117 protein-coding genes, 3 pseudogenes and 1 riboswitch (1 of these 121 running past the window's edge) are annotated in these 115343 nt (G+C 45.4%); of the genes and pseudogenes, 26 read left to right on the top strand and 94 right to left on the bottom strand.

Annotated features, from left to right (window positions below; genetic code table 11):
* From pduL to H8S54_RS01240, 10 genes are all read right to left on the bottom strand, one after another.
* A protein-coding gene (pduL, locus tag H8S54_RS01285) for a phosphate propanoyltransferase (protein WP_117850748.1) crosses the window boundary here: on the bottom strand, positions 1-412 show its 5' portion. The gene continues 233 nt to the left of window position 1, outside the view; 412 of the gene's 645 nt are visible here — the first part of the coding sequence; it begins with the start codon at positions 410-412; its stop codon lies off the left edge, out of view.
* A 47-nt stretch (positions 413-459) separates the two neighbouring features.
* Complete coding sequence (locus H8S54_RS01280) at positions 460-738, bottom strand: BMC domain-containing protein (protein WP_005427721.1); 279 nt, start codon at positions 736-738, stop codon at positions 460-462.
* Between the two features lie 203 nt (positions 739-941).
* A complete protein-coding gene (locus tag H8S54_RS01275; RefSeq protein ID WP_117850750.1) occupies positions 942-1244 on the bottom strand; it encodes a BMC domain-containing protein in 303 nt (100 codons plus the stop codon).
* A 21-nt stretch (positions 1245-1265) separates the two neighbouring features.
* The gene (locus tag H8S54_RS01270) at positions 1266-1541 is read right to left on the bottom strand and encodes a BMC domain-containing protein (RefSeq protein ID WP_117850752.1); all 276 of its coding nucleotides are present in this window, start codon (positions 1539-1541) and stop codon (positions 1266-1268) included.
* A 126-nt stretch (positions 1542-1667) separates the two neighbouring features.
* Positions 1668-1982, bottom strand: coding sequence for a BMC domain-containing protein (locus H8S54_RS01265; RefSeq protein WP_117850755.1), 315 nt, complete (start codon positions 1980-1982; stop codon positions 1668-1670).
* 23 nt (positions 1983-2005) lie between these two features.
* A complete protein-coding gene (locus tag H8S54_RS01260) occupies positions 2006-3244 on the bottom strand; it encodes a zinc-binding dehydrogenase (protein ID WP_186900722.1) in 1239 nt (412 codons plus the stop codon).
* A 17-nt stretch (positions 3245-3261) separates the two neighbouring features.
* Entirely contained in the window at positions 3262-4650 is a 1389-nt protein-coding gene (locus H8S54_RS01255; RefSeq protein WP_117850760.1) for an aldehyde dehydrogenase family protein, read from the bottom strand.
* A gap of 75 nt (positions 4651-4725) precedes the next feature.
* Positions 4726-5598, bottom strand: coding sequence for a class II aldolase/adducin family protein (locus H8S54_RS01250; RefSeq protein WP_117850762.1), 873 nt, complete (start codon positions 5596-5598; stop codon positions 4726-4728).
* 235 nt (positions 5599-5833) lie between these two features.
* Positions 5834-6382, bottom strand: a complete 549-nt coding sequence (locus H8S54_RS01245) for a EutP/PduV family microcompartment system protein (RefSeq protein WP_021924990.1) — start codon at positions 6380-6382, stop codon at positions 5834-5836.
* Between the two features lie 6 nt (positions 6383-6388).
* On the bottom strand, positions 6389-6766 hold the full coding sequence (locus H8S54_RS01240; protein WP_021924989.1) for a BMC domain-containing protein: 378 nt from the start codon (positions 6764-6766) through the stop codon (positions 6389-6391).
* A 330-nt stretch (positions 6767-7096) separates the two neighbouring features.
* Here H8S54_RS01240 and H8S54_RS01235 point away from each other — a divergent pair, with 330 nt between their 5' ends.
* On the top strand, positions 7097-7810 hold the full coding sequence (locus tag H8S54_RS01235; RefSeq protein WP_186900721.1) for a phosphatase: 714 nt from the start codon (positions 7097-7099) through the stop codon (positions 7808-7810).
* A gap of 111 nt (positions 7811-7921) precedes the next feature.
* On the opposite strand, the gene H8S54_RS01230 is transcribed toward H8S54_RS01235, so the two are convergent.
* The 14 genes from H8S54_RS01230 to H8S54_RS19240 form a co-directional block, all read right to left on the bottom strand.
* Positions 7922-8227, bottom strand: coding sequence for a cysteine-rich small domain-containing protein (locus tag H8S54_RS01230; protein ID WP_186900720.1), 306 nt, complete (start codon positions 8225-8227; stop codon positions 7922-7924).
* Between the two features lie 344 nt (positions 8228-8571).
* A riboswitch (cobalamin riboswitch) is annotated at positions 8572-8759 on the bottom strand.
* 260 nt (positions 8760-9019) lie between these two features.
* Entirely contained in the window at positions 9020-10405 is a 1386-nt protein-coding gene (locus H8S54_RS01225) for a C40 family peptidase (RefSeq protein WP_021926132.1), read from the bottom strand.
* Between the two features lie 291 nt (positions 10406-10696).
* A complete protein-coding gene (locus H8S54_RS01220) occupies positions 10697-12202 on the bottom strand; it encodes an N-acetylmuramoyl-L-alanine amidase family protein (protein WP_117850767.1) in 1506 nt (501 codons plus the stop codon).
* A 266-nt stretch (positions 12203-12468) separates the two neighbouring features.
* Complete coding sequence (locus H8S54_RS01215; protein ID WP_021926134.1) at positions 12469-13455, bottom strand: diaminopimelate dehydrogenase; 987 nt, start codon at positions 13453-13455, stop codon at positions 12469-12471.
* Positions 13456-13648: 193 nt separating this feature from the next.
* Entirely contained in the window at positions 13649-14302 is a 654-nt protein-coding gene (locus tag H8S54_RS01210) for a J domain-containing protein (RefSeq protein WP_173765981.1), read from the bottom strand.
* Positions 14286-15140, bottom strand: coding sequence for a DUF5685 family protein (locus H8S54_RS01205; protein ID WP_021926135.1), 855 nt, complete (start codon positions 15138-15140; stop codon positions 14286-14288). Before H8S54_RS01205 ends, H8S54_RS01210 begins: the two co-directional genes overlap by 17 nt.
* 1 nt (position 15141) lies before the next feature.
* The gene (locus tag H8S54_RS01200) at positions 15142-15555 is read right to left on the bottom strand and encodes a hypothetical protein (protein ID WP_021926136.1); all 414 of its coding nucleotides are present in this window, start codon (positions 15553-15555) and stop codon (positions 15142-15144) included.
* Between the two features lie 46 nt (positions 15556-15601).
* Positions 15602-16804, bottom strand: a complete 1203-nt coding sequence (locus H8S54_RS01195) for a class I SAM-dependent rRNA methyltransferase (RefSeq protein WP_021926137.1) — start codon at positions 16802-16804, stop codon at positions 15602-15604.
* 197 nt (positions 16805-17001) lie between these two features.
* Entirely contained in the window at positions 17002-17613 is a 612-nt protein-coding gene (locus tag H8S54_RS01190; protein ID WP_021926138.1) for an ECF transporter S component, read from the bottom strand.
* A gap of 210 nt (positions 17614-17823) precedes the next feature.
* Positions 17824-19425 (bottom strand): DUF1002 domain-containing protein, encoded by a 1602-nt coding sequence (locus tag H8S54_RS01185; RefSeq protein ID WP_173765979.1) that lies wholly within the window; start codon positions 19423-19425, stop codon positions 17824-17826.
* Positions 19426-19584: 159 nt separating this feature from the next.
* Entirely contained in the window at positions 19585-21852 is a 2268-nt protein-coding gene (gene lon / locus H8S54_RS01180; RefSeq protein WP_186900719.1) for an endopeptidase La, read from the bottom strand.
* A 207-nt stretch (positions 21853-22059) separates the two neighbouring features.
* A complete protein-coding gene (gene bsh / locus H8S54_RS01175; protein ID WP_021926141.1) occupies positions 22060-23034 on the bottom strand; it encodes a choloylglycine hydrolase in 975 nt (324 codons plus the stop codon).
* 15 nt (positions 23035-23049) lie between these two features.
* Positions 23050-23583, bottom strand: coding sequence for a hypothetical protein (locus H8S54_RS01170; RefSeq protein ID WP_186900718.1), 534 nt, complete (start codon positions 23581-23583; stop codon positions 23050-23052).
* Between the two features lie 21 nt (positions 23584-23604).
* On the bottom strand, positions 23605-23679 hold the full coding sequence (locus H8S54_RS19240) for a DUF6783 domain-containing protein (protein WP_408610248.1): 75 nt from the start codon (positions 23677-23679) through the stop codon (positions 23605-23607).
* On the opposite strand from H8S54_RS19240, the gene H8S54_RS19235 reads away from it, so the two are divergent.
* On the top strand, positions 23653-23712 hold the full coding sequence (locus tag H8S54_RS19235) for a hypothetical protein (RefSeq protein ID WP_317259443.1): 60 nt from the start codon (positions 23653-23655) through the stop codon (positions 23710-23712). The genes H8S54_RS19240 and H8S54_RS19235 overlap by 27 nt on opposite strands.
* On the opposite strand, the gene H8S54_RS01165 is transcribed toward H8S54_RS19235, so the two are convergent.
* From H8S54_RS01165 to H8S54_RS01150, 4 genes and pseudogenes are all read right to left on the bottom strand, one after another.
* Positions 23687-24409 (bottom strand): LytR/AlgR family response regulator transcription factor, encoded by a 723-nt coding sequence (locus H8S54_RS01165; protein ID WP_021926143.1) that lies wholly within the window; start codon positions 24407-24409, stop codon positions 23687-23689. The genes H8S54_RS19235 and H8S54_RS01165 overlap by 26 nt on opposite strands.
* A gap of 308 nt (positions 24410-24717) precedes the next feature.
* A complete protein-coding gene (locus tag H8S54_RS01160) occupies positions 24718-25482 on the bottom strand; it encodes a tRNA threonylcarbamoyladenosine dehydratase (RefSeq protein ID WP_186900717.1) in 765 nt (254 codons plus the stop codon).
* 27 nt (positions 25483-25509) lie between these two features.
* Positions 25510-26061, bottom strand: a complete 552-nt coding sequence (locus H8S54_RS01155; RefSeq protein ID WP_173765969.1) for a flavin reductase family protein — start codon at positions 26059-26061, stop codon at positions 25510-25512.
* Positions 26062-26170: 109 nt separating this feature from the next.
* Positions 26171-26521: pseudogene (locus H8S54_RS01150) on the bottom strand (arsenate reductase family protein).
* 166 nt (positions 26522-26687) lie between these two features.
* On the opposite strand from H8S54_RS01150, the pseudogene H8S54_RS18725 reads away from it, so the two are divergent.
* From H8S54_RS18725 to H8S54_RS01135, 3 genes and pseudogenes are all read left to right on the top strand, one after another.
* Positions 26688-27119 (top strand): annotated as a pseudogene (locus H8S54_RS18725) (type III toxin-antitoxin system ToxN/AbiQ family toxin).
* Between the two features lie 111 nt (positions 27120-27230).
* Complete coding sequence (locus H8S54_RS01140; protein ID WP_117850783.1) at positions 27231-27545, top strand: PadR family transcriptional regulator; 315 nt, start codon at positions 27231-27233, stop codon at positions 27543-27545.
* Position 27546: 1 nt separating this feature from the next.
* Positions 27547-28095, top strand: coding sequence for a DUF2812 domain-containing protein (locus tag H8S54_RS01135; protein ID WP_021926148.1), 549 nt, complete (start codon positions 27547-27549; stop codon positions 28093-28095).
* A 79-nt stretch (positions 28096-28174) separates the two neighbouring features.
* On the opposite strand, the gene H8S54_RS01130 is transcribed toward H8S54_RS01135, so the two are convergent.
* From H8S54_RS01130 to H8S54_RS01120, 3 genes are all read right to left on the bottom strand, one after another.
* On the bottom strand, positions 28175-28981 hold the full coding sequence (locus tag H8S54_RS01130; RefSeq protein WP_117850786.1) for a class I SAM-dependent methyltransferase: 807 nt from the start codon (positions 28979-28981) through the stop codon (positions 28175-28177).
* Positions 28982-28995: 14 nt separating this feature from the next.
* Complete coding sequence (locus tag H8S54_RS01125; protein ID WP_186900716.1) at positions 28996-29850, bottom strand: alpha/beta fold hydrolase; 855 nt, start codon at positions 29848-29850, stop codon at positions 28996-28998.
* A 232-nt stretch (positions 29851-30082) separates the two neighbouring features.
* On the bottom strand, positions 30083-31768 hold the full coding sequence (locus H8S54_RS01120) for a recombinase family protein (protein ID WP_186900715.1): 1686 nt from the start codon (positions 31766-31768) through the stop codon (positions 30083-30085).
* 294 nt (positions 31769-32062) lie between these two features.
* Between H8S54_RS01120 and H8S54_RS01115 the strand changes: the two genes are divergently transcribed.
* Positions 32063-32248 (top strand): hypothetical protein, encoded by a 186-nt coding sequence (locus H8S54_RS01115; RefSeq protein WP_117636859.1) that lies wholly within the window; start codon positions 32063-32065, stop codon positions 32246-32248.
* Positions 32241-32849 carry a GNAT family acetyltransferase gene (locus H8S54_RS01110; RefSeq protein ID WP_117636858.1) on the top strand — a complete coding sequence of 203 codons (609 nt, stop codon included), beginning with the start codon at positions 32241-32243 and terminating at the stop codon, positions 32847-32849. The genes H8S54_RS01115 and H8S54_RS01110 overlap by 8 nt, the downstream gene beginning before the upstream one ends.
* A 40-nt stretch (positions 32850-32889) precedes the next feature.
* Here H8S54_RS01110 and H8S54_RS18400 read toward each other — a convergent pair whose 3' ends face one another.
* Positions 32890-33024 (bottom strand): hypothetical protein, encoded by a 135-nt coding sequence (locus H8S54_RS18400; protein ID WP_255646893.1) that lies wholly within the window; start codon positions 33022-33024, stop codon positions 32890-32892.
* A gap of 268 nt (positions 33025-33292) precedes the next feature.
* On the opposite strand from H8S54_RS18400, the gene H8S54_RS01105 reads away from it, so the two are divergent.
* Positions 33293-35536 (top strand): tetratricopeptide repeat protein, encoded by a 2244-nt coding sequence (locus tag H8S54_RS01105; RefSeq protein ID WP_117996915.1) that lies wholly within the window; start codon positions 33293-33295, stop codon positions 35534-35536.
* Between the two features lie 336 nt (positions 35537-35872).
* Here the strand turns inward: H8S54_RS01105 and H8S54_RS01100 are convergent, their stop codons facing one another.
* The 5 genes from H8S54_RS01100 to H8S54_RS01080 all read right to left on the bottom strand — a co-directional run bounded on the left by H8S54_RS01100 (position 35873) and on the right by H8S54_RS01080 (position 41216).
* A complete protein-coding gene (locus H8S54_RS01100) occupies positions 35873-36832 on the bottom strand; it encodes an ATP-binding cassette domain-containing protein (RefSeq protein ID WP_226817998.1) in 960 nt (319 codons plus the stop codon).
* 494 nt (positions 36833-37326) lie between these two features.
* Positions 37327-38847 carry a DUF6034 family protein gene (locus H8S54_RS01095; RefSeq protein ID WP_117636856.1) on the bottom strand — a complete coding sequence of 507 codons (1521 nt, stop codon included), beginning with the start codon at positions 38845-38847 and terminating at the stop codon, positions 37327-37329.
* 73 nt (positions 38848-38920) lie between these two features.
* The gene (locus tag H8S54_RS01090; RefSeq protein WP_009245407.1) at positions 38921-39562 is read right to left on the bottom strand and encodes an ABC transporter ATP-binding protein; all 642 of its coding nucleotides are present in this window, start codon (positions 39560-39562) and stop codon (positions 38921-38923) included.
* Positions 39563-39574: 12 nt separating this feature from the next.
* Positions 39575-40468, bottom strand: a complete 894-nt coding sequence (locus tag H8S54_RS01085; RefSeq protein ID WP_005428264.1) for a hypothetical protein — start codon at positions 40466-40468, stop codon at positions 39575-39577.
* On the bottom strand, positions 40461-41216 hold the full coding sequence (locus H8S54_RS01080) for a hypothetical protein (protein WP_005428267.1): 756 nt from the start codon (positions 41214-41216) through the stop codon (positions 40461-40463). The genes H8S54_RS01085 and H8S54_RS01080 overlap by 8 nt, the downstream gene beginning before the upstream one ends.
* 537 nt (positions 41217-41753) lie before the next feature.
* Here H8S54_RS01080 and H8S54_RS01075 point away from each other — a divergent pair.
* The 6 genes from H8S54_RS01075 (at position 41754) to mobQ (ending at position 46889) form a co-directional block, all read left to right on the top strand.
* Positions 41754-42671 carry a ParM/StbA family protein gene (locus tag H8S54_RS01075; protein WP_009245410.1) on the top strand — a complete coding sequence of 306 codons (918 nt, stop codon included), beginning with the start codon at positions 41754-41756 and terminating at the stop codon, positions 42669-42671.
* A gap of 3 nt (positions 42672-42674) precedes the next feature.
* Positions 42675-43058 (top strand): hypothetical protein, encoded by a 384-nt coding sequence (locus H8S54_RS01070; RefSeq protein WP_005428271.1) that lies wholly within the window; start codon positions 42675-42677, stop codon positions 43056-43058.
* Between the two features lie 24 nt (positions 43059-43082).
* Positions 43083-43799 (top strand): replication initiator protein A, encoded by a 717-nt coding sequence (locus H8S54_RS01065; RefSeq protein WP_005428274.1) that lies wholly within the window; start codon positions 43083-43085, stop codon positions 43797-43799.
* A complete protein-coding gene (locus H8S54_RS01060) occupies positions 43796-44653 on the top strand; it encodes an ATP-binding protein (RefSeq protein WP_005428275.1) in 858 nt (285 codons plus the stop codon). Before H8S54_RS01065 ends, H8S54_RS01060 begins: the two co-directional genes overlap by 4 nt.
* A gap of 169 nt (positions 44654-44822) precedes the next feature.
* Complete coding sequence (locus tag H8S54_RS01055; RefSeq protein WP_005428277.1) at positions 44823-45044, top strand: hypothetical protein; 222 nt, start codon at positions 44823-44825, stop codon at positions 45042-45044.
* A gap of 135 nt (positions 45045-45179) precedes the next feature.
* Positions 45180-46889: a MobQ family relaxase gene (gene mobQ, locus H8S54_RS01050; RefSeq protein ID WP_117996605.1), complete on the top strand. Its 1710-nt coding sequence runs from the start codon at positions 45180-45182 to the stop codon at positions 46887-46889.
* A 79-nt stretch (positions 46890-46968) separates the two neighbouring features.
* Here mobQ and H8S54_RS01045 read toward each other — a convergent pair whose 3' ends face one another.
* From H8S54_RS01045 to pcrA, 4 genes are all read right to left on the bottom strand, one after another.
* The gene (locus tag H8S54_RS01045; protein ID WP_117636582.1) at positions 46969-47340 is read right to left on the bottom strand and encodes a TnpV protein; all 372 of its coding nucleotides are present in this window, start codon (positions 47338-47340) and stop codon (positions 46969-46971) included.
* Between the two features lie 31 nt (positions 47341-47371).
* Positions 47372-49012: a 23S rRNA (uracil(1939)-C(5))-methyltransferase RlmD gene (gene rlmD / locus H8S54_RS01040; protein WP_186900714.1), complete on the bottom strand. Its 1641-nt coding sequence runs from the start codon at positions 49010-49012 to the stop codon at positions 47372-47374.
* A gap of 94 nt (positions 49013-49106) precedes the next feature.
* A complete protein-coding gene (locus H8S54_RS01035) occupies positions 49107-49337 on the bottom strand; it encodes a hypothetical protein (protein WP_021926153.1) in 231 nt (76 codons plus the stop codon).
* A 245-nt stretch (positions 49338-49582) separates the two neighbouring features.
* Positions 49583-51814, bottom strand: coding sequence for a DNA helicase PcrA (gene pcrA / locus H8S54_RS01030; RefSeq protein WP_186900713.1), 2232 nt, complete (start codon positions 51812-51814; stop codon positions 49583-49585).
* Between the two features lie 217 nt (positions 51815-52031).
* On the opposite strand from pcrA, the gene H8S54_RS01025 reads away from it, so the two are divergent.
* On the top strand, positions 52032-52655 hold the full coding sequence (locus H8S54_RS01025; RefSeq protein WP_021926155.1) for a DUF1836 domain-containing protein: 624 nt from the start codon (positions 52032-52034) through the stop codon (positions 52653-52655).
* A 124-nt stretch (positions 52656-52779) separates the two neighbouring features.
* Here the strand turns inward: H8S54_RS01025 and H8S54_RS01020 are convergent, their stop codons facing one another.
* Positions 52780-53106: a YerC/YecD family TrpR-related protein gene (locus H8S54_RS01020; protein ID WP_021926156.1), complete on the bottom strand. Its 327-nt coding sequence runs from the start codon at positions 53104-53106 to the stop codon at positions 52780-52782.
* Between the two features lie 232 nt (positions 53107-53338).
* Here H8S54_RS01020 and H8S54_RS01015 point away from each other — a divergent pair, with 232 nt between their 5' ends.
* The 3 genes from H8S54_RS01015 to H8S54_RS01005 are packed head-to-tail and all read left to right on the top strand — an operon-like array spanning position 53339 to position 55469.
* Complete coding sequence (locus H8S54_RS01015; protein ID WP_186900712.1) at positions 53339-54028, top strand: YesL family protein; 690 nt, start codon at positions 53339-53341, stop codon at positions 54026-54028.
* Positions 54025-54954, top strand: coding sequence for a TIGR01212 family radical SAM protein (locus H8S54_RS01010; RefSeq protein WP_186900711.1), 930 nt, complete (start codon positions 54025-54027; stop codon positions 54952-54954). The genes H8S54_RS01015 and H8S54_RS01010 overlap by 4 nt, the downstream gene beginning before the upstream one ends.
* A 2-nt stretch (positions 54955-54956) precedes the next feature.
* Positions 54957-55469 (top strand): DUF4364 family protein, encoded by a 513-nt coding sequence (locus H8S54_RS01005; protein WP_021926159.1) that lies wholly within the window; start codon positions 54957-54959, stop codon positions 55467-55469.
* 24 nt (positions 55470-55493) lie between these two features.
* On the opposite strand, the gene H8S54_RS01000 is transcribed toward H8S54_RS01005, so the two are convergent.
* The 11 genes from H8S54_RS01000 to infC form a co-directional block, all read right to left on the bottom strand.
* Complete coding sequence (locus H8S54_RS01000) at positions 55494-56816, bottom strand: replication-associated recombination protein A (RefSeq protein WP_186900710.1); 1323 nt, start codon at positions 56814-56816, stop codon at positions 55494-55496.
* A gap of 106 nt (positions 56817-56922) precedes the next feature.
* Positions 56923-57699 (bottom strand): polysaccharide deacetylase family protein, encoded by a 777-nt coding sequence (locus tag H8S54_RS00995; protein ID WP_021926161.1) that lies wholly within the window; start codon positions 57697-57699, stop codon positions 56923-56925.
* 122 nt (positions 57700-57821) lie between these two features.
* Positions 57822-58445: a cytidylate kinase-like family protein gene (locus H8S54_RS00990; RefSeq protein WP_021926162.1), complete on the bottom strand. Its 624-nt coding sequence runs from the start codon at positions 58443-58445 to the stop codon at positions 57822-57824.
* A 68-nt stretch (positions 58446-58513) separates the two neighbouring features.
* Positions 58514-59224, bottom strand: coding sequence for an ABC transporter ATP-binding protein (locus H8S54_RS00985; protein WP_117850803.1), 711 nt, complete (start codon positions 59222-59224; stop codon positions 58514-58516).
* 15 nt (positions 59225-59239) lie between these two features.
* On the bottom strand, positions 59240-59998 hold the full coding sequence (locus H8S54_RS00980) for an ABC transporter ATP-binding protein (RefSeq protein ID WP_021926164.1): 759 nt from the start codon (positions 59996-59998) through the stop codon (positions 59240-59242).
* A gap of 2 nt (positions 59999-60000) precedes the next feature.
* A complete protein-coding gene (locus H8S54_RS00975; protein ID WP_117850924.1) occupies positions 60001-61074 on the bottom strand; it encodes a branched-chain amino acid ABC transporter permease in 1074 nt (357 codons plus the stop codon).
* Positions 61075-61084: 10 nt separating this feature from the next.
* On the bottom strand, positions 61085-61969 hold the full coding sequence (locus H8S54_RS00970; RefSeq protein WP_117850805.1) for a branched-chain amino acid ABC transporter permease: 885 nt from the start codon (positions 61967-61969) through the stop codon (positions 61085-61087).
* A gap of 279 nt (positions 61970-62248) precedes the next feature.
* Positions 62249-63409, bottom strand: coding sequence for an ABC transporter substrate-binding protein (locus H8S54_RS00965; protein WP_186900709.1), 1161 nt, complete (start codon positions 63407-63409; stop codon positions 62249-62251).
* 393 nt (positions 63410-63802) lie between these two features.
* Positions 63803-64159 (bottom strand): 50S ribosomal protein L20, encoded by a 357-nt coding sequence (rplT, locus tag H8S54_RS00960; RefSeq protein ID WP_117850812.1) that lies wholly within the window; start codon positions 64157-64159, stop codon positions 63803-63805.
* Positions 64160-64199: 40 nt separating this feature from the next.
* Positions 64200-64397 (bottom strand): 50S ribosomal protein L35, encoded by a 198-nt coding sequence (gene rpmI, locus H8S54_RS00955; RefSeq protein WP_173765903.1) that lies wholly within the window; start codon positions 64395-64397, stop codon positions 64200-64202.
* An 89-nt stretch (positions 64398-64486) separates the two neighbouring features.
* The gene (gene infC, locus H8S54_RS00950) at positions 64487-64981 is read right to left on the bottom strand and encodes a translation initiation factor IF-3 (protein ID WP_117850820.1); all 495 of its coding nucleotides are present in this window, start codon (positions 64979-64981) and stop codon (positions 64487-64489) included.
* Positions 64982-65423: 442 nt separating this feature from the next.
* Here infC and H8S54_RS00945 point away from each other — a divergent pair, with 442 nt between their 5' ends.
* Entirely contained in the window at positions 65424-65744 is a 321-nt protein-coding gene (locus tag H8S54_RS00945; protein WP_186900708.1) for a DUF1540 domain-containing protein, read from the top strand.
* A 77-nt stretch (positions 65745-65821) separates the two neighbouring features.
* On the opposite strand, the gene ftsZ is transcribed toward H8S54_RS00945, so the two are convergent.
* The 26 genes from ftsZ to H8S54_RS00815 all read right to left on the bottom strand — a co-directional run bounded on the left by ftsZ (position 65822) and on the right by H8S54_RS00815 (position 97958).
* Positions 65822-66970: a cell division protein FtsZ gene (gene ftsZ, locus H8S54_RS00940; protein ID WP_117850823.1), complete on the bottom strand. Its 1149-nt coding sequence runs from the start codon at positions 66968-66970 to the stop codon at positions 65822-65824.
* Between the two features lie 375 nt (positions 66971-67345).
* A complete protein-coding gene (locus tag H8S54_RS00935; RefSeq protein ID WP_186900707.1) occupies positions 67346-68422 on the bottom strand; it encodes a cell division protein FtsQ/DivIB in 1077 nt (358 codons plus the stop codon).
* Positions 68423-68429: 7 nt separating this feature from the next.
* Complete coding sequence (gene murA, locus H8S54_RS00930; RefSeq protein ID WP_289045052.1) at positions 68430-69698, bottom strand: UDP-N-acetylglucosamine 1-carboxyvinyltransferase; 1269 nt, start codon at positions 69696-69698, stop codon at positions 68430-68432.
* Positions 69699-69914: 216 nt separating this feature from the next.
* Positions 69915-71006, bottom strand: a complete 1092-nt coding sequence (locus H8S54_RS00925; RefSeq protein ID WP_117850830.1) for an FtsW/RodA/SpoVE family cell cycle protein — start codon at positions 71004-71006, stop codon at positions 69915-69917.
* A 121-nt stretch (positions 71007-71127) separates the two neighbouring features.
* The gene (gene murD / locus H8S54_RS00920) at positions 71128-72483 is read right to left on the bottom strand and encodes a UDP-N-acetylmuramoyl-L-alanine--D-glutamate ligase (protein WP_021926440.1); all 1356 of its coding nucleotides are present in this window, start codon (positions 72481-72483) and stop codon (positions 71128-71130) included.
* 22 nt (positions 72484-72505) lie between these two features.
* On the bottom strand, positions 72506-73462 hold the full coding sequence (mraY, locus tag H8S54_RS00915) for a phospho-N-acetylmuramoyl-pentapeptide-transferase (protein WP_021926441.1): 957 nt from the start codon (positions 73460-73462) through the stop codon (positions 72506-72508).
* 76 nt (positions 73463-73538) lie between these two features.
* Positions 73539-75269 (bottom strand): peptidoglycan D,D-transpeptidase FtsI family protein, encoded by a 1731-nt coding sequence (locus tag H8S54_RS00910; RefSeq protein WP_186900706.1) that lies wholly within the window; start codon positions 75267-75269, stop codon positions 73539-73541.
* 73 nt (positions 75270-75342) lie between these two features.
* Complete coding sequence (locus H8S54_RS00905; RefSeq protein WP_243176585.1) at positions 75343-77478, bottom strand: peptidoglycan D,D-transpeptidase FtsI family protein; 2136 nt, start codon at positions 77476-77478, stop codon at positions 75343-75345.
* Between the two features lie 136 nt (positions 77479-77614).
* Positions 77615-78166, bottom strand: a complete 552-nt coding sequence (locus H8S54_RS00900; protein WP_021926444.1) for a septum formation initiator family protein — start codon at positions 78164-78166, stop codon at positions 77615-77617.
* Positions 78167-78179: 13 nt separating this feature from the next.
* Positions 78180-79115, bottom strand: coding sequence for a 16S rRNA (cytosine(1402)-N(4))-methyltransferase RsmH (gene rsmH / locus H8S54_RS00895; protein ID WP_117850832.1), 936 nt, complete (start codon positions 79113-79115; stop codon positions 78180-78182).
* A gap of 35 nt (positions 79116-79150) precedes the next feature.
* The gene (gene mraZ, locus H8S54_RS00890; RefSeq protein ID WP_021926446.1) at positions 79151-79582 is read right to left on the bottom strand and encodes a division/cell wall cluster transcriptional repressor MraZ; all 432 of its coding nucleotides are present in this window, start codon (positions 79580-79582) and stop codon (positions 79151-79153) included.
* A 332-nt stretch (positions 79583-79914) separates the two neighbouring features.
* Positions 79915-81327, bottom strand: coding sequence for a prolipoprotein diacylglyceryl transferase (lgt, locus tag H8S54_RS00885; RefSeq protein WP_021926447.1), 1413 nt, complete (start codon positions 81325-81327; stop codon positions 79915-79917).
* A 41-nt stretch (positions 81328-81368) separates the two neighbouring features.
* The gene (gene ychF / locus H8S54_RS00880; RefSeq protein WP_021926448.1) at positions 81369-82466 is read right to left on the bottom strand and encodes a redox-regulated ATPase YchF; all 1098 of its coding nucleotides are present in this window, start codon (positions 82464-82466) and stop codon (positions 81369-81371) included.
* A 184-nt stretch (positions 82467-82650) separates the two neighbouring features.
* Complete coding sequence (locus H8S54_RS00875) at positions 82651-83328, bottom strand: thiamine diphosphokinase (RefSeq protein WP_021926884.1); 678 nt, start codon at positions 83326-83328, stop codon at positions 82651-82653.
* Positions 83329-83336: 8 nt separating this feature from the next.
* A complete protein-coding gene (rpe, locus tag H8S54_RS00870) occupies positions 83337-84008 on the bottom strand; it encodes a ribulose-phosphate 3-epimerase (protein WP_117850834.1) in 672 nt (223 codons plus the stop codon).
* A 4-nt stretch (positions 84009-84012) separates the two neighbouring features.
* On the bottom strand, positions 84013-84891 hold the full coding sequence (rsgA, locus tag H8S54_RS00865) for a ribosome small subunit-dependent GTPase A (protein ID WP_117850837.1): 879 nt from the start codon (positions 84889-84891) through the stop codon (positions 84013-84015).
* Positions 84892-84894: 3 nt separating this feature from the next.
* On the bottom strand, positions 84895-87162 hold the full coding sequence (gene pknB / locus H8S54_RS00860) for a Stk1 family PASTA domain-containing Ser/Thr kinase (RefSeq protein WP_117850840.1): 2268 nt from the start codon (positions 87160-87162) through the stop codon (positions 84895-84897).
* A complete protein-coding gene (locus tag H8S54_RS00855; protein ID WP_186900705.1) occupies positions 87156-87902 on the bottom strand; it encodes a Stp1/IreP family PP2C-type Ser/Thr phosphatase in 747 nt (248 codons plus the stop codon). Before H8S54_RS00855 ends, pknB begins: the two co-directional genes overlap by 7 nt.
* Positions 87903-87928: 26 nt before the next feature.
* On the bottom strand, positions 87929-88969 hold the full coding sequence (rlmN, locus tag H8S54_RS00850) for a 23S rRNA (adenine(2503)-C(2))-methyltransferase RlmN (RefSeq protein ID WP_021926888.1): 1041 nt from the start codon (positions 88967-88969) through the stop codon (positions 87929-87931).
* An 11-nt stretch (positions 88970-88980) separates the two neighbouring features.
* A complete protein-coding gene (gene rsmB, locus H8S54_RS00845) occupies positions 88981-90330 on the bottom strand; it encodes a 16S rRNA (cytosine(967)-C(5))-methyltransferase RsmB (RefSeq protein ID WP_117850843.1) in 1350 nt (449 codons plus the stop codon).
* The gene (locus tag H8S54_RS00840; RefSeq protein ID WP_117850846.1) at positions 90323-91036 is read right to left on the bottom strand and encodes a zinc metallopeptidase; all 714 of its coding nucleotides are present in this window, start codon (positions 91034-91036) and stop codon (positions 90323-90325) included. The genes rsmB and H8S54_RS00840 overlap by 8 nt, the downstream gene beginning before the upstream one ends.
* A gap of 4 nt (positions 91037-91040) precedes the next feature.
* A complete protein-coding gene (fmt, locus tag H8S54_RS00835) occupies positions 91041-91991 on the bottom strand; it encodes a methionyl-tRNA formyltransferase (protein ID WP_117850848.1) in 951 nt (316 codons plus the stop codon).
* Entirely contained in the window at positions 91992-92474 is a 483-nt protein-coding gene (gene def, locus H8S54_RS00830; protein ID WP_021926892.1) for a peptide deformylase, read from the bottom strand. It lies immediately after the preceding gene.
* A 19-nt stretch (positions 92475-92493) separates the two neighbouring features.
* A complete protein-coding gene (priA, locus tag H8S54_RS00825; protein ID WP_186900704.1) occupies positions 92494-94722 on the bottom strand; it encodes a replication restart helicase PriA in 2229 nt (742 codons plus the stop codon).
* 3 nt (positions 94723-94725) lie between these two features.
* Positions 94726-96183, bottom strand: a complete 1458-nt coding sequence (locus tag H8S54_RS00820) for a UDP-N-acetylmuramoyl-L-alanyl-D-glutamate--2,6-diaminopimelate ligase (protein WP_186900703.1) — start codon at positions 96181-96183, stop codon at positions 94726-94728.
* A 62-nt stretch (positions 96184-96245) separates the two neighbouring features.
* Complete coding sequence (locus H8S54_RS00815) at positions 96246-97958, bottom strand: DUF7507 domain-containing protein (protein WP_186900702.1); 1713 nt, start codon at positions 97956-97958, stop codon at positions 96246-96248.
* A 448-nt stretch (positions 97959-98406) separates the two neighbouring features.
* Here H8S54_RS00815 and arcC point away from each other — a divergent pair, with 448 nt between their 5' ends.
* Positions 98407-99339 carry a carbamate kinase gene (gene arcC / locus H8S54_RS00810; RefSeq protein ID WP_021926896.1) on the top strand — a complete coding sequence of 311 codons (933 nt, stop codon included), beginning with the start codon at positions 98407-98409 and terminating at the stop codon, positions 99337-99339.
* A gap of 107 nt (positions 99340-99446) precedes the next feature.
* Here the strand turns inward: arcC and H8S54_RS00805 are convergent, their stop codons facing one another.
* From H8S54_RS00805 to H8S54_RS18720, 3 genes are all read right to left on the bottom strand, one after another.
* Entirely contained in the window at positions 99447-99899 is a 453-nt protein-coding gene (locus H8S54_RS00805; RefSeq protein ID WP_186900701.1) for a hypothetical protein, read from the bottom strand.
* A 101-nt stretch (positions 99900-100000) separates the two neighbouring features.
* Entirely contained in the window at positions 100001-100819 is an 819-nt protein-coding gene (locus tag H8S54_RS00800; protein WP_173765887.1) for a hypothetical protein, read from the bottom strand.
* A gap of 104 nt (positions 100820-100923) precedes the next feature.
* On the bottom strand, positions 100924-101007 hold the full coding sequence (locus H8S54_RS18720) for a DUF6783 domain-containing protein (protein WP_334298034.1): 84 nt from the start codon (positions 101005-101007) through the stop codon (positions 100924-100926).
* Between H8S54_RS18720 and H8S54_RS18715 the strand changes: the two genes are divergently transcribed.
* The 3 genes from H8S54_RS18715 to H8S54_RS00790 all read left to right on the top strand — a co-directional run bounded on the left by H8S54_RS18715 (position 100984) and on the right by H8S54_RS00790 (position 102604).
* Complete coding sequence (locus H8S54_RS18715; protein ID WP_306557327.1) at positions 100984-101037, top strand: DUF6783 domain-containing protein; 54 nt, start codon at positions 100984-100986, stop codon at positions 101035-101037. The genes H8S54_RS18720 and H8S54_RS18715 overlap by 24 nt on opposite strands.
* 121 nt (positions 101038-101158) lie before the next feature.
* A complete protein-coding gene (gene asnA / locus H8S54_RS00795; protein ID WP_117850862.1) occupies positions 101159-102166 on the top strand; it encodes an aspartate--ammonia ligase in 1008 nt (335 codons plus the stop codon).
* Between the two features lie 27 nt (positions 102167-102193).
* Entirely contained in the window at positions 102194-102604 is a 411-nt protein-coding gene (locus H8S54_RS00790) for a CBS domain-containing protein (RefSeq protein WP_021925339.1), read from the top strand.
* Between the two features lie 71 nt (positions 102605-102675).
* Here H8S54_RS00790 and H8S54_RS00785 read toward each other — a convergent pair whose 3' ends face one another.
* The 3 genes from H8S54_RS00785 to H8S54_RS00775 all read right to left on the bottom strand — a co-directional run bounded on the left by H8S54_RS00785 (position 102676) and on the right by H8S54_RS00775 (position 105016).
* A complete protein-coding gene (locus tag H8S54_RS00785; RefSeq protein WP_021925338.1) occupies positions 102676-103422 on the bottom strand; it encodes an amino acid ABC transporter ATP-binding protein in 747 nt (248 codons plus the stop codon).
* The gene (locus H8S54_RS00780; protein ID WP_021925337.1) at positions 103412-104104 is read right to left on the bottom strand and encodes an amino acid ABC transporter permease; all 693 of its coding nucleotides are present in this window, start codon (positions 104102-104104) and stop codon (positions 103412-103414) included. The genes H8S54_RS00785 and H8S54_RS00780 overlap by 11 nt, the downstream gene beginning before the upstream one ends.
* A 132-nt stretch (positions 104105-104236) precedes the next feature.
* Positions 104237-105016 (bottom strand): transporter substrate-binding domain-containing protein, encoded by a 780-nt coding sequence (locus tag H8S54_RS00775; protein ID WP_186900700.1) that lies wholly within the window; start codon positions 105014-105016, stop codon positions 104237-104239.
* 265 nt (positions 105017-105281) lie between these two features.
* On the opposite strand from H8S54_RS00775, the gene dapF reads away from it, so the two are divergent.
* Complete coding sequence (dapF, locus tag H8S54_RS00770; protein ID WP_021925335.1) at positions 105282-106136, top strand: diaminopimelate epimerase; 855 nt, start codon at positions 105282-105284, stop codon at positions 106134-106136.
* A gap of 47 nt (positions 106137-106183) precedes the next feature.
* Here dapF and H8S54_RS00765 read toward each other — a convergent pair whose 3' ends face one another.
* The 8 genes from H8S54_RS00765 to yedE form a co-directional block, all read right to left on the bottom strand.
* A complete protein-coding gene (locus H8S54_RS00765) occupies positions 106184-106501 on the bottom strand; it encodes an AzlD domain-containing protein (RefSeq protein WP_021925334.1) in 318 nt (105 codons plus the stop codon).
* Entirely contained in the window at positions 106491-107216 is a 726-nt protein-coding gene (locus H8S54_RS00760; protein WP_117850864.1) for an AzlC family ABC transporter permease, read from the bottom strand. Before H8S54_RS00760 ends, H8S54_RS00765 begins: the two co-directional genes overlap by 11 nt.
* A gap of 146 nt (positions 107217-107362) precedes the next feature.
* On the bottom strand, positions 107363-109387 hold the full coding sequence (locus H8S54_RS00755) for an FtsX-like permease family protein (RefSeq protein ID WP_186900699.1): 2025 nt from the start codon (positions 109385-109387) through the stop codon (positions 107363-107365).
* Positions 109380-110147 (bottom strand): ABC transporter ATP-binding protein, encoded by a 768-nt coding sequence (locus H8S54_RS00750; RefSeq protein ID WP_117850869.1) that lies wholly within the window; start codon positions 110145-110147, stop codon positions 109380-109382. Before H8S54_RS00750 ends, H8S54_RS00755 begins: the two co-directional genes overlap by 8 nt.
* Positions 110148-110271: 124 nt before the next feature.
* Complete coding sequence (locus tag H8S54_RS00745) at positions 110272-110940, bottom strand: DUF3786 domain-containing protein (protein WP_117850871.1); 669 nt, start codon at positions 110938-110940, stop codon at positions 110272-110274.
* Positions 110941-111058: 118 nt separating this feature from the next.
* Positions 111059-111301 carry a DUF3343 domain-containing protein gene (locus H8S54_RS00740; protein ID WP_021925329.1) on the bottom strand — a complete coding sequence of 81 codons (243 nt, stop codon included), beginning with the start codon at positions 111299-111301 and terminating at the stop codon, positions 111059-111061.
* Positions 111301-111507: a sulfurtransferase TusA family protein gene (locus H8S54_RS00735; protein WP_021925328.1), complete on the bottom strand. Its 207-nt coding sequence runs from the start codon at positions 111505-111507 to the stop codon at positions 111301-111303. Before H8S54_RS00735 ends, H8S54_RS00740 begins: the two co-directional genes overlap by 1 nt.
* 116 nt (positions 111508-111623) lie before the next feature.
* Positions 111624-112703, bottom strand: a complete 1080-nt coding sequence (gene yedE / locus H8S54_RS00730; RefSeq protein WP_021925327.1) for a YedE family putative selenium transporter — start codon at positions 112701-112703, stop codon at positions 111624-111626.
* 167 nt (positions 112704-112870) lie between these two features.
* Between yedE and H8S54_RS00725 the strand changes: the two genes are divergently transcribed.
* Positions 112871-114052: an aminotransferase class V-fold PLP-dependent enzyme gene (locus tag H8S54_RS00725; protein ID WP_021925326.1), complete on the top strand. Its 1182-nt coding sequence runs from the start codon at positions 112871-112873 to the stop codon at positions 114050-114052.
* A gap of 40 nt (positions 114053-114092) precedes the next feature.
* Entirely contained in the window at positions 114093-114995 is a 903-nt protein-coding gene (locus H8S54_RS00720; RefSeq protein WP_021925325.1) for a selenium metabolism-associated LysR family transcriptional regulator, read from the top strand.
* A gap of 78 nt (positions 114996-115073) precedes the next feature.
* Here H8S54_RS00720 and H8S54_RS00715 read toward each other — a convergent pair.
* Positions 115074-115343, bottom strand: a pseudogene (locus H8S54_RS00715) (hypothetical protein); the annotation flags it as partial.

The raw sequence follows: 115343 nt of genomic DNA, 5'->3' as shown, positions 1-115343 counted from the left end.
CTTTCAGATAAATTGCACCTTTCGGTCCGACAATTGCAATAGGAGCACTTCCCTTAACATCTCCAGACTCACGAACCGGCACTTTCATGCCAAGCTTGATTGCGTCTGTAGCTGATACTTCAACCTGGGAAGCCTTGCGGACCGGTCCGAGAATACGTACATTCTCGATTGCGCGCAGCTTAAGTCCAACGATGGTAACTGTCTCATTGGAAGCAAACTGTCCGCCCATCAGCTCTTTCTTCTTAGTAAGCTGATATCCTGGTCCGAATAAAGCCTCTACATGTTCCTGTGTCAGGTGGATATGTCTTGCGGAAACTCCGATCGGCACCATGAAGCCATTGCCTTTTTCTTCCTTTTTGTTAAGAGCGTCCAGCACCATTCTGGTGATCAGCTCAACATTATTGGTTTCCAAAAGTACACCTGCTTTCTTCCTGGATTATGTAATAATCTAGGCGTGGATTATTTAAGAACTGGAAGAATTTTCTCAACGTCTGTATGAGGTCTTGGAATTACGTGTGTAGCTACAAGCTCTCCAAGTCTGGATGCTGCTGCGCTTCCGCTCTCTACTGCAGATTTAACTGCTCCAACATCTCCGCGAACCATAACAGTTACAAGACCGGATCCGATCTTCTCTGTTCCAACTAATGCAACGTTAGCTGCTTTGCACATCTGGTCAGCTGCCTCGATAGCTGCTGTAAGTCCTCTGGTTTCTACCATTCCTAAAGCTTCCTGTGTCATGATTTTTTCCTCCTTATGAATTGCTGGTTTCTCAGCTTCTATATGTTTGGTTTCTGTAATCTTTTCATCTGCTGCAGTGGTTTTGGCTTCTTCCGCTTTTACCTCTGCGGCTTTTGCTTTTGTTGTTCTGGCCGTTCTTCTCGGAGCGGCTGCCTTTTTAGGGGCTGTTTTTTTCGCTGTCTCTTTCTTTTCTTCGTCAGCCATTATTCATCCCCCTTTTTCTTTCTCCATCGACTTGCGCTTAACTCCACCATTTTGACGATTTCCTCATGGGGATTGGCAATTACTGCATAGCTTGCCGGTTTCTTGATGGCATGTGTTGCTGCCGCTTCCACGGCTTCTGTAACAGCTGCCACATCGCCTTGTACAATAATGGTCACCAGTCGTCCGCCCAGCTTACGCTCCCATGACGCCAGCTCAACGTCTGCCGTTTTACACATGATGTCCAAGGCATCCATAGCCGCTACAACACCTGTGATTTCAATAAAACCATATGATTTACTCATGAGCGAACTCCTTTTAGTTCATTAGATGCTTGGAAGAATTTTCTCCACATCTGTATGAGGTCTTGGAATTACGTGTGTAGCTACAAGCTCTCCAAGTCTGGATGCTGCTGCGCTTCCACTCTCAACTGCTGCCTTAACAGCTCCAACATCGCCGCGAACCATAACAGTTACAAGACCGGATCCGATTTTCTCTGTACCAACCAGTGAAACCTCTGCTGCTTTTGTCATTGCATCTGCTGCCTCGATTGCAGCTGTAAGTCCTCTGGTCTCTACCATTCCTAAAGCTTCCTGTGCCATGATGAATTCCTCCTGATTTATCTCAACTATTCAAGTACGCTCCAGCGCACTTGCTGTGAGGTACCTGTCATGCTCCGCATGACTGTTCATTTTTATTATAGATGTTTCTTCACTGGTTCGCAATAACTATTCCTTATCCAGTGCGCTGATTTTCAGCATTTTTTCTGTACCGGTTTCCGGATTGGGTATTACATAGTGCTGTACCACACCAGTCATACTCTCTGCCACTCTGATTCCCGCTTCCACAGCTTCTGTTACATCAGATACGCTTCCGCGGAACTTGATGCAGACAAGGAGCGGTACCGGCAGACTGTCCGCATTTGCAGGTTTATTTTTATCAAAAACCTCCAGATGGACATTTGCTGCCTTACAGCCGGCGTCGGCCGCCACAAATGCTGTTGCCAGTCCGAACACCTCCAAGATTCCTACAGCTTCTGCCATCTTGATTCTCCTTTATCCGGCTATTATTTATTTACGACTGCGATCTTAAGACCGGTCATAGCAAGGTTCTTCTTTAATGCTTCATTGATCTCCTCAAGCGGATACTTGTCTGTGATCAGCTCAGACATTGGAAGTCCGATTGCGTTTGCTCTCTTAAGGAAGTCAAATGTTGTAACGTAATCTCTTAAGGTGTATACCCAGGATCCTACGATTGTGATCTCTTTGGAGCAGATATCAAAGTGCGGGTTGATTGTAGCATCTCCGCCGTTGATAAAGAATCCAAGCTCGCAGAGACCGCCGCCGTTACGGATGAATTTGTAGATGTTTGCATGAGCAACAGGTGATCCTGTGCACTGGAATGCAAAGTCTGCAAAATGTCCGCCGAACTGCTCTTTTACTGCCTCAGCAAGTGCTTCAATTCCTTTGTGCTCCATGAAGTTTACACTCATGGTAGCGCCCATTCTCTTAGCGAAATCAAGACGCTGCTGGTTTCCGTCTACTGCGCAGATGTTCTCGATACCCATGGTACGAAGAACTGCGATGCAGATCAGACCGATCGGTCCGCATCCCTGTACAACAACTCTGCTGTTGAAACGAAGGATACCAGTTGTTTTTGCTCTCTCAACTGCATGTACAAGTACTGCACATGGCTCGATCAGGATACGGGAATCCAGGTCAAGGTCGCTTACGTTGAAGAATGTGCTTCCGAAGTTTCCGCCGCGGATAAAGATATAATCGGAGAACCATCCGTTCAGATGTACATCATCATCTGGAAGAAGTCCGTATACATCAGCTCCGCCAACGTTCTTCTTGTTCAGGTCGAACATTGTGATCTCCGGATCATCCTTGAAGATCATGCAGGTAACAACTTTATCACCGATCTTAACCGGTTTTCCAGCTGTATCTGTCTTAACGTTCTTACCCATAGCAACGATCTCACCAGTTCCTTCATGTCCAAGTGCAACCGGGATCAGGTTGAATGGGTCTCTCTTGAATTCGTGAGCATCTGTACCGCAAACGCCGCAGCCTTCTACTTTAACAAGGATATCGTCGTCACCAACTGGTGGAATCGGGTACTCTTTGATATCAAAATGCTCTTTCTCAGTAAGAACTGCAACGTGTGCAGTTTTCGGAATAGCGCCTGCCGGTGCTGCAGCCGGTGCCGGAGCAGCTGCTGGTGCAGAAGCTGCCGGAGCAGTTCCAGCCATTCCAGCAAGAACCTGTTTTACGATTTCTTCAATATTTACGTTATTCATATCCATTTTTATGTTTCCTCCTGTCAGCGAATGCAAAGGCTGTCTGCCATTACGCAGCGTCTTCTCTTGGTGAATGTGCTTGCGCTTGTAAGTCCCTCACCTGTACGGCTTGCGATTGTGAAGGTACAGTAGCCTTCTCCGCCGAATCCAAGTGCTGCATAAGAAGGTGCATTTTTAACCAGGATTGCGGTGTCGATTGCTTTCGCATATTTGGTGATATTATCAATGTTCTTGGAATGAATGTGTGCAGAGTGGCGGTTGCCATGCTCAAGCCATACGGCCTGCTCTACTGCATCATCAAAATCTTTTGCTCTCACAACGCCAAGGATTGGCATCATAAGCTCTGTAGCAATAAGCGGATGTTCCTTCGGTCCTTCGAATACGATGCAGCGGATGTTTGCAGGAGCATTTACTCCGATCATGGAAAGTAATGTCTTCGCATCACGTCCTACGCATTTACGATTCAGCTTGCCGCCTGCAAGAACAGTCTCAACAAGTTTGTCCTGTTCTTCCTTAGAAGCAAGATAGCAGTCATTCTCGCTTACCAGATAATGCATCAGCTCATCTGTAATAGAAGCAACTGCAACGATCTCCTTCTCTGCGATACAAGGAAGGTTGTTATCGAATGTACAGCCGTTTACAATATCCTGAGCAGCTTTTCTGATGTCAGCTGTCTCATCTACAACTGCAGGTGGGTTTCCTGCGCCGGCGCCGATTCCACGTTTTCCAGAGGAAAGAACTGCGGTAACTACGCCAGGGCCGCCTGTTGCTGCGATCAGCGGGATATCTTTATGTTTCATCATAATATTGCTTGTCTCTAATGTAGGTTTCTCTACTGTTACTGCGATATTGTCCGGTCCGCCGGCTTCCAGGGAAGCCTCGTTCAGAAGGTTGATCGCATAAATAGAGGTCTTGATTGCTGCCGGATGCGGGTTGAATACAACTGTATTTCCGCCTGCCAGCATGCCGATCGTATTACACAGAATGGTCTCACTTGGGTTGGTACATGGAGTGATTGCTCCGATCACACCGAATGGTCCCATCTCGATCAGAGTAAGTCCTCTGTCGCCTGACCATGCTGTAGTGCTGAGATCTTCTGTACCTGGTGTCTTATCTGCTACCAGATGATGTTTGAGGATCTTGTCCCCAACATTTCCCATTCCGGTCTCATCAACACCCATACGTGCAAGGATTTCTGCATTTTCTTTTGTTTTTCTACGAATGCAGGTAATAATTTTTTCTCTCTGGTCCAAGGACATTTTCCGAACGATTTTCTGGGAAGCTTTCGCTGCCTCGATAGCCTCGTTCATATCTTTGAAAATTCCATGTTTACCGGCCGGAGCTTCTGCAATCTGCATTTTCGCCATAACTTCCTGTACAATGTCCTGTACCATGCTCTCGCTAATTGGCATGAGATTGTTCCTCCTTAAAGGTTTCACGCAGCCGCCTGGTACCACTCCGGGCAGCCGCATTTCTTATTTTTCAGATTATTTCAGGCCTAACTGTGCCATAACCTGTTTTGTGATCTTAGCTACTAACTCTGCATCTGCATTAGCGTTGTTAGCTGTGTCTGCTGTCGGAGCATCGCTTCCGCCAACGAAATCATACTGATATCCTGGGAACTGTTTGTAGTCCTCGTTGTGGCAAGCGCCGCCGCAGTTGTGGCAGTTCAGGCCGTCTTTGTTCTGACAGAGGTTTGCAGGATGTTTTCCAGGCATACCGAATTTACGACGGATCTCATAAAGTTTCTTGATGTTCTCTTTATCGAATTCCTTCGGGCCGCCAAGAAGTTTGCTCTGATACAGAAGCTGTGCGTAGAACTCTACGGATTCCATCTTCATGTATGCAGCGTTCAGATCTGTGCTCCATGTAAGAGCTCCGTGGTTCTCAAGAAGAACTGCATCGAAGTATGGAAGGTATTTCTCAAGGTTATCCGGAATCTCCATTGTAGAAGGTGTACCGTACTCAGCGATCGGAACGCATCCAAGAGCGATAACTGCCTCTGGCATGATCGGCTGTGTAAGCGGGATTCCTGCGATAGCGAAGGATGTTGCATAAATTGGATGAGCATGTACAACAGATCCTACATCCGGTCTCTTCTCATATACTCTCATATGCATCTTGATCTCAGATGATGGTTTGAATCCTGGGTTAGCCTGGATAACATTTCCTTTTGCATCAACTTTACAGATGAACTCTGGAGTCATGAAGCCTTTGGATACACCAGTAGGTGTGCAAAGGAACTCATTGTCGTTAAGCTTTACAGAGATGTTGCCATCATTTGCTGCGACCATGTTGCGGTTATAGATTCTTCTTCCGATGTCGCAAATCTGTTTTTTGATTTCGTATTCGTTTACCATGCTTTTTTCCTCCTTAAGCACATTCAGGTGCGGTGGATTATGTATTTTATAGTACCGCACCGGGTAACTTATCATGGCTGGACATAGTCAGCCTGTTACTTTTATGGTTATGTTGTAAGTTTACACCATTCCACATCATAAGTCAAGGTTTTTCCGTTGTTTTATGTTGTTTTGTGTGGAATCTTTGGAGAATTGCTATGTTGTTTTACGTGGTTTTGATATTTTTCCCACATTCTCAAGGTTTGTTTTCTTTGCTTTCTTCTGTGCTTTTCCCGGATGGTTCTTCAGAAGTATCCTCAGGCTCATCCAGGTCCGCCTTTGGCTTTCCAGGAGCCTCTTCCCAGGGCATTACATCTCCCTCTTCCCGGAGATATTCCAGGATTTCCGGGATGCCTTCCTGCTGCTTGGAATCCACATAAAAGATCTTTTTGCAGCCGGCCAGCTGCAGCCAGGAGGTTGCCAGCTTCACATTGGCCTGGGGATTATGGATCTTGGTGACAATGCCGATCACCTCGCGGTTGGCCATGCAGGTGATGCATGGGGGAAACAGGCAGTACGGCTCGATAGCTGATACCAGAAGTCCCACAACATCGGATTCATATGTATACAACGCCAGGGCGTGTCCAAGCCCTTGGGTCTGGGCATACTCTCCTGGCGTGTCTACGATTACATCAAAATTATTTACATATTGTGTTTTGTGATAGTGTATTTTTTCTCCGCGCAAAGCCTGGGTCAGGGTTGTTTTGCCAGCTTCGCTGCGGCCGATGAGAACCAGTTTCTTCATATTATATCAGGTCCTTGTGATCGGGCATAAGGTAAAGCCCAGCTTGTTTCCCACATAGTCCAGAATGGCGCTTGTGGAAGCTTCCACCTCAGATACAGTGCCTGTGATGATCAAGCTTCCGCTGAAGCGGTCTACAAAGCCCAGCTCAATGCCGGATGACTTCATGGCAATGTCTGCCATAATAATGGCTGTCTCTGCAGGGCTGACAGTCATAATTCCAATGGCTGCCCTTGAATAATCCAGAGACGGGTCAAGTCCTAATTTGGTGTAAAGAATCTTATCCGGATTGGCAATGATATGTGCCAGGGAAATCTGCTTGCCTGGTACAAGCTCCTGCACAATGCGCTGCTTCATTTCCGGAGACATGTTATCTGTATATCCCATTTTTCCTCCTGTCTGAAACTTTGGCTGATCCTGCCGTCAGCATACAGCATTCCCATACCTGAAAGTTTAATATATATACAAAATCTTTTGCTGTTTTTCTACCGTAATTATACTATCCGGTGTTTTGACTGTCAACAAAAAGCAACACTTTTCCTACATATATATGTGGTTTTTCTTGTGTTTGTGTGTTGTTTTTATTTGTTTTTCCAATTTTTTCTTATTTTACAGTTGACAGTCTTTTTCTGCTCTGTCATACTGAAAACAGTACAGGCATTCACAGCTTTTTAAACTTTCCGAATGCACAGACTTCTTAACAGGAGATGATTTTTTATGTATCTTTCCGATATGCATACCCACTCTATCGCAAGCGGGCACGGAACAAACTGCACCATCAGCGACATGGCTAAGTCAGCTTCACGCAAAGGGTTAAAGCTTCTTGGCATTACAGACCACGGGCCAGCTACTCTTGCAGCAGGAACCGCGTCTTATTTCCGTAGTCTTACTTATTCGCCGCGGAAGCGTTTTAATGTGGAATTATTATATGGGATTGAACTGAATATTTTGGATGTGAACGGCAAGGTTGACCTGGAGCAGGAGCTGCTTGAGAAGCTGGACTATTCTATTGCCAGCATACACGCCCAGAATTTCCATCCAGCCAGCAAAGAGGAAAACACCAAAGCCTTTCTTAATGTGATGAAAAATCCTATGGTAAAGATTCTGGGGCATATTGATAATACCCAGTATCCGGTAGATTATGATGCAGTTGTAAAGGCAGCCGGAGAAAATGGGGTTCTTCTGGAGATGAATGAGGCTTCTCTTGCGCCTTATGGCTATCGCGGAGATACCCGCAGCAACTGTGCGGAAATTTTAAGATGCTGCCGCAAATATCTGGTTCCAATTGTACTGTCCAGCGACAGTCATGGGGCAGAGCATATTGGGGATTTCACTTATGCGGCAGATTTTGTCCATCAGGCTATGTTCCCGGAGGGACTGATCCTGAATAACCAGATTCCGAAGCTGAAGATGATTCTCAGTATGCGGTAGTGTGTGATTGTTCAAGAAAACGACTTGTTAGTAAATACCGCTCCTGCTAATTTTATCTGCAAAATAAAAAGTTTCCCTGCACCCAATTTGTGGGTAGGGAAACTTTTTGTTTTACTTTTCTTTTACGTCCTGATTTTCACGTGCCTTCTTCATCAAATCAGCCAGTTCCTGATACTTCCCGGTGACATAGCCATAATTTTTCCGTTTGTGGGGAAGCTGGCAGTTAGTGCAGTCCTTGAAGCCTTTTTCGTTGTAGTGGAAATTCCCGCCGCATTTATCCCCTAATGCATAGAGGGGACAATAGCAGAACAGGCAGTTGAAATCCTCCGGATCTGCGCCTTTATGACAGGGAAAAAATTCGCAGTTCTTATGACTGAAGTAGGAATATTCCTTGCCTTCCCAATAATTTTTTTCCATTTTCCTGCTCCTTTCTCATCTGCCCTAACAAATTCCTTTTCCGCAGGATTTTTATAGTAGAAATCTTCTATATCATTTTCAATTAAATAAAAAAATAACCGCTTACGCGGCTTCAAAATTCTCGCAGATATTTAAGAGGGAGCGATGCTACTCCGGGGTAGAATATGACCCGTTCATATATACGCGGAGGGAACGGTTTCATCCAAAGTAGTATCGCCTGCCATTTAATCTGTATAATTCATCTGAACAGGCGATATTCCATAAAAAATGTCCACTCACAAAAGCGGACAACATTCCAGGGCTGCGGATTCCCTAAAACTGGTTGTTACACTTTCATCGGAAGTTTAACCTCGCCATACTAAGCAGGTTTCCTGGCTCCAGAATCATCGCATCATCTCTCCTTCTCATGCATACGCACAATGGACTCTGAGACTTGCTCCTCTGTTACAGTGACCGGATCGCTCAGGTTTCTCACCTGATTCCCTCTTTCTGCCAGCTAATAGCTACCAGCACTTAATATGTTCAATATGGAATTATACTGACATCATAGTACCACCTGCCTAAGTATTTGTCAACCCGTAATCTGTTATTTATTTATCAAAATTATGGAAAGCAAATTCCGCTTTTATACTCTGTTTCGGACACCCTCAAGTTTTCACCATAAAGTCCAAAACAATCCCACCATCAAAAAACCTCCCGGATTCCATAGCGAGGATCCGGGAGGGATTCAAATTCTTTCATTAAATATGCCCGCCGATGCAGGTACTGTATTTATTCAGGCCTATGCTGCAATTACACAAGACGTCTTACAGATGTAATGGTTCTGTATGCAGCATTGTCGCTGATCTTGATTCCGTCTCTGGAGTTGGACGCGTGTACAATCTGTCCATTTCCCATGTAGATTGCGACATGACCGCCGTAGCAGATCAGATCTCCTGGCTGTGCATCTGCATAGGAAACTTCAGTTCCTGCATTCTGCTGCTCATAGGAAGTTCTCGGAAGGCTGACGCCGAAGTTTGCATATACGCTCTGTACGAACCCAGAGCAGTCAGCACCATTTGTCAGACTTGTTCCGCCCCATACATATGGATTTCCAACAAACTGTGTTGCATAGTTCACTACAGAAGATCCTGAGCCGGAAGAACTGCTGGATGAGCTGCTGGAAGAACTTTCAGAGTAGCTGTCATAATCTACTGTATTATCGCTGTCGATTACGTTTCCATACTCATCATATTCATAATCAGAAGAAGAATCAGAGCTTCCGCTTACAACGTCTCCATCCTCGTCATACTGAACATCTGTATCTGAACTGTCGCTGTAGTCCTCACTATCATCTTCACTGTAGTCATCATAGCTTTCATCACTCTGTGACTCTTCTGCTTCCTGTGCGGCAGCTGCTGCAGCAGCTGCTTCTGCCTCTGCCTGACGTCTTGCCTCTTCCTCAGCTGCAATACGCTCTGCCTCAAGCTGCTCGATCTCAGCCTGCTGCTCTGCAAGAAGGTTTGCATACTCGGTAGCCTGCTGCTGCGCGTATGCGATCTCATTCTCGCAGTCAGCACTGTTTGCACGGGTTACATCCAGCTGATACTGAAGATTGGACTGCTGTGCCTCATACTCCTGTTTCATTGTCTCGAAATCAGCTTTCTCCTGCTCGTACTGATCTTCTAACTTCTGAACCTCTTCAATGGTTCTCGCATACTTCTGAAGGCTCTCTCTGTCCTGCTCATACATCTGCTGTGTGTACTCTGCCCTGGTAAGAAGATCTGCAAGGTTGTCTGCGTTGAGCATCATCTGGAACCATGCATTGTTTCCGCCTTTTTCATAAAGATACTGGATACGTTTCTTCATGGAGCTGTACTGTTTATCCTTGGCGTTCTGTGCCTTAGTCAGGTCGCCCTGGGTTTTCTCAATTTCCGCTTCCTTGGAAGCAATATCATTCTCAAGAGTCTGAATGGAAACCATGACATTAACAAGATCGGAATTCAGGGAATCAATCTGGCTCTCAAGCTGCTGTTTCTGCTCCCAGAGAGCATTCATACGTGCATATGTAGCATCCAGCTGCTGGCTTGTCCAAGCCTGCTCTTCTCTTAAGTCGCTCTCGCGGTCAGCCATTACGCTTACTGCCTGTGAGCCGCACATTAAAATTGCCAGTGTCAGACATACAATTCTTTTCTTCATGTTTCGTCACCCTCATTTTTTAATCTAAATATCTAAATTTGTAATATGTTTGCAATATTTCAATCAATCTTGCTACATATTAACACAGCTCCGCAAACATTTCAACCCTAAAATGCAATAAATTTTAAATTTCTGTAACATTTCGTAATATATTCGTATTTCATTTGCCAGAAATACAGCGTTCTTATAAGCAAAATCCCACAACCGTAAATTGATTTTTGTAATTCGTAATACTCAAAAAGGAGGAAACCAGTTTCAAACTGATTTCCTCCAGTGTAAATCACTGTGAAATTATTTGCCAAAAAGATCATAAAGAATCTGATCAGCTGTCTTGTTTAAATATCCGTCCGGATCAGAAAGAGTACTGCTGTTCCATCTCAGATAATTACCATTACGGATATAGTTTCCGCTGGATGTATGATAATTGAATTTGTTGTATCCGGAATACATTGCCATATATTTCTTTGCAAGAGCCACTGCCTGGCTGGAATAATTTCCAGTCGGTGTAGTTGTTCCGGAAATCTGAACACCAGCCTGAGGAGTAGAGTGAACGATTACAACACTCTTGTCACTGCACTGACCGATTACGATCCAGGTATGACCAGAGTTGTAACCAATATCACCTGGTTTCAGTGTCCAGCCTGCCTTTGACAAAGCTGCCTGATTCAGAACAGTTCCCCATCCAAGGCTCTTATAATAACTTCCAATTTCACCAGACACTACTGTATATCCGGAACCAACACCAGACTTGGTCTGCATTACCTGATAAGCGGACCAGCCCACAAAGCCGGAACAGTCAAATCCTTTCGCCCTGTTGGAAACAGAGAGATCACGATAATTGTTATAATCATATCCGGATGGATTAGAAAGCCACTTGTTATACCAGTCTGTCATAGTGGAGCTAAGGCCCTTTCTGGTAGAATCATTCCAGCCGCCGCCCCAGACATAAAGAGCTTTTCCAACCGGTTTCAGCGCACCTGCAAGGTAATTCTTAATGGTCTTGCTTCCTGTATTTCCACTTGGTGATGGGTCGTCCTTCTTCTCACCCAGGCAGATACCGGAGCTTGAGAACTCATATTTCTTGCCGTCAACGGTCTGTACCCCTGTATACATTGCGCCTGTTGACTTGTTAAAGTAATACTTGGTACCCTTGCTTGTATTGTTTACCCAGCCTGTAGCCATCACTCCAGAGCCTTTATAGAAATAGTATGTAACGTTATTGAGCTTCTTAAAGCCTTTCGCCATAACTCCATTAGCCTGGAAATATCGTTTCGCTCCGGAAGAACTGGTAAGCCATCCTGTAGCCATGATTCCTGTCTTAGTAAAATAACGGGTATTTCCCTTGCTATCCTTTACAAACCCTGTAGCAGCAATACCTGATTTAGAATACAGATAATATGTCTTGTTTCCAAGCTTCAGCCATTTAGTTTTCATATATCCTGTGGACGGATCAAAATAACGTCTCTGTCCTTTAGAATTGGTAAGCCACCCGGTTACCATCGCTCCAGAGCCGCTGGTAAAATAACGCTTTCTGCCCTGTGACGCATTCACCCATCCTTTTATCTGAACACCAGTATTTCTATTAAAATAATATTTTCTTCCCCTTAATGTCAGCCATCCTTTGTGTTTCTGACCATTGGAATCGTAGTAGTAGGTTTTTCCATTTTCTTTACGAAATCCGGTCTTCGTAGCTGCCTGAACATCCTTAGATGTAGCACGGCATGTAACTCCAGCTGCCATAACCATCACCAGTAACAGGAGTGTCCACCATCTGAATTTTTTGATTCTGCTTTGCATGCTTACCTTCCTTTTTTCATAATTGTTATTTATCAGTGCAAGTTTTTACAAAGTTGTTACATCTTTATGTAGCTCATTATAGTACAGAAACCCTTTTCCGTCAACATTAAAGTACAACTCTGTAAAATTTGCACAACATTTTCACCGGATTTTTTTACAAAAAGAAGACAGCCTCTGTGATATGCAGAAACTGCCTTCTTAACTATCTGTCTATTTCTATTTTCTCAGTCCGAAGTCTCACTTCTTCCGAAAACAAAGCCAGTGAATTAAAGCAGGGTCTTTCTTAACTCTTCGCCGCTTAATGCGCTTAAGTAAGCCGGTGCAACATCAAATACGGTCTTGCAGCCCTTCTGTCCTTCCTGGTTCATGCGGTATGCAGCTCTTGCATATGCAATGATAACAGAAGAAGTAAATTCCGGGTTGGAATCCAGCTTCAGGCTGTACTCGATCACATGATTGTTCTCGTCATTCCAGCCGGTCTTGCCGCTGCGGATTACGAAACCACCGTGCGGAATACCGCTGTGGTCACGTTTCAGTTCTTCCTCAGAAATAAAGTGTACAGTGGTGTCATACTCATCAAAGTAATTCGGCATGGTCTTGATCTCATTCTCGATTCTCGCAAGATCAGCACCTTCCTCTGCTACTACAAAGCACTCTCTTGTGTGTTTCTCTCTTGTGGTAAGCTCCGGATTCTTGCCGCTTCTTACAGCTTCCAGTGCGGACTCTACCGGAATTGTGTACTGCTTGCCATCCTTAACACCATCAATACGGCGGATTGCATCAGAATGTCCCTGGCTTACGCCCTTGCCCCAAAATGTATAATCCTTGCCGTTAGTCAGGATTGCATTTGCATACATACGGTTCAAAGAGAACATTCCAGGATCCCAGCCTACGGAAATAATTCCAACATGACCATTCTCAGAAGCAGCCTTATCTACATTGGCAAAATGCTCTGGAATTCTCTTATGGGTATCAAAACTGTCTACTACGTTAAACCACTGCGCATACTTCGGTGTCTGCTCCGGAAGGTCGGTAGCACTTCCTCCGCAGAGGATCATAACGTCGATCTGGTCTTTCATCTTCTCTGCGTCATCTACAGAATATACCTTGGCTGTCTCAGTCAGGATCTTAACAGTCTCAGGAGCACGACGGGTAAATACGCCCACCAGTTCCATATCAGGATTATGTTTGATTGCACATTCTACTCCACGTCCCAGGTTACCATAGCCCAGGATACCAATACGAATACTCATTCTCTGATTCCTCCTATACCACCGCATATGGGATATTCTGCTTCCAATTATAGACCAGAATCTACCTGCGGCAACTCTATTTCACGCTTTAACAGTTTAATACGTGCCAGTTGTGTTGTCAATTATTTTTTAGAAAAAACTAAGAAGCCTGAGCATGTTTGAGAAAGGCTCTAAACCCTTTCAGGAAATTTTATCAACAGCAGAGCACGCCGCCTCCAGGGCAGCACATTCCGCAAAGGGCATTTGCCAGGCAAAGCTTCAGGCACATGTCATCCCCTGCCGCCGGCATTCCTCCAAAAGGTCCCTGCTGTGTCTCATACCAGCTTCCGCCGCCTTCCATACGGTTCAGAAGCATGCGGTACTGCTGGTTATTTGGCTCCAGGCGCACAGCCTCGCGGATCTGCTCCAGCGCCTTCACATTATTCCCCATACCCATGTTCGCCATGGAGGAAAGATAATACCATTCTCCATTCTTCTGGGAAAGGGAATTCAGTACATTCATGGCTTCCTGATAATGTCCGCTCTGAACAAAATTGGCTGCTGCCCGTCTGCGGACACTCTCTTCATCCTCGTAAGTGCTCTGACGCTGCTGGCCGCCAAATCCTCCGAAACCGCCATATCCCCCGTATCCGCCAGAGGTGCCGCCGGCACTTCCGTACTCCCGCTCTTTCATGATCTGCTCGTACGCCTGCTGGACTTCCTTAAATTTCTCCTCTGCCTGATCCTTATTGGGATTGTTGATATTTGCATCCGGATGGTACTTCCGGCTTAATTTTCTGTATGCCTTTTTTATCTCTTCGTCTGTCGCATTTCTGGAAACTCCCAGTACGCTATATGGATCTAACATGCTCTTTCTCCCGTTCTCCCCTGCGCTTTTTGCTCACTTCCTCGAAGCGGCACCACACGCCGGAATATAAAATGTTCCGAAGAATATCCCCATATTTAATAATAGGAAGCTTCTCGAATTCTCTGCAGGTTTCTGCCATCATCATAAGAAGAATCCGGCGTACTTCCTCTTCAAACCCTTCCATTGTATATTTTTGTGCGAAAGGATTGTAATCTTCATTTTTCACATCCTCTTCCACATCATCATATGCGTCCAGAAGATAGATGAATTTGCCAAGATAAAAGCCCATTCTGCGAAGGCTTCTCTCCCACTCGTCCTGTCTGTAGGCAAAAATCTCCTCCATAATATGGCCAAAAATACCGGACATTTTGTCTACATCTGTCTCCCCTGCTTTCTCAAGCTCACCAAGTTCATCCAGAAGCTCTGCGATCCGCTTCGCCTTATCCGGATAAAGCTTAAGAAGGCGGTTATTTTTCCCCTCAAGAAGCTTCGCATAGCCAAGCTTCACATATTTCCGGTCGTCCTTCCAGTCGTCCAGACACTTGTAATAAGTAAGAAGGACATTCATATCTGCGCAGTACTCTGTGACCTCACTTTTCCTCACCGGCTGTTTCCGAACCGGATGAAGGATGCAGCGGGTAGTCCCCTTATAAGTCTTCGGCTCATAAAGCCCGGAAAGAAGCAGGATCACAAAAGTCATGTCGTAGCTCAGTGTAATCTGACCGGAGATTCCGTATTTTTCCCGCAGTTCCCTGCACAGGCCGCAGTAAAAGGATCGGTACAGGTCAAAATCCTTCATCTTGATCTCCGGCTTATTCATTACAATATATCCAAACATATCAGCGCCTCTTTATAAATTTGGTATGGCACTTCGGACATTCAATCTCCACTTTCTTAAAGCCGCCTCTTGGAATACGGATCTTCTGGCCGCATCCCGGACAGCTGTAAATATGATAATCCTTACGCTGGCTCATCATGCGCTTCTCTTTCTGAAACCAGGATCTATACTTGGCGGAAACAGAAAGATATTTCTGATTCTCTGCATAGCGCTTGGAAATATTCTTGGAAAAAATCCTGTAATACGTATAGACAAGAGCTGCCATTCCCAGAATGTCCAGGAACGCCCCAAGTCCATTTCTGGTTCCTGTAAACAAAGTCAGCACGATTGCAACCAGTGCCACTCCCATAGTAAATCTGGAAAACTGGTCAACTCCGTTTCGTCCCTGCATAAACCGGATAAATTTTTCTCTCAATGAAATACCTTCTTTCTTATCAGAGTATGTTAAAAAAAGCTCCAGACTATCTGTCGCTGCAAACCTGGAAAATATAAAATTTCAAATAATAGGATTCATCTGCGGACCACAGAATCGGATGATCCGGTGCCTGGGTACGGTACTCTACCTGACGGAGACGCTTGTGCACATTCTTAGCCGCCTGTCCGATGGTCTGTGTAAAAAGCTCATAATCCATAAAATGAGAACAGGAGCAGGTTGCCAGAAATCCGCCGTCCTTTACAAGCTTCATGGCACGAAGATTGATCTCGCGGTATCCCTTTACTGCATTCTTAATGGAGCTTCTGGATTTGGTAAAGGCCGGAGGATCCAGAATCACCACATCATACTTCTCCCCCTTCTCCTCAAGAGCCGGAAGAAGGTCAAACACATCCTCACAGATAAACTTCACCGTATCAGAAAGACCATTCAGTGCCGCATTGGCTGTTGCCTGATCCACAGCAAGCTGGGAAGCATCCACTCCGGTAACCTCCTTAGCGCCCGCATATCCTGCATTCAGTGCAAAAGATCCGGTATGGGTAAAGCAGTCCAGCACTCTTGCATTTTTGCAAAGCTTCTGGATGGCAAGACGGTTATACTTCTGATCCAGGAAAAATCCTGTCTTCTGTCCGTCCTTTACGTCTACCTGGTACTTCACGCCATTCTCAACGATCTCCACCAGAGTTGAAAATTCTTCACCTATAAATCCCTTGTATGGCTCCATTCCTTCCTGCTTGCGGACCTTCACGTCACTTCTCTCATAAACACCGCGGATCTGGATTCCATCTTCTGCCAGAACCTTCTTCAAAAGTTCTACCAGCATCTCTTTGTAGCGGTCAATTCCAAGAGCAAGTGACTGTACCACCAGCACATCAGAAAACTTATCCACAACAAATCCCGGGATAAAATCAGCCTCTCCGAAAATCACGCGGCAGCTGGAGGTATCCGTCACCTTCTTACGGTACTCCCATGCGTCCCAAACTCTCTTCTCGAAAAATTCTTCATCGATCATTGTATTCTCGTCTCTGGAAAGAAGACGTACCACAATTTTGGAATTGGTATTGATAAATCCCCTTCCAAGCGGATAGCCGTCAAAATCATGAACAAGAACAATATCTCCATTTACAAAGCTTCCCATTACAGAAGCTATTTCATTATCAAAAATCCACATGCCGCCGGATTTTAAAAGTCGTCCCTCTCCCTTTTTCAGGGTTACTACTGCCAGACTCATAGCATTTCTCCTTTGCTTTTGCGATTTAGCTATCATTTTAGCACACAATGTTTCAATTTACCAGTATTTCCAGCGTCTCCAGGGCAAAGTCACAGAAATTTCATTAATCTTAAATTTTTATAAAAATGAACTTAGGAAAAAATATGGCTCCAGATTCTGCACTGCAAAATCTGAAGCCAGTATAGAAGTTCTTATATTTATTTGTTAGCAGATGCCATTACATGGACATCGATCAGATTCGCCTTGATCAGCGCCGGACGGATGGCATTGTAAAGAATAACTACCAGGATGGTAGATACGATCGCATTGACGAAGGTTGCGCCTGCGCTTAATTTTGCAAGAATGCTTGCTACTTCCTGAGGCTGTCCCAGAATGTACTGTTTGTAGAAGTATCCAACAACCGGATCTGCAACTACATTAAATGCCAGACCTGCGATAGATGCGATCAGACTCCATTTGAAAACGTATTTCTTGTCATTGGTCTCATTGATCTTAGCAAGCTTGTGGGCAACCAGTCCTGTGATCAGGCCGATGCAAAGCTTCAGCACAAAGGTCTTCGGTGCTCCTGTAATGTAAACCGGATCCATAAGGTCTGCGATGGTCATACCGATTGCTCCTGCAAGGCCGCCGTACCAGCCGCCAAGAAGCAGTGCTCCAAGTACACAGAAGGTATTTCCAATGTGAAGGGAAGTCGCATCCCCGCCAGGTACCGGAATCTTAATCTGCAAAAATGTGAAAGATACGTAGCAAAGTGCAGCAAGAAGAGCTGTCTCTGCAAGTTTCATAACGGTAGTGTTCTGTTTGTTCATAGTTTCTCTGCCTTTCCTGGAACAAAATACTGTTCCTGTATAATCAGCACTATCTTACCCACATACTGTCTTCTCGCCAATAGCCACTTTCAAACTTTTTTGCATGGTCAGTTTAATTGTAAAGCACTTCCACAAGTTCCATCCTGGCAGAATCTCTTTTCCCCTATAAGAAAAGGGGAGACCAAAGTCTCCCCAAAACAGTTGTCCTGTTTATTCAGCAGCATCCTCAATTGTGTCTTCGGAATAGGAATCCTCTCCTGCCCCATCAGCTGCGCTGTCATCTACAACTGCATCGCTGTATTCTGCGCTGTCTGTTGTCTCACCGTAAAGATTCTCAAAGAACTTCATAGTGTCTTTGTATAAGGTATCCTTATCCTCGTCAGATACATCTGCACCCAGAATATCGATATCCTCGATAGAGGAACCGTCATCAATGATATCAATTCCGAAAAGCTTCTTCAGCTGCTCATCCAGCATATTCAGCTCTGGAGTCATGTATTTCTCTGTGCCGTCTGCGGAGTAAGTAACTGCTCCATTGCCAAGGATTCCAAGGTATTTCTCAAGAACCTGGATGGAAAGCTTATTGGCTGTATCAGAATCCAGTGTTACAAGTGCAGCTGCATCATCGCCCATAACCTGACGAAGCGCATCCTCATCACCCTCATACTCACCCTGGCAGAAAGTCTTGGCTTTCTCGAATTTTGCCTGGGCATCCTCATCCAGGAAATCTGCATTCAGCTGGGAAATATCGGTAATCTCGTCAGAACCAGACTCATCGGTTCCATCTGAGGTGTCAGCTGCAGCATCCTCTGTGTTTGCATCGCTGCTGTCGGAAGAATCATCACTTGTCGGATACTCTTCCCAGTCTTCACTGTCGCTGCTGTCAGAAGCGCCAGTCTCTTCAGCAAGTCCCGGGTCCTCTGTAGAACTCTCGATTACATTGTCTCCAAGAGCACTCTGATCTACGTCATCTACAATGCTGTCCGGATCTTCCTCGGAACTGTCTGCTGCTGTGCTCTCATCTGCCTGACCTGTCACGTTGTCATTCACACGCTCCAGAGTCTCCTGCATTTCGGAATAATCGTAATTCTGCTGTGCGATCTGGGTCAGCAGGCTTACGATGGTGTTCAGCTCATCATCTGTAAGAGATACGTTGTTGTTATTGGAAATATTTACTACAATGTTGTAGATGTCATCTGCATTCTGCACATTGTCTGCGATTACCTGCATCTTCGCCTGGTTGATGACTGTAGTAGCATCATTCTGTCCTACAGAATCTGCAAGGTTGCCGGTTACTACCATCTCTTCAGTAGCCAGCTTCTTCTTGGTCTCATCAAGCTTCTCACCGCTGGCTGTCTCATAAGCCATCTGGATACCGGTCAGAGCACCGGTGCCAGATACCTCGAACGGGCAGGCAGCAACCACTTCGCAGTTAGTTACACCGGATGTGGAAAGAGAACTTGCGATCATATTACAGGTAACCCAGTTCAGGTTCGCTGTACGTACCTTGATGCCGCCGGATGTGGTAGGCTTCACATAAGCACAGCTTACGGTTCTGGTACCGATCTGCTCCAGCGGAACATAGGAACTTAAGTGGTCTCTCTCGTCCTGATTGGTAACATAGATGATCTGCACCTGGCTGGAATCCACCTTAAAATATCTCAGCATGGTGTTCTTCTGATCCTCGGAAAGGTCTGCTCCTAATGTTACAACCTTCATGGCATCTGCCATGGCAGGAACTGACGGAACAACACTTCCGATCAACATGGATGCGCTGCATACAAGCGCTGCTAATAATTTGGATTTCTTCATAAATTTCCCTCCATAACTTCTGTTCGGATTAGAGTCTGTTTTTATTTGATGAACCTATTATAGCATACTTTTTTCTGGTTTTGTAATATTAATTCACTGCTGCAGTCCAAATATCGAAAATATGTTTTGGTGGTTTTTACCAATTCAGAAATTTACCCTTTATTTCAGGACCTGCTTCAGCACTTCCTGTACAGTCTTTACAGGGGTAATCTCAAGCTTCTCCTTCACCTCGTCTGCCACATCATCCAGGTTGTCCACATTCTCATATGGAATGAATACATGTTTTACACCGGCCCGCTGGGCTGCCATCAGTTTCTCCGGCAGACCGCCGATGGGCATAACCCCTCCACGTAGAGAAACCTCACCTGTCATAGCAATTTCTGCCGGAGCAGGCTTTCCTGTTACCAGAGAGGAAAGGGCTGTCACCAGGGTAATTCCAGCGGATGGGCCATCCTTTGGAACAGCACCTGCCGGAACGTGGATGTGGAGGTCATTTTTCTCAAACTTCTCTGCCGCATCCGGATAAAGGGATTTCACAAGGGTGATCGCGATCTGGGCAGACTCTTTCATTACATCCCCAAGCTGTCCGGTGATAATCACCTTTCCGCTTCCTTTGGTAAAAGAAGTCTCAATGAACAGAATCTCTCCTCCTGCACTGGTCCATGCAAGACCGGTTACCACGCCAGGTGCTGGGTTTTCCAGAATTTTTTCGTGATGGATTCCGTTATTTCCAAGGAACTCTGGAACCCGCTTCTCGCTGACTGTAATGCTCTTCTGCTCACCTTTTACCAGCTTCACGGCAGCGTAGCGGCAGAGCACATCCATCTGCTTTTTCAGCCCGCGTACACCTGCCTCTGCTGTATATTCCTCAATGATCCGGCGGATTGCGTCATCGCTCACCTTCAGATTCTGGGCTTTGATTCCCATGCTCTTCATTGCCTTGGGCAAAAGATGGCGTCTGGCAATCTGGAATTTCTCCACTGCAGTGTAGCCAGGGAACTGGATCACTTCCATTCGGTTCAAAAGAGGCTCCGGAATCGAATCTGTAGTGTTGGCTGTGCATACAAATAATACGTTGGACAGATCATACGGCACATTCATGTAGTGGTCTGTAAAGCTTCCGTTCTGTTCCGGATCCAGTACCTCCAGAAGAGCGCTGGCTGGATCGCCGCCGTAATCCTTGGCAAGCTTGTCCACCTCATCCAGCACCATAACCGGATTGGCTGCGCCGCTTCGCTTCATGCCTTCCATAATTCTTCCCGGCATAGCGCCGATATAGGTTCTTCTATGTCCGCGAATCTCAGCTTCATCCCGGATTCCTCCAAGACTGATGCGCACGTATTTCCGGTGAAGGGCACGGGCAATGCTTTGTCCGATGCTGGTTTTGCCCGTACCAGGCGCACCTACAAACAGAAGAATGGAACCGGATTGTTTCTTATTTAAGGCCATAACTGCCAGCTGCTGGATAATACGTTCCTTTACTTTTTTCAGGCCGTAATGGTCTTCATCCAGGATTTCCTCCGCTTCACCAAGGTCAATCTTCGCCGGCTCCTCCGTTTTCCAGGAAAGGCTTGTAACAAAATCAAGATAATCGTACAGCATGCCGTACTCATGGCTGTCTTTCCCCTCCTGCTTCATTCGGTTCAGCACCTTCTCGGCTTCCTTGCGTGCTTCCTCGTTCATGCCGGACTCCTGGATTTTCTTCTCGAAACGGCGTACATCGGAAATATTCTCCGGATGCATCTCGTCCAGCTGCTGCTGCAGAAATTCAATCTGCTTCTTGATGGCGGACTCGCGGTAAACCTTCTCACTGGAATTCTTCTGTGCAGTCTCCGCTTCCTCACTGACACGGAAAATCTCCATCAGCTCATAGACTGCCTGCTCCATCAGCTCCAGACGCTCTTTCCGGGAATCCGCCTCAAGAATATGGTACTTTTCCTCCCAGGAAAGGCTCATATAGCCAGCCAAAGCGCAGATTGCTTCCGGATAACTCTTCCAGTGATAGATCATGCTGCGCACCCAGACGCCCCACTGAAAACCTTTGGCAAAATCCATCAGTTCTTTCTTGATGACATCGAATTTCTCCTTCTCCTCTTCTGGAGAAATATCCTGAATGTCCGGCAGATCCACTGCTTCCGCCTGCACCGCGCCATCTGCATATTCTACGGATGATACCTGAACCCTGCATTTCGTCGTTACCTTAATGCTGCCTTCTTCATCTATGCTCTCAATGGTTCCAAGCACACCCACCGGAAAAATATTTTCCATGGAAATTTCTTCTGGAACCATCTCTTTTTTCTGTAACACAAAGAGAATCTCTTCTCCAATATTTTCTTCTGTGATCCTGCCCTTCGGAAACATATCTTTTTTAAAGAAAAATGTAACTCCCGGCAAAAGAAGAAGTTCATAAACTGGTATTGTGATCATACATGTTTCCTCCCTTGTTTTATCAGCACTCCGTTGTATTGAGTGCCAGGTTAATCTTATAGAAAATGGCGAACTCATATGAATTCGCCACTGATTCTATGATAGGTCAATTATAACACCTGTCCACAAATTTGCAAGATGGAATTTTCTGTCTGCCCGAAGTTCATATTGGGTCTTTGCTGTTATCGCAGGATTCGGTAAAACCTTCTAATTCTGTTTGAAAAACTGCTCTCCCTTTACCAAAGCATAGGATATCAGCTTTTCTCCATCTAAATCTTCCTTGTGCATATCCACTGCGCTGATCTGGTGATTATCATAGGTGTTATAATAATAGATTCCTTTATCCGTATTGCAGCAGGAGGTGTATAAGGTAATCTCATACTTATCTTCCCCAAGCTTGCAGCAGCCTCTCTGCTGATCCACACTGCCAAGAATATGAAAAAACTGGCTGACGCTCTCTTCCTCGGAATCACCGGAAAGGGAATTCATTTTCACAAAGGAAACTCTCACAAACCTAGACTGGGAAGACAGATCTCCCGGAAGTCCCATGCCGCCCATGCCGCGGCTGTACGGGTTTAAGACCAGCTCGTCAGAAAAGGTGTTTGGGTGGTTTGCTACGGCAAGGTGCATATAATTATTCAGATTAAACATCTGATAGTCAAATGGCGGATTGTTGGTAAGAACGCCTACCGGATTGTCATAAACCTTCATTCCGGATTCCATACACTCAAGGGTGATGCATGCTTCTTTATCCGCAATGATCCAGTGAAGCTGCGCCATGGGAAGCTTCTCCATAAATGGGATATCTGTAAGATTCAGATTCTCAAGAAGGGCTCTTGCTTCTTTCACAGTTGCGCACTTTCCAAGGATCCAGGGAATGAGCTCAAACTGGGTAATATTATCCTTGTCTGCCACTGGTTTATTGTAGTGGGCATTTCCAACGAAATTAAGCCCTGCAATCCCAAGCCCTTTCTCATTTACCGCATCATAATACAGCGGATAGTCCTGCATAACGCAGGCCATTCCAATCATAGCATAGTGGCTTTTCAGCTGACCGCCGCTGCGCAGGTCAAATACATAATTTCTTGGTGTAATTACCACCTGGTCTCCATAAGAAATCTCATAATCCAGTGTTCTTCCAAAATAAAAATCTTTCGTCTTATAAGTTGCTGCTGTACACATGCTGCCTGCCTCCTCTTATTCTATAGCCTCGCTTGGCTCCTGATTCATTTTTTCCCTGGATTTCTCCGGCACTTCAATCAGTTCAAATCTGTAAAACAATGCATAAATATAGGAAATTCCACGGATATCCCCAAGCGCCTTCGGGCGCAGAACCAGCTTCTTATTATAATGATATTTCCGGATCCTGGTGCCCTCCGCCTGATCTGTCTGATCTGTGTAATCGGTATGCTTCATAGATTCCATACACTCTATGTTTTCCTGGCTTGTTTCAGCCTCCGCATCATACAAAGAGTGAAAAGCCAGCTTCACAGAACTCCACGCCAGACTTTTGCTGTCTTCTCTTCTGTCTACCCATAGTTCCTTGGTAAATCTGCCGTTTCTTCCTACTTTCAGTTTATATTGAAAGGGCAGCCCGGAAGCAGTCCACATTCTGGTATTCTGAAACTCTGCAATGCATCTCCACAGATTTTCCTCTGTGCAGCATTCATGCATCCTGTGGACAGCTTCCTGCTGCCTTATATTCTGTTCATTTTTCTCTTCTGTATGCATTTCACTGACGTACCGCCTTTCCTATCCTATAGCAACTGAATTCGGGCAAAATATGCCGCAAAGTGGGGCGTGCAGATTGCGGGAATGATTTTTCAGACACGCCCTAACGCTTCGCGGACTGTCTGGTAAAGTAGTCGTTATAGGCATCCACCACTTCCTTGCGTCCCCTCACCCGGATTGGCACGCTGGCTTTATTTCGAAGGATAAAATCCTCCTGCACATCTGCAATGTGTTCCATATTTACAAGATAGCTCTGATGGCAACGCAAAAAACGCTGGTCATCGATTCTCTTCTCCAGCTCACCTAACTTATCTACAGTTACAATTTCAGAACCATCCAGCATATGTATTGTCACTGTATGGCGGTAACTTTCCAGATACAATATGTCATCTATAAATGGATATCGGAACTGCCGCCTGCATTTCACCGCAATCCGCCTGCGAAGGTCTGTTCGCAAAAGGCGCTGCAAAAGAGCGTTCGTCTGCTCCTCATCAGCAGGCTTCAACAGATAACCAGATGCCTCCACCTCATAGCTCTCCAGAGCAAAATCCGGCGAAGCAGTCAGAAATATAATGGGTGCTTCTACCCCCAGCTTGCGCAGTCTTCTGGCAGTATCAATTCCGTTCAACTCACCCATATAAATATCAAGAAAAATCAGATCCGGCCAAATATAACCGTCTTCGATTTCTGCAAGAAGGCTTTCACCGGAAACGAATTCCCGGATCTGCGCCTCCCCACTGGTTGTTCGAAAGTACGCCATCAGCTGACGTCGCAGCACAAATCGTTCAACCTCTACGTCATCACATATGGCTATTTCTTTTACCAAAGCTCTCCCAAAGCCTCCTCGTACTTTACATTTTTTATTATAACAGAAATTTTCCGCTTTTTAGAAAATCTGCACAACTCTCACTTTTTTAAGCACAATCCTCAGGTCTGGAGCATCTGCAGAGCGTTTTTCTAACTTTATCTTCTTTTTTCTACCTTTTCAAAAGCCTCTCCCTTGCAAGAACAAACAGCTTTTTGATTCTGGTATTCCCAAATATAGCACTAAAAACTGTATGCGTCAAGTAAGGATTGGGAAACCTGTATTTCGAATTTTCGCGAAATATTTCCAAAGAACCGTAACATAAAATCTTATTTTGGGGATGCAGCACAAAGGTCCTTCACCACTTCCCCTGCAATGATCAGGCCTGCAACGGACGGCACAAATGCTACGCTTCCCGGAATGTCACGGCGTTCCGTGCACTTATGCTTGGCTCCTGGCGGGCAGATGCAATGGGTTCTGCAGCTGATGGACATATCCTCGATTGGTCTTGTGGGCACTTCCTCGGAATATACCACCTTCAGCTTGCGCACGCCTCGCTTCTTCAACTCGCGGCGCATTACCTTGGCAAGGGGACATACTTTGGTCTTATAAATATCTGCTACCTTGAACTGGCTTGCATCCAGCTTGTTTCCGGCACCCATGGAGCTGATGATGGGAACGCCTTTTTCTTTGGCTTTCATTACAAGGGCGATCTTGGCCGTTACTGTATCTACTGCATCTACAATATAGTCGTAGTCCTCAAACGGAAAATCGTCTGCATTTTCCGGCAGAAAAAAGCAGTTGTGGGTCTGTACATTCACATCCGGGTTAATCTCCAGCATACGCTCTTTCATGACTGCGGTCTTGTATTTGCCTACTGTTTTGCGGGTTGCAATGATCTGGCGGTTGAGATTGGTAAGGCACACCTTGTCATCATCGATCAGGTCAAAGGCGCCCACACCGCTTCGTACCAAAGCTTCGCACACATATCCGCCTACACCGCCGATTCCAAACACAGCCACTCTTGCATTGGCAAGCTTTTTCATGCCGTCTTCTCCAAGAAGCAGCTGGGTTCTTGAAAACTGATTTAACATAAAATTTTTTCTCCTCGTATACTGGGTTTATTTTAATTTCAGGCCGTCTTTGAAAGCGTTTCCTACCTTCTCCCCAAGGACCAGATAGTCGTTGTTCACCGGATCGTAGCTGATTGGTTTTAATTTGGCAGGGTCAATGCGTCCGTCTGTGAGCACGCTCTCATCTGCATTGATATTCACGATTTCCCCTACCAGAATGCCGTTGTCGAAGCTTTTCACTTTACACTCAAGTGCCATAGGAAGCTCATCGATCAGAGGCGCGTTTACAAATTCGCTTCTGGTCGCGTGGAAACCGGATTTTGCAAATTTATCCGGCACTTTTGTTGCGGACTCAATTCCAACATAGTCGCTGGCTGTTACAGTATCTGCTGTTGCCATGCTTACGGTGAAAGCACCTGTCCTGGCAAGGTTTTCTGTTGTTTTGTGCTCGCCCATGCTGATACTGATCTCGTTCATGTCTGTGATAATGCCCCAGGCTGCGTTCATTGCATCCGGTACGCCATTCTCGTCATATGTTGCTACGATCAGTACCGGCATTGGATATAACCAGGGTTTTACTCCGAAATTTACTCTGCTCATTTTTCTCCTCCTGCTTGTTTCTTCTCTTTTCATGGAAAAAGTGCTTTTGAATCTCACAGGACATATGCAGTTTTTCAGCTGTGTTTCCCCTGTGATTCTTTTCGCACTCTTATAACAGTTTTGCTTCCCACTCAGCTTCTTTAAATCCGGTCAGCACAAAATCCTCTGCCACGATCAGCGGTCTTTTTACCAGCATGCCATTGGTGGCAAGAAGCAAAAGCTGCTCATCCTCACTCATTTCCGGCAGTTTGTCCTTTAACTGCATTTCTTTATAAAGCATGCCGCTTGTATTGAAAAATCATTTCAGCGGAAGTCCGCTTCGCTGGTACCATTCCTTCAGCTCTTCGTATGTGGGATGATTCTCTACAATGTGACGGTCTGTATATGAAATTTCGTGCCCATCCAGCCATTTCTTCGCTTTCTGGCAGGTGGAGCACTTAGGATATTCTAAAAACAACATGGAACCAGCCTCCTTTTTGTATTTTTTCAGTGATCTTTTTTATTATACATTATCTGGGCAGGACACTCAAGTCACTCTTCTGGTTAATGGGTAAAAATACATTATTGATTTTTCAAAAAACTATTGATTTTTCATTGCAGCTTGCATATACTAAAACTACAGATAAATACTTCATGTCGGCATTCTTTTTACCATTGGCGAATTTCATTATTATGTTCCCATTTCTTCTTCAAAACCCAAACATCAAAAAATGGCAAACAGTCTGGATTTTCACAAACTCCAGGATGAAAGCACTGGATATCTTTATGCCGTACTAAATCTCAACAATATGATTCCGGTTCCTGATTTCTGCCTAACTTAATTAAAATACAATCAAATCGACCAATTCCGTTCTTTTAAAAATTCCAAAGAAAAAACAGATTATATATATCTTTTGCAAAAAGAAAAATACCTAATTGATAAGCTTCAAACCACATTGCACGCAAAAGCCCTGAAGTTATATCAAAAATGCATTGCCAAGCCTGACTCTTCCCTTGCTATGAGATGCTGCAATTTTAAGTTGCTGGAAGAAAAATGTATGCTCTATTGTTCGCATTAAATATTTTTTATTCTTATATTGTGCAAAATTTTCATTGACATATATATCGAATCTCGATATAATCATTATATCGAAGTTCGATACATCGAAATAAAATGTATAAGAGGACATATGGACAGTAAATTAAAAAGGATTTATGTTCCCATGACGGAAACAGGGTTTTACATTCTTTTTTGTCTGCAGAAGCCGCAGCATGGGTATGGAATTGGGCTGCAGGTGAAAAAGATGACAGATGGAGAAGTTTCCATCAGTGCGGGAACTATGTACGGAACTCTTTCCAAAATGGAAAAAGATGGGCTTATCGCCTTTTTTGCTGAAAAAGAGAAACGAAAATTATACCAGATCACCCCTCTTGGACGGGAAATACTGGATCTGGAAATTCAGCGCATTAAACGACTGTATAGAAACAGCATGGAGGAAATATAGTATGAGCGAGACCAAAGTTAAAATCAGATTTTACACAATTGCCGACTTTAATGAAGAAGAAATCTGGCTGAGAAAAGAACACCAAAGTGGATGGAAGCTTGTGAAAATGGTTCCGCCCTGTTTCTATCATTTCGAGAAATGCCAGCCAGAGGATGTAATCTACCGTCTTGATTTCAAAAACAACGGAGAAAATGCAGATTATATGCAAATGATGAAAGATTATAACTGGGAATATTTCGAACATTGTGTAGGATGGCTATATTTTAGGAAGCCAGCTGCAGAGGTACATACAGAAAATGACGGCGAGCTGTTTTCTGATAATGAATCCCGTGCCGCTATGATTGCGCATGTGATCAAAGTCCGCTTACTCCCGATTCTGGCCATTTTCCTGTGCGCCGTGGTTCCAAACGCCACAAGAATCTCTGCCGAAAGTGTAGGTAATATTATTTTTAGTGTAATTTGCAGCATCCTGCTTGTATTTTATGTTTATCTGATCGTGCACTGCACAGTGAAGCTAAAAAAATTAAAAGATGAAGTTACAATTAAATGAAATAAGTTAAAATTTCCAAGTAGAAAACAGACAGCGGGCAAATAGCCACCTGCTGTCTGTAATATCTTCTAAATTCTCTCTATGCTTTCTCAAATACCAGAATCTTCTGTGCGAATTTCTTCACAATAGGCATCCAGGCTACCAGGCCGTACAGAGGGGTCAGGGTTAGCATGCCGCGGACGATGTTGTCGTCTTTTACTTTTCGGAAACCTGCGGCAATGTCTCCCAGGTCGTCAAAGCAGTTGGCACCCCAGGTAAAGGTGGCTCCGGTAGCTTTGATGGACTTCTCGATTCCTTCTTTTTTCACGAAGTAAGGACACAGGGTTTCCATGCATACATAGGCATTGTCAAAATGATCCCGTATAATTGCAAGCATCTTCTTTACTTCGTCTGCAGTCATATACATGGTAAGCCCCTCGATGATAAACAGCATTTTGCCCCGCACTTTGACCTGCTCCACCCATTTTTCGTCCAAAACAGAGCAGGCGATCGTTGAAATCCTGCCCTTTTCCTGATAGATTGAATCGCGCACCTCTATGGTTTCCGGAAGATCCAGGTTATACCAGGTGAGCCTTCCATTATCCATGCGGTATGCGCGAGTATCCAGGCCGCAGGCGATGTTCACCACGGTGCAATCCGGATATTTGGAAATAAACTCACTGACCAGTTCATCAAAAACAACGCTCCTTGCCACAATTCCGCCGCTCATGGCGGTATCTTTTTTTGCATTGCTGAAATCGTAATCCAGACGGTCGATCAGTTCCTCTGCCTTGGCATCGTGAAATTTGTTTTTGGGATTTTTGCTGTGCATGGCACGGGCATAAAAGCATTGAAGCATGGTTTCGGCGGTGCCGTTTAATTTGGGTTTGATTTTCTCATTATTCATTTCTGATGTTCCACCTAATTTTCAAAGGTTTTCAGAAAATCGCGGATTGTACGCACGTAATCCTCCGACTTCAAAATCGTAGACAGATGACCTCCGGAAACATATGCAATTTTCGGATCATGCATGAGACGAATCAGGTCCTCCTGCATTTGGCCGGAAAAGAAATCCTGGTCTGGAAGAATCAGAAGGATTTTTCCTTTCAGCTGCTGGAAATTTTCTGCTGTAACAGGAGTCTGGTTCATCAGATCTGCCAGCAAACCAGAGATATGTACATCTTTCTCTTTTGTGTAATCTTTAAATATGGTTTCAAACATATCCTGGGCGTAGGCAATCTCTTCCTTGCTTTCATTGCGGATATGGCTCATTCCTGCTTTGATCAGTTTTGGCTTCAGTTTTTCATAATTGCAGTGCTTCATATACCAGAGCATGACCGGGGCAAAGAAATACTTCTTTTTCAAAGTTTTCAAGGTTTCGGCATCCATTCCGCCGGTGGAAACCAGAACCATTCCCCCTGCCTCACCCGGGTATTTCTGAATGTAAATCTGCGCCACCATTCCACCGTCACTGGCTCCTACAAAGATTGGTTTTTTTACGCCAATTTTCCTGAAAAAGGCATGCATGCCCGTTACCAGTTCCTGGTTGGTCCGAAGCTCCTGTGGGTAATCGAAAAGCAGTACCTGGTAATCTTCCGAAAAGGCATCCACATAGTTCATCCACATTTCCAGCGTATTCATGCCGCCGTTCAGCATGACGAGCGTCTGGCTGTCCTTCCTGCCGTTTAATACATAATGAAATTTCGCACCATCAACCATCACATCTTCATATTTGTGTGAAGCCGCAAATGCTTTCAAATCCTCTGAATATGACATAACTTTCCTCCCCGCTTTTATTTCATCCACGTTTTTGCAGTACGTTGCAACTAACTTTTATTATATGCTCTTTTTCTCATTTTTTCAATTTTATCTTTTAGAAAAATATAAGCATCAAAAAACATCTACCATTTCTGATAGATGTTTTCAATCGAATCATAATTTGTACTTCAGCTTTTTGTGTCAGCCATATATTCCCAACTTCACAGCGCCTTTAGAACCTGCAATGCTTTTATTCTTTTCCCTTTGACAAGAGGCAAATTGTCTCAACGGTACTTTCGTTGTCCCAACAAAGTTCCTGTGTTTCCCTGTCTCCAAAATACACCGGAAAACGGAACTTTATGTGCTTCAGGAATCTGCCATCCGGCTGCTCCTGATCGTAAATGTCCACACGTTCTACAAAGCTGTTGAGAAATTCTTTCTTCTCCAAGTCGGTGAACTTATCATATAGTTTATCAAAATATAAAAGGAATTGATAGACGTTTTCTTCTGATATTTTCTGCTGCTGGATATTCAGCAAACGCTTTTTAACTTCTTCTATGCTATTTTCCACGCCTTCAATTTCATCATACAGCCGATATAACCTTGTCTCCATATCCTGATATTTCTTTTCATAAAATTTGTCCATGATATCCAGGTTATCCATCTGTTGGCCTAGCCTTGCCTTTGCTCCTGTCAACTGCCTATGCTGTTTTTCCAAATTTTCGATTTCTCTTTCAATTTCATCTGTGTCAATCCTTGAACCGATTTTTTTTCGGATCGCTTCTTCAAATTTGGGATTCTGTACCAGTTTCCGGATAACCTCTTCAACTGCATTATTGACCTTATCCTCGCTCCATTGCTTATGGTAATCACATCTGTGACCATTCATTAAACGACGGTGTTTGCAGGCATAATAAAAATAATCCTTATACAAAGTTCCATCTTTCTTTTTCTTTCGGTTCACATTTCCATACATTCCACTTCCACATAGCGGACATTTCAAGATTCCGGATAAAATATGTTCATGATCTAAGCTATGGATTTTCTCATATTTCACTCCATTTTTTACCCTTTTCTGATGTGCCAGTTCCCAATCTGTCTCTGAGATAATCCCTTCATGAATACCATCATATAACATATAATTCTCCTGTTTTACAATACGGTATTCATTTCGTGTTCCAGCAACCTTTTCATTCTTTCTTCGTCCGTAAGCCAGTTTTCCACAGTAAACCGGATTGTCCAAAACACCTTTTATAAAAGAAGCGGCAAATGCATCCAGTGTATTATTCTGTCTCTTTTTCTTTTTATATCCATGCTGATTCAGCCATATGGCGATCGCAGCAATTCCCATATTCGTATGAATAAATTTATCATAAATCAGACGTATGACCTCTGCTTCATCCTCTGCAATCTGTAATTCTCCATTTACCAGTTCATAGCCATATGGAGCAAATCCACCGTTCCATTTCCCTTCTCTGGCTTTCTGTTTACGTCCCTCCATTGTCTGGACAAGGATATTTTCCCTTTCAATCTCTGCCACCGCAGACAGAACGGAAATCATCAGCTTTCCACTATCTTTGGAGCTGTCAATCCCATCCTCAACACAAATCAGATTCACTCCAAAATCCTGCATTCTTTGCAGAGAGTTTAACACATCTGCCGCATTACGGCCAAATCTGGAAAGTTTGAATACCAGTACAAACTGTATCTCATCTGTGCCATTCTCTATATTATCCAGCATTCTCTGAAATTCAGGTCTTCCCTCCACGCTTTTTCCAGATTTACCTTCATCTGAATACTCATTTACGATTTCCATATTTTGAAATTCTGCATAACGCCTTAATTTTTCTTTCTGAGCATCCAGACTGTATCCATCTACCTGCATGGTTGTGGATACTCTGGTATAGATATTACATTTAATTTTTATATTCTTCATAGTCTTTTCCTCTATATAGTAACTCCGCTTTATTGTCCCAACTTTATTTTAGTACTTATTCCAATTCTTTTCAATACTTATTTTCCATGTTGACGCATTTCTCTGTCACTTGTATAATTAAATTAGATATAGAGAATATCTGTTATCAAAATATCGTCCACTTACCGGAAGCATCTAATAAATATCCGGCTTGAAAATTATTTAGAAATTATTTCAGTTTTTGATATTGTGTTTTCATCACACATTGCATATACTATAAATACACAAAAAGCCAGAAATAGAGGAGGTGTTAGTATGGCTACTTCAAGTATTACTCATAATTTTGTCGTATCCAATCCAAATAGTGTAAAGCGTTTTGTCGCAGCGATTGACGAAGCCGATCGTGACCGCACACCAAAGCAGGCACTTCCCGGACGTCAGTTAACAAACCCACAGGAAATCTTAGCTTTAATGTCAAAAAGGAAGAAAAAACATGTCTGATAAATATTTTACCGTTAATATTCGGGCATATTTGGATAAAGACGAACCGACATATATCGGAGAGGAAAGTCTTTACGACTTGCTCTCCGATTTTTCTTGTCCCCAAAATCCCGATGTGGAATACTTTTTATTACATAATGCGGTTGAGTTTACCAAAAAAGATCAATCTATCACTTATCTGGTATTCGATGCCGAAGATGCTTCACTGGTCGGCTATTTTTCTCTTACAGTAAAGCCAATATCTGTCCGGGCTTCAAATATCAGTAAGACGATGGCAAAGAAGCTGTCCCGTGTCAGTATTCTGGATGAAGAAACACAGTCTTACAACACAGCAGCTTACCTGATTGCACAGTTAGGAAAGAACTATTCTCTACCAAAGGAAAAACGAATCCCTGGAAACATCCTGCTGGGATTTGCACTGGAAACCATATCCGGTCTCAAATATTCCGTAGGCGGCGTTATGGAATTTCTTGAATGCGAAGATAATGAATTTCTTCTGAGCTTTTATACACAAAATCATTTCAAGCCATTTGATACCCGTATTACCGCTTCCCAGAACAATGAACCTCACACTCTATATCAGCTTTTGAAATTCATCTGAAAACACATAAAAAGCGGCAGTCTGATTTACATTTAGTATTTCAGGAAACTGCCGCTTCTTTTTCTTCTTTATTCTGTTTTTCTTCCTCCAACTCCCGGAGGACTTCATCGCCGTACTTATCAATCATCCGTACCAGAAAATCAATGCACCGCTCAAATTCAATATTCTGTTGCATAAGCTCCTCCTGTCATTGTTTTAATCTGAGCTTATTTTACAGAATTTCTTCATAAACAACATTGAACCGGAATTGACCGTAAATTGAGAAAATCATGTAACGAAAATCTCTATTTATCTTGAACCGAATATATGTTCGTGGTATGATATACTTATTCAAACCTGTTCACTTAATTTAATCTATAGAAAAGAGGAAATGCCTATTGGATCGTTGTGATTTTAGTTCGATAATGACATATTTAAAAAACCAAATCAGTGAAAGCAATCAGATGAGCCAGCCTGAATTTTTATATGAAATATTTGAAGATTTTTTAGACAGTCCTGAAAACAAAGAATTTACTTTGGATAATGGTCTGGTTTGCCGCTGGATGACAGGCCAGGCGAAAATCAGTCCCAAAATATCTTCTTTTTATGCAAGACCAAGCAATCAGGAAAAACTGGTGAAAACTATACACCAAAATATTGTCCCCTTAATGGCTGACTGCGACAAAGCACTTCAGGATATTTATACCTTATTTATCCATGATTCTTCAATTTCTGAGGCCAAAAAAGCAGAGCTTACCTCTCTATACAAACCTGCCAATTTACGTCTGCTGTTTCTGGCAAAGCTAATTTCTTTTGGTATGGAACGCCCGTTTATTAAACGTGATACCAAAAACCAGAAATTGATCGCAGGTGGTTCCCTCTCACCAATGGTACTGGATTATATTATGGATAGTGAAGTCCCAAGACCATGCCGCCATTTTGTAGGGAGAGAAGATGAAACAACAGAATTACATTCCCTTCTGGAAGATAATAGCAAAGTATTTCTTTACGGAATTGCCGGAATCGGGAAAAGCGAACTGGCAAAATCCTATGCAAAGTACTATAAAAAGCATTACACAAACATCCTGTATTTTGAATATGCCGGAGATTTACATCAATCTGTTACGGATATGGATTTTGCTGATGATTTACCTGAAGATGCCGAAGAAGAACGTTTCCGAAAACACAACCGTTTCCTTCGTTCTTTGAAAGATGATACTTTAATCATCATAGACAACTTCAATGCAACCGCAACACAGGACTCCTTTTTGTCCGTAATGTTAAAATACCGCTGCCGGATTCTTTTTACAACAAGAAGCAAATTCGATAGTTACTGTACCCTGCACTTAAAAGAGATTAAAGAATCATCCAGCCTGTTTCAACTGGTATCTTCCTTTTATTCGGAAGCCGAAGAACATCGGTCACTTGTAGATGAAATCATCGCAACCGTTCATCGTCATACTTTCGCCGTAGAATTAGCAGCAAAGCTTCTGGAAAACGGAATTTTAGCTCCGCAGCAATTACTAGAAAAGCTTCAAAGAGAAAAGGCTTCTCTCGAAAATGAGGACAAAATCAAAGCCTTCAAAGACGGACAGAGCAGTAATGCAACCTACTATTACCATATTCACACCCTATTTTCCCTCTATTCTCTCTCCCAGGAACAAAGGGGAATCATGCGTAATCTGTGCTTTCTTCCTTCTGGTGGTATCTCTGCACGGCTTTGGGCTGAATGGCTTCAATTAAGAAATTTAAATGATATCAACGATCTGATTGAGACAGGTTTTGTACAGTCAAGTCTCCGGCATACTATTTCTCTACATCCACTGATTCAGGAAATTGCCGTTTCCGAGACCGCACCTTCTATTACAAGCTGCCACACGTTATTGGATTCTCTGCGAAAAATATGTTTAATGCATGGCATTGAAGTTAGCTATTATAAAAAATTATTTCAGACAGCAGAAAATATCATCCAATTCATTGAAAAGGATGATATTCCCCAATACCTGTTATTTTTAGAAGATGTTTTTCCATATATGGAGAAGTACCGCTATCAAAAGGGCATGAAAAAAATTGTCCAAGAACTACAGCATTTTGTAAAAGCAAGTACTTACGGGACTGCCTCTGACCGTGCCTTACTATTGGATTATCAGGCAACTCTGGAACCCCAAACAGAAAAAGCGATAAAATTAGAAAAAGAAGCACTTGCTCAAATAAAAGAAATCACAAAAGAAAATGCCCACCTTGTTTCCAACCTCTATTCCAATCTTGGAGGACTTTACCGAACAAACGGACAGCTTGATCTGGCTAAAAAACACATGAAAATGGGTATCTCTCTTTTAGAACAATACCAGCTTCTTTATACTAATGACAGCATTCCCCAGATTAATAATTATGCTGTCCTCTTAATTGAAATACAAGAACCTGACCTTGCCCTGTCTGCTCTTCAGAAATTAGCACAGATTATCAAAGAATATAATTCAAACCACTGTTTGGATTATGCCCAGGTACAGGAATCCCTTGGAAGTATCTGCCTGATCACTGCAAATATTTCGCAAGCGAAAACCCATTTTAAAAAAGCCTTGAAAATTTATGAGGATATATGGGCAGACGAACCCGAATTGATTGAAGAAAAATATCAAGCAATTCAAGAATTGTATCCACAAGCTGGAATTGCTCTGGCAAAAAGTATTCTTCTCACCAAGCACTAACGGTTCCTACAAACACTTGTAAAATATATTGCCTCAATAATGTAAACGCCTAGTTTTGAGATACACTCCAAGACTAGGCGCTTGTCCATTTCCATTTTTTCTTAGACATGGAGCGTTTACATAAGGATCACTTTTCTTTTTTTGACACTTTTCGCTCCTCCTATCTCAAATTTTTTATAGTCTAGGTATATTGCCTTCATCAATGCCTGAGAACTTGTAAATATGCTCCTCTGCTTGTTCAATCTGCGATACATTACAATCATCTCGTCATCAACCTACTGTTTGATACAATATGTCAAATGCATAGTGGCTCAGTTCTATTAGAAATTTATATCTCTAACTCCGCACCAATTCTAAAATTCCTTTTGAAAGGCGATATACTTTATCAACACTTTCCAGTTCTTTATACTTATGCGTAATAAAAACGATAGTCTTATTTTTTAATTCACTATGTAATAACTCACGTAAAGCTTCATTTGATTCAACATCAAATCCTTCTGTAGCCTCATCCATAAGTAAAATGTCTGCATTTTTCAGCAGAGCCCTAGCTACAGCTATCTTTTGTCTTTCTCCTCCAGAAAGTTTTGCACCATCTTGTCCAATTTTTTGTCCAAATCCATGATCCAATTTTTCAATAAAACCTAAAGCACCACTTTTTCTACATGCTTCAACAACTGCATCTCTTGACGCCTTTCCATCGATATTAACATTCTCCTCTATAGTCCCTTGGAATAGATATGGCCTTTGGCTTATAACCGCAATTCTATTTCTCATATCTTGTATATCCATCAATTCCACAGGAGCTCCATACAATTTTATTATTCCTTTTTGTGGCCGGTAGAATCCCGCCAAAAGGTTCAAAAGTGTTGATTTGCCACTTCCATTTTCTCCTACGATCGCAATTCGTTCCCCTTTTTTTACACATAGTGAAATACCATTTAAAATAGGGTGTCCTGGTTCATAACCAAAGACAAGATTTTTTACTTCAAAAACCATATCCCTATCTTGATAAATTTTCTCAGGTTTCATTTCACATAATTTCATTTCCAATTCTTCCGGTTGTCCCCATAACTCAAAAAGACGTTTTGCCGATGGCTCAATTTGCGCAAAATAATATTTAATGTTTATCAATGCTGAAATTGGATTTACAACATATGCACTATATGTAATAAAAGCAAATGCTCCGCCTATAGTGAATTCTCCTTTTATTATAAAAAGCCCACTTAATATATATAATAACGCATTTACAACCGTGTCTATTACTACAACACTGACAGTACTATATTCATCTAGCATGCCTTACTACTTTCAAATATTTCTTCCTCTTGATTCAAAAGAATAATATCAGGTTCATAAGCTATATATACTGTATAAAGGATATCGTTCAATGACTCATTGGAATCGTCATAATATTCTAAAGGAATTACATTTTCATCTAAAGGATTTTTCTGCAGATTTATTGCGTAATAACCGTTCTGACTAAGTCCCATAATTCTATATCACTACATATGCTTGTGATAATTCCGACGCATACAGCGCCATGGAATGATTTATCGTCTTTATACTCACTTGGATCGCATTTAGAAGCCAAAAAAGATTTATGAACAATCCTTTGATTCCTGTTATTTCTCATATGATAAGGTATACCGTTATCAATCAATGCGAGCTTAATCATTTGCACTATTCCTATTCTTACCTGTTATATATCCAAGCCAAATATCGCATATTTATTATTCTCATGATAAACCTTGTAATTCTATGGTCAATAAAAATTCAAGTGTCGCTGAACCCTAATATGCTTCTCCAATCACACTGCCATCATAAGCATTGATCACATAAGAAAGCTCCTGTAGAGAATTTCCACCAATACTTTCCCTGACAGTAAAAATCCATGCTGGAACCAACCATGCGTGTTTCGGCTCCTGATAGGCTGTGGTATAAGTATACTGCAATTTTGCGTTTACCACATCATACTCCAGTGCGGTAGTGTCGTTGGCAGACTGGCCTTTTCCGGAATACCAATAAAAAATCTGATCTGTCAGCTTTGCCTGTATTTTTTCAAAAGGCAGAAGCTTTGTATTTTCCGTCACCGTACAGACTTCTTCCGATATCCCATCCCATTTAAAATATTTAATTCCTTCCTCTGTTATCAGAATAGAGATTGTTTCTACCTGGAACGGAGGCACATAACTATCCACTGTTTCTTCCGCAACCACGCCATCAGGAACTGAAGTAATACCCTCTACACTTTTCGAAAAACAATACAGATATCCCGGTAATCCTCTATCCAGATCTCCCTGCCACAAAGCATCACTACCAAGTCCCAGACCATTGCGCTCTGAACATGCGCCATTCGGGAACCACACGGTACGATCAGAATCTACAAGGCCCATTCCATCGATACCTAAATCCTCTAAAACTTGTTCTGCCTGTTCCTTTCCATCTTCCTCTGTAAAGGTGATCTTGTCCATGCACTTTCGATACGCATCTGCCAGTTCATGAAATTTCTCTGTATAGCCGTTGGTATCCATGCCAAAGCTACTGTAATACTCACTCTGCATTTCCTCAGTTTCTATTGTTTCTTCTTCTATAAAATTAGAACCCTCCATCCAGAGAAAACTACTGTCATTGTCAATTTCCTGATTATACCGCTCTGCTTCTATATATGCCTTCCTGTCCTCGCCCACATCTGCAGTAAAATAATCCTCTGTATCTGTGTTTTCCAATTCAGTACTCATCCAACTCCGTGCCGCTTCCACACCGTGATCCTCTGTTTTTTTTTGAAATTTTATCTCCATCTTTTCCGGTGCAGACGCTTCATCCGGTGCAAGCTCCATCCCCTCTCGGGTTGCGTTTTGAATCCCTGCAATCGATGTAGAATATGCTGATTGCAAGTAACTTCCTTCCTTGCTGGAAATCCTGTCTAACACTTCCTGATACGCATCCTTTGTCACCATCTGTGGCATATATAGTTCCTCACCGTCCGTAAAATAATCAATCAATCCATTCAGTTCTTCCTGCGTTAACTCGTGATTTTGCATCTCTATGACTGGAAGATTGCCAATGCTTTGTTCGGCCAACTTAATATCTGCCTGGATAACCACACGGTCGTTGCTTTTCTTTTCTTCAAATTTCCAATGCGTTGGAACATTTGTCTCTCTCTTTTCTCCTTTTTTAAGAGGTTCACAGACAGCCGCCTCGCTAATCCCATCCACTTTGCTGACTACCGAACTCTCCTCTGGTGTTTCCTGACAGCTGGAAAGAATAATACACAACGCACCTACCATAATTGCTAAAACACTTTTTTTCATTTTTCCTCCATATATCTTATAGAATTGTCGCTTTTTCACGAAACTTCAATTATAAACTCTTTCCCCCGTATTTTTATTTTATCTGCGTCAGGACACCTGCATCCATCTCACAGATCGTATCGCAGAGCCATTCGATCTCCAGCATGTTATGTGCTGCGATAAGAATAGTCTTCCCTCGTTCCTTTAATCCCCGCAAAAGCTCGCAGACCTCTCCTGCCCCCTGCTTGTCCAGACCATTAAAAGGCTCGTCCAATATCAAAAGCTCCGGATCTTCCATGATTGCCTGTGCGATACCAAGACGTTCACGCATTCCAAGAGAATACTGTCCTACCTTCTTTTTAGACAGAGGATCAAGCCCTAGGGCACGCATCGTCGCCCTCACATCGTCATCGGAAATACGGTGTTTCAGAGACGCCAGTCTCTTTAAATTCGCAAAACCGCTGAGATCCAGAAAGAAGCCAGGGTTTTCAATGATAATGCCTACGGAATCTGGAAAGTCCAGCTCCTTCCCGATCTGTTTTCCCCCTACGAGCACTGTGCCGCTCTCAGGTTGTAAAAATCCACAGATGCATTTAAACATTACGGTTTTCCCTGAACCGTTAAACCCCATAATCCCATGAATCTTCCCTTTTTCAAAATCATGGGTAATGTTCTTTAATACTTTTTCTTTTTGAAAGGATTTTGTCAGTCCCTTCAACCTGATTGCATATTCCATTTTGCCCTCCATTTATTCGTTTGTCTGCGTAAAAGAGAAATTATAGCCCTTAATTCGGACGGCTGACAAGCCGATCAGCGCTATGATTAATATTGCAAATATGAACATGCTCATCCCGATCCCTGGCAGGTAATCATAACCAAAGCTGTGCATGGGAAAGGTAGCTTGGTTCAACGGAGACAGCCAGCCGCAGAACACGTTCGCCCTATATTCCTGACTTTCTGTAAAATGAAACAGTTTCCGGAAAACATCTGGGTTCAGCAGGAGCCCATACAGACTGACTGCAAAAGCACCGATCACCCCTGCCATATTTCCCGCAGCCAGATTTAAAAACAACATGAGAACTGCGATAAAAAGAGTATATAAAAGTACAAGTCCAAACACTATTGCTGCGCACATATAAGGAGTTGAGCTTTCCATTGTTTTTATGGAAACAGGAACGGTTATGCTCTCCCCACCGCCATAGCCCAACATTGCCGCTGTTTCGCTCCACACATTTCCCGTAAAGGAAAAGGGAGCTCCCATAATTCCAAGCATCACAGCCAAAAAAATATTATAGATCACAGTCGCCAGGATCACATAGATAATCTGACCCGCAAGCCATATCTTCCGTTTTGTGCGTACAAGCCAATACGGAGTTGCCTGACTGATAAATGGCATGTCCGCAAAGAGCAGGATTAAAAGCAGGGAGGACAGCATAACAGAGGATGCATCCCCATATGTCCAAATAAACGGCTCGAATACCTGAAGGATTGTCTCATATTTTATCGCATGGGAAATAATCTGATCCGACAGCATCAGACATAATATAGCTGCCAAAATAAAGGTCATCCAGATCCTCGGACTTTTTTTCCATCCATAGAAATTCTGGCCTGCAATCCAAAAAGCCTGTTTAATATCACGCATACCGCAACCTTCTTTCTATTGCGCACATAAAGATCAGTGCCGTTAAAAAACTTCCAACCGCTAATATAGCAATGCAGAAGATATCATTGTAGTAAATAGACGCCGCCCAATAGCGGGGACTCAGAAAGAATGCTTTTTGATAGTAACGCTCCTGAAATACGGTCAGGACATAATAAAGAATAAAAGGAACGGCATAGGACATATAGCGATTTTTTGTTATGACAGCCGACGTACCGCCAATTAGCGCCCAAAAAGCGCCATTTAAAAACAATCTCAGAAAGCTTACCGCCGTTCTGCCCACAAGCACTGCCATCTCATAATTTCCGTCAATCAGAGAAGGATACTGACCGAACCTCAGTATACAGATTACAAGAAGGAACACCATGGCTAAAAAAGCTGTCAAACCTCCGGAGACCAACAATCCTGCTGCTTTTCCTACGAGATACTGTTTTCTCCCTGAACGGATATAACTGAACAGAAAAAAACGACTGTGCAGCTCAGCCTCCGTATTCTCTCCACCCGCAAAAGCAACGGCAATGGGAACAAACAGAAGCATATTAACGCTGTTCATACAATAGGTGTATGCTACGAACCAGCCTGGTCCTTCTGCAGATCCGCCTGCATTTATGATCTTCTGCAACATCTCATGCTCAGACATCAGGGTAGCCGAAACGATTAGAAAAATCCCCAAAATAAAGCGAATGCTTCGAATATTGTTTTTTATGTCCGTTGCCAACACATTTCTCATACGCTTTTCTCCTCACTTCAAACAGCTATAGACTTGATTTTTTTATTTTTATAAAATCCTAGTTTTTTGCAATAATATCACTATTTGTATAAAACTACACTCCTTATCAAACAACAGTTAAGGACTTGCAAAAACTGTTGTTCCTACTGAAAGCATTGCAACAGCTGTAAAAATTGATAATATTTTAAATTTTCTATTATTCTAAGTTCTACAAATACATAAGCCGCCAGTTAAGTACGATTAGTTTTATTATAATTCAATAAATTCCATCCAACTTTCCACATTTTATTGTACAATTTTACCATTTATATAATAACATGTCAACATTTAATGAACGTTTATAACAAAAAAATGCAGGGCTATAAAAAACTAAAGAAATTGCTCTATTTTACAAAATTATATCCTATTTTTCAATTCCAACTCAATTTTCCCTCAATGTCTTTTTCCTCCAACTTTCGTATGCTTATCTCACAGCAAAGCAGTACCACACCGGTACAGCCTGCTGAATTAATCAATACGAAAATGGAGGTGTTTTTTATGCGAGAACTCAGAAACACAAAAATCATTGCTGTAGATCACGGCTACGGCAACATGAAAACAGCAAATACCGTCACACCAACCGGAATCAAAGCCTATGAAACAGAACCCATCTTCACCGGGAATATTCTGGAATATAACGGCATTTACTACCGGATTGGCGAAGGACACAAAGAATTTATCCCAGATAAAGCTATGGACGAAGAATATTATCTTCTAACTCTCATGGCGATTGCAAGGGAACTGAATGTCTTTTCCATCCGTGAAGCAGACGTTCATCTGGCTGCCGGGCTTCCTCTGACATGGATCAGAAACCAGAGAGAAGATTTCCGTTCCTATCTGCTCCAGAATCCAGAAGTCCATTACCGATTTAACAGCAAAGAGTATCATCTCCGTTTTGTGGGATGCAGCCTTTACCCGCAGGGATATCCGGCTATCGTAAACCGACTTGGAGATTTCAAGGGGACAAATCTTCTTGCAGATATCGGCAACGGAACCATGAACATTCTGTATATCAATAATAAGAAAGCACAGGAAAGCCGGTGCTGGACAGAAAAGTTTGGCGTAAACCAATGCATGATTGCCGCTAAAAACGCTGTTCTGGACAACTTCGGAGTAAAGATTGAAGAATCTACCGTAGAGCAGATTCTGCGGTTTGGAACCGCTGACATTTCAGCGTCTTATCTGGATTGTATTACTGCTGTTGCCAGACAGTATGTCACAGATATTTTTGCCACGCTCCGCAAATATGAATACAATCCTGGCCTGATGCGCCTGTATGTGGTCGGAGGCGGTGGATGCCTGATCCGTAACTTTGGAGCGTATGACAAATCACGAGTTACCATCCTTGATGATATCTGTGCCACTGCCAAAGGTTATGAATCTCTGGCTTATATGAGCCTGAAAAGGAGGGGATAAGCCATGCAGAACCATATCCGCAACACAAACCTGCGATTTAATCTGGACAAAGACCAGCAGCGGAGAGCCTGGGAATATTTACAGACGATGGACAGACAGAATTTTAAATCTTACAGCCAGGTAATCTCCCTTGCACTGGTCGATTATTTTGACCGCTACTACCGCACTCAGGCTGATCCCTATCTGGAAACAAGGGAACGGGAAGAACTTTTTGTGAAACAGATTGTAGAAGCAGTAGAACACAGCCTGAAACAGTCATTGCCGATTTTTCTGTCCGGGCTGACTGCAGGCATGTTGGAAAGGGAATCCCCCATCAGGATGCCCTTTCCAGCTCCTGAAAAAGAACAGCCGGATCGTGATATAGACTGGGATTTTCTTGGAGAATAAACCATTGTGATTGGAGGTGAACACATGACGGACTTTCTGACAGCAGACACAAGCCTGCCATCTTATATGATGTTTCCCCGTTTTCTTCTGGACATGGAAATAAACGAAACTGCCAAAATGCTTTATATGATCCTGCTCGACCGTGCAAGGCTTTCCCAGAAAAATGAGGGCTGGTCAGATACAAATGGTCATGTGTTCCTCTACTTTACGATTGAAGCACTGGCAGAAGTTCTCCACAAAAGCCAGATGACGGTGAAAACTGCTCTGGCAGTACTGGAAAAACAAGAGCTTATCTTCCGAAAACGGCAGGGACCCGGACACCCTAATCGGATCTATGTAAAAATCCCGAAAGAAACCCTCAGCAATACAGACAGAATTCTTTCCTCAAGACAGACAGAAAACTGTCCTATTGACAGACAGGATTCTTTCCCTGATACAGACAGAAAACTGTCCAGTAATAAGAAAGAGATAAAAAAGAACCATTTAACAATAAGAGGGAGTAAAGAGCCACGCTCACCCTATGGAACATTTCAAAATGTTTTTCTGTCAGAGACGGAGCTGGAAAATATCCGGCAGACAATCCCTGACTGGCAGGACTATATGGAACGCTTATCCGGTTATATGGCTTCTACCGGAAAGCAATACCAAAACCATGCAGCTACCATCATCCGTTGGGCAAGACAGGATCATCCTGTTTCCCGGCAACGAAATTATGAAAGTGAGGAATACGAAACATTATGACAACATTTACAGAAAAACCAACAGCTATCACACCAAACAGAGAGCTTCAGTCTGATGAATATTTTAACGAAACAAATCACCTGATCTACTGTTCCAAATGCAATACGCCAAGACAGTGCAGGCATGAATTACAGGGAAAGGTTCTTATTCCTTCCATCCGCTGTAAGTGCCAGCAGGAGATCTTTGAACAGGAGGAAGCCCAGAGAAAACTTCATGAAAAGCAAATGGAAATAGAGCATCTCAAAACCAGCGGCTTACAGGACAAATCACTTTATGACTACACCTTTGCCAAAGATAACGGCAGCAATCCGGAAATGAAACTTGCACACAATTATGTAAGTAACTGGGAAGAGATGAAAGCAAACGCTTCCGGACTTCTCATCTGGGGCGATGTCGGTACTGGAAAATCTTTCTTTGCAGGCTGCATTGCCAATGCCCTTCTGGAAAAAGGCGTCCCGGTACTGATGACCAACTTTTCCCGGATTCTGAATACCCTTACCGGAATGCATTTTGAAGACAGGAATCAGTTCATCCACAGCTTAAACCGCTACAGCCTTCTGATCATTGATGACCTCGGAATTGAACGGAACTCTGACTTTGCACTGGAACAGGTATTCAATGTGATTGACAGCCGTTACCGCAGTAAAAAGCCCCTGATCATAACAACCAATCTCACTTTATCAGAGCTGAATAACGCCGCTGATATCGCACACAAGCGAATTTATGACCGGATTCTGGAGAGATGTGTTCCCATCCGTATCAATAACCGGAATATCCGTCAGGACAATGCAACAGCTAATTTAAAAAAAACGAAAAAAATTCTGTTAGATAATCACACTTCAAACCAGAGTTGAAACAAAGCAGCATCGCACAATAACTATTTTTCACTGACAGTAGTACTACTTTCTTTTCTTATTTATCACCAGAGACATGCCACTGTCAGTTATCTAAAACTATAGTACTAAACCACAAGATTTTAAAACTAAATCGCCCGGATACGGGCATAAAAAGGAGGTGCCAGATATGGCAAATAAAAGAATTATGACACCAGAAGAAAAAGTGCTTTTACAGGCAAAACACAGACTGGAAGAAATCGAAGCAAGAAACCGTAAAAAGGAACGTAATGCCAGAACACGCAGATTGATTCAAGAAGGAGCGATTCTGGAAAGCATTGCTCCACATATTAAAGAAATGGATTTAGATACCCTAAAGCGGGAGCTGATGCTCCGGCTAAGAGGAATGTAAATACACAAGTTCTACTCCCGAAGGGCGCACTTACTCACCACCCGATAAATCGGGCGGTGGTATCCCCTACGGGGCTCGTGCGCTCTGCCGAGGGCTATCCGCTGTTGCAGGCAACATCGAAAGGAGGTGCCAGATATGGCAATTTATCATATGCAAGCCAAGGTCGTCAGCCGTGGTTCCGGGCGGTCTGCTGTCGCTGCATCTGCTTATATGAGCTGTAGCCGCATATACAATGATTACGATGGCATCCAGCATGACTACACCCGAAAACATGGACTGATCTATCAGGAAGTAATGCTTCCCCCTATGGCTCCGCCTAAATGGAAAAACCGGGAGCAACTCTGGAATGCTGTAGAAGCTGCTGAAAAAACAAAAGACAGCCGACTGGCAAGAGAATTTGTTGTCGCACTCCCTATTGAGTTGGATAAAGACAGCAATATTTCTCTTCTTCAGAATTTTATTCAAAAGAATTTTGTAGATATGGGAATGTGTGCCGATTTCGCCATTCACGATACAGATGGTCACAATCCCCATGCACACATTCTACTTACTGTCCGTCCATTAAACGAAAACGGAACATGGCAGTATAAAACCGAAAAAGAATATCTATGCATCAAAGATGGAGAGGAAAAGGGATTTACTGCTTCTGAATTTAAGGATGCTCAGAAAGAGGGCTGGGAAAAACAGTATCGTTATAAAGCTGGGAAAAAGAAAGTATATCTGACTCCCTCGGCAGCACAGGAGAAAGGTTATGAACGTATCGACAAACATCCAAAAAGCACCCGGTATGGCAGACAAAACCCGATTTCCGAACAATGGAACAGTGAGGAACAGCTCTGCCTCTGGAGAGCAAACTGGGCAGATGCCGTAAATAAAATGCTTGCCCTTAATCAGATAAATGCCGCCATTGATCACCGCAGTTTTGCAGCTCAGGGAATCACAGAACAGCCAACCATCCATGAGGGCTACATTGCCCAGAATATGGAAAAGAAAGGCATGATAGCAGACCGGTGTGAAATCAACCGTCAGATTCGTGCAGATAACAAAATGCTTCGGGAATTAAAAGCACAGGTGAAAAAATTTGCCCAAGCTGTCGAAAAATCTATTCCGGTAATTGCAGAAACATTAGAAGCAATCCGAAATCATATGATTTTTACACAATATCATTTACTTCATAATGAAATGCAAAAAGAAGTGATCCATGACTGGATGCAGCATTTTCGTCCTATCCTGAATCAATATGATACCATTAAGAAAAAGCTCAAAGCGAAAGTTACTGAAAAGAAAGAACTAAATGTGCAAAAAAGTAAAACCAGTATTCTAAATCCATTCCAGCATATAAAGTTAAATCAGCAGCTTACAACCGTAACAGAAGAAATCGAGGAACTGAAATCTGTCAAAGAACAGCTGCTGTTTCAGGCTGAATGCTCCACAGAGAAAGATATGGCGAGCCTTTCCAGAAAATACGACCAGATGGATAAGAATCTGGATATTCTCGATTCTCAAGATATGTCTCTCAAAGGGCAGCTTAAAAAAGATGCTGTCGCTTTCCAAGAGGAAAAATTCCGTCCTGACCCGGAGCAATACACTGAATTACTGGATGCCAGAATCCAGATACGACCTACTTTCCGAGATAAACTGATTGAGCAGCTCAAAGGTACTTTTGGTGAATATTATGACTATCACCGTCGTGATATTGCAGCTAATGAAGTAGATTATCTCAATGTTGAAGATCCTGATGTTTTCTCCCATCGTGCCTGGGAACTTGAATATCAGAGAAAACAAGAGATGCGACGAAATCAGCCTGTCCGAACTAAGAAAAAATCACATGATATAGAATTGTAATTTGATTCTTCTTTGAACCCGTACAAACACAAAGAGCTGAACAAATAGGATTTTTCGTCCTACCTGTTCAGCTCTTTGTCTACCTGTAAATCAATTCTTTCAACACAATCTCTTCCGCCGCATTTCGGATATTATTTACCGTTCCTACCCAAGCCATCTGGTCACAGGCTTTCGTTTCTTCTGTAATACCTTGCCTCTTCATCATCTGACACACCAGAATATCCATCCTCTCCTGTGCTTCATCGTCCACAGCATTCAGATGTTCCACCAGTCTGTCCTCCAATATATACAGTGAATATATTGCCGGACGATGCTCTTTCAAATACGTTTTTCGTATCATTCCATATTTTCCATAATACGGTTCTTCATCTGTACTGACAAGATTCGGATAGTAAATTCCGTCTGCGCCAAGTGTGTAGGTTCCACCCATTTTTTCAAATGTGCTTTTCATGTGTTATTCCTCCTTGAAATCAGCGATGCCCTTAGATCATCGCAAAATATTCCAGGGCAGCCTTGATAGCTTCTTCCTTCTCTTTCGGGCATTGTGGAACTCTTGCATTTTCTGATTTTGGAAGATTATAGTTTTCTCCCACTTCAATTCCACATTTGCGTTTTACCTGAGAAATATATAAACTTGAAACCTTCAAGCCAAATTCTTTCAGCACATAATCTTTGATTTCCTGATAGGTTGCTTTCAACTCGGCACTGGTGGCATCCAGCTCGTCCAGGTCTAAGTCGATCTCTATCGTGTCATCTGGTTTTTGTTGGGACAAAAGAACAACTGTCTCGCAATGTACCGTCTCGCAGAACTGGTCCACGCTGCAGGTGCGCTGGATCTGGTAGCCGGCGGCGAGGAAGGAGGGGAGGTCCCGGGCCAGGCTGGTGGGTTTGCAGGAGATGTAGACGATGTTTTCTACGCCGTATGCAAGGATCTTTGGAAGAGCCTTGGGGTGGATGCCGTCGCGTGGGGGATCCAGGACGATCATGTCCGGCTTCTCGGTAAGGTCATCCAGCGCCTTCAGTACATCTCCGGCGATGAAACGGCAATTGGTCAGGCCGTTAAGGGCAGCGTTTACTTTGGCTGCTTCTACAGCTTCCTCCACAATCTCCACGCCGATCACTTCTTTCGCTACAGAAGCAAGAAGCTGGGCGATGGTTCCGGTGCCGCTGTAAAGGTCAAACACTTCCTTATCCTTGGTATCCCCAATGTAATCCCGCACAATGGAATACAGTACTTCTGCTGCCAGAGAGTTCGGCTGGAAGAAGGAAAAGGTGCTGATCTTAAAGCGCAGGCCCAAAAGTGTCTCATAAAAATAATCCTGTCCATAAAGAATCTGCGTCTCATCGCTCTGCACCACATCAGACAGGGAATCGTTGATGATGTGCATGATCCCCACGATTTTGCCCTCAAGAGGAAGGGCGAGCAGTCTGGAAACCAGCGGCGCATAGTCGTACTGGGCCTGGCTTGTGGTAATCACGTGAACCAGAATCTCTCCGGAGGTTACCCCTCTTCGAAGAAGCAGATGGCGCAGATATCCGGTGTGCTGCATTTTCTTATAATGTACAGCTCCAAGCTCTGTGAAAAAGTCCAGCACGCAGGAAAGAATGGCAGTCATGTCCGGATGCACCAGCTTACAATCGGATGCAGTCAGCACATCATAGGTGCTTCCTTTCTTGTGAAGTCCCAAAGACAGGGGACCGTCCTTAAACTCATCCCCAAAAGAGAATTCCATCTTATTCCGGTATCCAAACTCAATGGGACTTCCATGGATTCCCTCCCAGTGAAGATCCACGTCCTCCCCAACTGCTGCCTGAAGAAGACTCTTCACCTGATTTTCTTTCATCTTCAGCTGCTCTTCGTAAGACATGGTCTGATACATGCAGCCGCCGCAGGCAGGGAAAATGTTACAGACAGGTTCCCGCACCTCAAGAGGTGATTTCTCCAGAACCTCCAGAAGTCTTCCCTCCACCCGGCCGGAACGCTTCTTGTTGATCATAAAACGGACCTTCTGTCCCGGAATTCCATTCTTTACAATTACTTTTTCTCCATCTATATTTATATATCCCTTATTGGGAAACTCAACTTTCTCAATAACCCCTTCGTAAATCTCGCCTTTTTTCATAATTCCTCCGTAAAAAAATAAGGTATACGGGAGAGCATAAATGCCATATGCCCGTATACCTTCTTAATCATCCCTATAAAATCACAGCCTGCAATTATTTCTCTTCGTCCTCGAAATAATCGTCATAGTCATCATCGAAATCTTCTTCGAAATCCTCAAGATAATCCGGTGCAAAGAAGCGATATACTGCAAATGCAATTCCTGCAACAGCAGCTACAGCACCAACGATTGCCAGTACCCAGAGGACTGTATTTTTCTGCTTCTCTTCTTCTTTTTTCTTAAGTAATGATAATAATTCCTCGAGCTTATCCATTTTAATGTTCATGTGATACCATCCTCTCTTTCATATAGCTTGCATGTGCATTCTGAAGCAGTTTCCTAAAATAGCCAACTAACTTCTGCACCGAAACACCAGAGCGTATTCAAAAAGTCTCCGGCACCCGACTTACATTTATTGCAATCTTCATCAGGTTTATTTATTATACCACTTTTGCTACCATTTTACCATAGTTAATCTTTTTATTTTGAATTTTTCGTTTCAAAGCATAGCGCTAATCGCAGGGCGCACAATTATATTTTCTTCAACTTGGCGAAGCTTGCGAACATCTTCTTGACGCCTACCTTGTCAAATTCCACCGTAACCTCGTAGTCCCGGCCGCCCTCCACGATTTCCTTTACGATTCCCACGCCAAATTTAATATGGCGAACCGTATCTCCAACCTCATAATCTAGGGAACCGGATTTGGTCACCTTAAATTCCCTTGGTTTGTAGTTACGGCTCTGGAGAATCTCCTTCATCTTGGAATACTTGGTAGGAGTTGGGATCAGATCCTCGGCCTTCGGCTTTTTCTCCTGGATAGTATGTCCCAGATCTACAAGCTCACGGGGAATCTCTCTTACAAAACGGGAAACCTTATTGTACTGGGTTTCCCCGCGGATCATTCTCTGCTGTGCACATGTCAGCGTCAGATCCTTCATGGCACGGGTAATTCCCACATAACAGAGCCTGCGCTCCTCTTCCAGTTCTCCGTCATCTCCATAGCTGATGGTCATATGGCTTGGGAAAATGCCGTCCTCCATTCCCACCATAAACACCTTTGGAAACTCCAGGCCCTTGGCGCTATGTAAGGTCATAAGCAGTACATAATCCTGATCCGGATCTACCGTATCAATATCGGCAACCAGCGCCACTTCTTCCAGAAAACCGGAAAGTGTAGCAGGCTGATTCTGCTCTTCCATAGCCTCCTGATAAGCCGCAGTTTTGGAAATCAACTCGTCAATGTTCTCGATTCTGGCCCTGGATTCCTCCGTATCCTCAGCTTCCAGCTCTGCCACATATCCGGTATCATCAATCACCTCCTGCAGCAGTTCTTCCACAGAAAGCACATCCGCCTTGCTCTTCAGGCTCTGGATAAACGTAACAAAACCGTCGATCTTGGATAGGCTTCTTCCAATGGAAGGAACCTCCTCTGCCACCCGAAGAGCCTCATACAGGCTGATTCCCATATTGTCTGCATAGTCCTGGACACGTCCAAGTGTAGTGGCACCGATTCCGCGCTTGGGCACATTGATGATTCTCTGCACAGCAAGGTCATCTCTGGCATTGTCAATGGTTTTCAGATAGCACAGAAGATCCTTGATTTCCTTACGGGCGTAGAAGTTCACGCCGCCTACCAGCTTATAGGGAATGTTGGCTGCAATAAATTTCTCCTCAAAAATTCGTGACTGAGCATTGGTGCGGTAAAGAATGGCGCAGTCCCGATAGCTTCCCATTCCTTCCCTCTTCATCCTGCCAATCTCCCCTGCTACATATTCCGCCTCCTCATAAGCATTGAAAAACTGCCGGAAATGCACCTTGCTGCCCTCTTCATTCTCGGTCCACAAAGTCTTGGCCTTACGCTCGGTATTATTGGCGATCACCTGGTTGGCAGCGTTCAGAATGTTCTTGGTGGAGCGGTAATTCTGCTCCAGGCGGATTACCTTTGCATCCGGAAAAACACGCTCAAAGCCAAGGATATTCCCAATATTTGCCCCGCGGAACTTGTAAATAGACTGGTCATCATCACCCACCACGCACAGATTCTCATATTTCTGTGCCAGAAGGCTGATAAATTTAAACTGCGCAGTATTGGTATCCTGGTACTCGTCTACCATAATATATTTGAACCGCTCCTGATAGTACTCCAACACAGCGCCGCAGTTCTGGAAAAGTTCCACAGTTTTCACGATCAGGTCATCAAAATCCAGGGCGTTGTTCTTGCGAAGGGCAGCCTGATATTCCCGGTAAACAGAGGCTACTTTCTTCATATTATAATCCCCTGCTGCCTTCATCTCCATATCATCCGGCGTCAGCAGTTCGTCCTTGGCATGGGAAATCTGAGCCAGAAGGGACCGCTCCTTATACACCTTGGTATCAATGTTCAGCTTCCTGCACACATCCTTCATCAGGGATTTCTGGTCATCTGTATCGTAGATGGTAAAATTGGTGTCATATCCCAGATTGTCAATGTGTCTGCGCAGGATCCGCACGCAGGCAGAATGGAAGGTAGACACCCAGATGCTCTCGGAACCAAATCCCACCAGCTTATCCACACGTTCTCTCATCTCCTGGGCTGCCTTGTTGGTAAAAGTGATAGCAAGGATGTTCCATGGATTGACCCCCATCTCTTCCATCAGGTAGGCGATTCTGTGAGTCAGCACTCTGGTCTTGCCTGACCCTGCACCAGCCAGAATCAGAACCGGTCCTTCAGTCTGCGCCACTGCCTCGCGCTGCGGCGGATTTAATGTATCGTATATGCTCATCTATTTTCTCCTATATAAAATTCCAGGTTCATTGTCTCATATGGGTAACCATAACAGTAAAATTCATTATACATGAAATCCTCTTTTCCCACAACCCCGCGCATGCAAAAAAGCAAACATAGTTTCGGTTTCCCTCTTCCATTTTTACAGAAACTGAAAAAAACAGTTTACAAGTAGTTTTAAAAACTATATAATAGGGAGCAGAGGTGATAAAAAAATGACAGAAGACGATAAATCCGTATTCAGAAGCATTCTGGACCACATTTCCGGAATGGATTATATAAAGCCGGAAGATCTCCCGAACATTGATCTTTACATGGATCAGGTCACAACCTTCATGGAAGATCAGCTTGCATCCACCAAGCGCCACGAGGACGACAAGATCCTCACCAAGACCATGATCAACAATTATGCGAAGAACAACCTGCTCCCTTCCCCGGAGAAGAAGCGTTATTCCAAGGATCATCTTCTCATGCTGATCTTCATCTATTATTTTAAGAATATTTTGTCCATCACAGACATCCAGAAGCTTCTGGGTCCTATCACGGAGAAGTATTTCAAGGGCGAGCCAGGCAAGGACATGACCTATGTATATAATGAAGTATTCGGCATGGAGAACCGCAAGATCGACCAGCTGATCAAGAATGTCCTCAAGGACTACCGTTTCTCCAGCGCTACCTTCCAGGATGCAGACGAGGAGGACCAGGAATTCTTAAAGCGCTTCAGCTTTATCTGCCTGATGAGCTTCGACGTCTACATCAAGAAGATGATCATTGAGAAAATGATCGATGACATCTCCCCCGCAGAGGATAAATCCTCCAAGAAAACAAAAGAGAAATAAAACTTCTCTCCCTACACCGCCACAAAACCCGCGAATCACCATCCAATGATCCGCGGGTTTTCTTTCGTGCATGTAAGTCCTGTTCTATTGTCTGTCATTTCCAGAGCGGGAACTTCAAAGCTCCTTATTCGTCCTTCTGGTCCAGCGGACGATTCTGCTCCTTCTTCTCTTCCATTCTCTTAAATACCATGTCGTAGCCGTCATTACCATAGTTCAGGGAACGGTTTACACGGCTGATGGTCGCTGTGGAAGCACCTGTCTTCTCAGAGATGTCCAGATAAGTTCTCTTATCCATCAGCATCTTGGCAACCTCAAATCTCTGGGATAAAGAAAGAAGCTCATTAATGGTACACACATCCTCAAAGAAAGTGTAGCACTCTTCCTTATCCTTCAGACAAAGTATGGCCTCAAAAAGATGGTCAACTGCCTCAGTTCTGATATTTTTACTCATTTCGCTACTCCTTTTTCTATCTTTAATTGTTGCTATTCTATTTTCAATAATTACTATTTTAACACGCTAACGTGTGATAAGCAAGCAATTTCGAGAATATTTTTTTTGTGAAAATTTTATACATTTTGATTTTCAAATTGCTTTTTTTCCACAGATTCGTTATACTATTGCATAAGCTATAACGCCGGGACTGATTCCGGCTTTACAACAAACAGAAAAGAGGAGTATATGAATGGATCGTTTCTTCAACATGGATAACAAATTTTTCACCTTTATGAGCAGAGTAGCAGATCTTATCATTCTGAATATTCTGTGCATCGTCTGCTGTATCCCAATTGTTACAATCGGCCCTTCCATTTCTGCCATGTTCTATGTCACAATGAAGATGGTACGCAATGAAGAATCCTACATTGTACGCGGCTTTTTCAAATCCTTTAAGCAGAATCTGAAGCAGGGCATCGTCATCAATCTGATCATGCTGGCTGCCGCATTTCTCCTTGCCATTGACATCAGCATCTGCCGCGGCACAGCAGGCTCCCTTGGCAAGGTACTCCTGGTGATCTTCATGATGATCCTGGTGGTTTACCTGATGCTTTTCATGTACATCTACCCGGTACTTGCCAAATTTTACAACACCATCAAGAACACCTTTACCAACGCATTTTTGATGTCCATCCGTCATCTTCCTTATACAGCACTGATGATCCTGATCTCTGCTGCACCGACCCTGGCATTCTTTATTCCAAGCGCCCAGCTCCAGTCTACCGTGATCCTGCTTCTGGTGCTCCTTGGATTTTCCGGAATTGCTTACATCAATTCACATTTCTTTGTGAAAATTTTTGACAAATACATCCCGGAGGAAACCAGTGAACCAGATCCGGATTGTGTAGTAAATCACAGCCAGGATCCTGATGTGCGATGAATAACTGGAACAGCAAGCCCTATCATTCCCTTGACTATATGCTGCGGGAACGGTTCGGGGAAAAGGTTTACAAGGTTACACTGAACGGAGGCATGAGCTGTCCCAACCGGGACGGCACCATCGGGCACGGCGGCTGTATTTTCTGCAGTGAAGGGGGCAGCGGAGATTTCGCCGCAAGCGCAGCCCTTTCCATCACCAGGCAGATTGACAGCCAAATTGAAATGCTGTCCGCCAAGCGTCCAATCCACAAATATATTGCCTATTTCCAGGCATATACCAATACCTATGCTCCGGTTCCTTATCTGGAGCGGATTTTCACGGAAGCCATTTCCCATCCAGGGATTGTGGCGCTTTCCATCGGCACCCGTCCAGACTGCCTGGGAGAGGATGTGATAGAACTTCTCTCTCGCCTGAATAAAAGAAAGCCCGTCTGGGTAGAGCTTGGACTGCAGACCATCCATGAATCTACTGCCGCCTATATCCGCCGGGGCTATCCTCTTTCCTGCTTCGAGGATGCACTTTGCAGGCTTCGAAAGGCAGGACTTGAAGTGGTGGTGCACACCATTCTCGGACTTCCGGGGGAAAACAGGGAAGATATGCTGGCAACTATGGATTACTTAAGTGCCTGTGACATCCAGGGCATTAAGCTGCAGCTTCTCCATGTTCTGAAAGGCACCGACCTTGCATATGATTATCTTGCCGGGAAATTTAAAGTGTTGGAACGAGACCAATACATTGACCTTGTAATCGACTGTCTGGAGCATCTGGACCCGTCCATTGTGATCCACCGGGTTACCGGGGACGGCCCAAAAGATCTGCTCATTGCACCTTTATGGGCAAGCCGCAAAAGAGAAGTCCTCAATCTTCTTCACCACCGATTGAAGGAAAGACAGAGTTTTCAGGGAAAAGCCAGAAAGGAGGCTTGAAAATGGCAACACCATTTACTGTTTACAAGCTGATCATTTTATATATGCTTCGAAATTCATCCTCTCCCATTACCAATTCCGAGATTTCTGAATTTATTCTGGACCGGGAATACACCAATTATTTCCATTTGCAGCAGGCTCTTTCCGAGCTTGAGGAGACGGAGCTGATCGAGAAGCGTACCATTTCCAATACTTCCTATTATTATCTCACTGAAGATGGCAAAAACACGCTTACCTATTTTGAGAATGATATTTCCCAGGACATCCGCACCGAGGTGCTGCAGTATTTAGCTGCCAGAGGTGCTTCCGCCAAGAACCAGGTTAAGGCTCCTGCGGACTACTACATCAATAACCAGGGGGAATATGTGGTGCACCTGCAGCTTTTGCAGAAGGGAGCTTCCGTGATTGATCTTTCTCTTGCGGCACCATCCCTTACGGCAGCCAAGGCAATGTGTAAGCAATGGCCGAAGAAATACGAAGAAATATATGCAAAAATAATGGAGGGGCTTCTGTAAAGCTCCTCCATTTTATTACCACTTCTACTGTTTATTTCTTCGTATAAATTCCATATGCTCTTTCAATTTCTTCTCATATCCCATATCGGACAACTCATAGAATTTCTCATCCTTAATTTCATCTGGAAGATACTGCTGCTGTACATAGTGATTCGGATAATCGTGGGCATACTTATAGCCGATTCCATGACCCAGCTTCTCATGCCCGCCATAGTGTGCATCCTGGAGATGTACAGGCACTGTGGTCTTGGTGCGCTTCACGCTGTTCATCGCTGCAAAGATCGCATTCACAGCGGCGTTGCTCTTCGGCGCGCATGCCATATAAGCAACAGCCTGGGAAAGGATGATCTGGGATTCCGGCATGCCTACCCGCTCTACTGCCTGCGCCGCAGCAGTTGCCACCACAAGGGCCTGGGGATCTGCATTTCCAATATCTTCGGAAGCAAGGATCATAATACGTCTTGCAATAAACTTCACATCTTCCCCTGCATACAGCATCTTCGCAAGATAATACACTGCAGCATCCGGGTCTGAGCCGCGCATGCTTTTAATGAATGCGGAAATAATGTCGTAATGGTTATCTCCGTTCTTATCATAGCGTACCACACGCTTCTGGATACACTCAGAAGCCACATCCAGTGTAATATGGATCTTGCCGTCATCAGACCTGGGAGTCGTCAGAATCCCCAGCTCTATGGCGTTTAAAGCGCTTCTGGCATCTCCTCCTGCCATATCTGCAAGAAACTCCAGGGCATCCTCGTCCAGAACTGCTCCATAGCTTCCCATGCCTTTCTCTTTGTCATTGACAGCCCGAAGAATCAGTTCCTTAATCTCCGAAATTTCCAGCGCCTTCAGTTCGAACACAATAGACCGGGACAAAAGAGCCCCGTTTACCTCGAAATAAGGATTCTCTGTAGTCGCACCGATCAGGATAATGGTGCCATCCTCCACAAATGGCAGAAGATAATCCTGCTGTCCCTTATTGAAGCGGTGGATCTCATCGATAAAAAGGATGGTCTTCCTTCCGTACATGCCAAGGGCATTCTGAGCCTGCTTCACCACCTCTTCCATGTCCTTCTTGCCGGCTACAGTGGCATTGATCTGGGTAAAATCTGCGCTGGTGGTATTGGCGATGACCTTGGCAAGGGTGGTCTTGCCGGTTCCCGGAGGTCCGTAAAAAATAACAGAAGTCAGCTTATCTGCCTTAATTGCCCGGTAAAGCAGCTTATCCTTTCCTACAATGTGCTGCTGCCCTACAACTTCCTCCAGACGGGTAGGACGAAGCCTGGAAGCCAGCGGCGACTCATTCTCCATTGTCTTTGCTTTTGCATATTCAAATAAATCCATGTATTTTCTCCATTTTTTGTTTCTTACTCAGATGTATTATACCGCACATTTGTTCTAATTATAATCCATCTTCCCAATTTAGGCAAATCTTTTTCTTTGCATTTTCTCACGGCAGCACCAGTTCATCCACAGTCACAAACTCATACCCCTGTGCCGTCAGCAGATCCACGATCTGAAGGGCTGCATCCACAGAGCTCTGATATGCGTCGTGCATCAGAATCACCGCCCCATCCTCAATCTCTGATTCCACGATCTGCATCACCGCATTCACATTCTGGCTTTTCCAGTCCAATGTGTCAATGTCCCAAAGAACCGGAAACATGTTCACATAAAAGTCCAGATTCTTCTGCCACTCCCCGTAAGGCGGACGAAGCCACATGGGATATTCTCCTGTGATATCGTAAATTTCCTGATTGGTGGCTTCGATTTCTGTTCGGGCTGCCTCCTTGGAGATTTTGCACAGCTCCACATGGTTGTAGGTATGGTTCCCGATCAGATGTCCTTCTGCCTGCATCCGCTTCACCAGTTCTTCTTTTCCCTCTATATTTTTCCCCATAAGAAAAAAGGTGGCATGGACGCCTCTTTCTTTCAGTCCCTCCAGAAGCAGGGGCGTATACTTGCTGCTTGGACCATCATCGAAGGTCAGAGCTACCCTTTTCTTTTCCTGAACCAATCCCCGGTTCTGATCAAAATCTGCCTTCGCGTCTCCGTTTTTTGCTGCATTTGTCAGCTGTACGGCTTCCTCTCCCGCCGTTCCCGTCTCCCCTTCCTTTTCCAGAATAGCTCCAGCCCCCAGCCTTGCGCACAAAAGAACCAGAACCAGCCCCTGCACCCACATCACCAGATGCCCTGTTTTTACTTTCATCTCTTCGCCGCCTGACATCTGTCTTTCCTGATAATATATGTGGATTTTCTTCAGACTATGAAAAGAGCACCGACAATTTCTTTTTTGAAAAAGCCGATGCTCTGTGATTCTTCTTATTTCAGTTTGCCCAAAGGAAGAACTTATTTGTTCTTCAGCATGTTCAGCTGGTTCTCGATTTCCTCGATGCACTTGTCATAGCCAAGCTTGCTGCTGTCCAGGCACAGGTCATACTGGGTGGCATCCTTCCACTCCTGGCCTGTAAATCTGCGGTAGTACTCGTCCTTGCGCCTGTCATCCTTCTGAAGGAATTTCTCAATCTCCCTGGTACTCATGCTCAGCTTCTCAGCAGCTTTTTCCATACGGAAATCCCAGTTTGCATGAACAAATACGCGAAGTACATTTGGATAATCCTTCAGCACAAAATTAGCACATCTTCCGATGATCACGCAGGATTCCTTCTCCGCCAGCTCGCGGATCACTTTTGCCTGATAATTAAACAGGTTTTCATCAGAGGTAAAATCCTTGCTCTGAGGCGGAATCAGCTCTCCGCTGTAAATTCCTTTTTTGCCAAACAGCGGGCGTCTGGCACTTGTGTACTCGTCCACTCTTCCGAAAAGAGTCTCGTGAATACCGCTGTCCTCGGATGCTATGCGGATGATGTCCTTGTCGTAATATCCAATTCCTAATTTCTTCGCAAGCATTTCACCTACGGTACGTCCGCCGCTTCCGTACTGTCTTGCAATGGTAATTACGAAATTGTCCATATTTCTCCTCCTTATTATCCCGGCAAAGCTCCTTTTTGCTGCCTTGCCGGATTAATTTTCAAATGGATTTATTCTCCAAGATAAGCCTTCTGTACAGCCTCATCATTGAGCAGGTCGCTTGCTTTTCCACTCATGGTGATCTTGCCGGTCTCAAGGACATAAGCACGGTCTGCGATGGAAAGTGCCTTCTTGGCATTCTGCTCTACCAGAAGTACAGTGGTGCCGCCTTCGCTTACCACACGGATAATATCGAAAATTTCATTTACAAAAATCGGAGAAAGCCCCATGGAAGGCTCGTCCATTACGATCAGTCTTGGCTTGCTCATAAGGGCACGTCCCATGGCAAGCATCTGCTGCTCACCGCCGGAAAGAGTACCGGCGCGCTGTCCTTTACGCTCTTCCAGTCTTGGAAAACGCTTGTATACGCCGACAAGGCTCTCCTGGATCTCTGCCTTGTCCTTACGTGTATAAGCACCCATGATCAGGTTCTCATAAACACTTAAGTCTGCGAATACGCGGCGTCCTTCCGGAACATGTGCGATTCCCATCTCAACGATCTTATGTGCCGGAACTTTGGTAATATCTTTTCCTTCAAAAACAACGGAACCTTCTTTTGCGGAAAGAAGTCCGGTAAGAGTCTGCAGTGTAGTGGTTTTTCCTGCACCGTTGGCACCGATCAGGGCGATGACCTCTCCCTGGTTTACCTCAAAGGAAATTCCTTTCAGAGCCTGAATTACACCATAATATACGTGTAAATCCTTTACTTCCAACATTGCCATTTCTATATTTCCTCCTTATTCGCCCAGATATGCAGTAACAACAGTCGGGTCTTTGAGAACCTTAGAGGTCTCGCCCTGACAGAGAACCTGTCCGAAGTTCAGTACGGTCAGCTCCTCGCAGATACCGCCAACCAGCTTCATATCATGCTCGATCAGCAGGATCGTCATGTTAAAATGGTCTCTTACAAAGCGAATGGTATCCATCAGCTCCTGTGTCTCATTGGGGTTCATACCTGCTGCAGGCTCATCCAGAAGAAGAAGCTTGGGATCTGTGGCAAGTGCTCTGGCGATCTCCAGCTTACGCTGTTTACCATAAGGGAGGTTTCCCGCAAGAAGCTCTGCTTCCTGATCCAGGTTAAACACCTTCAGGATCTCCATGGCACGCTCGTTCATTTCTTTTTCCACCTTGAAGTACTTTGGAAGTCTTAAGATTCCGGTAAGGGTGGAATATTTATGATGGTTGTGCAGGCCTGCCTTAACATTGTCCAGCACTGTCATATCCTTGAAAAGACGGATATTCTGGAAGGTACGGGCAATTCCTGCCTTGTTGATGTCGATAATGCTTTTTCCTGTAATGTCCTGTCCGTCCAGCTTGATGATTCCCTCATTAGGCTTGTATACACCTGTGAGAAGGTTGAATACCGTTGTTTTTCCGGCACCGTTTGGTCCGATCAGGCCGTACAGCTCGCCTTTCTCAATTTTCATATGAAAATTATCTACAGCGTGAAGACCGCCAAACTGGATGGAAAGATTGTTTACCTCTAACATTGCCATAATTAAGCCGCCTCCTTTTCTTTGCCATGACCTTTGATCTTCTCAACAATACGGCTTCTGAAATCTCTTGCAGCAGGAGCCCAGTTGAACAGCATCATTGCGATCATAACGATTGCATAGATCAGCATACGGTATGTGGAGAATCCACGAAGCAGCTCAGGAAGTGCATAAAGCACGATGGTTGCGAGAATGCTTCCGCGAAGATTTCCCATTCCTCCAAGGATGACATATACCAGAATGGTAATGGACATATTGTAATCGAAGATGGAAACCTTCAGCATGGAAAGGTTGTGGGCATAAAGCACGCCAGCCACTCCTGCAATTGCAGCGGAAATGGTAAATGCAAGCAGCTTGTTCTTTGTTACGTTGATACCGATGGACTCGGCTGCGATACGGTTGTCACGGGTTGAAGTGATAGCACGTCCGCTTCTGGAATTTACCAGGTTCTGGATTACGAAAAGCACGATCAGGATCAGGATCACGCCGATCAGGAAGAAATAATCCTTGATGTCTTTGTAAAGGGTGGAAGTTCCGGAAACTCCAAGGGCACCCTTGATGATCTGCTTTCCGCCTGGATCCAGCTTCAGGTTGGCTGCGCTTGTTGCAACATGAAGCCCTTTGTCATCTACGCCAACATAGAGAATGTTGATCAGGTTCTTGATGATCTCACCAAATGCCAGGGTTACGATAGCCAGATAGTCACCGCGAAGTCTCAGTACCGGAATACCGATGAGAACTCCAAAAACAGCAGCAACCACTGCACCTACCAGGATTGCAAGGATCAGTCTTGGAACAGACGGGATCAGATCACTGGTAACATGGGAAAATACAGCACTGGAATAAGCTCCAACGCACATAAAGCCAGCATGTCCAAGACTCAGCTCTCCGGAATAACCAACTACCAGGTTCAGGGAAAGGGAAGCGATGGTGTAAACGCAGATGGGAACCAGAAGTCCGGTAAGCAGTCGGGACAGGTTTCCGGTTGAGGAAAGGATCTGTACCACTGCGAAAATGGCGATTACCATGCCATATGTAATAAAGTTATTCTTTGTTGTTTTGTTCACTGTCTTTTTCATATCGGCCACCTCATACTTTCTCCTGGATGTTCTTGCCGAACAGTCCAGATGGTTTTACAAGCAGCACGACGATCAGAACTGCAAACACGATGGCGTCTGCAACCTGAGAAGAAATATATGCCTTACTGAAGATCTCGATAACTCCAAGAAGGATTCCTCCTACCATGGCTCCCGGGATAGATCCGATTCCGCCGAATACGGCTGCTACGAATGCCTTGATACCAGGCATGGCTCCTGTATATGGAGTCAGAGTCGGATATGCAGAACAAAGCAGAAGGCCTGCGATTGCGGCAAGTCCGGAACCGATTGCGAAAGTAAGGGAAATGGTTGCGTTTACATTGACACCCATCAGCTGTGCAGCGTCGCGGTCCTCAGAGACAGCCTGCATGGCACGTCCTGGTTTGGTTTTCTTTACGAAAAGCTGAAGGCCGACCATAATTACGATACATACAAGGATAGTTACGATGGTAACACCTTTGACGGTAAGCTGTCCGCCGAAAAGTACCAGTGACGGAACATTGATAACCGGAACGAAACTCTTGGCATCTGCGCCGAAGATCAGAAGGGCCAGGTTCTGAAGCAGATAGCTGACACCGATGGCGGTGATCAGAACTGCCAGGTTGGATGATGCTTTACGAAGAGGTCTGTAGGCAACTGCCTCAATTACAACACCTGCTGCGGTACAGATCACTACGGAAAGGATGATTGCCAAAATTGGTGACATATTGGCTTTGGTGACTGCTGTCAGGATTACAAATGCTCCAACCATGATAACGTCGCCATGTGCGAAATTCAGCATTTTTGCAATACCATATACCATTGTATAGCCCAGGGCGATGATGGCGTAGATACTGCCCAGGCTGATACCATCTTTTAAATAGGATATAAAACTCATAATGCACCTCTTAACTGGATTTTTTCCATGAGCGTGTTTGAAAATTCATTCCCGTTCTTTTTCCACTGTAATCTTTTTATGTTGCCTCGAATTTGAAAAAGCGGAAGTAAATTTTCAGACACGCTCCAGTTATTTTGTAAGTTATTTTTCATAGTGCAAAGAAGGAGACGGACCCACAGGTAACCGTCTCCCCTTTGCTAACGGCCATCCCCTGCGCAATCAGGGAAATGGTTAAGACTCTGCCGGCTGCCCGGCATATTGTCCTGTATTCTTATGAAATTACTCCATAGAAGCGTAAACGCCGTCTTTGATCACATAAGCCTTAGGAGCTTTATCGCACTCGCCGTCCTCTGTCCATTTAGCTTCTCCTGTAAGACCGTTTACAGTGATGTTCAGCATGGAAGCGGAAAGAGCTGCGCTGATGTCCTCGTTGGACATATCCGGTGTAATACCAGCATCATCTGCTGCTGCTTTCATAGCGTAAAGTACATCATATGCATCTGCTGCGAACTGGTTTGGTGTCTCACCGTTGTTCGCATCGCCGTATGCTTTTACGAAGTTTACAGTTGCCTCATCCGCGCCTGTTGCGGAGAATGGTGTCAGAAGCATAACGCCTTCTGCAAGGGATGTATCGAAGTTCTCAACGTTCAGGATACCGTCCATACCGTCAACACCGAAGATCTTCATGTCAAGACCAAGGTCATGAGCCTGCTGAAGGATCAGTGCGTTGTCTGAGTAGTAGTTCGGCAGGAACAGAAGCTCTGCGCCGCTGTCTTTGATCTTGCCAAGCTGTACGGAGAAGTCTGTGTTGTTGTCTGTTGTGTAAGCTTCATCAGCTACAACCTCAAGGCCATAGTCACCGCATGCTGCAACGAATGCATCATGTACACCGGAGTTGTAGTCAGCCATGGAATCATAAAGAGTTGCTACCTTTGTAGCAAGTCCGTTCTCGGAGATGTACTCAGCAGATTTGGTTCCCTGCATCGGGTCTGTGAAGCACATACGGAACTCATTGTCACCAGCTGTGATGCTGTCTACTGCTGTTGCAGATGGTGTGAAGAGGAATGTGCTGTCAGCTGCCTCTGCACCTACTGCGATACAAGCACCGGAAGTAACGGTACCGCAAAGCATCTGCATACCCTTGTCAAGAAGGTCGTTGTATGCATTGACAGCTTTCTCCGGATCTCCCTGATCATCGCCGGCATCAAGAATCTCTACCTGATATCCGTTGAATCCGCCGTTTGCATTGATCTCATCTGCTGCAATCTTCGCTGCGTTATATACGCCATTACCATACTGTGCATAGTCTCCTGTCATAGGTCCGATGACACCAATCTTGAAGGTTTCCTCGCTCTCTGCAAATACGGATACAGGTGTTACAGTGGATACTGCCATTGCTGCGGCTGCAGTAATGCTGAGTACTTTTTTCAGATTTCTCATAATAAATCTCCTCCTTAATTTATGTAAGAGTTTCTGTCATCTCGCCTTCCGATAAGTCTACCACCAACGGATAATAGAAAAGCCCACTGGTGGTTTCCCAGCCGGCTTTGGCTTCCATAACTTCTTCTCTTTACCACTTTAATGTTATGATTATAGCATCCTGCTTTTTTGATTGCAAGAGAAAATTTTATAATTTTTTAAGAATTAGAGAGGAAAAATCCGTTAAATTAACCAAAATACGCCATTTTTGTTATTTCTGCGGCGCACAAACGTGCGCTGTCAAGCACACATAAATATTTTTTGTATTATTTTGTTTTAAATAGCAGTTCTAAATTTCTGTATAAAAAAGGGAGATGGTTTCCCATCTCCCGTAAAAGTATCTTCTTAATGTAATTAAGCGATTGCTTTCTTAGCGATCTCAGCAAGTGCTGCGAATCCCTGAGCATCGTTTACAGCCATCTCAGCAAGCATCTTTCTGTTGATGTCGATGTTTGCAACTTTAAGGCCGTGCATCATTTTGCTGTAGGATAATCCGTTCATTCTTGCAGCAGCGTTGATACGTGCGATCCAGAGCTGTCTGAACTGACGTTTCTTCTGCTTTCTTCCAGCATAAGAGCTGGTAAGTGCACGCATAACAGACTGTTTTGCTACTCTATACTGTTTGGAACGAGCTCCTCTGTAGCCCTTTGCCAGTTTTAATACACGATTATGTTTTTTCTTTGCGTTTAATCCGCCTTTAATTCTTGCCATTTCTTATTTTCCTCCTGTTCGTCTTCTTCTATGCTATATCTTATAAATACGGTAATGCTTTCTTCATGCTCTTAACATTAGTAGAATCAACAACAGCAGCTTTTCTAAGATTTCTCTTTCTCTTCTGAGATTTCTTTGTTAAGATATGGCTCTTGTAAGCTTTATTTCTTACTAATTTTCCTGTTCCTGTTTTTTTGAAGCGCTTTGCTGCTGCTCTACAAGTTTTAATTTTTGGCATTGTAATTTCCTCCTTAATATCGTATCTATTTAATGTCCCTCATCCAGCCTGGCCGAACCCTTCCGGTCTCTCCAAATGAATGCAACATCCTAGTGTTTCTGTGCTAAAAACATTGTCATGCTTCTGCCTTCTACCTTAGCTGCCTTCTCAACTACGGCAACGTCCTTCAGCATCTCGGCAAAATCATCCAGAACATGCTTGCTGCTTGACATGTGTGCCATCTCTCTTCCGCGGAAGCGAAGTGTTACTTTAACTCTGTCGCCCTTGGTAAGGAATTTGCGTGCCGCCCCAGCCTTTGTGTTCAGGTCATTGGTATCAATATTTGGTGAAAGACGCACTTCTTTGACATCGATGGTCTTCTGCTTCTTCTTGGCTTCTTTTTCTTTTCTGGCAAGTTCGTAGCGATATTTACCATAGTCAATGATTTTGCATACCGGCGGCTTTGCCTGTGGGGCAATCTTTACTAAATCAAGCTCTGCCTCCTGAGCCTTGGCCATAGCTTCTCTTGCGGACATGATTCCAAGCTGTTCTCCGTCCGGACCAATTAAGCGTACCTCTTTGTCTCTGATTTGTTCGTTGATCATTAAATTGCTAATTGTTGTGCACCTCCATACCTGATAGATGATCTGTTCTGTTCCAGTTTCTAACCCCTGGACTCTCATTCCCCTTCGCAGGAAATTCCTGCCTCATACATGACTTCCTGTTCTTATGCTTCCTCAAACATAAAAAAAGTGCGGACAGAATCCACACTTCTCCTATTACACCCGCGAACTAAGTCACGCGCTGCTGTGCAATATGAACCCGAGCCGCATCTAAATGTGCGCTGAGGTGAGAGTGAACTCTGCTTTCTTTTCATCATGTACTGTTGAATAATACCATGTCTTTTCTTGAAAGTCAAGATATTTTTCTTATTTTTTCACATATTTTTTATTCCAAATAATGTAAGGAGCAACAGGTATATTTTGAATAATTCCGGAAAAACTAAAAATGTTCCATAACACAATCATTACTATCAGGAGGCAAACTATGACTATTTTAAAATGTTCCGCAACAACCTGTGCCTACAACGAGGATATGCTCTGTTCCAGAGGAGAAATTGATATGATGGGGGAAAGTGCCCACAGTGCTGAAGAAACCTGCTGCGGCAGTTTTCGGGAAAAAAGCCAGGGTACTATGAACAGTGCCAAAAATGGCTGTGGCTGCGAGACCATCCAGATTGACTGTAAAGCCTGCGGCTGCACCTACAATGACAAGTGTAAATGTACTGCCGCTTCCATTAGTGTAGATGGAAATGATGCCAGAAAATGTGATGAAACAAAGTGCAGCACCTTCCAGTGTGAATGCTGAATCCAGTGATTCAGATTTCCTGCTGCCGATAAAAAGGCCTCCGCACATACATGCGGAGGTCTTTTGTCTGCAATAAATTATCTGTTTCTTAAGAAATCCGGAATCTGGATGTCTTTCTTCTGAACAGTGCTGGATGGTGTCTTCGCTGTGAATGGTGTCGCATTCATAGTAGGCATGCTGAAGCTAGGCATGTTCAGGTTCACGCCGGCAGATGCTGTGGAAGCCGGTCTCTTGTTGGAAAATACGGAATTGCTTGCCTTGCTTCCAAATGGGTTGTTGGCCTGTGCATTGTCTGTAAGACCTGTAGCAATAACTGTGATTCTTGCATAATCAGCAACAGAGTCATCATACATAGCACCGAAGATGATGTTTGCATCCTCACCAGTAAGCTCCTGTACATAGCTTGCTGCATCGTTTGCATCCATAAGGGAGATATCACCGGAAATGTTGATGATAACATGTGTAGCACCCTTGATGGTAGTCTCAAGCAGCGGAGAAGAAACTGCCTGCTGAACAGCCTCCATAGCCTTGTCATCGCCTCTTGCCTCACCGATACCGATGTGAGCGATTCCCTTATCTGTCATAACAGTCTGTACATCAGCAAAGTCGAGGTTGATAAGAGCCGGCAGATTGATCAGGTCTGTGATGCCCTGAACGGCCTGCTGCAGAACCTCGTCTGCCTTTCTCAGTGCTTCCGGCATAGTAGTACGGCGGTCCACGATCTCCAGTAATTTATCATTCGGGATCACGATCAGTGTATCAACTGCTTTCTTCAGGTTCTCGATACCTGCAAGGGCATTGTTCATACGTGTCTTCGCTTCAAAACGGAAAGGCTTGGTCACAACACCTACAGTGAGGATACCCATTTCCTTCGCTGCTGCTGCGATAACCGGTGCAGCACCTGTACCGGTTCCACCGCCCATACCGCAGGTAACGAATACCATGTCAGCACCTTCGATGATCTGCTTTACTTCCTCAATGCTTTCTTCTGCTGCTTTCTGTCCAACCTCAGGCTGTGCTCCTGCACCAAGACCTTTGGTAATCTTCTCACCGATCTGAAGTACAGTTGGAGCTTTACACAGAGTCAGAGCCTGCTTATCTGTATTAACTCCTACAAACTCTACCCCGCCGATGGCTTCCTCAACCATTCTGTTGACTGCGTTATTTCCGGCGCCGCCTACTCCGATTACAATAATCTTTGCAGAGGATTCCGCCTCATTTGACATTATCTCTAACAATGTACTTCCTCCTTTATTTCTACCTTATATCCTTTATCTCTAATCTTAGTCAATATACATGATACCAGTGTCAAAAGATCAAAAAGCTGTTCATGCTTGCACGATAAGGCTTTTGAGCTTGGGACACGCCAAATATGAGAAAGCAGCGATTTACATAGTAAATCAGCGGATTTCGAATATTTGAAGAATTGTGGGAGCAGCATAGCTGCGGAACAATCCGGGTATCAAATGAGTGGCAAAATTCATTTTGACACTCATCTCATATACATACCAAGCTGCATATAGCTATATCATATATTTTTTTTAGGAATTTATCAACCACTAATTTTGTTTTTTTACACTTTTTTCTCGAAAATTGAAAGATTACTCTTCATAATCGTCCTCTTCCTGGTCATCCCAGCTGGATTCTTCCGTATAATCTTCCTCGTCGCTGGTGTCATTTGGATTAGGACCTACGTAATTTCCATCCTTGTCAAGCTGTCCGTATCCGGTGTAGCTGCCGTCCTCCATATAGCCGCCCAGCCAGTCACCGTTTGCCGCAATGCTTTCCTCGGTAGGCTTTGGACCTACGTAATTCATATTGGCATCATACTCGCCCTCGCCGGTATAGTCCCCCTCTTCGTCATAGCCGCCGTGCCAGTTCGCGATCGCATTCTCATAGGCACTAGTGGTGTCAATACTCGTCGTGGTATCTTCCTCGTCCACTTCTCGCTCAAAGGTGATGAGCTTGGAAGAATCCGTTACATTCTCCATGTGAAGGATTCCTTTTTCCCCGGAAAGTTTTGGCAGGATCGCGCTTACCCGGATCATCTTGTCCTCCAGGTACTCGTCCTTTCCCAACATAACCTGCACATCGCCGTAGGTCAGGGTGATCTGATAGCTGCTGTCAAACTCTATGTGATCTGGGATCACGTCATTTTTCTGGAAAATGGTGGAAAGCGCCACTGCAGTAGTCAGAACCGAACTTCCCTTGATTGGAAGCTTCTCCCCCTGGATCACATGGCTTACCTGGATCCCGTCAAAAAAAGGAACCAGCTCGTCCCGTGTGTGGGAACTCTCAATAAAAATACCATTGCGGTCAAAATACACGTAGCTGTCCAGATAGGGAATGCATCCCACTGCCTTCTTCTCCCGGACACTGATGCAGATGCTGTTATGGGAAAGGCGGGTAATGTTAAAGCCCTCTACAAACGGCACATCCTCCACATCCACCCTGGAATGAAGAAGCACAGCAAGAACAGAGTTATCTGTAAATGCACCCTGCAGAGCCATGCTTTTTACTTCCTCATCGGAATAACGGGCAGTTCCCATTACTTCCACTTTGCTTACATGAAAATAAGAAAAGAAAAAAACAAGGCCTGCCAGCAAAACTGCTCCCAGGGTACAAAAAATCATTTTCTTATGTTTTTTGTCAATCAGATTCTTTTTGAATAATTTCATAATCCTGTTATTCCTGTATCCTTTTTACTGCCGCACCTAACTGCTCAAGATCCTGGCAAATATGCTCATATCCCCTTCGCACAAAAGAATAGCCTTCCAGAACCGTGGTTCCGGCCGCCACCAGTGCTGCCAGTATCAGCGCTGCACCGCCTCTTAATTCCTGTGCTCTTACAAAGGTGCCGGTAAGGGGCTTCCCGCCCTGGATCAGAGCGTCTCTTCCCAGAATCCGGATGTCTGCTCCCATACGCACCAGTTCCGGCGCTGCCTTGTAGCGGTCCTCAAAAATAGCTTCCCGAATAAGGCTTGTGCCTTCCACAGTGGCCAGAACCGCCATCAGAGGAGACTGCAGGTCTGTGGGAAAGCCCGGATATACGCCTGTTTCCAGAAATGCTACGGGGCTGTGAACATTTTTTCCATTGACTAACAGTTTACCACCGATGCCGCTATATTGTCCACCTATTTTCCGATATACTTCCAGAAAGGAATCAAGTTCCCCCTCCGGCGGACCGGTCAGGGTGATCTCACTTCTTGTAATGGCAGCCGCACAGATATAGGTTCCTGCCACAATCCGGTCCGGCGGCACCCAACTGCTGCCTCCCCTCAGGCCTTCCACTCCACTGACGCAGATTCGCCCGGTACCGTCCCCTGTAATCTGCGCGCCCATGGTACGAAGATAATGACAAAGCCAGCTGATTTCCGGCTCGCAGGCACAGTTTTCCAGAACCGTTTCTCCCTTTGCCAGCACTGCCCCCAGAATTCCCTGCTGGGTGGCTCCCACACTTCTTTTTGGAAAAGAGAACTCTGTTCCCTTCATTCTTTCACACTCTGCGCTTAACTGCCCTGCCACTTCCTGTATCCTGGCCCCAAGACTTTCCAGAACCAGAAGATGCATGTCAATGGGGCGTTTTCCGATCACGCATCCCCCCGGATAGCCAAGACTGCCTTTTTTATTTCTTCCAAGAAGTGCCCCCAGAAGGATCACAGAAGACCGCATTCTCCCTGTGAAGGAAAATGGGACCTCTGTTTTGTCCGCTTTGGTGCAGTCCAGATACAGATCGTGGTCCTCCCACCAGGTTACAGCCCCCAGATTCTGCAGGATTTCTTCCATGCAAAATACATCCGCAATTCTCGGACAGCCTTTCAGTACGCTCACTCCCCGGTGTAAAAGAGAAGCCGCCATCATAGGCAGCGCTGCATTTTTGGAGCCCTGTATCTGAACATTTCCCTTCAGCTTGTGTCCCCCTTCAATGAAAATCCGGTCATTCAAGCCATTCACTCCTAAAGGGCCTCTTACCTTTTATTGTATGCAGTTTTCTTAATCTGGTGATAAAATCAGACGTTACTGTTCACTCCGTTCACAGCAACGCGCTTCGCGATGCACAGAAATCATGCATTCGCATGATTTCGCGCCGCAATTCTCAGGTTTTCTGTGAACTTTGTTCACAAAAAACACCTCGCGGAACATTGCCAGTGAACAGTAACAATCAGACAGCTATTTCATTCCGCCGCGGCTTACGCTTAAGGCCAGCCCCATTTCCCCCAGAAGAAACACCACAGACGTTCCTCCGTAGCTTACAAAAGGAAGTGTAATTCCTGTATTGGGGATGGTGTTGGTCACAACCGCAATGTTCAGGATCACCTGGATCGCCATGTGACTCATAATGCCGCTGCAGATCAAAGTGCCTTCCAGATCCCGGCAGTGCAGGGCAATTACGCACAGCCTCCACAAAAGCAGTCCGAAGATCAGGATCAGAAAAGAAGCCCCTGCAAGCCCCTGTTCCTCACAGATAATGGAAAAAATCATATCATTCTGCGCCTCCGGCACGAACCCCAGCTTCTGAAGGCTGCTGCCAAATCCCCTGCCGAAGATTCCGCCGCTTCCAATGGCATAAAGCCCCTGTATGGTCTGGAAGCCTTTTTCGTATTTCTCAGGATTCCGCCAGATTGCCAGCCGTTCCAGCCGGTAGCTTTCCGCTGCCAGAAACACCGCGATCACCGCCACCCCGGCGGCTCCCATTCCAATAAACCTGGCATATCCAGGGTCTGATACAAAGATCAGCACCACGCCGATTCCAAGTATGATAATAGCAGTACTCAGGTTATTGGTGCCGACCAGTCCCACGATTGGAAGCAGGGTCATCATAGTCCTGCACATAAACCAGAAGCCAGCTGTCTTTTTTCTGCTCTTTTCGATCTGCCAAGTAAGGAACAGAATCACGGCGACCTTGGCAAACTCTGAGGGCTGAAAGGAAAGAGGCCCAAAATTCAGCCACCTCTTGGAACCGTTAATCTCCTGTCCCACCAGCAGAACCGCAGTGGAAAGTGCCATGGACAAAAGATAGGCAGCCGGTGCCAGCCCCACGAAAAAGCGGTAATCCATTTCCGCTACTATGTACATTGCCATAAGTCCAAGGGCAGTGGCAAAAAGCTGCTTTTTAAAATAATAGGCAGAGTCGCCGAAACGCACTCTGCCATTGTATTCACTGATGGAAAACAGCATGATCAGCCCGAATACTGCCAGAAGCAGCACCAGGATCAGAAGGACCATATCTGTTTTCATTTTTGGATTTTTCTCCCGGATCATAGCTTGCTCCTGCTGGCTGCCTTATTTAAGCATATGCCAGAGGATGAACACCTATGTCTGGGGATTTTTCCCCTATGTAAAAATAACCCAGGGAAATAGCTCCCTGGGTCAATATGCATTCTTACAGAGCTCTTACGAACTCCTTGAACATCTCGCCTCTCTGCTCATAGTTGTCAAACTGTCCCCAGCTTGCGCAGGCAGGAGATAACAGAACTGCGTCTCCGGCATTTGCCTTGTCTGCACACACCTGAACCGCTTCCTTTAAGTCCTCACAGAGGATAATATCATGGAAGCCGTTCTTCTCGGCTGCTGCCTTGATTTTCTCCTTGGTCTGACCGATGAGAACCAGGTATCTTACCTTACCGTCAAAGGCCTGAATCCACTCGTCATAGCTGGATTCCTTATCATAGCCGCCGCCGATCAGAAGTGTAGGACGGTTCATAGCCTGGATTCCCTTGATGGCTGCGTCCGGGTTAGTTCCCTTGGAATCGTTGTAGTAAGCGACACCATTCTTCTCTGTCACATACTCGATTCTGTGCTCAACAGCTGTAAATTCGCAGACGCTCTTACGGATGCTGTCCATATCAACGCCAGCGCAATAAGCCATGGCAACTGCTGCCATTACATTCTCAAAGTTATGAAGTCCAAGAAGCTTCAGGTCTCCTGTCTTCACTACCGGAATCTCTTCTGTCTTGGTGCGAAGAATGATCTGGTCTCCCTCAAGGAAAATACCCTGTTCCAGTCTTCTTGCGCTGGAGAAATATACGGTCTTCGGTACGATATGCTTACCAAACTCGCAGAGAACCTCATCCTCATAATTCAGTACGCACACATCCTCCGGGCCCTGGTTGCTGGTGATCAGCTCTTTCACACGGATGTACTCTGCCATGGTATGATGGCGGTTCAGATGATCCTCTGTAATGTTCAGAATGGCGCTTACCTTGGGAGCAAATTTGGAAATGGTCTCAAGCTGGAAGCTGCTGATCTCTGCAACTGTAATGGTGTTGTCTTTCATCTCCAATGCCTTGGAGGTGTATGGGGTACCGATATTTCCTACTACAAAAACAGACTCTCTTGCATCCTTCATGATCTTGCCAAGAAGAGCGGTTGTGGTTGTTTTGCCGTTGGTTCCAGTAATGGCAAGAACCTCTCCCTTTCCGGTCTCATAGGCGAGCTCAACCTCTCCCCATACAGGAAGTCCCTGCTCATAAAAGCCCTTCACGATCGGAAGGTCCGTAGGAACGCCAGGGCTTAACACAACCAGGTCAAGGCTGTCCTGAACCTCCTTTGGAAGCTCTCCTGCATAGATCTGAAGTTCATAATTGCCGCTTGTTTTATGTAATACGCTTTCTTTATCCAAGTCTGCTTTTCCGTCATAGAGAATTGGGCAGGCACCTACAGCACCCAGAAGGTCTGCTGCACCGATGCCGCTTTTGCCGGCTCCGAAAACCAGAACCTTTTTTCCTTTTAATTCCATAATAAAATTCCTCCTTAATGCCTTACAAAGCCAAAAGACCGATCAGGCACATGATGGCAGTCACAATGGTAAACACTGCAACTACGCGGGCTTCAGACCATCCGCAAAGCTCGAAATGGTGATGGATGGGAGCCATTTTGAAAATACGCTTGCCATGTGTAGCCTTGAAGTATGTTACCTGGATCATAACGGACAGTACCTCAACCAGGTAGATCAGTCCTACGATCAGGATAAACAGGGGCATCTGCAGCATATAGGCCACGCCAGCCACAAAGCCGCCAAGTGCCAGGGAACCAGTATCTCCCATAAATACGCTTGCCGGATATACGTTGTAAAGCAAAAATCCCATCAGTCCGCCGATAACCGCACAGGTAACCGGCTCAATTCCGGACTGTGTTCCAATGGATACCACGGTAAAGAACACTGCCACGATCAGGGTAACGCTTGTGGCAAGGCCATCAACACCGTCTGTGAAGTTCACGCCATTGACAGTTCCGATCACGGCAAAAAACAGAACCGGAACCGCAAGCCATCCAAGGTTCAGATAATGTCCGCCCCAGAACGGAATGCGCATAGTCAGGGATACATCGGTATATTTCAGCAGATAGAAGGTGAAAATACCGGTTACAACCACCTGAAGCAGGAACTTCTGCCAGGGAAGAAGTCCATCTGATCTGCGAAGCACTACCTTCAGGTAGTCATCCAGAAATCCGATCAGTCCGAAGCCTAATGTCAGGAACAGCACCGGAATGATCTTCGGGTAGTCTTTCACATAGAATAATGAAGTAATAATCGTGGATATCAGAAAAATCACGCCGCCCATAGTCGGGGTTCCGGCTTTCTTCAGATGGGACTGTACGCCCTCTGTACGCTCTGTCTGTCCCATTTTCAGTTTCCTAAGAAACGGAATGATGACAGGTCCTAATACTGCACTGATCGCAAAAGAAATCAGCACCGGGATCACAATATGAAATTCCATCCTCACACCTCTTTAACTCTTTCGTTTTTCATTTTTGTTTTTTGAAGCATCTTATAGTATAAAGCTTTTCCCCTTATTAATCAACCCATAGGTTGCTTTTCGACGATAAAACTGCTTCAAAAATGCCTTTGATCACAGGTGCCGCAATGGTTCCGCCGTAGTAAACGCCCTGTGGATCATGGATGATGCAAAGTCCCAGAATCTGTGGATTTTCTGCAGGCATAAAGCCAAGGAAGGAAGAAATGTACCGATTGGCACTTCTGGGAAGCGTCTGGGATGTGGCGGTTTTGCCGCCCACTGTATAGCCCTCGATCTGAGCATTTCGCCCGGAGCCCTCTGACACTACTTTTTCCAGGATCTGCCGCACAGTTTCAGAGGTTTTCTCAGAGACGATGCCCTCTTCCACCGGATATTCCAGCTTCCTTCCGCTGAGGCCGTCAGCACTTAGCACTGACACTCCAAAATGGGGCGTGATCCGCCTTCCCCCGTTGATCAGGGAGCTTACGGTAGTGGCAAGCTGAATGGGCGTGATCTGAAAAGACTGGCCGAATGCCACTGTGGCCAGCTCTACATTTCCCATATTTTCCATTTTGTGCATAATGGTTCCTGCTTCTCCTGGAAGATCCACGCCTGTTTTCTTTTTCAGTCCAAATTGTTCGAAGTAATGATAGTAATTTTCCACGCCAAGACGCAGGCCTACCTCGATAAATACCGGGTTGCAGGAGTTCTGTGCCCCTTCCACAAAATTCTGGGAGCCGTGCCCCGTCCTTCTGGCACAGTGGATCCGGCGGTCATCCACTACCTTGTAGCCAGGACAGTAAAAGCGGTCATTTACAGAAACCACGCCAGCCTCCAGTCCTGCTGACATGGTGATGATTTTAAAGGTAGAACCCGGCTCATAGGTATCATTCAGACAGGGATTTCGCCACATCTGGTTCAGAAGGTCCTGTTTTTCCTGCTGGGTCATTCCTGTAGTATCCACATCTGTATTTAAAGTAAAGGGATCGTTCAGGTCAAATTCCGGCACATTGACGCAGGCATAGATTTCCCCGTTCTGAGGATTCATAAGCAGGATGGACACACGAGTGGCCTGCTTTTCTTCCATCACCTTAAGGGCAGCCTGCTGGGCGTACTGCTGGATATCAATATCCAGACTGATCTTCAGGTTTTCACCGGGGACCGGATCCTTTCTGCTTTCTCCAATCTGGTCTATTTCCACACCACGGGCATCTGTGGTGGTCAAAATTTTGCCATTTTCCCCTTTCAGAACCTCTTCATACTTTACCTCAAGCCCGATGATTCCCTGGTTATCCCCTCCTGTAAAACCCAGAACCTTGGAGGCCAGAGAGCCGTAGGGATAGTATCTTTTGTAGTCTTCGTCTACCTTCACGCCCTCAAGACCGTAATCCCGGATGGTATCTCCCACAGATTTCTCAACATTGGTTTTGATCCTTTCAATAGAAGATACCTTTTCCACTCTTTTTCGCACGGTTTCTGTGTCCATATCCAGTTCTTTTGACAGAATCTGGATCACCTTTTCCGGCTCCTTGATCTGGCTGTGTATGACAGAAATGGTGCAGACTGTCTTATTATCTGCCAGCACCCGCCCCTGGGCATCCAGGATCTGGCCTCTTGCGGCTTTGATGTCCCTCTCTCTTTCATGAAGGTCCTGTGCTTTCTGGTAATAGTAATCTGACCGGAACCCCATCAGATAGACCAGCCGGCCGATCATTCCCAGCATCATGACTGCACATATGAGAAAGACCAGCCAGATTTTTTTCCTGTGAAAGGTCATGGCTTTTTTCATAAAAAAATCCCTCGACGGAAACTGTCACAATTAATATATGACAGTTCCCCGCGGGGGTATGTTTCATCTCTGCTCAATCAAGACCAGCTTCTTCGTTTGTAATGCCTTCGCTTTCCATGTTGTTATCCTGGATGGGATCTGTGGTATCTTCCGGCGGACCGGGGACGTTGGTATCGGAAACAGCCTCTGGCAGTGTCTCACCTGCAGAGCCTGTATAGGTATTGCTGGTTCCCTCAAGATTGTCGGATTTGATATACTCTCCGTTTTCATCCATCTTGTAGCTTCCATCGATGTTGAGAAGATAGCCGTTCTCGTCAATGCGGTTGCCGTCCCAGTCGATCAGGTTTCCATTTCCGTCTACAAGATTGCCGTTTTCATCGATCTGGCTATTAGACACATTGTTCGCATAACCGCTGAAATTCTCCCACAGCTCTGTCTCCGGAATGGTTCCGTCTGTGGATTCATCCGGCTGAATGTTCATATAAGGCAGCATCTCAGAAAGAATGGCCTGTGCCACGTACTGGGCATAAACACTGCTTGCCTGATCTTCCACGTTTGGCTCATCAATGACTACATAGATTACCACCTGGGGCTCCTCTACCGGGGCAAAACCAATGAAGGAAACTACATATTTGCCGTTTCCTCGCGGGAATTTCTCCGCAGTTCCGGTCTTACCGCCTGAGCTGTAGCCCTGCACCTTGGAGGTCATACTGGTACCCTGTTCCACACTGGCCTGCATGTAGCTGCGGATATCTGCAGAAATACTCTCGGAAATGGTCTGCTTCTGAAGGATCGGGCTGATGTTTTTCACTGTAGCACCGCTGGCATCCTTAATCTTGGTAACAAGATGGGGCTGATAGTAGTAGCCGCCATTGATCACAGAGCACATGGCATTGATCTCCTGGATCATGGTGCAGCTGAATCCCTGACCAAAGGCAGAACATGCAAGCTCCGTCTCCTTCATGGTCTCAATGGTATGCATAATGCCGTAGCCTTCATTTGGAAGATCGATTCCGGTTCTGCTTCCGAAGTTGAAGGTGCTCTGGGCCTTCAAGAAATTCTCTGCGCCCATGGCTGCACCAATCTGCATCATGGCATCATTGCAGGAATTGGCAATTACCTCTGCAAGGGTCTCCATGCCATGACCGTAGATATTCGCACACTTGATGGTAGTCATATTTCCTTCCACACCAAAGTTCTGGAATCCATCGCAGTAGAATGTGTCGCTTGTGGAAATTTTGCCCTGCTCCAGAGCTGCTGCCATAACAATGGGCTTCACAACAGAACCCGGTTCATAAATATCTGTAACGCAGAAGTTGTTCCATCTGTCGCTTAAGATCGTCATGGTCTCCGAATCACTCATGGCAGCCTGTTCTTCCTTTGTATACTGATCAGAAAGATCACGGGGATCGTTCAGGTCATAACGGTCTCCGCCATCCATTGCAAGGATTTCACCGTTATTAGGGTTCTCCACAATCACGCCGATGTTCTTGGCTCCTGTGGATTCCATAAAAGCATTCACCCATTTTTCCACAATTTGCTGAATGCCAAGATCCAGGCTGGTTTCCAGGTTGTTTCCATCCTTTGCCTCAATAATAGTCTGCTCCACATTGGAATCATCGTTGAGGTAGCCGTACTGGCGGCCATCGATTCCCACAAGGCTGCTGTTGTAATAGCCTTCCAGGCCATAATCTGCCGAGTCCCTGGAATAGGTGAAGCCAAGTGTATCGCAGGCAAGCTCATTATAAGGATAAACTCTCTGGTAATCCTCCTCAAACCAGACGCCCTTCACATTCTGCCGTTCCTTAATTTCTGCTGCTGTAAGGCCTGTAGTATCGGAAAGGTCACAGTAATCCTCAAAGGCTTTCTGGTCATCCATACTGGCCGCCCTTTTGATCACCCAGTACTGGCTGTCCTTTGTTTCATCATCTGTCAGCGCCTTTCGGACAGCGGTCTCTTCCACTCCAAAAATATTTTCCAGTGCCCGGATCGTGGGCTCTATATAATCGGTCTCTGAGTTTATGGTCCTGCAGTCCAGAATTACATTGTATACCTTGTTGCTGGTTGCCAGAAGGTTTCCATTCCGGTCGTAGATACTGCCTCGCTTGGATGGTATGGTACGATTCTGGTATTTCTGCTGGGCCTGGCTTAATACCTGTTTCTTGTATTTTTCACCGCTGTGAAAATTGATATAGGTAATAACTCCCAATAAAACGACTAAAGCTCCCAATACGCATAAGAACAGTATTGACAGCTTATTTTTCATAGTGTGATTTATTTTTTTAATTGGTTTTTTCTTTGCTTTTCTTCCTGAAGTACTCAATCAAACACCTGCCTTCATTCCCTTACTTCCCGGTTACTTCCTGATACTGCCGGACAAAGCTGCCGCCCTCAGTTGTATAGGTCTCTGTCTGCTGGTTGCTTGGATATTTCATTCCCAGTCGTCCAATCGCGATCTTTCGTATTCTTTCAAGATCCTCGCTGGATGTTACCTGGCTTTCATATGCATCATTATCTTCCTTCAGCTCTGCTAACTGGGATTCTAAGGAAGCCACCTGGCTTCTTTTGCTTGTGCATTCTGTTTTCAGACGCAGATAATTGATGCTGCAAAATACAACTATAACGCCAAGCACGCCCAGAAATATGGCAAAATTCCGGTTCATGCTGTTGGCCTTGGCACGGTTTCGACGCGCTTCCCTGGAAAGGGACTTGCCCTGGCGGGTCAGTTCCTGACCTGGGCCAAGTGCAGGTCTTGCCTGTTTCTTTCTAACTGAATGCTCTGGCTGACGGTATTCCCTTTTTACAGGAACTTCCTGTACTTTACGCACAGTGTTGCCATCAACATACATGCTCTGTGAACTTCTTCTGGAAGTAGTATGTCTGCCTGTCTTCGCCATTTTTTACCCTTCTTTAAATCCTTCGCTCAAAAATTCTTAGTTTTGCGCTCTTAGAACGCGGATTTGTTTCCATTTCCTCATCACTGGGAAGAATCGGCTTCCTGGTGATCACTTTTCCTTTGGACTTCTTCCCGCACACGCAAACCGGAAAATCCGGCGGACAAGTACAGGGATTCTCATTCTTGCGGAAGATGGTCTTGACGATTCTGTCTTCCAGGGAATGGAACGTAATAATACAAAGCCTTCCCCCATCATCCAGAAGATCGATCATCCCGTCAAGGGAATCCCGAAGTACATCCAGCTCCTTGTTCAGCTCAATACGGATTGCCTGGAAGGTACGCTTGGCAGGATGTCCGCCTGCTGCCTGTATCTTCATAGGGATAGATTCCCGTATGATCTGTGTAAGCTGCCCTGTGGTGGTGATCGGGGCCTGCTGCCTTGCGGCAACAATATGTTTCGCTATATTCTTAGCAAATTTATCTTCACCGTAATCGCGTATAATGCGATATAGTTCTCTTTCTTCGTAACCGTTTACAATGTCACTGGCGGTCTGAGTCTGTCTCTGGTCCATACGCATGTCAAGAGGTGCATCTACCCGGTAGGTAAATCCACGTTCTTCATTGTCCAGCTGATATGAGGATACTCCCAGATCCAGCACAATACCATCTACCTTGTGAACTCCCCTTGCGGCGAGCTCCGGTACCATGTAACAATAATTGCTGCGAATGATTGTCACCTGATCAAAGGCGGCAAGTCGTTCACTCGCAGCAATTATCGCATCCTGGTCTTGATCTATACCAATAAATCTCCCCTTGGCAGAAAGTTTCCTGCATACCTCTATGGCATGTCCAGCGCCGCCCAAAGTGCCATCCACATAGATTCCATCCGGCTTGATGTTAAGCCCGCCAACGGTCTCGTCCAGTAATACAGATTTGTGTTTAAATTCCATTTCCGTCTCCTGTTGGATTTCTGCTTGTTTTATGCTCAGATAACGATACCGATGCTTTCCATGCTCTCTGCAATGCTGTCCATATCGTCAAAATTGCAATTCTCGCTCCATTTCTCCTTGCTCCAGACCTCAACTCTGTTCAAGTTGCCTGTCAGGACCACGTCCTTCTCCAGACCAGCGAACTCACGTAACGTCTGAGGTACGAGAATTCTCCCCTGCTTGTCCAGTTCACACATGGTAGCTCCAGCTACAAAGAATCGCGAAAAGGCTCTAGCGTTTTTGTTTGTAAGTGGTAATGCTCTGAGCTTCTCTTCAAAGGCCTCCCATTCATCCATAGGATAAATAAAAAGGCAACCATCAAGTCCCTTGGTCAGTACAAATTCTTCTCCTAAGAGTTCCCTGAACTTAGCCGGGATAATCAAACGCCCCTTCGCGTCGATTATATGATTGTATTCTCCCATGAACATAGAAACTCACCTACTCTCGTGAAATACGATTCTCCCCTTCGTATTTCATGATGGGAAACAAATGGAAGTTCTGCCACTTCGTCCCCATTTGTCACCACTTTTCTCCACTTCCTACCACTTATGCGTTTATTCTAACCCATTTGCTTCTAAATTACAAGTGGCAAATTATGAAATCTATTACATAATTGTGTTACAAAGTCCTTACAAACACAGAAAAAACGCCGCTTTGATGAGTCATTCACCAAAGCGGCGCTTCGCCTTCCATCCCTTTTTGGAATGGTCAAAATATTTCATTCAGCCCGGCAAGATCGTGATATCTGGCGATCATACCGTCAATTTTTCTGCTCATTGGCAGGTTTTTTCGCAAATCTGCGCGGCTTGCTATACAGCCACTCATCATCTTCTGAAAGTGATGGATCCGCTGCAGAAGCAGCTTCTGTTCCATAAGGTGCAGCAGTCTCTTCCACCTCTTCATAGGCGGAATCGTCTTTTTGTAAGCTGCCGTCTTCCTGAAGTGCTTCCTCAGATACGGCTTCATCGCCTTCATTTTCTTCGTATTCTTCCGAAGCTGTTTCTTCAGTCTCAGCGTCTTCGCCAGCAACTGCTTCCTGATTTTCAGAGACTTCTTCATAACCATCCTTTGCAGCTTCTTCCATCTGGTCAGAAGCTGATCCGGCAGTCTCTTCTTCCTTTGGATCATCCTGAGTGCTTTCTTCTTCCTGGCTTTCATAGACCGGAACACTGCCGGAATATGCTTCCGGGACACTGCCTTTCTTTTCATCTGCAAAAGCCCGCTCAAGCTTAAGCCTGTCTCTGTATTCTTCCGCTTCAGCCTGTCTGGCCGCCATCTCCTGTGCTTCATAATCCTGTTCTCTCCTGCGTCTGCGCCTTGCAGCTCTCTTCTTCGCCATAGAGCTCTCCACAGTTACCACTACCGCACATATGAGAAACAGTGCCGCTGAGATCACCTGGCAAATTCCGATGGAAGTTCCGGGAATCGTCAGCTTGTCTGTTCTCAGATATTCCAGAATGAATCTGCCAAGTCCGTATCCAGCCAGATATCTTAAGAATACCTCTCCATGAAAACGTTTCTTTCTTTTCCACACAAGCATGAGCAGAAACAAAAGCAGGCACCACAGACTTTCGTAAAGAAAGACCGGATGAACCTGAATATAGGAAACGCCTCCTATGGTCTCAAGATTCTCCCTCATAACGGATGTGACTTCACTGGAACGCACAGCGGATAAAGGAAGCTGCATTGCAAATATGCTGTTGGTATATTCACCGAAGGATTCCCGGTTAAAGAAATCCCCCCACCTTCCTATTATCTGCGCGATCACCAGTCCCATACAGGCAGTATCTGCCATCTGCATGAAGGCCTTTTTGCGGATGGCACAGTAGATGGCTGCGCCCAGCATGCCGCCGAACAGCCCGCCGTAAAAAGCAAGGCCGCCGCCTCTTAAATTAAAGATCTGATTCACATTTCCTTTATAAAGATTCCAGGAAAAACATACATAAAGTGCTCTTGCACCGATCACTCCCGTCACCAGTGAGAGGATCATCATTTCCAGGTAATCATCTTCTTTTTCTCCGCATCTTCTTGCCTCAAGGACTATAAATCCCAGTCCCAGAAGCATTCCGGCTGCAATCAGAAGACCGAAGAAGGTAATTTCAAATCCAAATATGCGAATGGATTTTCCCACATAATCCAGGTTGATCCCCAGATTTGGAAACTGAATTGACATTTATTATCCCTCTGTCTCTTTCGGTTGGATCGCATTGATCATTATACGTTAAAGCGGAATAAGATTACATCGCCGTCCTGTACCACGTAATCCTTACCTTCCATTCTCACAAGGCCTTTCTCTCTTGCACCTGCATAGGAGCCGCAATCCAGAAGATCCTGATAATTCACTACCTCAGCCTTAATGAATCCTCTCTCGAAATCAGAGTGGATCTTACCAGCTGCCTGAGGTGCCTTGGTTCCAATCTTGATGGTCCATGCTCTTGTCTCATCTTCACCGGAAGTAAGGAAGCTCATCAGGCCAAGGAGATGGTAGCTTGCTTTTACCAGCTTCTCAAGGCCGGACTCCTTAAGACCAAGATCCTCTAAGAACATTTTTCTCTCATCCTCATCCAGCTCGGAAATCTCTTCCTCGATCTGGGCACAGATCACGAAAATCTCGCTGTTCTGCTCTGCTGCATACTTTCTTACAGCCTGAACATGAGCATTGTCAGCTCCGTCGTTTGCAAGGTCATCCTCTGCAACATTGGCTGCATAAATCACTGGCTTCTGGGTGAGCAGGTTATAGGTTCCCATCCATGCTTCCTCATCCTCATTCTCAAGCTCCATGGTAATTGCCATCTTGCCGTCTTCCAGCCATTTCTTAATCTTCTGAAGGAAGTCAAGCTCCTTGGCCGCTTCCTTATCCATACGTGCGGTCTTGGTAACCTTGGCAATTCTTCTCTCCAGGATCTCAAGGTCAGAAAAGATCAGCTCCAGATTAATGGTCTCAATGTCACGGATTGGATCAATGCTTCCGTCTACGTGGATTACATTGGTATCCTCAAAGCAGCGTACTACATGTACGATTGCGTCTACTTCACGGATATTTGCAAGGAACTGGTTTCCAAGACCTTCGCCCTTGGAGGCGCCCTTTACAAGTCCGGCAATATCAACAAACTCGATGACTGCAGGTGTTACCTTCTTGGAATGATAGAAATCTCCAAGCAGAGCCAGTCTCTCATCCGGTACAGTAACAACGCCCACGTTAGGGTCAATGGTACAGAATGGATAGTTGGCGGATTCTGCTCCTGCCTTGGTTAAAGAGTTAAAAAGTGTACTTTTTCCTACGTTTGGTAAACCAACGATACCTAATTTCATTTCTGTATATTCCTCCTTGTATTTCTTCCGAAATACCAATTCTTAATGTAGCAGGGCTGCAAGGCAGCCCAATCCTGTTAAATCATACCACACCGCGTTTCAAAAGTAAATTGTAACTGTATATGGTCTGCGCAGTTACAGCAAGGTTACTATTCGCTCCGTGCCCAGTAACACAGCAAGATCTTTATCTGCGGTCCCGGGACATGATCATCAGAAGGCTGCCGCTCTGGTAGCGGATCACTGCCTCTTCTTCCTGGATCTCATTACTTACGGTAAGTCCGCTGTCCGCTACTGTCAGATTATATCCGGCCAGCGTATACTTAAAGCCCTCAAGGGTAAGTCCCTCAACCGCTCCTCCTGCTGGAAAAAAAGAAACATATTTTCCAAACTGCCTGTCCTTATAAAGCCTGGTTCCACTCTCCACAAGACAGATATAATTCTGCTCGTCTGCCAGGGCAACCTTCACGCCTTTTTGTTTTCCCAGGGTAAGAAGTCCCAGATTGCCAAGGAAGTGGTCCAGCCTGCCTCCTGTCGCTCCCAGGATCAAAATGCTTCTGGCACCCTGTTTGATTGCCAGGTTTAATGCAGACTGTGTGTCCGTATCATCCTTCTCCGGCTGAAGCTGGACGATACTGGTTTTGGTCAGGCTGTCAAGGTATGCCTTTCCATCTGCAGATACGCTGTCAAAATCCCCGTCTGCAAGATCTGGCACCAGCCCGGTCTCCCTGAAAAAATCCAGTCCCCGGTCAGCTGCCACAAGCTGCAGCTTTTGGTCTTTATTCTCTTTTTGCAGTTTTTTTAAAAAATCGAGGGCAAAATCTTTCTGGATCATGCCCCCGCTTACGATTACTGTGTCTGTCATACTGTATCTCACTCGATTCGGTCGCTGATTTCTTCAATTTCTTTCTGAATGTGACGGACATTTTCTGCGATGTCACCGCCAAATACCCAGGATCCGGCAACAAAAATATTTGCCCCGGCCTTCATAACAGTCTCAAGAGTACCCTCATTGATTCCGCCGTCCACCTCAATATTCACATCCAGATTCTCTTTGTCGATCAGTTCTCTCAGTTCCTGAATCTTCTCTGTACACTCATCCATATATTTCTGTCCGCCAAATCCTGGCTGAACCGTCATCACAAGGACCATATCCACATCCCCCAGCATATGGCTGATGTCATTCACCGGAGTCGCAGGCTTGATGGAGACTCCCACCTTCACGCCAGCGTCCTTGATGCGCTCAATTGTCCTTTCCAGATCCTCACAGGCTTCTGCATGTACGGTAATGGAATCTGCACCGCAGTTTACAAAATCCTGAATGTATCTCTCTGGCTCTGTCACCATAAGATGAACATCAAAAAACATCTTGGATTCCTTACGAATGGATTTGATCACAGGCATTCCGAAAGAAATGCTTGGAACGAAATCCCCATCCATAACGTCAATGTGGAGCCACTGTACTCCTTCGTTTTCAAGAATTTTAATCTGTTCGCCCAGGCGGTTAAAATCCGCTGATAAAATGGAAGGGCATAGCTGATACATAGTTTTAGTATCTCCTTTTCTCTTTTAATTCCTCATATAATGCCAGATAATCATCATAACGCAGCTGGCTGATCTTTCCCTCTGCCAGTGCTTCCTTAACGCCGCAGTCCGGTTCGTGGATGTGTCTGCATCCCTGGAAACGGCACTGCGGTTCATATTTCAGAAATTCCGGAAAATAATTTCTCAGTTCATCTTCTTCCATATCCGTAAGATACAAAGAAGAAAATCCCGGAGTATCCACAAGGAAGGTATCCTTCTCCACAGGAATTACCTGGGAATGTCTGGTAGTGTGCTTTCCTCTTTTCAGCTTCCGGCTGATTTCCCCGGTCTCCATCTGAATCTCACCCTGCATGCAGTTGGTGATGGAAGATTTGCCAACTCCGGAAGGACCTGCTACCACGGTTGTCTTTCCTCTCAGGATCTGACGGATCTCGTCGATGCCCTCTCCTTCTAAGGTACTGGACAGAACCACCTGGTATCCGCATCCGGTATAGGTCAGATACAGCCGTTCCAGTTCTTCCTTCTCTCCTAAATCCTTCTTGTTAAAACAGATAACAGCAGGAATCCCCTGCTGCTCCATCATGATCAGAAATCTGTCCAGAAGAAGAAAATTCGGCTTTGGATCCTCCATTGCAAAGATAACAAATGCCTGATCCACATTGGCAACTGCCGGACGGATCAGGGAATTGCGGCGGGGAAGAATGGCAGTTACGCTGCCTTCCTTCGCCTCCTGGTCCAGAACGGAAATTTCCGCATTATCCCCTACAAGGGGCTTGAAATTATCCTTTCGGAAAATCCCCTTTGCCTTGCATTCATACACATTGCCGTCCTGGGCATAAATGTAATAAAAACCTGCGATTCCTTTAATGATCTTTCCCTGCATGGATTACTCTGCTTTCTCAAAAGTAAGCGGATAATGTCCAAGTTCCTGGTAGCTTCCGTCTGACTGCTGTTCGGACAGATATAAGGTACCCTCAGCCACACCAGGTGCTCCAATGATGTCCAGCTGATACGGGAAAGTCAGCTGCTGTCCGTCTACTACAGTGCTTGCAGTGGGAACTCCGCTCACTTCCTGAACCAGTTCCAGTCTGACAAGACCGCCTGTGTATCCGGTAGGTGTGTTCAGTCTCTGAGTGCATTTCCAGATTTCACCGTTTGCAACAGCGGCTGCAGCAGCGTCGGAAGAGCTCTGTGTCTGAGTTGTATCTTCTGTGCTCTCTGCGGCAGAAGTATCCTGTGTACCACTGCTTACGGTAATGGTAATGGTATCTGTGTCAGGATTTCCGTAAACCGGATCATCATCTGTGAATCCGATCGGATCCTGGGAAATAACGGTTCCTTCTGCAACATCTGTGCTTACCTGTGTCTCCACATTGATATTAAGGAATTTGCCAAGCTTGGCAATTGCTTCATTTTTCTCAAGTCCGGTTACATCCGGTACCTGTACGCTGTCGCCATAGTCAATACCGCGGCTGATGGTAAGGGTAACCGTATCCCCGGCCTTCACAGTCGTGCCGGCTGTCGGCTCTGTATCCAGTACGCATCCGATATCCACAGAAGAGGTATCATCCGGGTAGATCTTATTGATCTGAACATTCACGCCCTGGCTCTCCAGAGTTTCCTGTGCGGCAGCAGCATTCTGGCCAAACAGATCCGGTACTGTAATTTCTTCTGAACCTTTACTTACATAATAATTGACTGTTGAATTCTTCTCTACTCTGGTACCCTCTACAGGATCCTGGGAAGAAATATTGCCTTTGGCCTGAGTGGAAGCTTCCTCACCCTTGTAGCTCATTCCGATATTCAGGGATGCAAGGAGTTCCTGAGCCTCAGCCTCTGTCTTGCCAACCAGATCCGGTACTGGTACCAGTCCGTCATCTGTGTTATCCTGCTGTGTGGTCTGCTCCTGCTGGTCTGCTTCAGTATTTGCCTTGCCGCCTCCGATCAGGCCGGTGGCCTTTCCTGCTACAACGATCACAGCAATGAGAACAGCTGCGCCTGCGATCAGTGCCACAATACTTCCTGCTACGCTGACGCCTCTTTTCTTTTTCTTAAGGCGGCGCTCTCTGTCATCTCTGTCATCTCTGTCCCTTTCTCTGTCCCTTTCTCTGTCACGGTCCCTGCTGCTTCTGCTGCGGGAACGGCTGGTTCTGTCTTCGTCCTCATCCGGATCGTAATCATCATAGTTGGTCTCATTAAGTTCCTTCTCAAGAGCCTCAATGTCAGCCTTTATGGACTGCTTCGGGGTATGCTTGATCTCCCCAAGCTCCTCGTCAGAGATTACCACCGTCTTGGCATCTGTATCTACAGAAGTCAGCTTCACAAAATCCCCCTGCGGGTCGATCAGGGAATGCTTCAGGTCTGCGATCACATCCTCCATCTTGTTGTATCTGCGGTCCACACTCTTCTGGGTACATTTCAAAATGATCTGCTCCAAGCTGTACGGAAGATCCGGCGCATAGAGGCTGGGCGGAACCATTTCCTCCTGAAGATGCTTGATGGCAATGGCAACTGTGGTATCCCCGTCAAAGGGAACCCTGCCTGTTACCATCTCATATAAGGTAATACCCAATGAATAGATATCACTCTTCTCATCGCTGTAACCGCCTCGTACCTGCTCCGGTGAACTGTAATGTACAGATCCCATCACATTGGAGCTGATGGTATTGGAGGATGCGGCTCTGGCAATACCAAAGTCTGTTACCTTTACTTTACCGTCTGTAGAAATAATAATGTTCTGCGGCTTCACATCACGGTGTACAATTCCGTGGCTGTGTGCAGCCTCCAGTCCCATGGATACCTGAATGGCAATACTGGTTGCTTCCTTTACGGAAAGCTTGCCTTTCTTGGAAATATACTCCTTCAGGGTAATTCCCTCGATCAGTTCCATTACAATGTAATAAACGCCCTCATCATCTCCTACGTCAAATACATTGACGATATTGGGATGCGTCAGTCCTGCTGCTGCCTGCGCCTCACTTCTGAATTTCTTTACAAAAGTTGCATCTTCCCGGAATTCCGGCTTCAGAACCTTAACTGCCACAAAGCGGTTCAGTTTATGGTCCATTGCCTTATATACGTCCGCCATTCCGCCGGTACCGATTTTGCTTACAATTTCATAGCGCTCAGCTATGATCATACCTGTCTTTAACATGTTTCCACCTCATTCGTGAATGGTTCTACCAATACTATTGCAATGTTGTCTTTGCCGCCGTTGTTGTTGGCCTCCCGGATCAGGGTCTCCCCTTTCCAGTTAATGTCTTCATCGGAATTCAATATGATCTCTTCCATCTTGGAATCCTCAACCATATTGGAAAGACCGTCCGAGCACATCAGAATCGTACTTCCCGGCTCCAGACGCATGTCAAAGAAATCTACATCTACGGTTTTCTCTGCACCAAGCGCTCTGGTGATAATATTCTTATCCGGATGATTCCGTGCCTCCTCGGCTGTAATTTCACCCATTCTTACCATTTCCTGTACCAGCGAATGATCTCTGGTAACCTGTCTCAGTTGTTTGTCTACCACATACAGTCTGCTGTCTCCCACATTGGCCACATAGGCATACTGGCCAACAATGGTGGCTACCACCATGGTGGTGCCCATTCCACGAAGTTTCTCGTCTTTTTGTGCCTGTTCTATAATTTCTGTGTTAGCAGTCTCGATGGCATGGCGGATCACCTTTACTGGATTGTAATCCGTATCTTCCCTGATTTCATCTACCAGTATCCTGACAGCGTGAGAGGAAGCGTAATCACCTGCGTTGTGCCCTCCCATTCCATCAGCAACAGCAAAGAGGTTCGGGAGATTTCCAACCGGGGTCTGGGAAGCGAACACATAATCCTGGTTCATCTTCCGCTTCATTCCGATATTCGTAGCTGAATATACCCTCATGTCACTTCTCGCTTTCTGCTTCTTGGTTACTGCTGATCGTAACCTTTTTCCATATAACTCTTTCTCAATTGTCCACAGGCACCGTCTATATCACTGCCCATTTCCCTTCTAATAGTAACATTAATTCCGCATTTTTCAAGTTTTATTTTAAAATTCTCCACAGCCTGATGGGTGGAACGCCTGTAAGAACGCTCTTTGATCGGGTTCACAGGAATCAGATTTACATGACAGTTAATGTCATGGATCCGGCTGCTTAGCTCTTTTGCGTCCTCATCACTGTCATTAACACCAGCCACAAGACTGTATTCAAAGGTGATTCTCCTGCCTGTTTCCTGGAAATAATTCCGGCATGCATCCAGGACCTCATCCATACTGTAGCGGTTGGCAATGGGCATCAGCTCACGCCTTTTCTCATCATTCGGAGCATGCAGGGATAACGCAAGGGTAATCTGCAGCTTTTCCTTTGCAAGCTCATAGATTTTCGGAACAATCCCGCAGGTCGATACGGTTATATTCCTCTGGCTGATATTAAGACCGCCTTCCTCGGAAAGCAGATGTACAAAACGTACAATGTTATCATAGTTATCCATCGGTTCGCCGGTTCCCATCACCACTACATTGGATACACGCTCGCCGGTAATGCTCTGGATCCGGTAGATCTGGTCCAGCATCTCGGAAGGAAGCAGGTTTCTGGTCCAGCCTCCAATGGTAGAGGCGCAGAAACGGCATCCCATTTTGCAGCCCACCTGGGAGGAAATGCACACAGAGTTCCCATGTTTATAACGCATGAGAACGCTCTCGATCACATTTCCATCAGAAAGACGAAACAGATATTTCCTTGTGCCGTCAATGGCGGAAATCTGCTCGTCCACCATTTCCAGGGCCGTGATGGGATATTCCTTCAGTTTTTCTTTTAATTTTCCCGGGATATTTCCCATTTCTTCATAGGAAGTTACCAGGTGTTCATGAAGCCAGCTGTAGATCTGTTTGGCACGAAAAGGCTTTTCTCCAACCTGTACCATCAGATCCTTCAGTTCTTCTTTATTCATGGACTTAATGTCTGTCATAATTTCGTTTCCTATTTTCTTCTGAATTTTGCAATAAAAAATCCATCTGTCTTATGTACGCCTGGAAGCAGCTGCAGATATCCAAGAGCCGTTGTCTCAGAATGCAGTTCCTCTGGAAGATAAGGATCCAGGCTTTCCAGCTTAAACGGATAATTCTGCAAAAACCACATCATATTCTCTTCGTTTTCTTCTTTTGCAATGGTGCAGGTACTGAAGATCAGTTCTCCTCTTGGCTTCACATAGTTGGCTGCACGGTCCAGAATGGTTCTCTGCAGGATTACGATTTCCTCCTGTTTCTGAGGAGTTACCCGGTATTTGATCTCCGGTTTCTTGCCGATGACGCCATAGCCGGAGCAGGGAACATCTGCGATCACAATGTCTGCCAGCAGCTCTGACTCCTGATCAAACACGGTGGCATCCTGTACCTTTGCCTGCACATTGATGGAGTTGGTTCTCTGAATATTCTCCTCGATCAGGTTCACCTTGTACTGGCTCACATCCCTGGCATCCACAGTTCCGTAGCCTTCCATTTTGTCACCCATGTGAAGGCTTTTGCCTCCCGGTGCCGCGCACACATCAATCACATAATCCCCCTTCTTAGGGTTTGCCACCTCTGCAACCAGCATGGAGCTTACGTCCTGCACTACAATCTGTCCTTTAATGAAGGCATCCAATGCAAGAATATGGTTGAAACCGGAGATTCCATATGCATAAGGAAGATAAGGGGCAGGCGTTACCTCTACGCCCTGATTTTCCAGGCTCTTCACAATTTCTTCTTTGGAATTCAGATAGGTGCGGCAGCGGATGGTAAGAGGCCGCTCGGTAAGAAAATCAGCCAGGATCTTTTCTGTAATTTCCTCTCCATATGCATCCAGCCATCTTGTTACCAGATTCTCCGGCATGGAATACTTCACGGAAAGATATTTCAGAAGATCTTCTTCCTTCTTCGGGAAGCTGACCTTGTCCATTTCCCTTGCAATGGTGCGAAGCACACCGTTTACAAAAGGCTTCAGGTTATAAAAGCCCTTGCGCTGTGCCAGCTTCACAGCTTCATTGCACACTGCGCTGTCCGGCACGCTGTCCATATATTTCAGCTGGTATACCGCACTTCTTAAGATTTCCCGAATGGCAGGCTTCATCTTATCCACAGTCACCTTGGAAAAAGAATTGATAATATAGTCGATCTGGATCCGATATTCTAAGGTTCCCTCGCAGACCCGGGTAATAAATGCCCGGTCCTGCTTGGGAAGAAACTGGTATTTAGAAAGGGCATTTCGGATCGCCACATGGCTGTGCTCGCCCTCTTCAATTTCAAGTAATATTTCCAGGATCATTTCCCTGGAATTGATTCCGTTAATCATCCCGTCTTCTACCTCCGGAAAGTATGATCAGTCTCAAAAGCTGCAAAATGGAGGAAGCCAGCGCTGCTACATAAGTCAGGGCTGCTGCGGTAAGCACCTTTTTGGCACCTGCATTTTCCTCGTGACTTAGAATTCCGGTACTTTCCAGCATTTTTAAGGCTCTTGAGGAAGCATTAAACTCCACCGGAAGGGTCACAAGCTGGAACAGCACTGCCAGTGAAAACAGCACGATTCCGGCTGTGGTAAGAGCCGGAATGGAAAGGATCAGTCCCAGAAGAAAGATCGGCCAGGAAAGGGAAGATCCGATATTTGCCACTGGTACAATGGCAGAGCGGATATTCAGCGGTGCATAATTCACATTGTGCTGGATGGCGTGTCCGCACTCATGGGCGGCCACACACACAGCAGCCACAGAAGTTCTTCCGTATACATCTTGGGAAAGTGCCAGCTTCTTTGTTCTTGGATCATAGTGATCCGTGAGGCTTCCTGCAATGGGAACCACTGTCACATCATAGATTCCAGCAGCATTCAGGATTCTCTGGGCCGTCTGGGCTCCGGTAAGTCCGCTGTGGCTTCTTACCTGTTGGTAGCGGGCAAACGTGCTTTTCATTTTTCCGGAAGCTGCCAGCGCCAGGATCATTCCGATAATCAGCAAAACATAGGTAGGATCAAAATAAAATCCATAAGGATATCCATATCCGTACATACGATCACTCCTTTTTATCTGCGAATCTGTTTCCGGCTTCTATGCGGCATCCGCGAAGGAATGCATCTGCATCCATTCGTTTCTTTCCTTCCAACTGAACCTGGGAAAGCACCAGAACGCCCTCGCCGCAGGCCACATAAATTCCTTTTTTGTCTGCTTTTACAACGGTTCCAGGTTCTGCCTGGTTAAGATCGTCACTCTCTGCCACAAAGCTCTCCCATACCTTTAATGTTTTTCCATTATAGAAGGTAAAGGCACTTGGCCATGGATTCAGGCCTCGCACAAGTCTTTCCAGTTCTGCGGCAGATTTGGAGAAATCCATCAATCCCATCTGCTTGGTGATCATGCCTGCATATGGAGTCGGGCTTTCTTCCGGCTGCTTCTCGTAAACGGCTGTGCCGTCAAAAATATGAGGCAAAGTCGCAATAAGAAGCTTTGCGCCTGCTTCTGCCAGCTTGTCAAACAGGCTTCCGCCAGTCTCATCTGCAGCAAGGGGTACTATGATCTTGGAAATCATATCTCCTGTATCAAGACCGGCTCCCATTTGCATGATCGTTACGCCGGATTCTTTTTCCCCGTCAATCACCGCCTGCTGGATTGGCGCTGCACCGCGGTATTTGGGAAGCAGGGAGGCATGGATGTTGATGCATCCGTACTTTGGCAGTTCCAGAATGCTCTTCGGAATGATCTGTCCGAATGCTGCTACCACAATAATATCCGGCTCCAGTCCCTCCAGAACCTCCTGAAATTCCGGATCCCGTACTTTCACCGGCTGAAAAACAGGAAATCCATGCTTCATTGCCTCTTCCTTTACAGGTGTTGGCAGCATGGTCTTTCCTCTGCCCTTTGGCTTGTCAGGCTGTGTGACAACGCCCACAACTTCATATCCGGCTTCTGCCAGGGCATGAAGAGGATTCACCGCAAAATCCGGTGTTCCCATATAAACAATTCTCATTTAATCTTCTTCCTCCTCGTTATCATAGCTTACATGATGGAGCTCGCCTTCAACCAGACGGGTGTACATTTTTCCATCCAGATGATCGATCTCATGACAGAAAGCTCTTGCAAGAAGTCCTTCTCCTTCGTATTCCTGCTCCTTCATATCCATATCAAGCGCTTTCACCTTCACATAGTTGGGGCGGGTAACCTGGCCGGACATTCCCGGAACGCTTAAACAGCCTTCCTCACCAGTCTGCTCACCGGAAGTCATAAGAATCTCCGGATTTACAAGAACCAGCGGGCCGTCTCCGATATCGATCACTACGATTCTTTTTAATACACCTACCTGAGGGGCTGCAAGACCTACACCGCAGGCATCGTACATGGTCTCCAGCATGTCTCCTACCAGATCCTTGGTACGCTTGTCAATTTTCTCTACAGGTCTGCAGACTTTCTCCAAAACGGAATCTCCCTCTGTTCTGATTGTTCTAAGTGCCATCTTATTTAATCTCCTTTTTCTATAAAAAATCAAACTGTATATTTACCTTCCTGAAGCCGGAATTAATTTCAATATATTCCTCCAGCCTGTCCTTGATCCGCACAAGCAGGTCATAATTCTCATGCTTCAGATAGATTACTCTTCTGTATATGTCTTTTACTTTTCCCACAGGTGCCGGGGCAGGGCCGATCACATGCAGTGCTTTTCCAGAGTGAAGCTTGTCCACAAACAGCCTGAGATAATGCATGGCTGCCTCCAGCACAGCCTCATCCTCCGACGCTCCAAGCACTGCCATCATATGGGCAGAGGGCGGATAATCCATAAGGATCCGGTATCCCATCTCCTCCTCATAGAACTCCTCGTAGTCCTGCCTGGACGCTGTCTGGATGCTGTAATGATCCGGGCTGTAAGTCTGGATCAGGGCGTGCCCCTCTTTTTTGCCTCTTCCGGAACGTCCTACTGCCTGAGTCAGAAGCTGGAAGGTGCGCTCCCCGCTGCGGTAATCGTCTGCATTCAGGGAAAGATCCGCCGCGATCACGCCGACTAAAGTCACATCTGGAAAATCATGTCCCTTGACGATCATCTGGGTTCCAATGAGGATGTCTGCCCTGTGCTGGGAAAAAGCTTCCAGGATTTCCTCATAACTGCCCTTGGCCCGTGTGGTGTCATAATCCATGCGAAGGACTCTCGCCTCTGGAAATTCTTTTTCCACCACCTGTTGGATCTGCTGGGTTCCTGCTTTGAATCCTCCTATATAAGGGGAGGAACAGACCGGACATCTGTCCGGCTTAGCGGTCTCATAGCCGCAGTAATGACAAATCAGCTTTCTTCCATTATGCTCACTTAAGGACACGTCGCAGTGGGGACATTTCATCACATGGCCGCAGGAACGGCAGGACACAAAGCCTGCATAACCCCGGCGGTTGAGAAACAGCATGGCCTGTTCTCCTTTTGCAAGGCACTGGCCAAGGGCTCCTTTCAGCTCCATGCTAAGAGCGGAGCGGTTGCCTTTTTTTAATTGTTCCCGCATATCCACAATTGATACCTGGGGAAGAGGCCGCTCTTCATATCTGGCCTCCAGTTTCACCAGGGCATATTCCCCTGTGCCGGCGCGGTAATAAGCTTCCATCGATGGAGTGGCAGAACCAAGTATCACATTTGCCCCTTCCATTTTCGCCCTGTATATGGCAGTTTCCCGTGCATGATACCTGGGACTGTTCTCACTTTTATAGGAGGATTCATGTTCCTCGTCAATAATGATCAGCCCTAAGTTCCCAAAGGGGGTAAAAAGTGCAGAACGGGGACCTACCATTACCTGGAGTTCCCCCTGCTTTGCTCTTTTGAACTGGTCGTAGCGCTCCCCCTGGGAAAGCCTGGAATTGATCACAGATACCTTATCACCAAATCGCCCGTAAAAACGTCTCACAGTCTGATAAGTAAGGGCTATCTCCGGAATCAGTACAATGGCCTGTCTGCCCTGCCGGATCACCTGGTCGATCAGTTCCATATAGACCTGAGTCTTGCCGCTTCCGGTAACACCGTGAAGCAGAACCGGGCGGGGTGCTGGCTTTTGCCACTCTGCAAGAATCTGTTCTACTGCCTTTTTCTGCGGATCACTTAAGGTATCCGGTGCCAGGTGAGGAATCTTCTCAGCGTCGTAAACCGCATTTCGGTAAATCTGGTCAGATTCCACAGTGACAACCTTGTTTTCCGTAAAATACTTCAGAACTGAAACGGTAGTTCCAAGTTCCTTCAGTGCCAGGGATGCTTCGATTCTGCCTCCGTTTTCCCCAAGCAATGCCTCAAGGAGACGGATCCTTGCCTTGAACCGGGTTTTCTTTAGCTCTTCCAGAAGCTTTTCCCCCTCTTCCCTGGAAATGGAAAGGGTTATCCACCGTTTTTCCTGGGCTTTCACCTTTTTCTGAATGGGAAGTACGGTTTTTAGCGCCTGGATCATGGTGGAACCGTAATGCTCCTTCATCCATCCCGCAAGAGCAATCAGACGGGATTCAATGGTCTCCTGGTCATTCTCAATGCTTACAATGGATTTGATACAGCTTCCGTCTACTTTAAGCTTGCTGGAAAGCCCCACCACATATCCCTTTCGTACATGGTTCCCCCGGCCGAAAGGAATCTGCACCACCATTCCCACCTGAATCTGTTCCTCCAACTGCTGGGGAACCAGATACTGAAAGCTTTTGTCCAGCTTTTCATGGGAAATATCTACAATAATATCTGCATAGGTCATGTTTTATTTTCCGGCAAGGATATCTGCGATCAGCACACGCTCATCCATTGGATATTTCTTGCCTTTGATTTCCTGGTAATCCTCGTGGCCCTTGCCTGCAAGAACTACGATGTCTCCTGGCTCGCCGTGATGGATGGCATATGCGATTGCTTCCTTGCGGTCCGGAATCTCCACATATTTGCCCTCTGTCTTGGCCATTCCTACCTTGATATCATCAATGATCGCCTGCGGCTCCTCATCTCTTGGGTTATCGGAAGTGATAATGGTCAGGTCTGCCAGACGTCCAGAAACCTCGCCCATCTCATAGCGGCGAAGCTTGGAACGGTTGCCGCCGCAGCCAAACAGGCACACCAGTCTGTGGGGATGGTACTCCCGAAGGGTGGTAAGAAGGCTCTCTAGAGCCATTGCATTGTGTGCATAATCGATCATCAGGGTAAACTCATCGGACACCTTCACTATCTCAATACGGCCTTTTACTTTGGCTACCTTCAGGGCTTTCAGAATATTCTCTTTGGAAACCTTGAAATGACGGCAGATTGCAATGGCTGTCAGGGAATTGTAGATGCTGAATTTACCTGGAATGTCAATTTCCACAGGGAAATCCATAAGTCCCTTCAGATGGTAGGAAATTCCAAGATATCCCTTGCCGCCAACCAGCTTGGCGTCCTCTGCGCGAAGGTCTGCTTTCTCTGAAAATCCGTATGTCTCCAATGTGCAGGTATGTCCCTCCACGATCCGGTCAAAGTGCTCATCATCCCGGTTTACGATTCCTACCCGGCACTGCTTCAGAAGCATAGCCTTGCAGGACAGATAGTGATCAAAATCCTTATGCTCATTGGGGCCGATGTGGTCTGGCTCAATGTTGGTGAAAATACCAAAATCAAACACAAAGCCCTGGGTACGGTGAAGCATAAGTCCCTGTGAAGAAACCTCCATTACCACACAGTCACAGCCGGCTTCCACCATTTCGTGGAAATATTCCTGTACCACATAGGATTCCGGTGTGGTATTGGAAGCAGGGATCACCTTATCGCCAATGATCGCCTCGATGGTACCGATCAGGCCAACCTTGTATCCTGCATTTTCCAGAATGGATTTCACCATGTAAGTAGTGGTGGTTTTTCCCTTGGTTCCGGTAATTCCGATTGTCTTTAACTTCTCTGCCGGATGTCCGAACCAGGCTGCAGCAATAAATGCCATGGCATATCTGGTATCTGCTACCTGAATGACGGTAACATCAGATGGTGCAGTGACAGGCTCTTCCACAACCAGAACCTTCGCTCCCTTGGCTACTACATCCGGTACAAATTTATGTCCATCCACAACAGCGCCTCTGATACAGATAAACAGAGAACCTTCTGTCACTTTTCTGGAGTCATAAACAACACCGGTAACTTCCTGCTGGGGATTTCCCTGTACGCAGGTGTATTCTAACTTCTCTAATAAGGATGATAATTTCATTATACATGCCTCCCTATATTTGAACGTACTCTTTTATAGAATAGCACACACCGTAATTGTTTTCAATCTTTCCTGCGAAAAAACATCCGTCTGGCAGCCAGGGCTGAAATCAGAAAAGACACTAAAATCAATGCCTGGAACAGTTCTCTGTGAGAATTATCCCCGGTCTTTGGAGCCTGGCCTTTGCCAGTTCTGCCCGCACCTGAGCTGCCGTTCCCGGATTTTGCCCCAGAGGAAACAGCATCTGAGGTTTTCTTATTTTCTACCCGTATGGAAGTCTGATCCCGAACTGCCTCATCTTCTCCTGTTTCATCCGTAACTACAATGACCTGATTGACCAGATTCTGGTCTTCCAGCTGGTCAGGCAGCACAACTCTAGCTTTTAGATTTACGCATCCTCCCGGTACGATTTCCGGAATTTTCGCCTGGGTTTTCGTTTTGTTCAGGGTCACGCCTTCCTGCTCCAGGAAAGCGGCGGAAACTCCTGCCATTTGGAACCGTTCTGTGGTAATGACGGAATGAAGGGTCTGCTGCCCGGTGTTGTGGACGCTAATCTGATAAGTAACGGTGTCGCCGGGGCGGGCTGTGTCGCAGTCTGCTGTCTTTTTCACGGTAAAAGAGGCCTTTTGGGGCTGTATGAGTACAAGTGCTTCCCCTGTCTGTTCCAGCGAAACAGGATTTTCCGTCTTTGCCAGAACCTTCAGGCGCAGATTTCCCTTTTGCGCGGAAGAGGGATCCGCATAAAAGGAAAGCGTCCGCTCTTCTCCTTCCGCTAAGCTTTGCAAAACTGCATGTGCTCCATCCGTTTCCACTTCCGGTTCTTTTTCCCACACAGGCGTTACTTCCATTTCTTCTGCCTGGGCTTCCAGAGAAAGATCATACAGCGGTACCTGCCCGGTGTTTATCAGCCTGGCATTCATAAAGAGTCTTTCTCCTGCCACCGCATTTTCCTCTTGTGGGCTTATCTCCACGGAAAAATTCGCTATTCCTGCCGGAATTTCCAGAAAATCCGAGGTTGTCTGACAAATGATACGCTGGCTGTCACCTGACTTTTCCACGATATAGACGCCTCCCTGGCACAGGTTTTCCACACCTTTTTCAAGAGGAGCATCCTGGCAGGTGGATACCGCCCTTTTTTCCAGTGGATAACGGTATTCCCTGCGCAAGCTGACTGGAATTTCCAGGATTTTTTCGGTTTCCCCGGGATTTATTTTGTATCGGAAGCCGTAGATGGAAGCGCTTCGTCCGTCCGCAGTCTGTATGGGCATTTCTTCCATCAGACAGCCTTCAGGCAAAGACACAGGCAGGTCTGGCTGAAAATATTCAGACAGCCAGACAACCAGATGGCGGGATTGTATGCCTGAGACTGTTTCGGGTGTGGATTCTGAAGGCAATTCTGATAGAACTTCTGAGGTGTCCTCCAGATTCGAAGCAGGTTCTGACTGGATTTCTGAGATGATGTCTGGTTCGATTTCTGTTGTATCCTTTCCGCCATCAGATTGAAAACCAGCAGCTTTGCCTTCCGGGCTTTCATTGTCCTCATTCCCTTCGTTCCCGGTCCATGACAAATTTCCAAGTCCGTCTGCCCTGACCGAAATTACCGCCTGGAAATTTTCCAGATCCGTCCACCTTGCGCTTTGCGAAACCGTTACAATTCCGCCATCTGCAGCCGCTGCTCCCACAGGCTGTGCCATACAGCCGGAGAAAAGACCTGCTCCGGTCAGCAGGCAGCATCCCAATGCAGCAATTCTTTTCCATATTCTGTTTTTGATCATACACTTCTCCCTTTCTTAAACTAAAAAAATAAAATAAACAGGGTATCCTGCGCCGAACAGGCGCGATAGAACTTCTTCTCCGCAGAACACGGATTTGTGATATGTCCACTTTAACACAAATATTTTCCAATTTCAAACTTTATTTTCATTTCATATTTTTTCGATTTCTTTTAGATTTGCGACACACTTTCCTCACAAATTACAGATATAATAGCTCTCGGATAGATGAAAAACCACTCTCTATCTCCCCCCTCAAAAAATATAGGAAATAAGCCATCCGCACCGCGCGGATGGCTTTTCCTGTTTCTAATCCTTTTCCAATTCCAAAGAAGTTACTGTTCACTCCGTGAACAATAACCCAAAGAATCTATTGCAATTCCCGCCTTTACCTTTTATAATGAATTATATTACATTCTATTATATTCTTGACAGAAACGAGGTATCTCCTATGAGTGAAAAAATCGTAGTAGTTGCATTAGGCCACAGAGCTCTGGGCACAACACTTCCTGAGCAGAAAATTGCTACACAGGCTGCAGCAAAGGCAGTCGCAGATCTTGTTGAAGACGGAGCGAAGGTAGTGATCTCCCACAGCAACGGTCCGCAGATCGGTATGATTCACACTGCAATGAATGAATTTGGAAAAGCCCATCCGGATTACACATTCGCTCCTATGTCCGTATGCTCCGCAATGAGCCAGGGCTACATTGGATACGACCTTCAGAATGCAATCCGTACAGAGTTTATCAAACGCGGTATTTATAAACCTGTTGCCACCGTCCTTACCCAGACTGTCATCGATCCTTATGACGATGCATTCGCAGATCCGGAGAAGATTATCGGACGTGTGCTTACAGAGGAAGAGGCAGAAGCAGAGGAAGAGAAGGGCAATTTCGTTACCAAGCTTCCAGATGGCGGCTACAGACGTATTGTAGCAGCTCCCAAGCCTCAGAAGATCGTTGAGATTGAGACTGTCCGCGCACTTCTCAATGCAGACCAGGTAGTCATCGCAGCAGGCGGCGGCGGAATCCCGGTTCTTGAGCAGGGCATCAACCTTCACGGTGCCAGCGCTATTATTGAGAAGGATCTTGCTGCTGGACTTCTTGCAGAAGAACTGAATGCAGACACACTTCTCATCCTTACCAGCGTAGAGAATGTAAGCCTGAATCTTGGCAAGGCAGATGAGCAGAAGCTTGGTTCCATTTCTGCAGCAGATGCTAAGAAATACATAGAGGAAGATCAGTTTGCTTCCGGCTCCATGCTTCCGAAGATTGAAGCAGGTATCTCCTTCATCGAAAAAGGCGAAGGACGTGCCGCTGTTATCACAGATATGGCTCATGCCAAGGAAGGATATGAAGAGAAAGCTGGAACTATCATTCGATAAGCCACTAAAGCGTGTCCCAAAGGGCTTTCTATTTCGTAGAAACAAAATAAAACCTTGCGTTCATCGTCATTTTCTATTTTTCATGACTATGAACACAAGGTTTTTCCTTACACCCGGTAATGCTGTTTTCTCTTTCCAATCCGGAATTTCCCGTAGAGTCTCCAGATTCCCCACACAATCCCATAACAGATTGCAAACTGTATAGCATACATAATGAAAATCACAGGCGGAGAAATCTTCTGGCTTCTGATCTGTACATCCGCTTTTTCCGCCAGCGCCTCCATTTCTGCCTGGTCGTTTTCATCTGTAAGGGCATACCAGTCGCTTGCCTGCTCCTGTTCGTCGCAGATCATCACCACGTAAGAGCCGTTGATGCATTCGATTTGATTGATCAGTTCCTGGCTGGCATAATCTTCCAGTTCCTTCATGGTCACGGTCTTGGACGGATGCATGGAATTCCAGGAAATACAGGTGAACACAGCCGCGATCACAAGGATCGTACCTGCCACCAGCATCCATTTTTTCCTGCGTCCTGATTTTGTTTCTTTTTCTTCTGTCATTTCCTGGTTGTATCCTTTCTTCTGGTGAGTCTCTTACGGCAAAAACCTCCTGCCAATATGCTGCCTATCCTGCTTCACAATCAATACCTGCATCCATCCTGTTAATTTTCATGCAAGGTCAGCCGCAGGGCAGCATCCTGGGGATCTGCACTGACCACATGTATCATGTCACCCTCATTTAAGGTAATCTTACACTCTTCATCTTCTGCTACAGACATTCTTCCGTTTTCGCCATCTTTTCCCTGGATGGCAAAATATAGAACACCTTTATCACAGGATGCTGTATAATAACCAGCCTCAATTCCTCCGCCGACTACCAGAGTATCTCCTGCGTGCATTTCATAGGCTTCTCCGAACATCTCACTGAAAGAATCCCCGAACTCCTGCATAAAACCTTCCTGGATCCCATCTCTCAGCCCAGGCACCACAGAACAGATCACAATGATCATGATCAGCCAGCCAAGCCAGCTGTTTTTCTTCTTAGCAGATGCTTTTGTATGAGTACCGCTTTTGCCTCCTGCGCTATAGTTCTTGGCATATGTACTGTTTGCGGTCTGTTTCTGTCCATAGGAATTTCCCATATTCGGTCTGCTGGCATTCGCAGAATATCCGCCAGGCTTATTCGCCGCAGTTTGCTTATAGCCGTTCCCCGCCGCTTTATTTCCACTGGCATTCTTTTTTGCTGCCGCCGTCTGTGCACATGCCTTATAGGTTCCTGCGCTTCCCGGCTTCTTATCCCCCAGCGGGATTTCCTCCTGGCGCATCATAGCACGCGCCCTGCTGGTGGCATGGCGGTAATGATCGCTTCTGTTCTCATTCAGATGATACAGCGTCTCATCATTTCGATAAGGCATTCCGCACAGCTTGCATCTGCCGTTTACAACAGGTCCGTCACAGACCTGACACCGTTTTCTCTCCATAAAAAACCTCCCGTATCCTGCAAATTCCCCGGACAACTTTTCTTTATTGTATCTTTTTTATATATTTCTTGCAAGGTGTAAATTGCCAACTGGGAAAATACCTGTTATAATAAACCAAGATTAGAGCATGTTTGAAAAAGGCTTTCTGCAAGATGTGCGTCACAATTTGTGGGAGATTTTGTCCGGATGAGGGCGCCGTAGCGGGCTACGGCAACTGAATTCGGGCAAAATCTCCCGCAAAGTGGGGGGGTGCAGATTGCAGGAATGATTTTGGGGGCAGGCTCTAGAGCCTGTCTGCAACTCAGACATGCTCCACCAACATCAACAAGGAGGATTCCCATGGAACAATTGAAAATTCCTATGGGCTATCATGCAGACCTTAATCTCCATGATACTCAGGTAGCAATTAAAACTGTCAAAGACTTTTTCCAGCAGACACTTGCCCAGAAGCTGAACCTTCTGCGTGTCTCCGCACCTATATTTGTAGACCCAAGCTCCGGCCTCAATGACAACTTAAATGGCGTGGAACGCCCGGTAAGCTTCGATATCAAGAATATGGAAGGCAATGCCGAGATCGTCCACTCCCTTGCGAAATGGAAAAGATACGCACTGAAGAAATACGGCTTCGCCCAGGGCGAGGGATTATATACCGATATGGTTGCCATCCGCCGCGACGAGGACGTAGACAACATCCACTCCATCTATGTGGACCAGTGGGACTGGGAGAAGATCATCTCCAAGGAAGAAAGAAACGTGGAAACACTGATCAATACTGTCCGCTCCATCTACAGCGTTCTTAGAAAGACCGAGAAATACATGGCTGTACAGTATGATTACATAGAAGAGATCCTTCCAAGAGAGATTGCATTCGTTTCCACAGAAGAGCTTGTAGACATGTATCCGGACCTTACTCCTAAGGAAAGAGAATACAAGATCGTCAAAGAAAAAGGTGCCGTTTTCCTTATGCAGGTCGGCAAGATGCTGTCCAATGGGGAGCGCCACGACGGACGTGCCCCGGACTACGATGACTGGGAATTAAACGGTGATATTCTGGTATACTATCCGGTACTGGACATTGCCCTTGAGCTTTCCTCCATGGGTATCCGTGTAGACGAAACAGCACTTGACAAACAGCTTACAGAAGCCGGATGCGATGACAGAAGAGAGCTTCCATTCCAGAAAGCCATCCTGAACAAGGAGCTTCCATACACCATCGGCGGCGGTATCGGACAGTCCCGTATCTGTATGTTCTTCCTGCGCAAGGCTCACATCGGTGAGGTACATGTTTCCCTGTGGCCTAAGGAAATACAGGAGGAAGCTGCAAAGAACGGAATTCCGCTTCTGTAAATCCATCAACGAAACGAGGGATTAAAATTGAATATACTTTTTTTCCTAACACCGAAAAATGATGTTGCCTACATTTTCGAGAATGAAACCCTGCGTCAGACCATTGAGAAAATGGAGCACCGCAAGTTCTCCTGTATTCCTATTCTGAATCCAGAGGGCAAATATGTAGGAACCATTTCCGAGGGAGACCTTCTCTGGGGCATGAAGAATCTGAACATTACAGATATGAAGAGTGCTGAGGACATCCCGGTTATGGCGATCCAGCGAAGAGCCACCTACAAGCCGGTTCATGTTGACTGTGATATGGAGGATCTTCTGGACCGGGCCATCAACCAGAACTTTGTTCCGGTTATCGATGACCAGGATCATTTTATCGGAATCGTAACACGTAAAGAGATCATCAAATACTGTTACAAAGAAATGAAGAAAAATGCCTGAATAAAATTACGGCAGTCACACATCTTCCCATTTCATAAGGGAATGCATGGCTGCCGTTTTTTATTGTTTATTTAAAGAACCTTGGATAAAAATTCCTTCAGACGCGGGTTCTTTGGATTTTCGAAAAATTCCTTAGGGGAATTCTGCTCCTGAATTTTTCCATCGTCAATGAACAGAACCCTTGTTGCTACCTCACGGGCAAATCCCATCTCGTGAGTAACCACCACCATGGTCATGCCGCTTTTGGCAAGCTCTTTCATCAGCTCCAGAACCTCGCCTACCATCTCCGGGTCCAGCGCAGAAGTTGGCTCGTCAAACAACATCACATCCGGGTTCATGGCAAGGGATCTTGCAATGGCAATACGCTGTTTCTGTCCGCCGGAAAGCATATCCGGGTAAGCATTTGCCTTGTCCGGAAGTCCTACGCGGGCAAGAAGTTCATCAGCACGCTTAGATGCCTCTTCTTTGGTCATCAGCTTCAGGGCAACCGGTGCCATCATAATGTTCTGCTTTACAGTTTTGTGTGGAAACAGGTTAAACTGCTGGAAAACCATTCCGATTTTCTGGCGGTGACGGTTAATGTCAACCTTGGGATCAGTAATGTCCGTTCCCTCAAACAGGATTTTGCCGCCTGTGGGCACTTCCAGAAGATTCAGAGAACGAAGGAAGGTGGATTTTCCGGAACCGGAAGGTCCGATAATGGCAACAACCTCGCCCTGACAGATATCTGTGGAAATTCCATCCAGTACCTGGTTTGCTCCAAATGCTTTCTTCAGATCCTGTACCTGGATCAAAACTTTGCTCTTATCAACGCTCACTGGTTCTCAGTCTCCTCTCCAGTTTATTCATAAAGAAGGTCAGTACCATGACCACGATCAGGTAGATTGCAGCCGCTGCCAGAAGAGGCATAAATGCATTGTAGGTACGGCTCTGGATCAGCATAGCACCCTTGGTCAGGTCCATCATTCCGATGTAGCCGATGATGGATGTCTCCTTGATCAACACGATAAACTCATTTACCAGTGCAGGAAGCACGTTCTTGAACGCCTGCGGAATAATGATCAGACGCATAGTCTGGGTAAAATTAAGTCCAAGGCTTCGTCCTGCCTCTGTCTGTCCCTGGTCAATGGACATGATTCCGGAACGGACGATTTCCGCAACGTATGCACCGGAGTTGATACCAAACGCCAGGCTTCCTACCAGGATTTCATTGACGCTGACAGATCCGAACACAACGAAGTTCATGATCAGCAGCTGGATGACGGTCGGGGTACCGCGGATGACAGTCAGATAAACCTTGCAGATCGCATTTGCAATCTTGAAGTTCCCGGATTTGTCATGGGAGGAACGGATGATCGCAACAAGAAAACCGATGCAGATACCAATGAGAAGGGCAAATACAGTGATGATCATGGTGTTTTTCAGACCATCCAGAAGCCAAGTATATCTGTCATCTTTTATAAAATTGATATAAAAATCGTGTCCAAATTTTTCAAACATATTTTTTTCCTTTTTACTTTAACAGAATTCACAGCATTCAATAACACCAGATGAGCCACCCCGGGGCAGTTCTTCGCGGATTGCCGTTCAGGGTGACTCATGATCAGGGCAGCTTATACTGTATTTCTTCTATCAGTCAGCTTTTACAATGATAACCTGGCTTGCGTTTGCATAGGTGTCTGTGAAATCAACGCTCTCCAGACGGTCCTCTGTAACAGTCATTCCGGCAGCACCGAAGTCAGCTTTTCCGGACTGTACAGCTGCAAGGATTGCATCGAATTCCATGTCGTCGATCTCAAGCTCATATCCAAGCTTGTCGCAGATTGCCTGTGCGATATCCGCATCAATACCTACAATGGCGTCACCCTCACGGTATTCATATGGCTCGAACTCAGCGTTTGTAGCCATTATCAGTGTTCCATTGGAACGGTCAACATCTTCCGGGGACTCATATGGTGTCTCACCAATGTTGTCACCGATGTAGTTATTCATGATATCATCAACGGTTCCGTCTTCTTTGAGTTCCTCTAAAGCTCCGTTGATCTTGTCAAGAAGCTCGTCATTGCCTTTCTTCAGGCAGATTGCATACTCTTCTTCTACGAATGGCTCGTCTAAGATTTTCAGTCCGTCTGCGTTCTCAACGAATTTCTGAGCTGGCTGGGAATCGATGATCACACAGTCGATCTGTCCTGCCAGAAGTGCCTGGATTGCTTCGCTTCCTTTGCTGTAACGCTTAACAGTTGCGCCGTCTTTCTCATATTCACTTGCTTCAATATCACCGGTGGTTCCAAGCTGTACGCCGATGGTAGCGTTCTTAAGGTCATCCTTGGACTCGACAGTTGCAGCGGATACGCCAGCTGTCATGGAAACTGCCATTACAGTGCCAAGTGCTAAAGCTGTTAATTTTTTCATATTTTTTCCTCCTCTTAATTGTATGCAGGAATAATTATGCATAGTTCCCGCATATTCATTCATCTATCTTTCCCCCATTTTATCAGCTTTTGTGAAAAATGCAAGACTTTCCATAAGATTCCTTATTTTTTTGCTTCCTGTTTTCTGAGAAAATTTGGAAAAATTCACTTTTTCATAACAGACTTGTGGTATGATAAGATAGAGACACGTGATGAGGAGTATAAAAACAAGGCGTTTACCCGCCGGATACAAGGAGGTAATTATTATGAAATTTACAAAAATGCATGGTATCGGAAACGATTATGTATATGTGAACTGCTTCAAAGAAACTGTGAAAGACCCGTCAGCGGTGGCGAAGTTTGTAAGTGACCGCCATTTCGGCATTGGCTCTGACGGGCTGATCCTGATCAAGCCCTCTGACATTGCAGACTGTGAGATGGATATGTATAACCTGGATGGTTCCCAGGGTGCCATGTGCGGAAACGGAATCCGCTGCGTTGCCAAATATGCCTACGATTACGGCATTGTAAACAAGACCAGCATCAGCGTTGCCACCAAAAGCGGCGTGAAATATCTGGATCTTTCCATCCGCGACGGCAAGGTCAGCATGGTAAAGGTAAATATGGGGGCACCAATTCTTCAGGCATCTCTCATTCCTGTTGTTTCAGAGGATGAGCAGGTGATCGATGCACCGATCGAAGTGAACGGACAGACCTACCGTTTCACAGCTGTTTCCATGGGAAATCCTCATGCCATTGTCTACATGGATGATGTAGACGGACTGGATATTGAGAAAATCGGACCGTCTTTTGAATCTCATGTGAACTTCCCGGACCGTGTGAATACAGAGTTTGTCAGGGTAATCGACCGTCACACTGTCCAGATGAGGGTGTGGGAGCGCGGTTCCGGCGAAACACTTGCCTGCGGTACAGGAGCCTGTGCAGTTGCGGTTTCTTCTATTTTAAACGGACTGGTTGACAGGAATCAGCCGGTTACTGTGAAGCTTCTTGGAGGCGACCTGAATATTTTCTGGGATGAAAGCGACGATCAGGTTTACATGACCGGTCCGGCAACTACTGTATTTGACGGAGAAATTGATTTAGGATTTCTTGGAGAATAAATACGGAAAAGAAATGGCCCTTGCGAACCGTAAGCACTGCAAAATGCTTACGCCGCAAAGGCCATTATTCTTTCTACAATAAATACTGCAGCGCAAGCCCAAAGGGCTACGGTCAGCAGGCTTTTTTCTCTGTAGGCTGCGATCAGCGCTACGATAAATCCGGCTACAGCAGAGACCACACTTGCCGTTGCTGACAAAATGGCCGGGAAGGTCATCGCTGCAAGGCAGGCATAAGGCACATAAAACAGAAAAGATTTTACAAAAGGATTGGTAATCTCCTTCTTCGCCAATGCCAGGGGAAGCATACGGATCAGGTATGTCACTCCCGCCATAACCAGTATATAAATATAAACATTAGGCTTCATGAGCTTCCTCCTTCTCGTTTTCTTCTGCAACCGGGCAAAGCACAGCCGCAATTCCGGCAACCAGAATGGTAGTGATAATGATCACAAATCCGGATGATACCTTTGATAAAACCGGAACCCAGGCGAACAGTGCACTCACTGCCATGGCTCCAAGCACTACCAGAAACACCGCTTTGTTTTTCTTGGAAGGAGGAATGATCACAGCCAGGAACATTCCGTAAATTGCCACGCTAAGTGCGCTCATAATAAAATCAGGCAGAAGACTGCCGGAAACCGCTCCAAGCAGGGTGCCAAATGTCCAGCCTGGAATAGCCACGCTCATCACGCCATAATTGTAAAAAGCACTGACCTTGCCAGGCTTGCTGGCACTGACACCAAAAATTTCGTCTGTCACGCCAAAAGCCACTCCATAGCGGTGTCCCCAGGGCTCATCCCTGCGCAGCTTCTGGGAAAGAGAGAAGGACATCAGGCAGTATCTCAAATTGATGATCAGCTGAGTCAGTGCCATCTCCCACAGAGAGCCTCCTGCTATAATAATGTCCAGTCCCGCAAACTGTCCCGCTGACGTAAGATTGGTCAGGGAAATCAGAACTGCCTGCCAGATGGTAAGTCCGCCCTGCACCGCCATCATGCCAAACGTAAAGGAAACTGCCAGATACCCCAGGGCAATGGGGATTCCATCTGTAATTCCCTGCTTAAAGCTCTCTTTTTTCATGAGAGATTTCCTCCGGTTTCTTCTGCCTGTCTGCTTTTTTAGAAATACCAGTCAGGCTTTTTTCGCATAAATAGCCTGGGAAGCATTCTTTTGCCTCCCAGGCTATCTCATTGTAACACTTTACACTGGTAAATACAACCCTGCCCTTATCTTCTTTCTACGATTTTATAATAGGTTCTGGCTGTAAGCCCGTAAATAATTCCATAGATCACAGCAAATACCAGAATGGTAATCACCGTACATCCTGCAAACAGACCAATATTGGTCATGCTGAACAGCGCCAACAGTCTTTTTACCATAGGAAATGCCATAGCAATATGAAGAGCCGCCATTCCAAGCGGAAGGAAAAATACCATAAGGATCTGTCTGTGAATGGAGGATTTCACCTCTTTGTGGGTCATACCCACCTTCTGCATGATTTCAAAACGGTCTTTATCCTCATAGCCCTCGGAAACCTGCTTGTAGTAAATGATCATGGCTGCACCCATTAAGAACAAAAGGCCAAGGAAAATTCCAAGAAACAAAATTCCGCCAAACAAGCTGTAGAAGCTTTCATACAGTTCGTACCGCACAGAGGTCATACAATAGCTTTCTGCCGGGAGATTTCCCGCTTCCTTCTGTCCATCAAAAAATTCCATGGCAAGGTCACGAATTTTCGACGCATCAGCCTCTTTTTCCTCTTCTGTTCCATTAAGATAAACATCCATCTCCATGGACGCCATAGAAGAAACGCCTCCATAAGCCTCGGCCTGTTCCTCATATAGCTTCTGGAAATCTTCATCATTTACAATCAGCTTAATGGAATCCATGGAAGAAAAATTATCTCCCACATATTCATAATCCTTCAGCCATTCTTTTACCTGGTAAACGCTGTCATGAATTTCCAGAGCATCTTCACCTGCTTTTCCATCCCTGTAAGCAAGGACTTCACCGGGTTCAAGAGAAATTTCTTCACCGGTAATTCTGGAATATTCCTCCTGGGGAACAACGGTAAGGGTCTCCAGCTGGTTTTGAAGTTCGGAAAAGGTACTCCCATCTGATTTTTCAAATCTCCAGTTGCCGCTCCCATCTTTAACCAGAGTGCTGGAAAAATTAATTTCCGTATTTAATTTTTCGTAAGAAGCCTGATCCTCAATTTCCTGCAAAAGCTTCGCTCTGATATTTTCCAGCTGTTCCTTTGAATCCGCTTTGTACATCACGCTCACATCTGATGGACAGCGCAGATTAATAATGTCATCAATTCCGGAATTCAGGCATACCGTAGTGGATACCATCAAAAGCACGCCGGTACTTAAAATACAGATACTTGCAAGTCCCACCGCATTTTGCTTCATTCGGTAAAGCATACCGGAAATGGCAGTAAAATTCTTTGCCTTATAGTAAAATTTCTTGTTCCAGCGCATGATTTTCAGAATTACAATGCTTCCTGCTGTAAAAAGCAGATAGGTTCCTGCCATAACCAGCAAGACGGCAACAAAAAACAGTGCCAGGGCAGACAAAGGGGATTCCGTGGTAACTGCAATATAATATCCTGCAAACAGGCAGATAAATCCAATCAGGGCCATCAGCCACTTTGCTTTTGGTTCCCGCTCTCCTGCATTTTCTGCCTTAAGAAGTTCAATTGGCTTTGCCTTATATACTTTCCGTATGTTTACCAGAAGAATCACTGCAAATATAACGCCATACACTTCCAGACAAGTGATGATTGCCTGAATGCCTATTTCAAATCCAAACGCAGCCGGCAGCCGAATCAGCTTCAGAAGCAGCAAAAGGACAAGCTTGCTTCCCAGAATTCCTACAAGAATTCCTCCTGCTAAACTGATCAAAGAAGTAATCACGGTTTCCATACTCATCACAATACTGATGTGCCTTTTTTCCAGACCCAGAATATTGTAAAGTCCCAGTTCCTTCTGTCTTCGCTTCATTAGAAAACTGTTGCTGTACAGAAGAAAAATAAAGGAAAAAATAATGATAATTCCCACACCCATGCTGGTGATCATCAGCACATCCCCACTATGGCGGATCCTTTTCATTCCTGCATTATTGTTGATAAACAGCATCATATACAGCATTGCCACATCGAACAGGCTCGCCAGAATGTAAGGCACATAGGTCTGGTGGTTTTTCTTTATGTTTACCAGTGCCAGCTTTGCAAAAAGTCCATTACGCATGATATTCACCGCCTGTCATCAATATGGTAAGAGTATCGGAAATCATCTGGTACATTTCTTCTTTTGTTTTTTCCCCTCGGTAAATCTGATGGAATACCTCACCGTCCTTGATGAAAAGGACTCTGGAAGCCCGGCTTGCTGCCTGTGCGCTGTGCGTAACCATAAGAATAGTCTGTCCCTGCCTATTTACTTCTCCGAATACATTCAGAAGAGCATTGGCTGCCTTGGAATCCAGGGCGCCTGTCGGCTCATCTGCCAGCACCAGCCGTGGGTTTGTGATCAGTGCTCTTGCCACTGCGCAGCGCTGCTTCTGACCGCCAGATACCTCATAGGGATATTTTTCCAGAAGCTCGGTAATGTGAAGGGCCTGGGCAATGGGGCGGATTTTCTGTGCCATTTCCCGGTAATCTTCCCCGGCAAGCACCAGCGGAAGGTAAATGTTGTCTCTTAAACTAAAGGTATCCAGAAGATTAAAATCCTGGAATACAAATCCCAGATTTTTTCTTCGGAATGCGGAAACCTCCTTGTCGGAAATGTGCACCAGGCTTTTTCCGTCCAGAAGAATCTCTCCGGAGGTTGGCTTATCCAGAGTCGCAAGAATATTCAGAAGGGTGGTTTTTCCGGAACCGCTCTCTCCCATGATGGCAACGAATTCTCCTTTTTCCACGGAGAAATTTACGTTGGATAAGGCCTGTACTTTATTGCCGCCGAAGCGGGTGGTATATATTTTCTTCAGGTTTGTAACTTCAAGCAATGGCATGTTTTATGTCCTCTCTTTCTTTACTATGTCTGACAGTATAGTGAAAAAATCAGGTCACTGCCATCGAATCAGGTTACAAAATGCGGTGGGAAACTTACGATTTTGTAAGGTTGGATGGATTTTATTACTCTGCGTAAATTTTTTCCCCGGGAAGGCCTGCTGCCAGGGTCAGATAATAGACTGCATCAGCTGCCACACAGACTACATTTTCTTCATGCATAAACTCTGTGATTTCCGAATCAAACAGCATGTTTGCCTGGGCATCGAACTCCTCATCCCCATCCCAGAAAAGAACGGCTATGTTTAAAAACGGGAAAACAGGCAGCATATAACCTACATCTCCCTGTGGAAGCGGCGTGCCGCCAAGGGCTTCACATGCCATTTTCAGTTCCTGTGTTTTCCCGGAAAAGATGGTCTGCAGTTTGGAAATGATAGTTCTTCGGTAGGCAGCCTCGAAAGGATACACTCTTTTTACCTGGCGGAAGGCCACCAGATTTCCAGATGCAACGGGATGTTCGGATGCATAATAAAAGGTGTTGTAAATATTCATCACGGTGTCAAAGCCCGGATGCACCCCCTGATCCGTAATCACTCCGCTCTTCCGGTCGATCCGAAGCTTCCTGGAAAAATATACGATATACAGCGCCTCTTCGTCCGCCTCCAGATGAAACTTCCGGGTCAGTTTCTCCTGATCCATTTCCAGGAATTTCAGACGCCAGTTCTCGATTACCTGGTCATAGTTGGATTTCTCTGTTTCTTTCAAAGATACACCTTCTTTCTGATTTCGTTTCATTGGTTTCCATTCTAGCAAACTTTATATGGATATGCAAATATACCCATAAACCACAAAGCAGCGCTGCCTTTCTATCACTTTGTAAAAGATGATAGAGGGCGCGCTGCTTCTCTTTTTTTTAGCTATGCCAGATTACCTGAAAGGTTCCGTTTTCCAGAACCTGGGCCAGCTGTTCTAATTCATCTGAGTTCCAGTTCCGGGCTTTCTCTGCGGTTCCGGTGAATTTCACGCAGGTTCCGCAGGAGGAGCTTAAATTTCTCGGCACCGGCATGATCACAGCCGGGTAGCCTTCTTTGTCACATTTTTTCTTAAATGCCATCGCTCCGAAATGGGAAAAAAATGTGGCAATATAGTCTTCCATTATTTTTCCAGGGTCAGAATGAAATCTTCCCCGTCCTCTTTCCAGGAAACCTGATATCCCTGATGCATGGCAAAACGGGATACGTTCTCTCTTGCGGTTACGTTATCTACCATTACGGTGTATGCCTTTTCCCCGGATGCCAGAGCATTCTTGGTGCGGATCACAGGCTCCGGACAGGAAAGGCCTCTTGCGTCTACTGTTTTCATAAATGAAATCCCCTTTCTTTGAAGATGAAATTTCTGCTGCGTTTCAACTGAATAATCTCTTATCTGTATTGGTTGACAGGATTTTGATCCAAGGTCATATTGGACTTTATTGCCTTTTAACTCTCTGCCTTACGTGCAGAGTTAACTGCCGCGATCACAAACAGCACAACAAATCCAATTATAACTGCTGCCTTTCCATTTGCTGTAGGGCCTTCGCCAGAAGAAGCAAGCCCAAAGTTATGAGCCACAGCTGCGCCAGCCATCAGTCCAAATACAGTAATTGCGGAATCTGTATTTCCTTCTCCTGCCAGTACCAGCTGACGAAGTGGGCAGCCGCCAAGAAGCACGCAGCCAAATCCAGCCAGTGCCATTCCAAGTGCATTCCACAGACCATCTGTGTGCGCGATTGCCTGTCCTGCAAATCCAGGATGGAAATATCCAAGAATCATATTTCCGATCAGGGCACTTACCAGAATTGCAACAAATCCAAGAAGCAGCTTCCATTCTCCAAACAGAACTACATCACGGATACCGCCAACCATGCAAAGACGGGTTCTCTGTGCCAGGGCACCAACTACAAGTCCTGCAATCAGGGAAATGGCAATTGCCGCATGCTTTGCGCCAGGGCCGCCGTCTGCTTCTGTGAAATGAATAAATGCAGGTGCCGCGATCAGAAGTACCAGAATTCCAATTTCCACGACCGGGAAAATGACACCCTCAACCGGCTGCATCTTATAGGAACGTTTCAGAGTGTATCCTTTTTTCAGGAAAAATACGCCAGCCAGAATTCCAACAATAAATCCAATCAGCCCAAAAATGGCGTTCCAGTCACCGCCTGCAAGACGAAGGATCATACGGAACGGACAACCAAGGAACATCAGGCATCCGATCATAACGAACATTCCAATGACAAAACGGGTGACAGGTGCAGAGCCGCCTCTTGGCTTGAATTCTTTGGTTGCAAGGGCCAGGATGCAGGAACCAAGAACCAGTCCCACAATCTCCGGACGTATGTACTGCACTGCCGCTGCGGAATGAAATCCCAGGGCACCTGTGGTATCACGCAGGAAACATGCAATACAGAAACCCATATTTGCAGGGTTTCCGAAATAGACCAGAGCCACTGCAATGATTCCAATGATGACGCCCGCTCCAATGATCATAGGCGTCTCTTTCTTTGACAAACTTTCTTTCATACTCTTTCCTCCTTGTACAAGTGTCAACTCTTTCCTTTATTTTAACATTTTTTGTCAGAAAACTCTAATTGATTATGGGGGATTATTTTGTGTATTTATAGATATTTTCGATAGATTATGGTATGATAGGATACAAATAAAAACTTTCAAGAAAGGATTTCGTCACTATGAACCGCATATATCTCGATCATGCCAGCACCTCTTTTCCAAAGGCGCCTGGGGTGGCCCAGGCCATGATGGATTACCTGACTTTAAACGGAGCCAACGTAAACCGCGGCTGCTATTCCAGCGCATACTCCGCAGAAGAGGTCATTTATGAAACCCGCCAGCTTCTCGCCCAGCTGTTTCATTTTCCAAAATGTAAAAATGTGATCTTTACCCCCAATATCACCACCAGCCTGAATTTTATCCTGAAAGGACTTCTAAAACCGGGTGATCACATTCTAGTTTCCGCCATGGAACACAATGCGGTGATGCGTCCTGTAGTGCAGCTGACCTCCCATGGAATTACTTTCGATCGTATTCCTTGCAGAGAAGACGGCTCTATGATCCCGGAACAGGTGGAACCTTTGATCCGCCCCAACACCAGAGCCATCGTCACCCTTCATTCTTCCAATGTTTGCGGAACCTGCATGCCCCTGGCAGAACTTGGGGAAATTTGCCGGAAGCATTACCTTTTTTTCATTGTAGATACTGCTCAGACAGCCGGGATTCTGCCTGTTGATATGGAGAAATTTCACATTGATGCCCTGGCTTTTACCGGTCATAAAGGGCTTCGCGGGCCTCAAGGCACAGGGGGCTTTCTGGTTACACAGGAAATAGCAGAATTAATGGAACCGCTGATTTCCGGAGGAACGGGAAGCGTATCCCATACAGAAGAAATCCCGGATTTTTTGCCGGATCGTTTTGAATCCGGAACGCCCAATCTTCCGGGAATCTATGGACTGCATCAGGCACTTTTATTTTTGAAAAACGGAGAGGAAAATTTTGAAACTCATATGGCACAGCTGTACCAGAGGGAAATGAAGCTGACCGGATATTTTCTGGAAAAACTGCTGGAACTTGATGATACCGGAAAGCATATCCGTATTGTGGGAAAGAATGATCTGCAGGATCGAACTGCTGTTGTTTCCATTCAGACGCCAGAGCAGGACTTGGCACAGGTTGCCTGGAGACTGGATAGTGAATACAGTGTTATGACAAGAGTTGGGCTGCACTGCGCCCCTAACGCCCACAAAACGCTTGACACCTATCCTGCCGGAACCATCCGCTTTTCCTTTGGACCAGAAAATACAGAGGAAGAACTGGATACGGCAATTGATGGGCTAAAGAAAATTCTGGATATTTAATTTTAGGAAAGGACTGCGAGATCTTCGCACTCATAACTCTATGGAATTTAAACAATTAGAAGCCTTCGTGGCTGTAGTTGAAAATAAAAGCTTTTCCGAAGCGGCCAGGCAGCTGAATCTGACCCAGCCTACCATCAGTGCACACATCCAGTCCTTGGAGCAGGAACTAAACTCCCGGCTGCTGATCCGCACCACCAAGAAGCTGACCATCACCCAAAGAGGACTTCAGCTTTATGACTGTGCTTCCAACATTCTGAATATGCGCAGCAATATTATAGAAGAATTTACTGGAATCAATAAAAAGATTGTAGATCTAGCAGTTTCCACCATTCCTTCCTCTTATCTGCTTCCGGAGATTCTCAGTGCTTTTACCTGTCAGATTCCGGATGTCTATTTCCATTCCTGGCAGTCGGACAGCCTGGGGGCCGTGTCCAGGGTGCTGGACGGAAGCGTGGATCTGGCACTTGTGGGAAATACTTTCGAGGAACCAGACTGCTGCTTCATTCCTTTTCGAACGGACAAACTGGTAATTGCCACGCCTGTGAATGAGCATTACCTGAAATATCAGGTAAAGGCAGATCTTGGTACTCTGGATTTTTCTGATTTTCTGGATGAGCCGTTTATTATGCGGGAAAGCGGATCTGGTACCAAAAAGGAAATTGACCGTTATCTGGAATCCCATAATATTCCGGATACCAGTCTGCATGTTGTGGCACGAATGAACGATCTGGAAGCCATCCGCAAGTCTGTGGCAGAAGGACTTGGCATCTCCATTTTATCCGCCTGCTCCGCCCAGGACCTGGCTGCCACACACCAGATTCTCATGTTCCCTCTGAACCACGAAAAGGCCATGCGTACCTTTTACATCGTCTACAGCAAAAACCGCATCCTCAAGCCCCACGTAAAACAGTTCTTACGTTTCGTGCAGCACTTTTATCAATAACATCCGTAAAACAGAACCAGGGAATCCATCAGTCTCACCACTGTCATTCCCTGGTTCTATAAACTCAAATGTCACACCTTACTTCCGCTCCAACAAAGCAAGTTTTTCTTTCAGAAGCAAAAGTTCCTTTTCTGCATTGTCAGCCCGTATTTTTTCCGAATCTGCGCGCATTTTTTCTGAGTCTGCGCGGTGGCGTTCTTTTTCTGTATTCTTCCGTTCTTCTTCCTTGCCAAGTTTTTCTCCAAGCTCTTTTCCCATTTCTTTCCCGGCCTCAAATTCTTCTTTTCGTAAAATCTCTTCTTCCCATTCCCGGTCATATTCAAATATACTCATTGCAACCACCTCTGC

Origin of the sequence: Blautia segnis (assembly GCF_014287535.1) — a bacterium.
Taxonomy (GTDB): domain Bacteria; phylum Bacillota; class Clostridia; order Lachnospirales; family Lachnospiraceae; genus Blautia_A; species Blautia_A acetigignens.
The sequence above is the reverse complement of the archived record's forward strand: the minus strand, read 5'-3'. Positions and strand labels throughout refer to the sequence as shown.

Bases quoted from the DNA above. Each gene is read 5' to 3' on its own strand.
- H8S54_RS01280 (WP_005427721.1), bottom strand. From the start codon at position 738: ATGACACAGGAAGCTTTAGGAATGGTAGAAACCAGAGGACTTACAGCA.
- H8S54_RS01275 (WP_117850750.1), bottom strand. From the start codon at position 1,244: ATGAGTAAATCATATGGTTTTATTGAAATCACAGGTGTTGTAGCGGCT.
- H8S54_RS01270 (WP_117850752.1), bottom strand. From the start codon at position 1,541: ATGGCACAGGAAGCTTTAGGAATGGTAGAGACCAGAGGACTTACAGCT.
- H8S54_RS01265 (WP_117850755.1), bottom strand. From the start codon at position 1,982: ATGGCAGAAGCTGTAGGAATCTTGGAGGTGTTCGGACTGGCAACAGCA.
- H8S54_RS01260 (WP_186900722.1), bottom strand. From the start codon at position 3,244: ATGGATATGAATAACGTAAATATTGAAGAAATCGTAAAACAGGTTCTT.
- H8S54_RS01255 (WP_117850760.1), bottom strand. From the start codon at position 4,650: ATGCCAATTAGCGAGAGCATGGTACAGGACATTGTACAGGAAGTTATG.
- H8S54_RS01250 (WP_117850762.1), bottom strand. From the start codon at position 5,598: ATGGTAAACGAATACGAAATCAAAAAACAGATTTGCGACATCGGAAGA.
- H8S54_RS01245 (WP_021924990.1), bottom strand. From the start codon at position 6,382: ATGAAGAAACTGGTTCTCATCGGCCGCAGCGAAGCTGGCAAAACAACC.
- H8S54_RS01240 (WP_021924989.1), bottom strand. From the start codon at position 6,766: ATGGGATATACAGATAACATGTCTCCGGAAATGAAGCAGCGCATTGTG.
- H8S54_RS01235 (WP_186900721.1), top strand. From the start codon at position 7,097: ATGTATCTTTCCGATATGCATACCCACTCTATCGCAAGCGGGCACGGA.
- H8S54_RS01230 (WP_186900720.1), bottom strand. From the start codon at position 8,227: ATGGAAAAAAATTATTGGGAAGGCAAGGAATATTCCTACTTCAGTCAT.
- H8S54_RS01225 (WP_021926132.1), bottom strand. From the start codon at position 10,405: ATGAAGAAAAGAATTGTATGTCTGACACTGGCAATTTTAATGTGCGGC.
- H8S54_RS01220 (WP_117850767.1), bottom strand. From the start codon at position 12,202: ATGCAAAGCAGAATCAAAAAATTCAGATGGTGGACACTCCTGTTACTG.
- H8S54_RS01215 (WP_021926134.1), bottom strand. From the start codon at position 13,455: ATGAGTATTCGTATTGGTATCCTGGGCTATGGTAACCTGGGACGTGGA.
- H8S54_RS01210 (WP_173765981.1), bottom strand. From the start codon at position 14,302: ATGTTAGATCCATATAGCGTACTGGGAGTTTCCAGAAATGCGACAGAC.
- H8S54_RS01205 (WP_021926135.1), bottom strand. From the start codon at position 15,140: ATGTTTGGATATATTGTAATGAATAAGCCGGAGATCAAGATGAAGGAT.
- H8S54_RS01195 (WP_021926137.1), bottom strand. From the start codon at position 16,804: ATGAGTCTGGCAGTAGTAACCCTGAAAAAGGGAGAGGGACGACTTTTA.
- H8S54_RS01190 (WP_021926138.1), bottom strand. From the start codon at position 17,613: ATGAACAAACAGAACACTACCGTTATGAAACTTGCAGAGACAGCTCTT.
- H8S54_RS01185 (WP_173765979.1), bottom strand. From the start codon at position 19,425: ATGAAGAAATCCAAATTATTAGCAGCGCTTGTATGCAGCGCATCCATG.
- lon (WP_186900719.1), bottom strand. From the start codon at position 21,852: ATGATCACAATACCAGTTTATGAACTTCTTCTTTTGCCGGGAGTTACA.
- bsh (WP_021926141.1), bottom strand. From the start codon at position 23,034: ATGTGTACAGCAGCAACTTATAAGACGAAAGATTTTTATTTTGGAAGA.
- H8S54_RS01170 (WP_186900718.1), bottom strand. From the start codon at position 23,583: ATGCATACAGAAGAGAAAAATGAACAGAATATAAGGCAGCAGGAAGCT.
- H8S54_RS01160 (WP_186900717.1), bottom strand. From the start codon at position 25,482: ATGTTAAATCAGTTTTCAAGAACCCAGCTGCTTCTTGGAGAAGACGGC.
- H8S54_RS01155 (WP_173765969.1), bottom strand. From the start codon at position 26,061: ATGAGCAGAGTAAATTTCGGAGTAAAACCCTGGTTATATCCAATGCCG.
- H8S54_RS01140 (WP_117850783.1), top strand. From the start codon at position 27,231: ATGGACAGTAAATTAAAAAGGATTTATGTTCCCATGACGGAAACAGGG.
- H8S54_RS01135 (WP_021926148.1), top strand. From the start codon at position 27,547: ATGAGCGAGACCAAAGTTAAAATCAGATTTTACACAATTGCCGACTTT.
- H8S54_RS01130 (WP_117850786.1), bottom strand. From the start codon at position 28,981: ATGAATAATGAGAAAATCAAACCCAAATTAAACGGCACCGCCGAAACC.
- H8S54_RS01125 (WP_186900716.1), bottom strand. From the start codon at position 29,850: ATGTCATATTCAGAGGATTTGAAAGCATTTGCGGCTTCACACAAATAT.
- H8S54_RS01120 (WP_186900715.1), bottom strand. From the start codon at position 31,768: ATGAAGAATATAAAAATTAAATGTAATATCTATACCAGAGTATCCACA.
- H8S54_RS01115 (WP_117636859.1), top strand. From the start codon at position 32,063: ATGGCTACTTCAAGTATTACTCATAATTTTGTCGTATCCAATCCAAAT.
- H8S54_RS01110 (WP_117636858.1), top strand. From the start codon at position 32,241: ATGTCTGATAAATATTTTACCGTTAATATTCGGGCATATTTGGATAAA.
- H8S54_RS18400 (WP_255646893.1), bottom strand. From the start codon at position 33,024: ATGCAACAGAATATTGAATTTGAGCGGTGCATTGATTTTCTGGTACGG.
- H8S54_RS01105 (WP_117996915.1), top strand. From the start codon at position 33,293: ATGAGCCAGCCTGAATTTTTATATGAAATATTTGAAGATTTTTTAGAC.
- H8S54_RS01100 (WP_226817998.1), bottom strand. From the start codon at position 36,832: ATGCTAGATGAATATAGTACTGTCAGTGTTGTAGTAATAGACACGGTT.
- H8S54_RS01095 (WP_117636856.1), bottom strand. From the start codon at position 38,847: ATGAAAAAAAGTGTTTTAGCAATTATGGTAGGTGCGTTGTGTATTATT.
- H8S54_RS01090 (WP_009245407.1), bottom strand. From the start codon at position 39,562: ATGGAATATGCAATCAGGTTGAAGGGACTGACAAAATCCTTTCAAAAA.
- H8S54_RS01085 (WP_005428264.1), bottom strand. From the start codon at position 40,468: ATGCGTGATATTAAACAGGCTTTTTGGATTGCAGGCCAGAATTTCTAT.
- H8S54_RS01080 (WP_005428267.1), bottom strand. From the start codon at position 41,216: ATGAGAAATGTGTTGGCAACGGACATAAAAAACAATATTCGAAGCATT.
- H8S54_RS01075 (WP_009245410.1), top strand. From the start codon at position 41,754: ATGCGAGAACTCAGAAACACAAAAATCATTGCTGTAGATCACGGCTAC.
- H8S54_RS01070 (WP_005428271.1), top strand. From the start codon at position 42,675: ATGCAGAACCATATCCGCAACACAAACCTGCGATTTAATCTGGACAAA.
- H8S54_RS01065 (WP_005428274.1), top strand. From the start codon at position 43,083: ATGACGGACTTTCTGACAGCAGACACAAGCCTGCCATCTTATATGATG.
- H8S54_RS01060 (WP_005428275.1), top strand. From the start codon at position 43,796: ATGACAACATTTACAGAAAAACCAACAGCTATCACACCAAACAGAGAG.
- H8S54_RS01055 (WP_005428277.1), top strand. From the start codon at position 44,823: ATGGCAAATAAAAGAATTATGACACCAGAAGAAAAAGTGCTTTTACAG.
- mobQ (WP_117996605.1), top strand. From the start codon at position 45,180: ATGGCAATTTATCATATGCAAGCCAAGGTCGTCAGCCGTGGTTCCGGG.
- H8S54_RS01045 (WP_117636582.1), bottom strand. From the start codon at position 47,340: ATGAAAAGCACATTTGAAAAAATGGGTGGAACCTACACACTTGGCGCA.
- rlmD (WP_186900714.1), bottom strand. From the start codon at position 49,012: ATGAAAAAAGGCGAGATTTACGAAGGGGTTATTGAGAAAGTTGAGTTT.
- H8S54_RS01035 (WP_021926153.1), bottom strand. From the start codon at position 49,337: ATGAACATTAAAATGGATAAGCTCGAGGAATTATTATCATTACTTAAG.
- pcrA (WP_186900713.1), bottom strand. From the start codon at position 51,814: ATGAGCATATACGATACATTAAATCCGCCGCAGCGCGAGGCAGTGGCG.
- H8S54_RS01025 (WP_021926155.1), top strand. From the start codon at position 52,032: ATGACAGAAGACGATAAATCCGTATTCAGAAGCATTCTGGACCACATT.
- H8S54_RS01020 (WP_021926156.1), bottom strand. From the start codon at position 53,106: ATGAGTAAAAATATCAGAACTGAGGCAGTTGACCATCTTTTTGAGGCC.
- H8S54_RS01015 (WP_186900712.1), top strand. From the start codon at position 53,339: ATGGATCGTTTCTTCAACATGGATAACAAATTTTTCACCTTTATGAGC.
- H8S54_RS01010 (WP_186900711.1), top strand. From the start codon at position 54,025: ATGAATAACTGGAACAGCAAGCCCTATCATTCCCTTGACTATATGCTG.
- H8S54_RS01005 (WP_021926159.1), top strand. From the start codon at position 54,957: ATGGCAACACCATTTACTGTTTACAAGCTGATCATTTTATATATGCTT.
- H8S54_RS01000 (WP_186900710.1), bottom strand. From the start codon at position 56,816: ATGGATTTATTTGAATATGCAAAAGCAAAGACAATGGAGAATGAGTCG.
- H8S54_RS00995 (WP_021926161.1), bottom strand. From the start codon at position 57,699: ATGTCAGGCGGCGAAGAGATGAAAGTAAAAACAGGGCATCTGGTGATG.
- H8S54_RS00990 (WP_021926162.1), bottom strand. From the start codon at position 58,445: ATGGACAATTTCGTAATTACCATTGCAAGACAGTACGGAAGCGGCGGA.
- H8S54_RS00985 (WP_117850803.1), bottom strand. From the start codon at position 59,224: ATGGCAATGTTGGAAGTAAAGGATTTACACGTATATTATGGTGTAATT.
- H8S54_RS00980 (WP_021926164.1), bottom strand. From the start codon at position 59,998: ATGGCAATGTTAGAGGTAAACAATCTTTCCATCCAGTTTGGCGGTCTT.
- H8S54_RS00975 (WP_117850924.1), bottom strand. From the start codon at position 61,074: ATGAAAAAGACAGTGAACAAAACAACAAAGAATAACTTTATTACATAT.
- H8S54_RS00970 (WP_117850805.1), bottom strand. From the start codon at position 61,969: ATGAGTTTTATATCCTATTTAAAAGATGGTATCAGCCTGGGCAGTATC.
- H8S54_RS00965 (WP_186900709.1), bottom strand. From the start codon at position 63,409: ATGAGAAATCTGAAAAAAGTACTCAGCATTACTGCAGCCGCAGCAATG.
- rplT (WP_117850812.1), bottom strand. From the start codon at position 64,159: ATGGCAAGAATTAAAGGCGGATTAAACGCAAAGAAAAAACATAATCGT.
- rpmI (WP_173765903.1), bottom strand. From the start codon at position 64,397: ATGCCAAAAATTAAAACTTGTAGAGCAGCAGCAAAGCGCTTCAAAAAA.
- infC (WP_117850820.1), bottom strand. From the start codon at position 64,981: ATGATCAACGAACAAATCAGAGACAAAGAGGTACGCTTAATTGGTCCG.
- H8S54_RS00945 (WP_186900708.1), top strand. From the start codon at position 65,424: ATGACTATTTTAAAATGTTCCGCAACAACCTGTGCCTACAACGAGGAT.
- ftsZ (WP_117850823.1), bottom strand. From the start codon at position 66,970: ATGTCAAATGAGGCGGAATCCTCTGCAAAGATTATTGTAATCGGAGTA.
- H8S54_RS00935 (WP_186900707.1), bottom strand. From the start codon at position 68,422: ATGAAATTATTCAAAAAGAATCTGATTGACAAAAAACATAAGAAAATG.
- H8S54_RS00925 (WP_117850830.1), bottom strand. From the start codon at position 71,006: ATGATCCGGGAGAAAAATCCAAAAATGAAAACAGATATGGTCCTTCTG.
- murD (WP_021926440.1), bottom strand. From the start codon at position 72,483: ATGGAATTAAAAGGAAAAAAGGTTCTGGTTTTCGGAGCCGGCAAAAGC.
- mraY (WP_021926441.1), bottom strand. From the start codon at position 73,462: ATGGAATTTCATATTGTGATCCCGGTGCTGATTTCTTTTGCGATCAGT.
- H8S54_RS00910 (WP_186900706.1), bottom strand. From the start codon at position 75,269: ATGAAAAAAGCCATGACCTTTCACAGGAAAAAAATCTGGCTGGTCTTT.
- H8S54_RS00900 (WP_021926444.1), bottom strand. From the start codon at position 78,166: ATGGCGAAGACAGGCAGACATACTACTTCCAGAAGAAGTTCACAGAGC.
- rsmH (WP_117850832.1), bottom strand. From the start codon at position 79,115: ATGGAATTTAAACACAAATCTGTATTACTGGACGAGACCGTTGGCGGG.
- mraZ (WP_021926446.1), bottom strand. From the start codon at position 79,582: ATGTTCATGGGAGAATACAATCATATAATCGACGCGAAGGGGCGTTTG.
- lgt (WP_021926447.1), bottom strand. From the start codon at position 81,327: ATGTCAATTCAGTTTCCAAATCTGGGGATCAACCTGGATTATGTGGGA.
- ychF (WP_021926448.1), bottom strand. From the start codon at position 82,466: ATGAAATTAGGTATCGTTGGTTTACCAAACGTAGGAAAAAGTACACTT.
- H8S54_RS00875 (WP_021926884.1), bottom strand. From the start codon at position 83,328: ATGACAGACACAGTAATCGTAAGCGGGGGCATGATCCAGAAAGATTTT.
- rpe (WP_117850834.1), bottom strand. From the start codon at position 84,008: ATGTATCAGCTATGCCCTTCCATTTTATCAGCGGATTTTAACCGCCTG.
- rsgA (WP_117850837.1), bottom strand. From the start codon at position 84,891: ATGCAGGGAAAGATCATTAAAGGAATCGCAGGTTTTTATTACATTTAT.
- pknB (WP_117850840.1), bottom strand. From the start codon at position 87,162: ATGTTAAAGACAGGTATGATCATAGCTGAGCGCTATGAAATTGTAAGC.
- H8S54_RS00855 (WP_186900705.1), bottom strand. From the start codon at position 87,902: ATGAGGGTATATTCAGCTACGAATATCGGAATGAAGCGGAAGATGAAC.
- rlmN (WP_021926888.1), bottom strand. From the start codon at position 88,969: ATGACAGACATTAAGTCCATGAATAAAGAAGAACTGAAGGATCTGATG.
- rsmB (WP_117850843.1), bottom strand. From the start codon at position 90,330: ATGATTAACGGAATCAATTCCAGGGAAATGATCCTGGAAATATTACTT.
- H8S54_RS00840 (WP_117850846.1), bottom strand. From the start codon at position 91,036: ATGTACGGATATGGATATCCTTATGGATTTTATTTTGATCCTACCTAT.
- fmt (WP_117850848.1), bottom strand. From the start codon at position 91,991: ATGAGAATTGTTTATATGGGAACACCGGATTTTGCGGTGAATCCTCTT.
- def (WP_021926892.1), bottom strand. From the start codon at position 92,474: ATGGCACTTAGAACAATCAGAACAGAGGGAGATTCCGTTTTGGAGAAA.
- priA (WP_186900704.1), bottom strand. From the start codon at position 94,722: ATGACCTATGCAGATATTATTGTAGATATTTCCCATGAAAAGCTGGAC.
- H8S54_RS00820 (WP_186900703.1), bottom strand. From the start codon at position 96,183: ATGAAATTATCATCCTTATTAGAGAAGTTAGAATACACCTGCGTACAG.
- H8S54_RS00815 (WP_186900702.1), bottom strand. From the start codon at position 97,958: ATGATCAAAAACAGAATATGGAAAAGAATTGCTGCATTGGGATGCTGC.
- arcC (WP_021926896.1), top strand. From the start codon at position 98,407: ATGAGTGAAAAAATCGTAGTAGTTGCATTAGGCCACAGAGCTCTGGGC.
- H8S54_RS00805 (WP_186900701.1), bottom strand. From the start codon at position 99,899: ATGACAGAAGAAAAAGAAACAAAATCAGGACGCAGGAAAAAATGGATG.
- H8S54_RS00800 (WP_173765887.1), bottom strand. From the start codon at position 100,819: ATGGAGAGAAAACGGTGTCAGGTCTGTGACGGACCTGTTGTAAACGGC.
- asnA (WP_117850862.1), top strand. From the start codon at position 101,159: ATGGAACAATTGAAAATTCCTATGGGCTATCATGCAGACCTTAATCTC.
- H8S54_RS00780 (WP_021925337.1), bottom strand. From the start codon at position 104,104: ATGTTTGAAAAATTTGGACACGATTTTTATATCAATTTTATAAAAGAT.
- H8S54_RS00775 (WP_186900700.1), bottom strand. From the start codon at position 105,016: ATGAAAAAATTAACAGCTTTAGCACTTGGCACTGTAATGGCAGTTTCC.
- dapF (WP_021925335.1), top strand. From the start codon at position 105,282: ATGAAATTTACAAAAATGCATGGTATCGGAAACGATTATGTATATGTG.
- H8S54_RS00765 (WP_021925334.1), bottom strand. From the start codon at position 106,501: ATGAAGCCTAATGTTTATATTTATATACTGGTTATGGCGGGAGTGACA.
- H8S54_RS00760 (WP_117850864.1), bottom strand. From the start codon at position 107,216: ATGAAAAAAGAGAGCTTTAAGCAGGGAATTACAGATGGAATCCCCATT.
- H8S54_RS00755 (WP_186900699.1), bottom strand. From the start codon at position 109,387: ATGCGTAATGGACTTTTTGCAAAGCTGGCACTGGTAAACATAAAGAAA.
- H8S54_RS00750 (WP_117850869.1), bottom strand. From the start codon at position 110,147: ATGCCATTGCTTGAAGTTACAAACCTGAAGAAAATATATACCACCCGC.
- H8S54_RS00745 (WP_117850871.1), bottom strand. From the start codon at position 110,940: ATGAAACGAAATCAGAAAGAAGGTGTATCTTTGAAAGAAACAGAGAAA.
- H8S54_RS00740 (WP_021925329.1), bottom strand. From the start codon at position 111,301: ATGGAAGACTATATTGCCACATTTTTTTCCCATTTCGGAGCGATGGCA.
- H8S54_RS00735 (WP_021925328.1), bottom strand. From the start codon at position 111,507: ATGAAAACAGTAGACGCAAGAGGCCTTTCCTGTCCGGAGCCTGTGATC.
- yedE (WP_021925327.1), bottom strand. From the start codon at position 112,703: ATGAAAGAAAGTTTGTCAAAGAAAGAGACGCCTATGATCATTGGAGCG.
- H8S54_RS00725 (WP_021925326.1), top strand. From the start codon at position 112,871: ATGAACCGCATATATCTCGATCATGCCAGCACCTCTTTTCCAAAGGCG.
- H8S54_RS00720 (WP_021925325.1), top strand. From the start codon at position 114,093: ATGGAATTTAAACAATTAGAAGCCTTCGTGGCTGTAGTTGAAAATAAA.